This window comes from Mesorhizobium sp. WSM4844 (assembly GCF_055811775.1).
The window spans coordinates 56,389-145,774 of sequence record NZ_JBVVQB010000013.1 but is presented as its reverse complement, the minus strand read 5'-3'; the positions used below and the strand labels follow the sequence as shown (position 1 = coordinate 145,774).

Below are 89,386 nucleotides of genomic sequence, written 5' to 3'. Positions count from 1 at the left end.
GCCCCCGCTCCCCCGCGGGGGTTTTGTTGTTATGCCCCCTAATCGCCATCCCATTTGGGGTTGTAATGGGGGGTGTGGGGGCACTTACCCACGTGCGATTGCCCTGCCGTAAACGGGGCGAAGAAATGCTAATCCACCCACATTCCCGTTCGTTTGTGCCAGTCTGCGATCGATTCCTCGGGATAGACGTCGAAGACCTTGTCGCCCTTGCCGATTTCGGGCTCGACCCAGTTCGCCTTGTATTTCAGCATGAGGTGCACCTTTTCAGGTGGTTTTGGCAGGTCTGTGTCGATCGCCGAGGCGAAGGGGTGGACCAGCTCCGGCCAGGTCCGGTCATAGAGCCACAGTGCCGAACCACATTTTTTGCAGAAATTTCGCTCGCCTGACGAGATCTCGCATTGCGGATGCTCGTCGTCCTCGATCTCGGCCTGGTAGACGCCAAGATGGCGCTTGCCCTTGATTTTCAGCGTCTCGAAATCGGCACCGAGATTGATGGCAAAGCCACCGCCGCCCTGCTGCTTGCGGCAGATCGAGCAGTAGCACAGCATGAACGGCACCGGCGTGTGGCTTTCCACCTCGAAGCGGACGGCATTGCACCGGCAGGAGCCTTTGAGCAGAAGCGGCATGAAAAACTCCGACGAAATTGGCTTTCAACTTGTCAGGATGGCGCCGGCTGCGGCGGTGACAAGGGGAAATCCGGGTGACATGATCGCGGCATGGACAATGAACGCATTGCCGAACTTTTCGAAGGCCTCGGACCGGTCAGCATTCGCAAGATGTTCGGCGGCAAGGGCATCTATTTCGACGGCGTGATCGTCGCCATCGTCATTCGTGACGAATTGATGCTGAAAGCCGATGCGGAAAGCGCGCCCGAATTCGAGGCGGCCGGCTGCCGGCAATGGACCTATACGGGGTCGCGGCACGGCAAGCTGGTGTCGATGCCGTATTGGAGCGTTCCCGACAGCGCCTTCGACGATCCGGATGAGATGGCGGCCTGGGCACGCCTGGCCTATGAGGCGGGGCTGCGGGCCGGCAAGTAGCTGTGTCCGCTAGCCGCTCAGTTTAAGATAATCGTTTCAGGTCGGCGCTGCCCATCACCCTTACCCTCTCCCCGTGAAGGACGGGGAGAGGGGTCGCCGGCGTCGCGGCCAAGCCCCTTCTCCCCGTCCTTTACGGGGAGAAGGTCCCGGCAGGGGGTTGAGGGGCGGCGCCAACATCCGGGGGTTCAAGCCAGGTCGCGCGCCTCGGGCACGAATGCCAGCGCCTCGGCAAAGATAGCGCTCGTGAAGGTGGCGCTCTCGACGGCGAGGATTGCTGCGGCAACGCCTTCGCGCAGCGCCACGCGCAGCGTCAGGCCGCGCAGCAGGGCGGCGATCGTTGCGCCCGCCAGCGCATCGGCGGCGCCGGTCGCATCCGCCGGCTTTTGTGACGTAGGCGGAGAGATCGAAAACGCGTCGGTTTCGTCGAAACCGAGCACTGGACCGTCGCCAGCGGTGACCCCGCCGCCTCTGAGGCCCGCACGCCTCAGGCCGTCGATGATATCTTGCTCCGCAGCGTCGATACCGACAGCGGCGAGCGCGCCGGCCTCGCGCCGGTCCATGAAGGCCAGCGCCAGACTGCCCAGCACCGGCGCGAGCCGCGCCGCCTTGCTGGGCGAAACGGCAAGTGCAAACACGGGCTTGTCGGCTGCAAGCGCTACCAGCCGCTCGAGCGCCGCCGACGGCAGGTTTGCGTCGCAAAGGACTGCATCGGCAGTGCTGATTGCCTCGTGCACCTTGGCACGGCGGATCTGCTTGGCAAGCGCCAGGTCGTAGAGCGCCATGTCGGCGAGGCCGGCGATCAGCGCGCCGTCGCCGTCGATTATCGTCGTGTTGCTCGGCGTCGTGCGATCTAGGAACACCACCGACAGATCGGCAATCCCCGCCACAGCAATGGCGCGCGAGACCGTATCGGCCGGAACATCGCCGCCGCGCACCGAAAGCAGCGAACCGGAGACGCCGCGGCGCACGGCGCAGCGCAGCGCATTGAAGACGGCGCCGCCGACTTCCTCGTGCATCGTGCCGGGGTTCGACGCCGCCGGCACGAAGGCGCCCAAAACCTGGCCGCGCCGCTCGATATAGGCGCCGCCTACGGCCAGGACTGTCGGCGACTTCATCATGCCGATGAGATGACCTTTGCTGTTCCCGGTGAGACTAGGTTGCCAGGCGGAACCCGGCAACCGGAGGCGCGATTCGGAAGATGCCTAGCAGAATCCTGCGGGTGAAGCCGGGATGCATCTTGGGTGAAAACGCGAAACAAAAATAGAACAAATCCGGATATTGTTGGTTTTTCAATCGGTTGTATCCCCTTGCCAATCGAGAACAAAAAAGGTACAAATTGATAGGGATTACGGATTGTCCGGCCTTCATTGACGACCAAGGGGTGATGTATCATGGCTCAGAATTCTTTGCGGCTTGTAGAGGACAAAACGGTGGACAAATCAAAGGCTCTGGATGCGGCGCTGTCGCAAATCGAGCGTGCCTTCGGCAAGGGCTCGATCATGCGGCTCGGCGCAAACGAGCAGGTCGTCGAGATCGAAACGGTGCCGACCGGTTCGCTTGGCCTCGACATCGCGCTCGGCGTCGGCGGCCTGCCGCGCGGCCGCATCATCGAGATCTACGGGCCGGAAAGCTCGGGCAAGACGACGCTGGCGCTGCACACTGTGGCGGAGGCCCAGAAGAAGGGCGGCATCTGCGCCTTTGTCGATGCCGAGCACGCTCTCGACCCGGTCTATGCCCGCAAGCTCGGCGTCGACCTCGAAAACCTCTTGATCTCGCAGCCCGATACCGGCGAGCAGGCGCTGGAGATCTGCGACACGCTGGTGCGTTCCGGCGCCATCGACGTGCTGGTGGTCGATTCGGTCGCGGCGCTGACGCCGCGCGCCGAAATCGAAGGCGAGATGGGCGATTCGCTGCCCGGCCTGCAGGCCCGCCTGATGAGCCAGGCGCTGCGCAAGCTGACCGCCTCGATCTCGCGCTCCAACACCATGGTCATCTTCATCAACCAGATCCGCATGAAGATCGGCGTCATGTTCGGTTCGCCGGAGACCACGACCGGCGGCAACGCGCTGAAATTCTACGCTTCGGTGCGCCTCGACATTCGCCGCATCGGCTCGGTCAAGGACCGCGACGAGGTCGTCGGCAACCAGACCCGCGTCAAGGTGGTCAAGAACAAGCTGGCGCCGCCCTTCAAGGTGGTCGAGTTCGATATCATGTATGGCGAGGGCGTGTCCAAGACCGGCGAGCTGGTCGACCTCGGCGTCAAGGCCGGCGTGGTCGAAAAGTCGGGCGCCTGGTTCTCCTACAATTCGCAGCGTCTCGGCCAGGGCCGCGAGAACGCAAAACTGTTCCTGCGCGACAATCCCGACACGGCGCGCGAGATCGAATTGGCACTACGGCAGAATGCCGGGCTGATTGCGGAAAAGTTCCTCGAGAATGGTGGTTCCGAAGGCGGAGACGACGGTTTCGAGGACGAAGCCGGCGCCATGTAGGCTTCGGCATTGGTCGGAGTTTGGCCATGATTCCGGCTCATCACCTCCAGCCTGTGTAATCGAGTTCTGTATTGTTGCGTTCGAACCGCCGGCCTAGCGCCGGCGGTTTGCGTTTCAGCGGTGGCGCCGAGATGACCGGCAGGCCGGCAACGAGATGACCGGCAAGCCCCGCAAATTGGCCCAATTCCGTGTTTCTGGACAGGGTGCAACGCGGCGGCTAAAAGGCCATGTCCATTTGCCGTCGGCCGCGCCGGCGGCTCTCTCTAAAAGCTAAAAGGCAGTATTCATGAGTGGCGTGAACGAGATCCGGTCGACATTCCTCGACTATTTCCGCAAGGAGGGTCACGAGGTCGTCGCGTCGAGCCCGCTGGTGCCGCGCAACGACCCGACACTGATGTTCACCAATGCCGGCATGGTGCAGTTCAAGAACGTTTTCACCGGCCTGGAAAAGCGACCCTATTCGCGTGCCACGACGGCTCAGAAGAGTGTTCGCGCCGGCGGCAAGCACAACGACCTCGACAATGTCGGCTACACCGCGCGCCACCTGACCTTCTTCGAGATGCTCGGTAATTTCTCGTTCGGCGACTATTTCAAGGAGCGTGCCATCGAGCTTGCCTGGAACCTGATCACCAGGGAGTTCGGGTTGAAGAAGGACAAGCTGCTGGTCACGGTCTATCACACCGACGACGAGGCTGCCGGCTACTGGAAGAAGATCGCCGGCTTTTCCGACGATCGCATCATCCGCATTCCGACCTCGGACAATTTCTGGGCGATGGGCGACACCGGACCTTGCGGTCCGTGCTCGGAGATCTTCATAGACCGTGGCGAGCACATCTGGGGCGGCCCTCCCGGCAGCCCCGAGGAGGATGGCGACCGTTTCCTTGAATTCTGGAACCTGGTGTTCATGCAGTATGAACAGGTGACGAAGGATGAGCGCATCGACCTGCCGCGCCCGTCGATCGACACCGGCATGGGCCTGGAGCGCATGGCCTCCATTCTGCAAGGGGTCGAGAGCGTCTTCGAGACCGACCTGTTCCGTCACCTGATCGAGGCCGCGTCATCCGCGCTCGGCCGCGGTCCGGATGCCGACACCGTCGGATCGTTCCGCGTCATCGCCGACCATCTGCGTTCGTCCTGCTTTCTGGTGGCCGACGGCGTGCTGCCGTCCAATGAGGGCCGCGGCTACGTGCTGCGTCGCATCATGCGCCGCGCCATGCGCCACGCGCAGCTTTTGGGCGCCGGTGATCCGCTGATGTGGCGGCTGGTGCCGGCGCTGGTGCGCGAGATGGGCCAGGCCTATCCGGAACTGGTGCGCGGCGAACAGATGATCACCGAGACGCTTAAGCTTGAAGAAACCCGTTTCCGCAAGACGCTGGTGCGCGGCTTGGGCCTGCTTTCGGAGGCTACGGAAAAGCTGGGTGCCGGCGACATGCTGGATGGCGAGACCGCCTTCAAGCTCTACGACACCTATGGCTTTCCGCTCGATCTGACGCAGGACGCGCTGCGTCAGCGCAACATCTCGGTCGATCTTGCCGGCTTCACCAATGCGATGGAGCAGCAGAAGGCCGAGGCGCGCAAGAGCTGGGCTGGTTCCGGCGAGGCCGCGACCGAAACAGTGTGGTTCCCGGTGCGCGAGAAGCATGGCGCCACCGAGTTCCTCGGCTACGAGACTGAGCAGGCGGAAGGCCTTATCCAGGCGCTGGTCAGGGACGGCAAGATCGTCGACAGCGCCGCCAACGGCGAGGCGGTTGCCGTGGTCGTCAACCAGACGCCGTTCTATGGCGAATCCGGCGGCCAGGTGGGTGATACCGGCGTCATTTCAGGCGAAGGGTTCTCAATCGAGATCTCCGATACGCAGAAGAAGGCCGACGGGCTTTTCGTGCATCTCGGCAAGGTGGCCGACGGCACGGTCGACACGGGCGCGACCGTCGAACTGAAGGTCGACCATGCGCGCCGCTCCAGGCTGCGCGCGAACCATTCCGCGACGCATCTGATCCACGAAGCGCTGCGCGAGGTGCTCGGCACCCATGTCGCGCAGAAGGGCTCACTGGTCGCGCCCGAGCGTCTGCGCTTCGACATCTCGCACAACAAGCCGATCTCGCCTGACGAGATCGAAGAGGTCGAGCGGATGGCGAACGAGATCGTCGTCCAGAACAGCCCGGTCACCACGCGGCTGATGTCGGTCGACGATGCCATCGCCGAAGGCGCCATGGCGCTGTTCGGCGAAAAATATGGCGACGAGGTGCGCGTCGTTTCGATGGGCACGGGCTTGCATGGGGCCAGGGCCAACCGGCCTTATTCGGTCGAGCTATGCGGCGGCACGCATGTCAGGGCGACCGGCGACATCGGTCTGGTGCGCATCGTGTCGGACAGTGCAGTCGCTGCCGGCGTGCGGCGCATCGAGGCGCTGACCGGAGAGGCGGCCAGAAAGCATCTCGACGAGCAGGACAAACGGCTGAAGGCCACTGCGGCGGCGTTGAAGATCTCGCCGGCCGACGTGCCGGCACGCGTCGAAGCGCTGTTGGACGAGCGCAAGAAGCTCGAGAAAGAACTGACCGAAGCGCGCAAGAAACTGGCGCTGGGCGACCGCTCGCCAGCCGGCGTGCCTGCCGAGAACGAGACCATTGCCGGTGTCGGTTTCCTCGGCAAGGCGGTATCGGGCGTCGCGCCGAAGGATTTGAAGCCGTTGGCCGATGCCGGCAAGAAGTCGCTCGGCTCCGGCGTCGTCGTCTTCGTCGGCGCCGGCGAGGACAACAAGGCCAGCGTCGTGGTCGGCGTCACCGACGACCTGACCGGCCGCTTCAGCGCTGTCGATCTGGTCCGCGTAGCGTCCGCGGCATTGGGCGGGCAGGGCGGCGGCGGTCGGCCTGACATGGCCCAGGCCGGCGGCCCGGACGCCTCGAGGGCCGAAGACGCGATCGCTGCGGTGAAGGCGGCTCTGGAGGCGGCCTGATCGGGTCTTGCCTTCTCCCCTTGTGGGAGAAGGTGGATTGGCGCGCAGCGCCAAGACGGATGAGGGGTGCTGGCCGGAGTGCTGTTGGTGCCAAGCTGGAACACCCCTCATCCGACCTCGCTTCGCGAGGCCACCTTCTCCCACAAGGGGGACAAGGGGAGCGCCGCACCAGCGGGCAGGCACGGGCCCCTGCTGTCACCCAGCCTTTTCGGTCTTCGCAAAACTCTCCCGTCCGGCGATGCGAGCCCACCAGTCCCGAATATCGGCGAACTCGGCCAGCAGGTTTTGTCCCTCAGTGACCTTGACGAAATAGCCGATGATGGGTGCTGCATGCAGGTCGGCCAGCGTCAGTTGCTCGCCCAGCAGCCACGGCCCGGCGGCTTTCAGTGAGGTGAGTGCGCGAAGTACTGTCGCCGCCTGCAGAAGCCCATTGGCGATCAAAGCCTCGTCGGGCGTTGTTTTCTCCAGACGCTCGACGGCGACATCCCAGACCATGGCTCGATAGGCATAGGCGTCAAGCATGCCGATGATCTGGTTCATACGTGCGCGAGGCCGGGCTTCGATCGGTTGCAACGCCGGGCCGTCGAACGCTTCGTCGACATAGCGGGCGATCGCGCCGGTCTCGTGGAGGCGGAACCCGTCATGCTCGAAGGCCGGGATGCGGCCGAACGGCTGATGGTCGAGATACCAGCCCGGAATGCCGTCCGCCGCAAAGATGTCGACCGGCACGAGTTCGTAGCCGATGCCTTTTTCCTCGAGTGCGAGGCGGACGATGCGCACATAGACGCTGTAGTCCGCCCCGTAGACGACGGGCCTGCTCACAACGCTGGTCAGGCCATCGCCTTCTGCAGATTCTCGTCGATCTTGTCGAGGAAGCCGGTGGTCGAAAGCCATGGCTGGTCGGGACCGATCAGCAGCGACAGATCCTTGGTCATGAAGCCGGCTTCGACGGTCTGGATGCAGACTTTTTCCAGCGTCTCGGCAAAACGCATCAGCTCGGCATTGTCGTCGAGTTTGGCGCGGTGCGCCAGGCCACGCGTCCAGGCGAAGATCGAGGCGATCGAATTGGTCGAGGTTTCCTCGCCCTTCTGGTGCTGCCGATAATGACGGGTAACGGTGCCGTGCGCCGCCTCCGCCTCCACCGTCTTGCCGTCCGGCGTCATCAGCACCGAGGTCATCAGGCCGAGCGACCCAAAACCTTGCGCCACGGTGTCCGACTGAACGTCGCCATCATAGTTCTTGCAGGCCCAGATATAGCCGCCCGACCATTTCAGGCTGGAGGCAACCATGTCATCGATCAGCCGGTGCTCGTACCAGAGCTTCTTGGCTTTGAACTCGGCTTCGAACTCTGCCTCGTAGACTTCCTGGAAAATGTCCTTGAAGCGGCCGTCATAGGCCTTGAGGATGGTGTTCTTGGTCGAGAGGTAGACCGGGTAGTTGCGCAGCAGGCCGTAATTGAGCGAGGCGCGGGCGAATTCGCGGATCGAGTCGTCGAGATTGTACATGGCCATGGCGACGCCGGCGGCCGGCGCCTCGAACACGTCATGCTCGATCACCTGGCCGTCCTCGCCGACGAACTTGATCGTCAGCTTGCCCTTGCCGGGGAAGCGGAAGTCGGTGGCGCGGTACTGGTCGCCGAAGGCATGACGGCCGACGATGATCGGCTTGGTCCAGCCGGGCACCAGCCGCGGCACGTTCTTCATGATGATCGGCTCGCGAAAGATGGTGCCGCCGAGGATGTTGCGGATGGTGCCGTTCGGCGACTTCCACATCTTCTTCAGCCCGAATTCCTCGACACGCTGCTCGTCGGGGGTGATCGTCGCGCATTTCACGCCGACGCCATGCTTCTTGATGGCATTGGCCGAATCGATGGTCACCTGGTCGTTGGTGGCGTCGCGATGCTCAACGCTGAGGTCGTAATATTCAAGCTTGAGGTCGAGATAGGGGTGGATCAGCTTGTCCTTGATGAACTGCCAGATGATGCGGGTCATCTCGTCGCCGTCGAGTTCGACGACCGGGTTCGCCACCTTGATCTTCGCCATGGAAAGAATGCCTCATTGTTGGGGATCGGAACGGCCTTGCCCGCATGGCTTTGGCCGGGGATGCGGCCCGTATATCAAAGCATTTTTGGCCGCGCAAACGGCGATCCGCGCCAGCGGGCTCGCCCCTGGCATCGGGCGTTGCCTGCCAAAGCTTCATTTTCGCGGCCGGATATGGCAGGGGACGCTGAAATGCCGCAAACAGCAGTTCATTGAGACAATGCAAGCCAGCAACGACATCCTTCCTGCCACCGGCCCGGCGATCATCCTGGTCGAGCCGCAGCTCGGCGAGAATATCGGCATGGTCGCGCGCGCCATGGCGAATTTCGGTCTGTCCGAACTGCGCCTCGTCAATCCGCGCGACGGCTGGCCGAGCGAAAAGGCGCGCGCTGCCGCGAGCCGCGCCGACCACGTCATCGATGCCGCTGGAGTATATGACGATCTGGCCTCGGCGGTCGCCGACCTGAACTTCGTCTTCGCCACCACGGCGCGCGCGCGCGATAATTTCAAACCGGTGCGCGGACCGGTCGAGGCGGGCAGGGCGCTGAGAGCGCGCCAGCGATCCGGACAGCGCACCGGCATCCTGTTCGGCCGCGAGCGGTTCGGGCTCTACAATGACGAGGTCGGCCTCGCCGACGAGATCGTCACCTTCCCGGTCGATCCCGCCTTCTCCTCGCTCAACATCGCCCAAGCCGCCTTGCTGATGTCCTATGAGTGGATGAAGTCGGGCCTGGAAGACGAGACCAAAACCAATTTTTCCAGCCCCGACATGATGCCGGCGACCAAGGAACAGTTGCACGGCCTGTTCGCCTATCTGGAAGGCGCGCTCGAAGCGCGCGGCTATTTCCGCCCGGCGGCGAAGAAGCCGAAAATGGTCGACAACCTGCGCGCGGTGCTGACGCGCGCCGGCTTCGCCGAGCCGGAGCTCAAGGTGCTGCGCGGCATAATATCATCGCTGGACAGGTTTTCGCCGGCCATGCCGCGCGGCGACGGATCGCCGGGCGATGATCCAAGGCGGCTTCCGGCAGCGGCCCGCGCCGCCAAGGCGACAGACAAGGACCAGGCCTGAGAGACAGGCTCTAGCCGTAACCGAATGTTATTTGCTGTGGTCCATCATCCCAAAAATGATGGATCAGACCTAGACCATCTTCCCGCCGCGGGCCCGCAGCCTTCTCCGCCTTCTCCTGTAGACGATGACAATGACCGATCCTTCAAGCGCTCGCCCGATCCTGATGTTCGATTCCGGCATCGGCGGCCTGACGGTGCTGCGCGAAGCGCGGGTGCTGATGCCCGACCGCCGCTTCGTCTATGTCGCCGACGACGCGGCCTTCCCTTACGGGGCTTGGGAGGAAGCGGCACTGAGGGCACATGTGCTGGAGCTGTTCGGCAAGCTGCTCGACCGTTTTTCGCCGGCCATTTCGGTCATCGCCTGCAACACCGCCTCGACGCTGGTCATCGATGCGTTGCGCGAAAGATTTCCCGGTCATCCTTTCGTCGGCACGGTGCCGGCGATCAAGCCGGCGGCGGAACGCACGCGCTCCGGGCTGGTTTCGGTGCTGGCGACGCCCGGCACCGTCAAACGCCAGTATACCCGCGACCTGATCGGCAAATGGGCGCAGAAATGCCATGTCCGCCTGGTTGGCAGCGATAGTCTGGCGGGACTGGCCGAAGTCTATATGCGCGATGGCTTTGTCGATGAAGAGGCGGTGCGTGCCGAGATCGCGCCGTGCTTCATCGAACATGACGAACTGCGGACCGACATCGTCGTGCTTGCCTGCACCCACTATCCCTTTCTGGCCAATCGCATGCGCAAGACGGCACCCTGGCCGGTCGATTGGCTCGATCCCGCCGAGGCGATCGCACGGCGGGCGCTCTCGCTGCTCGCGCATGCCGAGGCCAGCCACCGCGGCGAGGCGTTGCCGGAAGGCGCCGACCTCGCTGTCTTCACCTCGAAGCGGGTCGATTTCCCGACTCGCCGCCTGATGCAGGGGTTTGGGCTGGCGATTTCCTGATATCTGGGAACATCACCCCGACCGGTGCGTTTTTCCCGCATCGCAAGACGGGAGAAACGATCATGCCAGCCACTTCAAAAGCCCAGCAGAAAGCCGCCGGCGCGGCATTGTCCGCCAAGCGTGGCGAGACCAAGAAGAGCGAGCTGAAAGGCGCTTCGAAGGGAATGTACAAGTCGATGAGCGAAAAGCAGCTCGAGGAGTTCGCCGAGACCAAGCGCAAGGGCCTGCCGGAGAAGAAATCGAAACACTAGCCGCTCGTCCGCACCCGAGGTCCGGTCCCATGGTTGGATAGCCGCGGTCAGCAGTCCGCGCGGGGGAACTGCGGCTGCCATCACCGACGCCAGTGGCGAGCTTGACACCAGTTGAATCTCCGTCTAATCAGCCCACCAACACCGGGCCGCAATGTCCGGTGGTTTCTTTATGTGTGCAAGACATTTGGGAAGCCGCTATATTCTTCCGGAGTCTTGTCTAGAATGACGTGTCCCGTGGGTTTTCCGCCGCGTTGCGTGGGAGAACCCTGTCAGGTCTCGAAAACGGGGGCCAGAGGAGGGCGCGTTTCCTTCACCCGGACCATGAGGTGCCGGGTGTGTCTTTTTGAAAGGGAATGCGATGAGCAAGCGCGAATCCGCGAAATACAAGATCGACCGCCGTCTCGGCGAAAACATCTGGGGCCGCCCAAAATCCCCGGTCAACAAGCGCGAATACGGTCCCGGCCAGCACGGCCAGCGCCGCAAGGGCAAGCTTTCCGATTTCGGGCTGCAGCTGCGTGCCAAGCAGAAGCTGAAGGGTCACTACGGCGACGTGTCGGAAAAGCAGTTCCGCAAGGTCTATGAAGAGGCGAACCGCCGCAAGGGCGACACCTCGGAGAACCTGATCGGCCTGCTCGAGTCGCGTCTCGACGCGGTCGTCTACCGCGCCAAGTTCGTGCCGACCATTTTTGCCGCTCGCCAGTTCGTCAATCACGGCCACATCAATGTCAACGGCAAGCGCGTCAACATCGGCTCGTACCGCTGCAAGCCGGGCGATGTCATCGAAGTGCGCGAAAAGTCGAAGCAGCTGGTGATCGTCCTGGAATCGGTAGGCCTGGCTGAGCGCGACGTGCCTGATTACATCGAGGTCGACCATAACAAGATGACGGCGTCCTTCGGGCGCATCCCCGGCCTGTCGGATGTTCCCTTCGCCGTGCAGATGGAACCGAACCTGGTCGTCGAATTCTATTCGCGCTGATCGATTTTTTTCATCTGCGACATCATCGAAGGCCGCCCTCGAGGCGGCCTTTTCTTTGCGGTTCCGAAAATCGATTTCGATTTGCGGGCCGATGCGCTACTCCGGGCAGCAACGAGGATTTTTGGGGCCGCCGCGCCATGAACATGCTGCCAGAAACAATCGAACCGATCACTGACGCCGCAGGCGGCTTTCATCCGCTGTTTGCCGATGTGCCGTCCTCCGTCGAATTCAACAAGCTGCGCAAGCGGCTGCTGCGTCTCGCCCGTCAGGCGATCGACGATTTTTCGATGGTCAGGCCCGGCGAACGCTGGCTGGTCGCCTTGTCCGGCGGCAAGGATTCCTACGGCCTGCTTGCGTTGCTGCTCGACCTCAAATGGCGCGGGCTGCTGCCGGTCGACCTGCTGGCCTGCAATCTCGACCAGGGCCAGCCGAACTTTCCGAAGCACATTCTGCCCGATTATCTCAACACATACGCCATTGCGCATCGCATCGAATATCAGGACACCTATTCGGTGGTGACCGACAAGCTTCCCCAGGGCAGCACCTATTGTTCGCTGTGCTCGCGGCTCAGGCGCGGCCATCTCTACCGCATCGCGCGCGAGGAGGGCTGCTCGGCTTTGGTGCTCGGTCACCACCGCGAAGACATTCTCGAGACATTTTTCATGAACCTGTTGCATGGCGGGCGCCTCGCCGCCATGCCGGCAAAACTGCTCAACGACGACGGCGACGTCATGGTGCTGCGGCCGCTCGCCTATTGCGCCGAGGCCGATCTCGAAAAATTCGCCGGCGCCATGAAGTTCCCGATCATCCCGTGCGATCTGTGCGGCAGCCAGGACGGCTTGCAGCGCAATGCGATGAAGGCGATGCTCGACGACCTGGAAAAGCGCATGCCGGGCCGCAAGGACACGATGATCCACGCCATGACCAATGTGCGGCCCTCGCATCTGCTCGACAGAAAGCTGTTCGATTTCGCCGCCCTCAACGAGACCCTGACCGCAAGGCAAGACCTTCCCGATGACATTTGACGATACCGCGATCGACTGGCTCGCCACGCTTCTGTCCGACGCTGCCATTGCCGAGATCATGCCGCGCTTTCGCCGGCTGGATGAGGGCGACATCCGCCAGAAGACCTCGGCAGCCGATCTGGTGACGGAAGCCGATGTGAGTGCCGAGCGGCTCATCACCGTCAGGCTGCGTGAGCGCTACCCGCAGGCGATGATCGTCGGCGAGGAAGCCTGCTCCGACGACCCGGTGCTGCTCCAGGGCCTCGGCGAAGCCGATCTCGCCTTCGTCATCGATCCGGTCGACGGCACTTTCAATTTCGCCTCAGGCGTGCCGCTGTTCGGCGTCATGCTCGGCGTCGTGGTGAAGGGCGAGACCGTCGCCGGCATCATTCACGATCCCATCGGCAAGGACTGGCTGATCGGCGCCAGGGGTGCTGGCAGCCACATACGGCATGCGCATGGCACTTTGGAGAAGGTGCATGTCGCCGAGCCTGCGTCAATCTCGCAAATGACTGGCGCGGTCTCCTGGCAATACATGCCCGAGCCGGAACGGTCACGGCTGGCGCGCAACCAGACGAAATGCTTGTCGCAATTCGGCTATCGCTGCGCGGCCCACGAATACCGCCTGCTGGCAAGCGGCCACGCCCACTTCGTCGTCTACAACAAGCTGATGCCGTGGGATCATCTGGCCGGTGTGCTGATCCATGCCGAGGCAGGTGGTTACGCGGCGCGTTTCGACGGCAGCGCCTATCTGCCTTCGCATGTCGGCGGTGGCCTTCTTGTCGCACCGGACGAAGCAAGCTGGCGCGAACTGCGCCGGGAACTCTGGGCGGAATAGGCCGTTTGGGATCGGCCCGATTCGGCCATGCCCGGCCGATCCGATTTGGGATCATGCGCTAATGCGGCGGTCAAACACGACGCGCTTTAGGCGGAGCTGACGCCCAGGTTTCCGCTATGGCGACTACCGCGGCATTGATGGGTCCGCTCGGGATCGTCGGCATCACCGACGCGTCGACGATGAAGACGTTGTCGAAGCCGTTCAGCCGCAAATCCGGGTCGACGACTGCGTCGGCATCCCCGCCCATCCTGCACGTGCCGGCAGGATGATGGTGTGTGGAGGCAGCGCTGGCGATGAAAGCATCAAGCTCGTCGTCCGACTGCACCTGTGATCCCGGCAGGACTTCCACATCGCGCCACTCGTCGAGCGCTCGATGATGGCCAATCGCGCGCGCCGTCTTCAGCGCTATCCGGAAAACGGCCCGGTCATGTTCGGTTTCGAGATAATGCGGATCGATGATCGGTGCATCGTTTCGGCCCGGCCCGCCCGGTGCGATGCGCCCACGACTGGTCGGCTGGGTGACGCCGCATAGTATCGTGAAAGCCGAGCCGTAGGGTGGTGCATTCAAGCCCACTGCGGCCGATGGAGCAACGACGCAGGCGAGTACGATATCGGGGCTTCCCGTCGAACGGGTCGGGTCGCTGCCGTGCAGATACATCAGCGATTCCGAGTGCTGCAGGCGCGACGGGGGCAGCGGCTTTTTCGTGATGTAGACGTTCCCAAGGGCCAGCAGATGGTCCTGCAGATTGCGGCCGACATCGCGCCGGTCGGCACGACAGCGAATCCCCGCCCGCTTCAGCGTATCCGGATCGCCGATGCCCGATCGCATGAGGATGAGCGGCGACGACACCGCGCCGGCACAAAGAACGATCCTGTCGGCGGAGATCGTCATGCTCCCCCCATCGCGCACGACAGCCACATCCGTGGCCCGCTGGCCTTCCAGCACGAGGTGATCGACCTCGTGAGCGGTGAGCAGAGCGAGGTTCGGTCGCACCATGACCTCCGGCGGCAGGTAGGCGTCGGCGACGCTCAGGCGCTTGCCTGCGCGGATGTTCAGCGAATTAGGGCTCGTGCCGGCGAGCTCGCCGCTATTGTGGTCGGTCAGGGCGGGGATCCCCATGGCCTGTCCAGCGGCGATATAGGCGCGGACGACGGGGCTGACCTCCGCATCCGGCAGATAGACATCCAACGGTCCGCAGCGGCCGCGCGACGGCGCATCGAACGCGGTGAAAGCTTCGCTGCGGACGAAGCCCGGCAACAAGCCAGAAAAGGACCAGCGCTCGCCGCCTGCTACTGCCCAGGGCTGGAAATCATCGGGATGGCCACGTACATAGGCCATGGCATGCAGGCAGCTGGAACCGCCGACGATCTTTCCGCGCGGCCATTCGTGGACGCGGTTTGCGGTAAAGGGTTGCGGCACCGTCCGATAAGCCCAGTCATAGGCGCGGCCCTGCAGCATCGTCCATTTCAACGGGTCGGCGATATCGGGATCGGACGGCATGACCCCGGCTTCGATCAGGCCGACCTGGCACGCGCTGTCCTCGCTTAGCCGGCTAGCCACCACCGAGCCGGCAGATCCGGCGCCGACGACTAGCACGTCGAAATGACGCATCAATTTGAAAGTTCCCGCGAGCAGGCTATCTTGCTGGAAAGCGAGACGCTCATGCCGCAAAAGCGCCGGCATTCGACCGTTCCGTGATTCGTCTTTGCACGGATAGCAAATGCGCGCGCATGGCCGCTTCGGCTGCTTCGGGGTCGCGTTTCGAGATCGCTTCGGCGATCAGACGATGTTCGCCGTCGCGCTCGGCGATCCGCTTAGGGCAGGTGGGTGCTGCGGTCCGTGCGACCTTGACCCGCGCATCGACCCCGACCTGGCGCAGCATCTTGTAGAATTCGGCGGCAAGATGGTTGCGGGCGGCAGCGACGATGGCGGAATGAAAAGCGAAATCGACCGCGCCAGACGAGGCATTCTCCGGCGTGGTTGCCGCATCGATGATCCGGGCCGTCTCGAACGAGGAGGCGCGCAGCGATGCCAGCCGGGCGAGGCCCGGTTCCATGAGCAGGCGCAACTCCAGAACCTCGATGGGATTGGTTACCCTGACAAGTTCTTCGCCATATCGGGGTAGGGCGGTCGGCGCACGCCTGGCGCGCGTCGGTTTCAAATCACCTGATTGGCGCAGCATCTCGAGCGCCTTGCGAAGCTGATGACGTTTCACGTTGAGATGTTCGGCAAGGTCACGCTCGGAAGGAAGCTTGCCGCCGCCCTGCTGCAACAGGCGGACCGCTGCGATGATGTCGTCGAGGTCCGAAGATACGACCTGCGGCTCGAATGCGCTCAAAACCAAATCTCCTGTCTGATCGGCAGCGGTCGACTCGACGTCCCGATATCAAGTTGTGACACGGAATCGACGAGAACGGCACTCAACCAACTCAACCAATCTACATCTGCGCCCGGTGGTTGACAACACCAGTTGCGCGATGGTTGAGTACCGCAGTTGTTTCTTTGACGGCTCATATCTCGGCGGGGCCGTCTTCTCCCGAGGACAGTGCATGCCGTTTGGGGAAACATTCGACTATGTCGTTGTCGGAGCCGGGTCGGCCGGCTGCGTGCTTGCAAACCGCCTGAGCGAAGATCCTGATGTTTCCGTGCTGCTCCTGGAAGCTGGCGACTGGGATCGCGATCCGATGATCCACATCCCGCTCGGCTGGGGTAAGATCCTGACCGAACGCCGTCACGACTGGATGTATTTCTGCGAGCCCGAGGCCAATGTCGGCGGACGCAAGGTCGAATGTGCGCGCGGCAAGGTCATCGGCGGCTCCTCCTCCACCAACGCCATGGCCTATGTGCGCGGCAATCGCGGCGATTACGATCGCTGGGCGGCCAGCGGTCTCACCGATTGGTCATTCGACAAGGTGCTGCCCTATTTCAAGAAGCAGGAGCGCTGGGAAAAGGGCGAGAGCGACTATCGCGGCGGCAGCGGGCCGTTGAACACGCAGTTCTGCCGCTACAAGGACGAACTGATCGATGCCTTCGCTACGGCGAGCCGGGATGCCGGATATCCCCAGACCGACGATTACAATGGCCCGGTGCAGGAAGGCTTTGGCCGCCTGCAGATGACGATCGCAAACGGTCGCCGCTGCTCGACCGCGTCAGCCTATCTGCGTCCCGCCATGCGCCGCAGCAATGTGAAGGTGCTGACCGGCGCGATGGCGACGCGGATCGTGCTGAAGGATGGGCGAGCGACCGGCATCGCCTATACCAGGGGCGGCGCGACCCACCAGGTGCTGGCGCGGCATGAGGTCGTGCTCGCCGGCGGCGTCATCAACACGCCGCAGTTGCTGATGCTGTCGGGGATCGGCGATAGCGGCGAGCTCGCCGCGCATGGTATCGAGACGAAAGTAGACCGTCCGCAGGTCGGCAAGAACCTGCAGGACCATGTCTCGGTCATTCTGATGTATCGGCGCGAGCAGCCGGGGCCATTCCACAAGATGATGCGGGCCGATCGGATCGGGCTGGATTTCGTCAAGACCTATTTTACCGGAAAGGGCTTTTCGGGAGATGTGCCCGGCGGGGTCGTGGCGTTTCTGAAAAGCGATGCAAGCCGGCCGTTGCCGGATGTTCAGCTGCTTTTCACGGCTGCGCCGCTTGCCGCATGGCCTTACATGCCGCCATTCAAAGCTTCCTTCGCCGATGGCTTTGCGACCCGCATCGTCGCCGTCCAGCCGGAGAGCAGGGGGAGTGTGGAACTGGCGTCGAACGACCCGTTGGCCGCGCCGCTGATCCACCAGAATTTCCTGTCTTCGCCGCGCGACTGGCAGTCGCTTCGCGCCGGCTTCCGCGTCGCGCGCAACCTCGCTGCACAACCGTCGATGACGCCGTTCATCGCCTCGGAGTTCTTTCCGGGCTCACAATGCCAGAGCGACGATGAGATCGATGAGCATATTCGCAACACCTCGATCACTGTGCATCATCCGGCCGGCACCTGCCGCATGGGTGTCGACGCGGAGTCGGTGGTCGACCCGCAACTACGGGTGCGCGGCGTTGCCGGCCTTCGCGCGGTGGATGCTTCTGTGATGCCGGATCTCGTTTGCGGCAACATCAATGCGGCGGTCATCATGATCGCCGAAAAGGCCTCGGACCTGATCCGCGGCCGTGCTGAACAAAGCATGGCCGCCTGATTGCTGTCGCCCGGGTTCAACCAAGTTCCTTTGGTTGAAAACAAAATTCGAGTTGGTTGGGCTGCCGAGCGATTGCCACGGCCGCAATGGTACGATCCGCCGGCCATTTTCTCGCATCTTTTCGACTTTTTCGCCCCTTTTTGGGGCCATTCGGCCTCCATAGAAGCACTCAACCAAAAATTTTTAAAATTCTCAGTTTTGGGATTGTCCAGAAAAACCAATCCGAATACGGTTGAGTTGGTTAAACGCATTTTCTTCGTGAAGAGAGGTGTCAGAGATGTCCTTGGCGCAACCGGCAGACCTTACCGTCACCAACAAGAAGGCAGCGCTGAAGGGCCTTTATGACGCCCTCTACGAAAAGAATATGTTCCCGTTCTGGGCGACGTCGGAAGGCGTCGATCACGACGAGATCAAGCAGCTCATGGCGACCTCGAAGGCGATCCCCTTCGTCTGGTCCTATGCCGATATCGAGCCGCTGCTGCAGCGCGCCGCCGAACTGGTGACCATGGACGACAGCGAGCGCCGGTCGCTGATCTTGGTCAATCCGGGGCTCGCGCCCAAGCGCGCCTCGGTCAGCACCATGTACACTGCCTACCGCCTGAATGATCCGGACGAGATCATGCCGCCGCACAAGCATTCGCCGAGCGCCATACGTTTTGGCCTGACCGGCAAGGGCAATTTTACCGGCGTCGAGGGCGAGGACGTGGTTTTCGGCCCCGGCGACATGGTGCTGACGCCGAACGACGCCTGGCACAATCACGGCACGGTCGGCGGCGAACAGGCGGTCAACCTTTCGGTCCTCGACCTGCCGCTGGTCGAGACGCTGCACGCCGTGCATTTCGATCACAAATATACCGAGATGGTCGACGGCAAGGAAGTCGAGAAGAAGGTGCAGACCGCGCGTTTTCCGAGCGATTATTCGCAGCGAATCTATGGCGAGGGCGGCCTGATGCCGCGCTTCGTCGACCACAAGCGCGGCGGCGGCCTGTCGTCGCCGATGTATGTCTATCGCTGGGAAAAGATGGAAGCGATCCTCGACGCGCACAAGGATTGGGACGGCGATCCGCATGAAGGCATCGTCATCGACTATGTCGACCCCACCACCGGCGGCCCGGTCTTCCGCACGATCAACTTCTACGTGCAGATGTTGCGGCCGGGCGAAAAGACGCTGCCGCAGCGCGAGACCGCCAGCCTGCTGTTGGCGCCGTTCCGCGGCAATGGCCATTCGATGATCGACGGCAAGCGCTACGACTGGAACCAGTTCGACACGATCGCCATACCGGGCGGTTGCTGGGTCGAGCATGTCAATGGCTCCTCGACCGAGCCGGTCATCTTTTTCGGCGCGACCGATGCGCCGACACAGAGGGCGCTGCTGCTCTACAAGCGCTGGGGCCGCAACGCGGCCGGCGATCTGCTCCGCATCGTCTAGTTTGCAGCGGAAACCGTCCGCGCCGCCATAATGGCGCGGACATCGAACGAGACGGTTCAGCAGCTAGGGCGGATGCATTTGGTTTCGGCGTTCAACACAAAGCAGATCGGCCATGTCGACTGTCCGGGCGGTGGTCAGGTCTGGGTCGACGGCAACATTCTCTATGTCGGCCACATGCGTCCGCCGAGCGGCACGACGCTTGTCGACATTTCCGATCCGCGCAATCCCAAGAAGGTCGCGACGATCGACGTTCCGCCCGGCTGGCACTCGCACAAGGTGCGCGCCCAGGACGGTCTGATGATCATCAACCACGAGCGCTTCGGCAATGCGGGCCCGGCCGATTTCGGCGGTGGCCTGGCGCTCTACGACACGACCCGACCGGCGGAGCCGAGGCTGATCTCGAAGTGGATAACCGGCGGCCATGGCGTGCATCGCTACGACTATGACGGCCGCTATGCCTATATCTCGCCGACTGCCGACGGCTATGTCGGCAACATCGTGATGATCCTCGACCTGATCGATCCGGTAAATCCGGTCGAAATCGGACGCTGGTGGATACCGGGGCAATGGACTGGCGGCGGCGAAGAGTATCCGTGGCATGATTACGTCACGCCGCGCTGCCACCATCCGTTACGCATGGGCGACCGGCTCTATGTCAGCTACTGGCATCACGGCCTGTTCATCCTCGACATTTCCGACATTTCGAAGCCGAAGCTTGTCTCGCATGTCAATTCGAGCCCGAGCTTCCCGCATCCCACGCACACATGCCTGCCGATCCCGCAGCCCCTCAAGGGCCGCAACATCATGGTGGTGGCGGACGAGGATGTCGCCAAGCTCCGACCTTCGCCGCCGGCCTTCACCTGGATCTACGACATCACCGACGAAACGAACCCGCTGCCGATCTCGACCTTCCAGGTGCCTGGCCTCGACCCGGATGGCGAACCACAACCGCCAATGACCGGCTGCCATCAGCCTTCCGAGCGGTTCAAGGGCACCATCATTCCGTTTGCATGGTTCGCCCAGGGGCTGCGGCTGGTCGACATCGCCGACCCGTTCGCACCCAAGGAGGTCGGCCATTTCGTGCCCGATGCGCCTGAGGGCGCCGAGCGATCGTCTTCCAACGACGTCACCATCGACGATCGCGGCATCGTCTACCTTATCGACCGCGTCCGTGGCGTCGATATCATCGAAACCAGCGTTCTCTAGGGGGATAGGTTGAGCGACAGCACGCGAAAATCCGCCAGCCACTACGCCATTGGCAAGAAGAATCCGAACGTGCCGTTTCATCCGGCGGTGCGTGCCGGCGATTTCATTTTCGTCTCCGGCCAGGTGCCGAAGGACGAGAACAATAACATGATCAGCGGCACGATCGAGGAAGAGACGCTGGCGACGCTGAGGACCATCGCGCGCGTCATTGCCGATGAGGGCGCAACGCTCTCCGATGTCGTGCGGATCACCACCTATCTCGAGGATACGCGCGACTTCGGCCGCTACAACAAGGCGTTTCTCGAAGGGATCGGCGACGCGGTGCTGGCGCGCACGACGGTGGAGGCAAAGGCCGTCATCAACACCAAGATCGAAATGGACGCTATCGTCTACAAGCCGCTGCCAGCCGGCAAGTAGGCCACAATCGAGGAGATGATATGTACAAGCTCTTAGGCCGCCAGACATCGGGCAACGTTCAAAAGGTGCACTTCATGCTCGAAGAGCTTGGCGCGCCATACAAGCGCGAAGATTACGGCCGCCAGTTCGAAAACACCCAGACGGCCGAATACAAGGCGCTTAATCCGACGTCGAAAGTCCCGACGCTGGTCGACGGCGACACCGTGATCTGGGAGTCCAACACCATCCTGCGCTATCTCGCGGCATCCGGCGGTGAGCGGCTGAATGGCGCCACCCCTGCGGAAAAGACAGAGGTCGAGCGCTGGATGGATTTTCTGCTGGCGGCGGTCAATCCCGGCTATATGGCTGCCTTCAAGGGCGCCAAGCTGACGCCAGAGGAACAGACCGCCGAATACAAGGAGCAGGTCAAGGACCTGGTGGCGCAGCTCAAGATCATCGACGGGCATCTGGCCGGCAAGGAATTCCTGGCGCTGGGAAAGCTGACCATTGCCGACATCGCCTGCGCACCGATCCTGAAACGCTGCATCGATTTCAAGATCGACCGGCCGTCGCTGCCCAATCTCGAGCGCTGGGTCGCCGCAATCGCCGCTCGTCCAGCCTTCAAGGCGGCAATCGCTGCGGCTCCCGCAAAGGCCGCATGATGATCAAGCGCGCCGCTCTCATCGGACTGGGAACGATGGGTCCGGGCATCGCCGCGCGAAAGCCGCGCGGCGGGCTCGATGTGGCGGCGTATGATGTTTCCGAAGTCGCGGTCGAACGCGCCCGCGGCACGCTCGACATCGCGGGCGGGGTTCTGGACCGTCTCGACATCAAGGTGCCGGCAACGGGCGCCGGCACGGTGCGCTTCGTCCGCACCATCGCCGAGGCCGTCGATGGGGCGGAACTGGTCATCGAGAATGTGCCTGAGAATATCGACACCAAGGCCGAAACCTATCGCGCCATCGACCCGCTGATCGGCTCTTCGGTGATCGTCGCCTCGGACACGTCGGGTATTCCGATCACCAAGCTGCAGGCCCATATCTCGCACCCCGAGAGGATGGTCGGCATGCACTGGTCGAACCCGCCCCACATCATCCCGATGATCGAGGTGATCGGCGGCGAGAAGACCGCGCCCGAAACGGTGGCGACGATACGCGACCTCATCCGCTCGATCGGGCTGCTGCCGGTGGTCGTGAAGAAAGACGTTCCCGGCTTCGTCGAAAATCGCGTGCTTTACGCACTGCTGCGTGAAGCGGTGGATCTGGTCGAGCGCGGCGTCATCGAACCGGAGGATCTCGACACCTGCGTATCCTGGGGCATCGGCTACAAGATCGCCGTCATCGGGCCAATGGCGCTGCTCGATATGGCCGGCCTCGATATCTACAAATCCGTCTCTTCGTTCCTGAACGCCGATCTCTCCAATCGGGATGATGTCGCGCCGATGGTGCTGGAGAAGACCGGTGCATCGAAGTTCGGCATCAAGTCGGGCGAAGGCATGTTCTCCTATACGCCCGAGCAGATAAGGGCGCTGCAAGGCGAACGGGCGCGCAAGCTGGTCGCGGTGCGCCGCATCCTCGAGGGCCGGGAGTAGCCGATGGCACGAGTTAGGCATGAGGCTGGCTATGCCGGGGACTTCACCCGGTTGGCCGTTCATGCGGACTGTGCCGTCAAGACAGCGCAGCTGCGGCCAATCACGATGCATGGGGTGATCGACCATGCAGGTTGAAACCATTCGACCCGCCGGCGGCCGACCGACCCACATGCGCCACGACAACCTCATTTCCGCCAAAGGCGTTTCGGTGGTCATGGGCACGGATCGGAACCGCCAGCTGATCCTCAGGGATATAGACCTTGCAGTTCCGCAAGGCTCGTTCGTTTCCCTGATCGGCCCTTCGGGTTGCGGCAAGAGTACGCTGCTCAAAGTGCTGGCTGGGTTGGTAAATCCGAGCAGCGGCAGCGTCTCGGTTGCCGGCGTTTCGCCAGGCGAAGCGGCGCGCAAGCGGATGATCGGTCTGGTCTTTCAGGATGCCAATCTGCTGCCGTGGAAAAACGCCGTCGACAATGCCTCGATGCTGCTCGGCATCGCCGACAAATCGATGTCGCGCTCGGCGCTGCGGGCACGTGGACAGGAAATGCTGGATCTGGTGGGACTTGGCGATGCCGCCCACAAGCGCCCAAACGAACTGTCTGGCGGCATGCGGCAGCGGGTTGCCATCGCCCGGGCTTTGGCGCTCGATCCGGCGGTCTTGCTGATGGACGAGCCGTTTGGCGCCCTTGACGCGATCACCCGCGACTCGATGGGCCAGTCGCTGCTGGAGATCTGGCAGCGGACCGGCAAGACGATCGTCTTCGTGACGCATTCGATCGACGAAGCCATTCAGTTGTCGCGCCAGGTCCATGTGCTGGGAATCAAACCGGGGCGCATTACCCAGAGCCTGGACATTCCGCTGCCTTATCCGCGCGACGCTTCCGTGACCGAAGTCCCCGAGTTCGTCAGGCTGGTGCTTCAGCTTCGAACGATGCTGCGCTCCAGTCATCAGCCGGGAGGCGCGACGTGAGCAGGCAACCCCTCATGAATGTCTCATCGCCGCAACCGGTTTCCGGCTGGGACGCGGCAACAAGCAGCTGGCTTCCGGCGGCTATCCTTCTGCTGGTGACGATCGTGTTGTGGGAAGCGGGGGTGCGGATATTCTCGATATCTTCCTTTATCGTTCCTGCCCCATCCGAGATTGCGAAATCGCTGGTCGCGCAGTGGGGCACTCTCATGCAGGCGACGGTGGTCACGGCAGGCGAAATCCTGTTTGGCTTTCTTGTCTCGGTCATAGTCGGCATTGCGCTTGCTCTCGTCATCGTGCGCTTCAATTGGCTGGGCCGCGCGCTCTATCCGCTCGTCGTGCTGTTCCAGAATGTGCCGAAGGTCGCGCTGGCGCCGATCTTCATCCTCTGGTTCGGTTATGGGCTCGCTCCCAAGATCGGTCTGATTCTGGTCATCGCCTTCTTCCCGGTGACGCTGTCGATGCTGGCCGGCATGCAATCGGTCGACCGTTCGCTTCTGTCGCTGATGAATTCGGTCGGCGCCAGCCCGACCCAGATCCTGTTCAGGATCCGTGTCCCCCACTCGCTTCCGAGCCTGATGGCCGGGACCAAGATCGCCGCGACCCTGAGCGTCATCGGCGCCATCGTCGGCGAATTTGCCGGAGCCTCGGACGGGCTCGGCTACGTCATCCAGTTCGCGTCGACCCAACTCGACACGGCCCTTGTCTTCGCGGCGCTGCTGCTGGTTTCAGTGCTCGGCATCGCCTTCTACTACGCAGCCGAAATTCTTGAACGGGTCGTGGTGCCGTGGGCGCCGAAATTCAGCCAGGCCTAGGATCTTTCGAACAACCAAACAAGGGGAACAGACAATGCTGAGACGCTCTCTTATCAAGGCAGCCACCTTTGCGGCGTTTGTCGGCGCGCTTGGCTTCTCGAACGCGGCGCTGGCGGCGGACACGGTCAACGTCCAGCTCGACTGGGTGGTGCGCGGCAATCACGCCATGTTCTTTGTCGGCAAGGAAAAAGGCTTCTTCGCCAAGAACGACATCGATGTGAGCGAGGTCCGCAAAGGGTCCGGCTCGCCTGACGCCATGCGGCTGGTGGGCAACGGCAACGCTGAATTCGGCTTCGGCGATCTTCCCACGCTTGCCGTGGCAAGGTCGCAGAATGTTCCCGTCGTGGCGCTGGCGGCGGTCAACCAGCAGTCGCCGCTGGGCATTATTTCGCTCGCCAAGACGCTCAAGCTGACCAAGCCTTCAGACCTCAAGGGCCTGACCATCGGCATCCACCCGGCGGGCTCCACCTACATTTTCTTCAGGGGGTTCCTGGCTGCCAACGGCATGAGCGAGAAGGACATGACGCTCAACAGCGTCTCGCCGCCGTACGAAAGCTACCTGCTGCTCGGACGGGTGCAGACGGTCGTCGGCTATCTCGACGCCGAAGTGCCAGAACTTGAAGCCAAGGCTGGCGGCCCAGGGTCGCTGAGCATCATGCTCGGCGCGGATCACGGCTGGAAGGCCTATGGATCGGGGCTGTTCACCTCTGAAGCGATGATCAAGGACAACGCCGATGTCGTGCGCCGCTTCGTGAAGGCCTACAGGGAGGCTTTCGACTATGTCGCGGCCCATCCGGAAGAAGCTGCCGAAATCACCGCCAGGGCCGTTCCTGGCTATGCGGAAAAGAAGGATGTGCTGCTGGCCCAGCTCAAGGCCGACATCGCTTCGACGTTCAACAGCCCGGCGACGAAGGAACACGGCCTCGGCTGGATGACGAAGACCCAATGGGAAGAGACCTTGAAGACGCTGACGGATCAGGGCGTGCTCAAAACGGCACTGTCGGCCGACGACGTCTTCACCGACAAATTCCTGGCGGCAGAGTGAAGGTCGGGGGCGGTGTCTGACCTGGCAAAAAGCGAGCGTCTACCGGCAGACCAGCCTGTCGTCCGCTCTGCTGCAGGTCACGGCCATTTGCCCCTTTCTTCCACTGGTCCGGTCGAGCACGATTTGCACGCGCGTGGCGTATGCCTGTCTGGCGAGGCCGCACCACAGCCGCTCGACGGGCAGGTTTTCGCGCTCGTCGTTGAGGATCGCAAACATCCCGGTTTCTGGATCGAACCACAGCTCGACACGGGCGCTCTTGCCAGGCGCCGCAGTGGCGATCGTGGCCGAATACCAGTGGGCGAAGTCTGCATTGCAGGAAAGCGCCTCACGCCCCGCATTCGAGATCGTCAGCGGCACCGGATCGAGCCCTTCGGTGCCGGTTCGCACAGTGATGTGCCGCAATTCAACCGCGTTGGCGAACGACGTGAACGCCAGAATTATCGGAAGGATGTATCGCACAACCACCTTGCCTGAACTCCGTGTGGAATTGTTCAGGCAGTCTACCTCGCTTTTGCGCAATAACAATAAGAATATCTTGGGTCAACCGAACAGAGAGGGTAACATGTCTAAGTTCCTGAAGGGCAGCGTAAGCGCTGTTATATTAAGCGGCTTCTTGCTGGGCAATGCACTTGCCGCCGAAGTCAAGTCCATTGCCATCCTGACGCCGGAAGAAGGCACCGATTATGGCTGGAACCAGCAAGGCATCGACGCTGCCAAGGCAGCGGCGAAAGCTGCCGGTGTCGAGATGGTGACGGCGCAGGGGCTCGGCTATGGCGACGTGCGCCCGACATTGCGCGAACTGGCGGCCGACGGCGCCAGCCTGTTGATTGCCCATGCCAGCGGGTACAACACCGCGGCTCCCGAAATCGCCAAGGAAACCAAGGTGCCAGTGGCGATCGTCGACACGCCGACCGGCCTGGAGGCTGGGCTCGTCGCAGACTACACGCTGAGCGGTCACGAAGGTGCGTACCTTGCCGGCCGTCTCGCCGCCAAGATGTCGCGTTCCAAGTCGGTCGGCATCGTCGTGTCCGGCGAGCCTCCGTCGTGGAACTCGCAGTCGGCGGCGTTCGCGCAAGGTGTGAAGGCCGAGAACCCGGACGTCAAGGTCACCTATGCGGTGATCGGACCCGCCGCCTACAGCGATGCGGCCGGCGGCAAGCGCGTTACCGAAAGCGTGATCGCATCGGGCGCCGACATCATCTTCGGCCAGGGCAACGGCTCGAGCTTCGGCATGCTGCAGGCGGTCGAGACGACCAAGGCCGGCGATGGCGGCAAGGTCTATTTCATCGACGTCATCGGCGACAAGACGCCGATCGACAAAGGCTTCCTGCTGTCGTCGGTGGTCTGGAACATCGAGCCTGTCTATGCGGCGATGATCGCCGACCTCAAGGCCGACACGTTCGGCACCAAGAGCTACTCGATCGGCCTTAAGGACGATTCGGTCAAGCTTCTGAAAACCGCTGCGATCCCGGACAATGTATGGGCGGAGATCCAGGCGCTGCGCGAGGACATCGTTTCCGGCAAGACCAAGGTCGATCCGGTCTATGATGCAGCAGCAGTCAGGGCGCTGATGACCAGCGTCGCCCAGTAAGGCGCTTCAGTGCACGCTTCCGGAGGGGTGACAATTCACCCCTCCGGACCGATTTCATGTTTTCAAGGCCTTGGCTTTCATGAGTAGTGGGTCCTCATTGTCGGTCGACAAGCACGACATCGTCGCGCTTGAAGGCGTGACCAAACGGTTTCCCGGCGTCGTCGCCAACGACAGCGTCGATCTGGCGATCCGTCCGGGTGAAGTGCATGTGCTGCTCGGTGAAAACGGCGCCGGAAAATCCACCTTGATCGGCATGCTGTCCGGCCTGCAGCAGCCGGACGAGGGCCGCATACTGGTCGACGGCGAGCCTATCGCGATCACCTCGCCGCGCCATGCGCTGGCGCTCGGCATCGGAACCGTATTCCAGCACATGATGCTGGTGCCGACGCTGACGGTCGCGCAAAACCTGTTGCTCGGCGGCCCGTGGTGGCAGCGGCCGAAGACCGAGGAACTGGAAGCGCGCGTCGCCGAAATCACCAAGGCGCTCGGTATCACGGTCAAGCTGCATGCCAAGGTGTCGGAACTCTCGCTCGGCGAACAGCAGCAGGTCGAGATCCTGCGCGCGATGGTGCGCAACAGCCGGCTTCTGATCCTCGACGAGTCGACCTCGATGCTGACGCCGAAGGGCATCGATGAGCTGGGCGCGCTGATGCGCCGCCTTGTCGAGCAGGGGCTGGCGATCGTCTTCATCACCCATAAGCTCAAGGAGGCGGCGGCCTTCGGCGATCGAATCTCGGTGCTGAAACTCGGCCGCAAGGTCGGCGAAATTCCTCCCGAGCGGTTTCGCGCGCTAGGCGAGCAGGCGATCGTTTCGGAGATCGTCGAATTGATGTTCGGCAAGCAGAAAGACGACCCGGAAGCGTCCGAGCGTCCGGTTCGCACCATTCACGCCGAAGCGGCTCCGCTGCTTCAGGTCCATGAACTCGCGGTCGCACCGACAGACGACGCGCCGGGCCTGTTGTCGATTTCGTTCGACATCCGTCCAGGCGAGCTGCTGGGCATCGCTGGTATCGACGGCAATGGCCAGAAGCAACTGGCGGAGGCGCTGGCCGGCCAGCGGGCGACGGTGAGCGGTTCGGTGCGGCTGCAGGGCGCGCCCATCGAGGCGCTGAGCGTCGGCGAACGCCGTGAGCGAGGCCTTCGCTACCTGACCGACGATCGCCTCGGCGAGGGCACGGTCGGGACTTTTCCGGTCTCGATCAATTTCTTTCTCAAGCAGGTCGGCGCCCCTCCCTTCTGGCGCAACGGCGTCGAGCAGCGCGCTGAAATCGACAAGCGCGCCGCTCAACTGATCCGCGAATACGATGTGCGCACGCCCAGCCTGAAAACGCCGGTCGCCCGACTCTCCGGCGGCAATATCCAGAAGGTGCTGCTGGCGCGCGAACTCGCCGAAGGCGCAAAAGTGGTGATCTTCAACAAGCCGACCTATGGCCTCGATCTCGCCAATACATTGGCTTCGCGCCAGCGAATCCGCGATACGGCGGCACGCAGCCTTGCCGTGCTGCTCATCTCCACCGACCTGGAGGAGTTGCTCAGCATGTGCGACCGCATCGCCGTCATCTCGAACGGCTCGCTGGTCGGCACGGTCGAGAATGTCGGCGATGCCCGCTCCAAGATCGGTCGCTTGATGATCGGACTTGCCGCATGAGCATCGACACCGTCCCAGCCGCCGGCGCAACCGCACTCGATGCCACGGCTGCTGTGGTCACGCGCCGCGATATCCAGCATCGGCTGCTGATGACCATCGGCCCTATACTGGCCGCGCTTATCATCGCCGGCTGCATCCTGCTTGCCGTCGGCGTTGACCCGCTCGCCTATTATGGCTTTGTGCTCGAGAGAGGGCTTTTGTCGCCGCTCGGCATCCAGCAGACGCTGACGCGCATGGCGCCGCTGCTGTTTCTTGCCGCTGGCCTGATCGTGGCCTTTCGCGCCGGCATGTGGAATCTCGGCGGCGATGGCCAGTTCCTGCTCGGCGCGGTAACGGCCGCCGCCAGCGCGCCGCTCTTCGTGGAAGTCATGCCTGCCTGGCTGGCGCTGATTTGCTCGTTTGTCATCGCCATGGCGGTTGCGATGCTCTGGTCGCTGGTGCCGGCCCTATTGCGGGCCTATCAGGGCGTCAACGAGATCATCACCACGCTGATGATGACGTTCCTGGGCACCTCGCTCGCCAATGTGCTGGTCAAGCTGGTGTTTCGCGATCCGGGCACGACCGTGCCGCAGACCCGCACCTTGCCGGTCGAGGACCGGCTGCCGCGTCTGCTCGACACGACCATCACCAGCGGCCTGCTTCTGGGACTGGCGGCGATCATCACCGTACATCTGGTGATGACGCGCACGGCCTTCGGCCTTAAGCTGAGGATCGTCGGGGCCAACCCACGCGCGGCCATCCATGCGGGGCTCGGCGTGCCGAAGCTCACCATTGCCGTCTTCGCCATTTCGGCCGGGCTGGCCGGACTTGCCGGCGCTGTCGATATCCTCGGCGTCCAGGGTAACGTCCGCGCCGACTGGAACCCCGCTTATGGGCTGGCGGTCATTCCCGTCGTGTTCCTCGCCCGCATGAACGGCTTTGCCGCCATCGGTTTCGTGTTCCTGCTTTCGGTGCTGTCGATCGGCGGCGAGAGCGCGGCCCGCCGCCTCGGCGTGCCCAATCATTTCACGCTGGTGCTGGTCTCCATCGTGCTGATCGTGCTCGCGCTCGCCGAATACATCGATCACCGCTACAATCAGTCGCGGAGGGCCTGAAGTTATGACCGGGCTGTTCAGCGAAGTCTTTCTCAGCGCGCTTTTGTTTGGCGCCGTCACCGCGGCGATCCCGCTGCTGCTGGCTGGCCTCGGCGAACAGATGTCCGAAAAGGCCGGCGTGCTCAATATCGGCATCGAAGGCATGATGCTGGCCGGCGCCTATCTCGGCTTCGTCGGCGCCTTCTATTCCGGATCGCTGTGGCTGGGCTTTCTCACCGGCGCCGGCGGCGGTATCGCCGTGGCGCTGGTCATGGCGCTGCTTTGCGTGCGCATCGGTTTGAACCAGATCGTCATCGGCATAGCGCTGACATTGGGACTTGAAGGCCTGACGGCGCTGCTCCACCATTTCCAGTTTTCGCGCAGCTATCCCCGCCTGCCAGCGGTGGATGTGACCGTCATTCCGTTGCTGTCGGGCATTCCGGTGATCGGGCCGGCGTTGTTCAGGCAGCATCTGATCGTCTACCTGGCGGTAGCACTGGTTTTCGCCATGGGCTACATCTATCGGCGCACGCAGCTCGGCCTGAACCTGCAGGCGGCGGGCGACAAGCCGGCCGCGCTTGACGTCGCCGGCATCGACGTCGCACGAACCCGCACCATCGCCGTGCTGACGACTGGAGCGCTGGCAGGGCTTGGCGGCGCCTTTCTCGCCAACGTCGGCGCCGGCCTGTTCATTCCCTTCATCACCAATGGCGCGGGCTTTCTCGGCATCGTGCTGGCCATGCTGGCGCGTGGTCGCCCGGTCTGGGTGCTGTTCGGTGCCTTGTTGTTCGGCGTGTGCCTGTCGCTGACGACAGCCATGCAGGTGGCCGGCATCAACATACCAACCGACGTCATCCAGATGCTGCCGTTCCTGGCGGTGATGATCATGCTGGTTCTGTTCGGCCGGCGGGCCAGCCTGCCGGCAGCGCTCGGCATTCCATACGAGCGCGGCGTGCGCTGATCAGGTTCAGGCGCGGACGGGACCCGCGCCAACAGAGGAGAGAACAAAATGTCGGATACCAAGGTCTACCTGCTCGATGGTGGCTCGCTCGTTCTCGACGGCTATCACGTGTTCTGGAATCGCGGCCCCGGCGGCGAAGTGCGCTTTCCCGTCTATTCGATCCTGATCGAGCATGCCGAGGGCCGATTTCTCATCGACACCGGCTACGACTACGACCACGTCATGAAGGTGCTGCCTTTCGAAAAGCCGATCCAGGAAAAGCACCAGACCATTCCCGGCGCCCTGGCGCTGCTCGGCCTCGAGCCGAAGGATATCGACGTCGTCGTCAACTCGCATTTCCACTTCGACCATTGCGGCGGCAACAAGTATTTTCCGCATGCCAAGAAGATCTGTCATCGCACCGAGGTGCCGCAGGCCTGCAATCCTCAGCCTTTCGAGCACCTTGGCTATTCGGATCTGAGCTTTTCGGCGGAGGCTGCCGAAGCGCGTGGCGCGACCGCGCAATTGCTGGAGGGCACGACGCGGGCCAACTCGACCTTCGAGGGCATCGACGGCGATGTCGAGCTTGCCAGGGGGGTCAAATTGATCTCGACGCCCGGCCATTCTATCGGCCATTACAGCTTGCTGGTCGAATTTCCCAAGCGCAAGCCGATCATGTTCACCATCGATGCGGCCTACACGCAGAAGAGCCTTGAAACGCTGTGCCAGGCGGCCTTCCACATCGACCCGGTGGCGGGTGTCAACTCGATGCGCAAGGTGAAGAAGCTCGCCGAGGATTATGGGGCCGAGCTGATGTATTCGCACGACATGGAAAACTTCAAGACCTATCGGACCGGCACGCAATTCTACGGCTGACCGCCGCCAACGAAGAGACAAAGACCATGCGCTATCTCGAACACGCCGAACCGGTCATCACGCTCACCGCCGGGCCGGTGAACGCCTATCCCGATGTGCTGCGCGGCCTCGGCCGCACCGTGCTCTACGATTACGACCCGGCGTTCCAGCTCTTTTACGAGCGTGTGGTCGACAAGGCGCAGAAGGCGATGCGGCTGTCCAACAAGCCGGTCATTCTGCATGGCGAGCCGGTCCTTGGCCTGGAGGCCGCGGCAGCCTCCCTGATCACGCCCGACGACGTCGTGCTCAACCTTGCCTCGGGAGTCTACGGCAAGGGTTTTGGCTATTGGGCAAAGCGCTATTCGCCGCATCTGCTCGAAATCGAGGTGCCCTATAACGAGGCGATCGACCCGCAGGCGGTTGCGGCAATGCTGGAAGCGCATCCGGAAATCAGCATCGTTTCCGTCTGCCACCACGACACGCCGTCGGGCACCATCAACCCGATCGATGCCATCGGCGCGCTGGTTTCGGCGCATGGCGCCTATCTGATCGTCGACGCCGTTTCGTCCTTCGGCGGCATGAAAACGCATCCGGAGGACTGCAAGGCCGACATTTATGTCACCGGCCCGAACAAATGCCTCGGCGCGCCTCCCGGGCTGACGATGATGGGCGTCAGCGAGCGGGCCTGGGCGAAAATGAAGGCCAATCCATTGGCGCCGCGCGCGTCGATGCTCAGCATCGTCGATTGGGAGCATGCGTGGTCGAAGGACAAGCCGTTTCCGTTCACGCCGTCTGTCGCGGAAGTGAACGGGCTCGACGTCGCGCTCGACCTCTACCTCAATGAGGGACCGGCGGCGGTGTGGGCGCGCCACGCGCTCACCGCCAAGGCCATGCGCGCCGGCGTCGCCGCGCTGGGTCTGTCGATCTGGGCGGCCAGCGACATCATCGCATCGCCGACCACGACTGCCGTCCGGACGCCCGAAGGCATCGACGAGGAGGCGCTTCGCCAGGCTGCGCGCGCCCGTTACGGCGTGGTGTTCTCGTCGGGCCGGGGCGAGACATTGGGCAAGTTGACGCGCATCGGCCATATGGGCCCGACCGCCCAGCCGATCTATGCGATCGCGGCGCTGACGGCACTTGGCGGCGCGATGAATGCTTTGGGCGAAAAGCTCGCGGTCGGCAAAGGCATCGACGCGGCGCTCGCCGTTATCGACGCCGACGCCTGAGATGAAGTCACAGATCACATGGAGCACGGAAATGACTGAACGGCTTGCGGGAAAGACCGCCCTGGTTACCGGGGCCGCACAAGGCATCGGCAAGGCGATCGCCGTGCGCTTGGCCGCCGATGGCGCGACCGTCATCGTCAGCGACATCAATGCGGAAGGCGCCGAAGCGGCGGCGGCGGCGATCGGCGCAAAAGCGAAGGCGATCGCCGCTGACATTTCCGATCCGGCATCCGTCAAGGCGCTGTTCGCCGAGATCCAGGCACTGACCGGTGGCATCGATATCCTGGTCAACAACGCCAGCATCGTGCCCTTCGTCGCCTGGGACGATGTCGACCTCGACCATTGGCGCAAGATCATCGACGTCAATCTGACCGGAACCTTCATCGTCAGCCGCGCGGCAACGGACCAGATGCGTGCCGCCGGCAAGGCCGGCCGGGTGATCAGCATCGCCTCCAACAGCTTCTTTGCCGGCACGCCGAACATGGCGGCCTATGTCGCGGCCAAGGGCGGCGTCATCGGCTTCACCAGGGCGCTCGCCACAGAACTCGGCAAATACAACATCACCGCCAACGCGGTGACGCCGGGCCTGATCGAGAGCGATGGGGTCAAGGCGAGCCCGCACAACGAGGCGTTCGGCTTCGTCGAGATGCTGCAGGCTATGAAAGGCAAAGGGCAGCCGGAACATATCGCCGATGTGGTGTCGTTCCTGGCCTCGGATGACGCACGCTGGATCACCGGCCAGACGCTGAACGTCGACGCCGGCATGGTGCGCCACTAAATCCGCGCGAAACCGGAGACCCGAGATGAAACCTCGGTCCGCAATTGTCGCCCTTACCCTTGCCCTGGTTGCCGGTCCTGACGCGGCAACATCGCAGGAACGCGGCTGTCGCAATCCCGATCCCATCGACACCATAAACGAGATGTTCTCCGCGATCGTCGCCTGTTGGGAGCCGCCGCCCGGAACCGCGGGCATGACCCTGACGCTGCAGTTCTCAATTCGCCGAAACGGCACACTTATCGGCAAGCCTCGCGCCACCTACTCCCGTCTGGGGGATGATGGCAGCCTCAACCGGGCTTTCGTCGCCTCCGTCCTCGAGGCCCTCGACAAGGCTCTGCCACTGCCGGTTTCGGACAGGATGGGTGGGGCGATCGCAGGGCGTTTGCTGTTCCCTCGCTTCACCGCAGCCAGCGGGGATGAATCCTGAAACGCGTCCGGCCTTAAACCGGCGGGTTCTGCGGCTGGAAGAATTTGCCGCGCTCGGCGATCAGCACCATCACCAATGCGCCAAGCGAAACGCTGCAGAATCCGGCGGCCAAGGGCGTCACAGTGCCGTTGAAGGCTTGGCCGATCAGCGTGCCGAGCACGCCGCCGAGGAAGGTCTGCATGAAGCCCAGAATGGACGACGCCGTCCCGGCCAATTGGCCGAGCGGCTCCATGGCGAGTGCGTTGAAATTCGCGCCGAGTGCGCCGAACGGGACCATCGTGCCGGCAAAGAAGGTGATGAAAAGCCAGAGCGGCATCTTCATCTGGATGGAAACGACCAGCCAGGCGAGGCTGATGGCCAGAAACAAGAGCAGCGCGCTTTGCGACAGGCGGCGCATGCCGATGCGTCCGACAAGGCGCGAATTCAGATAGCTCGACAAGGAGAGCACGCCGGCGATCCCTGCGAAAATCACCGGGAACATCTCGCCGACGCCGAAGACGTCGACATAGATCTGCTGCGCCGAGTTGATGAAGCCGAACATCGCACCGAAGGCAAAAGTGCTGGCGAAGGCATAGCATAGCGCGATGCGATTGGTCAGCACGATGCGGAAACCGCCAAGGACGGATGATGCCGTCAGCGGCCGGCGATATTCGGGACGCAGCGTTTCCGGCAGGCGCAGCAGCGCCCACGCCGACACGATCAGCGCCCCTGCGGCCATTGTGATGAAGATCCAGTGCCAGGAGGCAAACAGCATGATGAACTGGCCGATGCCTGGCGCCACCACCGGAATGGCCATGAACACCATGAAGATCAGCGACATCACCTCGGCCATGCGCCGACCGTCGAACGTATCGCGCACTATCGAGACGGCGATGACACGTGTGGCCGCGGCGCCTATGCCTTGCACCACCCGGCACAGGATAAGCGTAGCGAATGTCGGGGCGATCGCCGCCGCACTCGCCGCTGCGACATAGATAACCAGTCCGACGACGAGCGGAGCGCGGCGTCCGAAGCGGTCCGAGATCGGCCCGAAGAAGAGCTGTCCGCCGCCAAAGCCGAGAATGTACGCGGCAATCACATATTGGCGGTGGTTTTCATTTTCCACGCCCAGCGAGGCGCCGATCTGCTGCAGCGCCGGCAGCATGATGTCGATGGCCAGCGAGTTGAGCGCCATCAACGCCGCGCACAGCGCGATGAATTCCCAGCGCGGAATAGGCAAGGTGCTTGCCTGTTGCTGCGCTTCTGCATGCTGATCCACGGCAAAGTCCGATCTTCAAACGAAAAAGCGCCGGCGCACCGGCGCATTCATTCGTCTTGTGCCCCGATACCGGGGAGATAATCAGCTTGGCGAAGTGCCCTAAATGTTCGTCAGGCGGCGCCTTTGACGCTGACGCCCTTTTCGACGAGGAACGTCTGCAGTTCGCCAGCCTGGAACATCTCGCGGACGATGTCGCAACCGCCGACGAACTCACCCTTGACGTAGAGCTGAGGGATCGTCGGCCAGTTGGAGTATTCCTTGATACCTTGCCGCAGCTCGGCCGAGGTCAGCACGTCGACGCCCTTGTAGTCGGCCCCGATATAGTCGAGGATCTGCACGACCTGACCGGAAAATCCGCATTGCGGAAAACCGGGCGTGCCCTTCATGAAGAGAACGACGTCGTTAGCCTTCACTTCGCTGTCGATGTAGTCGTTGATACCGCTCATAGAAAATCCTTTCATGCCCGCGGGAGTCGGGCTCGAAACATTCCCTTTCAAATAAACCCATAGGTTGCCTGAAACAAGACGTTTGCCGCCCTCGTCACGCAAATGGCGCAAAGGATGGCCTGGGCCAAGAGCATCGGACGGCTATTTTCCCAAGCCAGCAAGGCCCCAAAAAAGCTTACTCCGGCACGCTGGTCTGCAGAGCGAGCGCGTGCAGCACGCCGCCCATATTGCCCTTCAGCGCGTCATAGACCATCTGATGCTGCTGGACGCGGCTTTTGCCGCGAAAGCTTTCGGCCACCACTTCGGCCGCATAATGGTCGCCGTCGCCGGCCAGGTCGCGAATCGTCACCTTGGCGTCCGGAATGCCTTCCTTGATCAGCCGTTCGATGTCGTGCGCGTCCATTGCCATGCGAGGATTCCTTGTTCAGATATCATAGATATGATCGAAACGGCGGATGAACCACACCGCAACGACCCCGCTCGATCAAATCAGGGGTCCACGACCTCATTTGCCATGAAGCGAGGAAACCAGGATTCGTGGGCAGCGGTCAATTCGCCGACAGGGATCGCCCGCGCCTCGCCAAGTTTCAGGTCGCGGCCGCCGGTCGAGCCGATCCACGGCGCGAAGATGCCGAGCTTGCTCTGCTGTTCGCGAATAGCGTCCCATTCCTTGCTTTGCGGATCGATCGACAGCGTCAAGAGATAGCGGCCCTGATCCTCGCCGAACCAGACCGGGATCGGGTCGGACCCGACCAGGCCGGGGACGGTTGCGCCGATGCCGGACGCCATCGCCATCTCGGCCAGCGCGACGGCAATGCCGCCATCGGAAACGTCATGCGCTGATGTGACGACGCCGGAGGCGATCAGGGCGCGCACATGGTCGCCGACGCGCTTTTCGTGGTCGAGGTCGACCGGCGGCGGCGGGCCATCGGTGCGGCGATGGATGTCGCGCATATAGGCCGACTGGGCGAGATGCGTTCCCCACATCGACGGCGCGCCGACCAGCAGGATCATCTGGCCCTCGGCGGCAAAGCCGATCCGCGCCATCTGGGACCAGTCGGCGATCAGTCCGACGCCGCCGATGGTCGGCGTCGGCAAGATGCCTTGCCCGTTGGTTTCGTTGTAGAGCGAGACATTGCCGGAGACGATCGGAAAGCCGAGCGCGCGGCAGGCGTCGCCGATGCCTTTCACGGCGCCGACCAACTGGCCCATGATCTCGGGTCGTTCCGGATTACCAAAATTGAGGTTGTCGGTGGCCGCGAGCGGCAGCGCGCCGGTGGCGGTAAGATTGCGCCAGCATTCGGCCACCGCCTGCTTGCCGCCCTCGTAAGGGTCGGCCTCGCAATAGCGCGGCGTCACGTCGGAGGAGAAGGCGAGCGCCTTGGTCGGATGGCCCTCGACGCGCACCACGCCGGCATCGCCGCCCGGAAGCTGCAGCGAATTGCCCTGGATCAGCGTGTCGTATTGTTCCCATACCCAGCGGCGCGAGGACAGGTCGGGCCCGCCAAGCAGTTTCAGCAGCGCCTCGGCGACATCCGCTTGCGGTGCATCGCCGGCCGCCAGCGGCGCCGGCTTCTTCGGCTCGGTCCAGGGACGGTCATATTCCGGCGCCTGGTCGCCAAGGTCCTTGATCGGCAGATTGGCGACTTCGTCGCCCTGGTGCAGCACGCGAAAGCGCAGATCGTCGGTTGTCTTGCCGACGATGGCGAAGTCGAGGCCCCATTTGTGGAAGATCGCCTCGGCTTGCTTTTCCTTTTCGGGGCGCAGCACCATCAGCATGCGCTCCTGGCTCTCCGACAGCATCATCTCATAGGCGCTCATGCGCTCCTCGCGCACCGGCACCTTGTCGAGGTCGAGCTCGATGCCGAGGTCGCCCTTGGCGCCCATCTCGACCGCCGAGCAGGTGAGGCCGGCAGCACCCATGTCCTGGATGGCGATGACGGCGCCGGACGCCATCAGTTCGAGGCAGGCTTCGAGCAGGCATTTTTCGGTGAACGGGTCGCCGACCTGAACGGTGGGCCGCTTCTCGTCGATCCTGTCGTCGAATTCGGCCGAGGCCATGGTGGCGCCGCCGACACCGTCGCGGCCGGTCTTGGCGCCGAGATAGACGACCGGCAGACCGACGCCCTTGGCTTCCGACAGGAAGATCGCATCGGTCTTGGCCAGCCCCGCCGCAAAGGCGTTGACCAGGATGTTGCCATTGTAGCGCGCGTCGAAATTGACTTCGCCGCCGACCGTCGGCACGCCGAACGAATTGCCGTAGCTGCCGACGCCGGCAACGACGCCGGCAACCAGGTGCCTGGTCTTGGGATGGTTCGGCGCGCCGAAGCGCAGCGCGTTCATTGCCGCGATCGGCCGGGCGCCCATGGTGAAGACATCGCGCAGGATGCCGCCGACGCCGGTCGCCGCACCCTGATAGGGCTCGATGAAGGAGGGGTGGTTGTGGCTCTCCATCTTGAAGACGACGCAGTCGCCGTCGCCGATATCGACCACGCCGGCATTCTCGCCCGGGCCCTGGATGACCTGCGGCCCGGTGGTGGGCAGCGTGCGCAGCCACTTTTTCGAGGATTTATACGAGCAGTGCTCGTTCCACATCGCCGAAAAGATGCCGAGCTCGGTAAAGCTCGGCTCGCGCCCGACCAGGTCGAGGATGCGCTGATATTCGTCGGGCTTCAGCCCGTGCGCGGCAATGAGTTCCGGAGTGATCGGCACGGAATTGGAAATGGTCATGGGCGGCAATTTATGTCCTTGGGATCGAGTCCCGTCTTATCGCAAGCTTTGCAGCCGATACACCCATCAAGCGACAAAAACGATGCAGTAGCGAAAGATCGCCACTCGGCCCGCCGGTTTCAAGCCGGTTCAGGAGAAACTGTCGTAGCCGGCGCGGCCCTCGTCCAGCAGCCGCCGGATCACGCCGACACCGCCCGCGATGTCCTCTCGTCGCTCCGGCTGTGAAACGCCAAACCGCACGCCGTGAAAAACCTGCTCGGAACGGCCGGCCTTGAACTCGTCCTCATCGTCGATGAGCACGCCATGTTCGAGACAGGCGTTCTTGAAGGTGCCGGAAAGCCATGGATCGGGCAGGGTGAGCCAGATGAAGGGCACATTGTCTAGTGCGTTGAAGTCGAACCCGGCTAGTGTCTCGCGCACGATCGCCACGCGCGCGTTGATCTCGACGATGCTGCGCTTGCGCATCTCGCTGGCCTGGCCGGACAGAACCAGCCGGCTGCACAGTTCCGCCAGCAGGAAGGGGAGGCCGCCCGTCAGCATCTTGTGAGCGACCCGGATGCGGTGACGATAGGCCGGCGGACAGGCGAGCCAGCCGCCGCGAACGCCGGCCGCAACCGATTTCGACAGGCCGCCGGCGACGATGGTCCGTTCGGGGGCATATTCGGCCAGGAGCGGCGTCGGGTCGTCGGTCAGATCGCCATAGAGATCGTCCTCGATCAGGATGACATTGTATTCGCGCGCGATGCGGGCGATGGCCTCACGGCGCGTTGCCGACAGCGTCACCAATGTAGGGTTCTTGGCCGTCGGCATCAAAAACATCATTTTCGGGTGTTTTTGCGCGCAGACGCGCTCGAAATCCTCCGGATCGAGCCCTTCCGCGTCCGACGTCACCAGCGCGGTGCGGCGGCCGATCAGGCCGGCGCTGCGAGAAATCTGCGAATAGGTGAGGTGCTCGAAGACGATATAGTCGCCGGGCGTGGTCAGCGCGGCAATCGCCGCCATAACCGCGGCATGGGTGCCGAGCGTCGGAACGATGCCATCGGGGCTTGGGCGAAACGAATTTCGCGACAGCCAGCTGCAGCCGGCCTCGACCCAGCGGTTGGGAAAATCCCGCGTATAGCTTGAAATCTCGTACGGATGCTCCTGCGCCGTGCGCGAAAGCACATCGGCGACAATGGCGCCCTGGCCGGTATCAGGCGCAGCCGTGCTGTCGAAGCGCAGCTTGCCGCGAGGCGCATCGATATAGCGCGTGCCTTCCACCTGCGGGTCGGGCGCCAGCAGATCGGTCTTGGTGTCATGCCGGCCAAGCACATAGGTTCCGCGTCCGACTTCGCCGCTCACCAGGCCCCGCTCGCGCAACAATTGGTAGGCCCTGCCGACCGTGCCGACGGTCGTGCCGATGTCGTATGCCAGATCGCGCTGCGGCGGCAATTTTGCCCCGGCGGCGATCAAGCCACGGTCGATGTCCGTTTCGATGGAATCTGCAAGCCGCTGATAGAGCGGCCCGGAGCCGGCGGACAGGTCGGGAAGCCAATTTGTCATGGTGACAATTTTCTATATTGCACCGTTTTGAGAGTCAATACATATGTGACCGGGCAACAAATAGGTACAATCTCGAATTTTGGTAGCAAGAAAATGGCTGCAATCGATACAATCCGTTACATGAGAGCTGGATTGCCCGGAGCCCGCCCGTCAGGCCGTCAAGGCTATGTCCGTCGCTTGGTGCGAATGGTCAACTCACTCGCAAACCGGATCGGCAACTTGCTGGATCGCCGGCGCAGCCGGCTGGTCTTGCTGGAGATGACCGACGATCAGCTCAGGGATATCGGCATCTCGCGTGCCGACGCCCATCGTGAGGGTCTGAGGCCGTTCTGGGACTGAGAATATGTCTCGCGTGCCCCGTCTCGAATAGCGGGGATGGTATCGCGAGCAGACGATGCATTCGCAGACCTTCACTGCATTCTCGCCCCGCGAGTCCCGATGAATATGCTATTGCTGAAAACAGCTAATTCGCCTATTTTCGGGGTAATGAAGGGAAATCATTATGCCGAGTTTCACCCTCACAGATCTCGGTAACAAATCCGGCGAGGTTGTGGAGGCGGCGTTCCGCGGCCCTGTCGACATCACCAAGCGCGGCAAGCGCAAGTTCGTTCTCCTGACGGCGGAGCAGTTCGACCGTCTCGCCGGCCGTAGCGCCCAGCGGGCACACCGTGTCGAGGACCTGTCGGCCGAGGAACGCGAAGAGCTTCTCGCCGGCCTCGATGCCGTCGCCCGCGACGATGACCGGGATGACTGAGCCGGATCACGGACAGATTATTCTCTATTCCTATCTGTGGGCGCGGGAGTATGACCGGGGGGAGGAAAGCGGACGCAAGGCGCGGCCGACCTGCAGGCAGCGGCTCACCGCCCTATGCAGCCGCACCGCAGGCCGGGTTGCCTGTCTGCCAACGCGCGATATCCGAGCCGATGCGTGCGCCGAGCGGTTCGGCCATCAGCGGACCGTACACGTCAACCCGGCGTGAATTGCCCTGTGCCTGCACGACCAGCAACGGCTTTCCGCCATAATGCTTGACCGGAACCAGCAGGAAGCGCGGCGTGCCGGTGAACGAATTCAGCTCGTTGGCCATCTGATAGGGCTTGAAAGCGGGATCCTTGCTAGCGATCCAGCATTTGTGGGCGGCGATCGCCACCTGTTCCATGGCAAGCAGCGCCGCACTCTTGCCCGAAGGCGCCGGCGCGTTCTTCGGCTTCGACTGGCAGGAGGCGAGCACAAGGCCGGCGGCGGCGACAAGAGCGAGGCGGGCGATCGTCTGTCTCGGGCTCATGCGGCGCCTATTTCGAATTCGGAAAAAAGATGAACGCTGAAGATATCAAGCGGCGATGCCAAGCGCACTTTCGAACAGCGCCCGGCCGTCGCTGCCGCCATGCGCCGCTTCGATCAGGTTCTCGGGATGCGGCATCAGGCCGAGCACATTGCCCTGGCCGTTGATGATGCCGGCAATGTCGTTGATCGAGCCGTTGGGATTGGTGCCTTCGGCATAGCGGAACACGACCTGGCCTTCGCCTTCGAGCCTGCGCAGCGTCTCGGCGTTGGCAAAGTAATTGCCGTCATGATGCGCCACCGGCGAGCGGATGATCTGGCCCGGCTGGTAGCGGCGGGTGAACATTGTGTTGGCGTTGGCGATCTGCAGCTTGACCTGTCGGCAGACGAATTTCAGCGACGTGTTGCGCATCAAGGCGCCCGGCAAGAGGCCGGCCTCGACCAGGATCTGGAAGCCGTTGCAGACGCCAATGACCATCACGCCCTTGGCCGCCTTTTCGGCGACCGCCCGCATCACCGGCATGCGCGCCGCAATGGCGCCGCAGCGCAGATAATCGCCGAAGGAGAAGCCACCGGGAATGGCGATCAGGTCGACGTCTGGGATTTCGGTATCGGTCTGCCAGACCGTGACCGGCGGCGTTCCCGAAATCTTGGTCAGCGCCGCGATCATGTCGCGGTCACGGTTGAGGCCCGGGAGAAGAACAACGGCTGATTTCATTTCGGTTCGTAAGGCCTCTGGGCTTCGGCAAGCTCGCGCAGGTCTAAGCGGCGTTCAATATGTTCCAGGCGCTCGTCCTGGCGAGCCAGTACGCCATAAATGTTCTTCACGTCGCCCTCGGTGGCGATGAGATGGCCGCGGATAGAGCCAAGCTCGGACTTTACCTCCCCGAGCGTCAAATCCATCCTGTCCAGACGCGACTGAATGGACTTGAGGACTTCAAATATCAAGCTTCCATCAATCTCGGCCATCTGCCCTCCGGCACAACCTCAGGTAATGGCCACACTATAGTTCTCAATCACCGTATTCGCCAGAAGCTTGTCGCACATGGCTTTGAGATCGGCTTCGGCCTTGGCCTTGTCGCTCTCAGCAAGCTCGACGTCGAAAACCTTGCCCTGCCGAACCTGGCCGACGCCGTCAAAGCCCATCCCGGACAATGCGTGTTCGATCGCCTTGCCTTGCGGGTCGAGCACGCCGTTCTTGAGAGTGACGGTAATGCGGGCCTTGATCACGCTGGACATGCTCCTGTTCGACGTGTTGAGCGGCAAGAAATCTCAGTGCGGCTTGCCTTTGAGGCCATCGGTCGAGGCGACGAGCACCGGCCCGGCGGGACGCGGCGGCTCGTTCTCGTTCATGATGCCGAGGCGGCGGGCGACTTCCTGATAGGCTTCGACCAGACCGCCCATGTCGCGGCGGAATCGATCCTTGTCGAGCTTGTCCTGGGTCGCCACGTCCCACAGACGGCACGAGTCCGGCGAGATCTCGTCGGCAACGACGATGCGCATCATGTCGCCTTCGAACAGCCGGCCACATTCGATCTTGAAGTCGACAAGCTGGATGCCGACGCCCATGAACAAGCCGGAGAGGAAGTCGTTGACGCGGATGGCCAGCGCCATGACGTCGTCGATCTCCTGCGGGCTTGCCCAGCCGAAAGCGGTGATGTGCTCTTCAGACACCATTGGGTCGTCGAGCGCATCGGCCTTGTAATAGAATTCGATGATCGAGCGCGGCAGCACGGTGCCCTCCTCGATGCCTAGACGCTTGGCCAGCGAGCCGGCGGCGACATTGCGCACGACCACCTCGAGCGGGATGATCTCGACTTCCTTGATCAGCTGCTCGCGCATGTTGAGCCGGCGGATGAAATGGGTCGGAATGCCCATCCGGTTGAGATGGTTGAAGATGTGCTCGGAAATGCGGTTGTTGAGCACGCCCTTGCCATCGACGATTTCGTGCTTCTTCTTGTTGAAAGCGGTCGCGTCGTCCTTGAAGAACTGGATCAGTGTTCCCGGCTCAGGGCCCTCATAGAGGATCTTGGCCTTGCCTTCATAAATGCGGCGGCGATTTTTCATCTGATCTTTTCTCTGGATTTCCGGGCAGGCGGCAAGCGACCAGTTCCTGTCCGTACGCCTAAATTAGTGCGGCAACGGTAGGGGTTCAATGCCGGTGTCTATCCCAATCGCAGTGTTTGCTCAATCGGCAAATCCTTTCAATCACCGCTTTCCGGAATGAAATGCCGCAGCGCAGCAAGTGATGTAGCATATTGACCGGCCCGCGGCCTTTTGGTTTGTGCTGGGCAAGACACATATTTCAACTGCCAACCAAATCGGATTTGACCGGAGGGATGCCATGAGCAGCATGAAAGATCGCGAGGAGGGCTTCGAGCGCAAGTTCGTAATCGACGAGGAACTCCGGTTCAAGGCTGCGGCCCGCCGCAACAAGGCGCTCGGCCTGTGGGCCGCCGAAAAGCTCGGCAAGGCCGGGGCCGACGCCGAAGCCTATGCCAGCCAGGTCGTCCTCGCCGATATCGAGGAAGCCGGCGACCACGACGTTTTCCGCAAGATCCGCAAGGATTTCGACGAAGCCGGGGTCGTCCAGTCGGACCACCAGATTCGCCGCACCATGGACGATCTGATGGCGCAGGCAATCGAGCAGATCAAGAACACCTGACCCTTTGCTCTGAGCCAATCGACACGCTGGACCAATCGACCGCCTCGCCCCTCCGGGCGGTTTTTCTTTGCCTTTGCAGCTGTTTCCGGCTGAACTGCATTAGAGTGACGTGCATCCATTCGGAAAGTACGCTCTAAAACTTTGACTCCTCGCGTCGGGCCGACTTTGTCGGCGATTTTGGGCCGATGCGAGGTCGAATAAGGAAGGCGCCCATGTCCCTCAAGTCACGCCTTGCGGCCGATGAAACCTTGTGCACCGCATGGTCCGGCGTGCCTGATGCCCTGACGGTCGAGATTCTTGCCAGACAGGGTTTCGATGCCGTCACCCTCGACATGCAGCATGGCGGACATCATGAGGACAGCGTGCTGCGCGGCCTTGCGCCGCTGCTGGCCGCCAGCAAACCGGCGCTGGTGCGTATTCCGGTCGGCCGCTTCGACATGGCCAGCCGCGCGCTCGATTTCGGCGCCGAGGCGGTGATTGCGCCGATGGTGAATTCGGTGGCGGACGCCAGGCTGTTCGCTGCCGCCATGAAGTATCCGCCGCTCGGCGAGCGTTCCTGGGGCCCGACTTACGCCTTTCCGCGTCATGGCAAGGGCGATTATGCCGACTGGCTGCGCGACAGCAACGCGCGCACCATGGCCTTCGCCATGGTCGAGACGCGCGCCGCGCTCGATGCACTCGACGGCATCCTCGACACGCCGGGTATCGACGGCATCTTCCTAGGCCCATCGGATTTTTCGATTGCCTGGTCGAACGGCGCCGCCGTCAACTCGACGCTCGAAAGCATGATGGAAACAGTCGCCTCGATCGCCGAGCGGACGCGCAAGGCTGGCAAGCATGCCGCGATCTACGTCATCGAGCCGGCCATCGCCGGCCGTGTGGTGTCGATGGGCTACCGGCTGCTGGCGATGGGCTCCGAGCACGCGCTGATCGGGCTGGGGGCAAAAACCCTGCTGAAGAGCGTGAGGGACTCGATAGGCCCCTAAAGGTCGGTCAGGAATTTCGCAAAAGTCATCGAGCCTTCGGGCCAAGGGCCGAAGCCGGCATCGGCGTTGAGATGTCCGGCCTCGCCGGCGTCGATGAACAGCGAGCCCCAGGCGCCGGCAATGTCCTCGGCCACCTCGAACGTGCAGAACGGGTCGTTGCGGCTGGCGATCACCACCGAGGGAAATGCCAGCGGCTCACGCGGATAAGGCCCGAAGGTCATCAGGTGCCTGGGTTTTATCTCTGGATTGGCGACGTCGGGCGGCGCCACGAAGAAGGCTCCGGCGACCCGACGCTGGAACTGCGGCATTGCCTGGATCACGGCGGCGACGCCGAGCGAATGCGCGACGACAACGACCGGTCGCTCGGCCTCGTTGACCGCCTTCGCCACGCTCGCCGTCCAGTCTTCGCGCACTGGCTTCGACCATTCCGCCTGCTCGACGCGCCGCGCCGTCGACAATTTCGATTGCCAGCGGCTCTGCCAATGGTCGGGACCGGAATTGGTGTAGCCCGGCACGATGAGAATGTCTGCATCCCTGACTTTCATGGCGCGCATGTAGCGAGGGACACGGTTTCGTGCAACCGTGATGATGATCGGTGCGATACTCACAAATAGTGAACACCATGTTCGCTTCTTGCCGTCTTGTGTGAACGATCGCGATCGACGATCTGTCATCGGGAAAGGAAACTGCCGTGTACATGAGACCCAGGATTTGGAACTGACACGACGAACAATGGTAGGTAGCGCCGGGCTCCTGGCTTTGGAGATTTCGTCGAAGGCCGCCCAAACGGAGACTTTCATGAGCGAACTGCCCTTTGCCGCCACGACCCCGGTCAGTGTTGCCCGCGTCGCGTTGCGCGCGCGCGATGCCGAAAATCTCGCTGCCTATTATCGCAACGTCGTCGGTCTGCGGGAACTGAGCCGCGCCGGGGGCACGATCACGCTGGGCGCCGCCAATCGTCCCTTGCTCGACATCGAGGCGGATGCAGCGGCGAAGCCCGACGATCCGCGCAGCGCCGGCCTGTTTCACACTGCCTTCCTGCTGCCCAGCCGGGCCGACCTCGGGCGCTGGATCAACCATGCCATCGCCAACAAGATCGGCATCGAAGGCGCATCGGACCATCTGGTCAGCGAGGCACTTTACCTGACCGATCCTGAAGGCAACGGCATCGAGATCTACGCCGACCGCCGCCATGAGGACTGGAAGTGGAATGGTGACAAGATAGCGATGGCGACCGAACGGCTCAACATTTCGTCGGTCGTCGCCGACGTGCCGGCCGGCGATGCCGCCTGGCAGGGCATGCCGGACAACAGCATCATCGGCCATGTCCATCTGCGCGTCGGACGGCCGGAAGACGCCGAGGCCTGGTGGCACCAGGAATTCGGCTTCGATACCATGGCGAAATATGGTGGCGCGGCGGTGTTCCTGTCATCAGGCGGCTACCATCACCACATCGGCGCCAATTCGTGGCAGAGCGCCGGCGCCGGCCGTCGCGATCCTTCCCGGTCCGGCCTCGCCTGGGTCGAAATGCGGTCCGACAACGTGACTGATGCAGCGACGCGCGAGGACCCGTGGGGAACGGTGATCAGGACCGTTCCTGGCAAGGCTTGATTCCTCGAACCTGACGGTGCGCGCTGAGCAGGTGAAGGCTGCGCTAGGCTGGAACACCCCTCATCCGTCTCGGCGCTACGCGCCGATCCACCTTCTCCCACAAGGGGAGAAGGGCGAGCCAGCCGTTTGCGCCTCGGCAAATCTCGCAGTTTGATGGTTGGCGACGAGGTCGATGGCGTCTTACCTTCTCCCCTTGTGGGAGAAGGTGGCCTCGCAAAGCGAGGTCGGATGAGGGGTGCTTGGAGCCGCCGGCTGGGACCGGTCAAATCAAGCTTCTCCGAACACCCGCTTGAAGATCGTGTCGACATGCTTGGTATGATAGCCAAGGTCGAATTTTTCACGAATTTCGGCCTCGGGCAAGGCTGCGGTGACCTCCTTGTCGGCCAAAAGTTCCTCAAGGAAATCAGCGCCTTGCTCCCATACCTTCATGGCGTTTCGCTGCACCAGCCGGTAGGCGTCCTCACGGCTGACGCCGGCCTGGGTCAGCGCCAGCAGCACACGCTGCGAATGCACGAGGCCGCGGAACTTGTTCATGTTCTTCAGCATGTTGTCGGGATAGACGAGCAATCTGTCGATGACACTGGTCAGCCGCGATAGCGCGAAATCGAGCGTAACAGTCGCATCCGGGCCAATCATGCGCTCGACCGACGAATGCGAAATGTCGCGCTCGTGCCAGAGCGCCACGTTCTCCATCGCCGGCATCGCGAACGAACGCACCATGCGCGCAAGCCCGGTGAGGTTTTCGGTCAGCACCGGGTTACGCTTGTGCGGCATCGCTGACGAGCCCTTTTGCCCGGGCGAAAAATACTCTTCGGCCTCCAGCACCTCGGTGCGCTGCAGATGGCGGATTTCTGTCGCCAGCCGTTCGATCGACGAGGCGATGACAGCGAGCGTCGCAAAGAACATCGCATGGCGGTCGCGCGGGATCACCTGCGTCGACACCGGCTCCGGCTTCAATCCGAGTTGCTTCGCCACATGCTCTTCGACATAGGGATCGATATTGGCGAAGGTGCCGACTGCACCTGATATGGCGCATGTCGCAATATCCTCGCGCGCGTGCACCAGCCGCTCGCGGCAGCGCGAGAATTCGGCATAGGCCTGCGCCAGCTTGACGCCGAAGGTGGTCGGCTCGGCATGGATGCCGTGGCTGCGACCGATGGTGACGGTGTCCTTGTGTTCGAAGGCGCGGCGCTTGAGCGCCGCAAGCAGGCCGTCGATGTCGGCCAGAAGGATGTCGCTGGCGCGGGTGAGCTGCACGGCAAAGCAGGTGTCGAGAACGTCCGAGGAGGTCATGCCCTGATGAATGAAGCGGGCGTCCGGCCCGACGAATTCGCCGAGGTGGGTGAGGAAGGCGATGACGTCGTGCTTGGTGACGCGCTCGATCTCGTCGATCGCATCGACGTCGAACTTGGCGGCACCGCCTTTTTCCCAGATGGTTTTGGCGGCCTCCTTCGGGATCACGCCGAGCTCGGCCAGCGCGTCGCAAGCGTGGGCCTCGATCTCGAACCAGATGCGGAACCGGGTTTCGGGCGACCAGATGGCCACCATTTCCGGCCGGGAGTAGCGAGGGATCATCGGTCAGTCCTGACTTGCGAGGGCGTTCGCCCGCGTCGTAACAGAGGCAGACAAAATGCTCAACGCTGCTGCCGCGCAAACCAGATGCTGGCGAGAGCAAGCGCGCTGAAACCGAGCGGAAAATAGAGCCGGATACCCAGCACGATGAATTGATAGAACGCCGTTGCCATGGTGTGCACGAACTGGATGGACCAGCCAATGGTCAGTGCAGGTTCATGCCACTGGGCATAGTATGAACGGTATTGCAGCGCAAAGAGCCCACCGGTGAAGCCGATCGTGGTGGCAAGAAGGCAGACAAACGCGGCCGCCAAGGCTACTTGCCAATGCCGCCCGAGCGAGACGAGCCGCGCCAGGAACAGACCAACCGGAAAGGCGAGCGCACCGCCCGCCGCATAGAGCAACGAGACGAAGCGGATATTTGCCGGGGTCACCCAGTCGTCCAGCAGCAGATTGACAAGTGCGCTGGCGCCCATCGCGGCGGCCCACAGCAGGGCGCCGCAAACTGCGGCGGACGGCGACGGCAAGGCCTTGCGGATGCGATCCAGGACGCCGTTGCGTATGGCGGGGAGCGACGTCACAGCCGGCCGGTCACCGCGATCCAGCGATAGTCAGGCCCTTCGAAGCCGTACTGGCGCACCGCGATCAGCACGGCATAGGCGCTGAGGCCCTGCATGGAAAATGTCTGCACCGCGCCGATTCGATAGCCGTTCGGGCAGCCTCTGCTTTTGGGGATCGACTTGTCTTCCTGCAGGAGTTCAGTCTTGCCGCCGCCTTTCGCCTCGATGCGCAACAGGCGAAAGCCGTTGATCTCGCCAAGGTTTTGGCAGGTTTCGGTATGGTTCATGCCGATCTCGTCGAGTCGGAACTCGAGCGGATCATCGACCGGCGAAAAGATCGGCCGCGGGTTGACCACCATGCGGAACGGATCGGCCGAAAGCTCGGTCACCGGGTTGGAGCCGGCGGTGATGCCGCGATTCGCCGTCAATTCCGCCTGTTTGATGATAGCTTCACCTTTCTGCCGGGCTGCAAGGCGCGCCGCGTCGAGCGTTGCGTTCTCGTCGTCAAGCCGCACCCTGATCGGCGTGCCCTTGAGAAAACTGTCGTCGGCGGTGTTGATGTAATAGCGATTGGCATAGGGAAACCCCGACCCGTCCTGGACACCATACTCCTCGAAGGCGAAGGCGCCGCCATCCCCAGTGAAGCCGAGGATTTCAAGCTCGGCAACATCGCCGGCATGCGCGGCGAGCGAAGTTGCAAACTGGGCAAGGAGGGACACAGCAAACAGGACGAGAATTCGCATCGGATTTCCGTTTGAGCAGCCAGCGTTGTTTCGATCACTATCACGACATCGTCAAAACGTCGTGCCCTCTGAGACGCAACCCGATGCATCCAATCGTGCCGTCATTTGTTTATGTTGGCAGCTTGAAATGGAGAACAACCCACAATGACCGATGCAGCCAGCATTCGCGAACATATGGAAGTGATCGGCGCCGACGGCGTCCATGTCGGCACTGTCGACAAAGTTGAGGGACACCGAATCAAGCTGACCAAGCGCGACAGCGGCGAGGGCGCCCACAGGGGGCATCACCACTTCATTCCGCTCAGCCTCGTAGCCGAAGTCGAGGGCCAGAAAGTCCGGCTGTCGGCAAATTCGGATGTCGCGGTCACGTTCGAGGAGGAAAAATCCGACCCCACCTGATGACGGGCCACGGCAGCCCGCATTCAGCGCGACGACCAGACCGGAAACAGGTCGCCATCGGCGGGCGTTGCGGCAAAGACGCCGCGGCTGATGGCGCGCGCCATGGTGGCGCCGGCCGCGGCGTAAAGCTCGATGGCGTCGTTGGGCGCGAGCTCGATGCCGCTCTTGCCGGTCGCCAGCGCGAAAACCAGATCGCCGTCGGCTGGCGTATGTGTCGGCCAAATGGCGCGCACGAAGCCGTCATGCGCTGATATCGCCAGGCGTTTTGCGGCGGCCTTGGTGAGAAGGGCGTCCGTGGCGATGACGGCGATGGTCGTGTTGCCTCCGACGTGCTTGTCGCGAAATTTCAGCAGGATCCTTTTCGCGTCCTTCGGCATCGGCGTGGGATAACCGAGTCCACCGAACTCGTCGCCGATCTCGAAGGGCGCTGCCCAGAAGTGCCTGCTTCGGGCGATCGTCACCGAGCCGGTCGGATTGACGGCGACGAGTGCGCCGATGGTGACGCCGCTGTCGAGCATCGTCGAGGCCGATCCGAGGCCGCCCTTGAGGCCGGAACTCAGGGCACCGGTGCCCGCGCCGACCGTGCCGAGCGGAAAATCGATGCCGACTGCCTGTGCCGCCTCATAGCCGAGATCGCGGTAGGGCGGATAGCGGCCCCAGTCCTTGTCGCCGCCGTTGCGCAGGTCGAACAGGATCGCCGCCGGCACGATCGGCACGCGAAAGCCGCCGACCTCCACGCCGATGCCGTTTTCGCGTAGTGCCGCCTGCACGCCGGAGGCGGCATCGAGACCGAACGCCGAGCCGCCCGAAAGCACCACGGCATGGATCGCCTCGATCGAATTGTGCGGCTCGAGCAGGTCGGTCTCGCGGGTGCCCGGCGCACCGCCCAGGATCTGCACACCGGCCACTGCCGGCTCGTCGCAGACGATGGTGGTCACCCCGGACTTCAGCCTCGCATCGGAAGCGTTGCCGACACGCAGGCCGGCGACATCGGTGATGAGATTGCGCGGCCCGGTGCGAAACATCATTTGGCCTCCGCCGGCACGAAATTTGCGCCGTTGAAACGGAAGACCCGATATAGGTTTTCGGTCAAGTCGCCCTTGCCGTCAAAGCGGATCGGTCCGATCGCGGTGCTGAAGTCATGCGCGGCGAGCGCATCGGCCAGTGGCTTGCCGGGGGGTTCCGCCAAGGCTGTCGCCGCCTTGGCGATCTCGACCGCTGCATAGGCCGGCAGCGTGTAGCCCTCCGGCACGATCTTTTGTGCGGCAAAGCTTTCGAGCACCTCGGAGTCGGCGACATCGGCCCATTCGGGCGGCGCAAACATCAGCGTGCCCGTGGCATAAGGCACGTCGCCGGGCGCTGTGCGCAGCGCTTCGCCGCCGGCAAAAACGATGCCGGCATCGAGTTGGCCGGCGTCGCGGCCCATGATGGCGATGTCTTCGCCGTCGCCGCCGGCGAAGACATGCGTTGCGCCGGCCTTCCTCAGCCGCCCGATCAGCCCGATCTGGTTGTCGAGCTGCGGCCTGAATGTGTCGACGAACACCGGTTTCAGCGCCGCCTGCTCGGCTGCCGCCCGAAGCGTCTCGGCGATTTCGCGGCCGTAAATCGTGCCGTCGTCGATGATGGCGAACAGCTCGTTCTGCCATTGGCGGGTGAGATTGATGGCGACGGCGTTGCGCTCGTCATCGCCACGCGGCCCAAGCCGAAAGATCGGCCAGCCGGTCTTGGCGCGCCGGTCGGTCAGGCTTTCGGTGCGCACGCCAACGGTGATGACCGGTATGTCGGCGTCCTTCAGGATCGGCAGTGCCGCCTCGATCGCCTCGGTGCAGAGGAAGCCGACGACCACGCCGACCTTCGCCGCAACGAATTCCCTCGCCGCGGCAGCCCCGCCATCGGCCGTGCAGGCGTCGTCGACAACCTTGAGTTGAGCACCGTTTGCCGCTGCTGCCAGGCCGGCGCCCGCCTCGATCTGCTTGCCGAGGGTCGCCGACGGCCCGGACAGTGGTGCCGCGACACCGACCAGCAGCGTCTCAGCGTTCGCATCACCGGCGAGAGACAGCCAGGCCAGCACCGTTATTGTCGTTGTCGTGCCTATTGTCCGGGGTCGCATGCGAGCGAAGATTTCCTCCGCGCCGGTCGCGTGTTTGCCGGCGCCACTTCCTGCCAAGACCTAAAGGCTGGTCAGCTTTCACGCAACACGCGAAATTCAGGATGCATGTCAACCACTTCGCTTGTGGCATGCAATATGCCGCCATATATAACGGTTGGGTTCATCTCGCTTCAAACCAATGGAAATCGCCGGTGCTGAAGAAGAACGACATAGGGCCGCAGGCCTATCGCGACGCGATGGCCCATTTTGCCGGCCACGTCCATGTGGTCACCACCGATGGTTCCGCCGGCAGGCGGGGTGCGACTGTCATTGCAGCCTGTTCGGTGTCGGACACGCCGCCGACCGTCCTGGTCTGCCTCAATCGCGAAAATCCCAAGAACGAGCCGTTCGTGAAGAATGGCAGGTTCGCCTTGAACGCGCTGGCTTCGGACCAGGAGGCGCTGTCGGTCGGCTTTTCCGGCCTCACCGGCCTGCCCGTCGAGGAACGCTTCGCGCTCGGCGAGTGGGATATGATCTCGACCGGCGCGCCGACACTGAAGGGCGCGCTTGCCGTGTTCGACTGCGAACTGATCGATACCAAGGATCTGGCCACCCACCGTGTGCTTTTTGGCAAGGTGACAGGCCTGCGTATCGGCGATAATTTGCGGCCGCTGATCTATCACGACCGCGGCTATCACGCTCTGTAGAGGCTCTGGATGGGCCGCACGCACGGAGAGAGAATGACCGGGTTGAAACCACGCGCTACGCCGCGGACGATCGATGAGACGCTCGATCTCCTGACCGGCGCGGACTATGTGGCGGACCGGTCGCTGGCGACCGTGCTGTTCTTGTCGCTGCGCATGAAACGGCCGCTGTTCCTCGAGGGCGAGGCCGGCGTCGGCAAGACCGAGATCGCCAAGGTGCTGGCGCAAGCGCTCGGCCGCCGGCTGATCCGCCTGCAATGCTATGAAGGCCTTGATGTCTCTTCGGCCGTCTACGAGTGGAATTACGCCGCGCAGATGATCGAGATCCGCATGGAGGAGGCGGCCGGCAAGGTTGACCGCTCCGACATGGAACGCAACGTCTTTTCCGAAAAATACCTGATCCGCCGCCCGGTGCTCGACGCGCTGACCGGCAAGGCGGGCGCCGCCCCGGTCTTCCTGATCGACGAGCTCGACCGCACCGATGAGGCCTTCGAGGCGTTCCTGCTCGAAATCCTCTCCGACTTCCAGGTCACGGTGCCCGAGCTCGGCACGATCAAGGCGGAGGAGCCGCCGATCGTCATCATCACCACCAACCGCACCCGCGAGATCCACGACGCGCTGAAGCGGCGCTGCCTCTATCATTGGGTCGATTACCCGAATGCCGAGCGCGAGCTGGAAATCGTGCGCCGGAAAGTGCCGCAGGCCAACAGCCGGCTGTCGGCTGAGGTGGTTTCGTTCATCCAGAAGCTGCGCCAGATCGAACTGTTCAAGGTGCCGGGTGTGGCCGAGACCATCGACTGGGCCGGCGCGCTGACCGAACTCGACAAGGTGGCGCTCGATCCGGAAACCGTTTCCGACACGATCGGCGTGCTGCTGAAATACCAGGACGACATTGCCCGTATCGAGCAGGGCGAAAGCCGGCGCATCCTCAACGAGGTGAAGGCCGAGCTTTCGGCGGCGGAGTAGGGCGATGGCAACGCTGCGTCCCGAACCGAAAGAGGCAACGCCGGACGGGCGGATCGCCGATAACATCGTCTATTTCGCCCGCACCTTGCGCAAGGCCGGCATGCGGGTCGGCCCGGCCTCGGTCAAGGATGCCATCGAGGCGGTGCTGGCCGCCGGCATCGGTTCCCGCGACGATTTCTACTGGACGCTTCATGCCGTGCTGGTATCGCGGCACGAAGATCACCCCACCTTCGACGAAACCTTCCGGCTGTTCTGGAAATCGCACGAACTGATCGAAAAGATGCTGGCGATGTTTTCGCCGGTGGCGCCTGATATCAGAGAGAAGCAAAAGCCGCGGGCTGCAGAAAACCGCGTCAGCCAGGCGATGTTCGAGGGCCACCAGAAGAACCAGCCGGCGCAGGAAATCCCCGAGATCGAGGTCGACGCCCGCTTCACATTTTCCGGCAACGAGGTGCTGAGGGGCAAGGATTTTGCCCAGATGAACGCCGCCGAGATGATTGACGCCAAGAAGGCGATCGCCGAGTTGCGGCTGCCCTTCAACATGGTCAGGACACGCCGCTTCAAGTCTCATGCGCATGGTCGCCGTATTGATCCGCGCGCCATGATGCGTTCCGCTGCGCGCACCGGCGGCGAATTGATCCTGCCGAAATTCCGTTCAGCCCGCGAGGTTCACCCGCCGCTGGTCGTGCTTGCCGATATTTCCGGTTCGATGAGCCAGTACACGCGCATCTTCCTGCATTTTCTGCATGCGCTGACCGAAAAGCGCCGGCGCGTGCACGCCTTCGTTTTCGGCACCAGGCTGACAAATCTGACGCGGCAGATGCGCCATCGCGATCCAGACGCAGCACTCGCCGACTGTTCGGCGGCGGTGATGGACTGGTCGGGCGGCACCCGCATCGGCGATACGATGGGCGAATTCAACCGGCTGTGGTCGCGGCGTGTGCTGGGGCAAGGTGCGGTGGTTCTCCTGATCACCGACGGGCTGGAGCGCGACGACGTTGCCGGCCTGTCGGAGGAAATGGAGCGCCTGCGCAAATCCTGCCGGCGGCTGATCTGGCTGAACCCGCTGCTGCGCTTCGACGGCTTCGCGGCGCGCGCCCGCGGCGTCAAGGCGATGCTGCCGCATGTCGACGAATTTCGCTCGGTGCACAATCTCGATGCGCTCGCCGACCTGTGCGCGTCGCTGGACAAGACTTCGGCGCGCTCCGTCGACCCACGCAGATGGATTGAGGGTGGCGCGAGAGACGCAGCATAGTCATATGTTTTCTCCGGGAGAAACGGTGATGGAAAACAGCATTTATCTCGATGAGGCCCGCGATCCGCTGATCATCGCGGAAGGCTGGATGAAAGACGGCAAGGATGTCGCGATTGCCACCGTGGTCGAGACCTGGGGCTCGGCGCCGCGCCCGGTCGGCAGCCACCTTGTCATCGACGCGGACGGCAATTTCCACGGCTCCGTCTCTGGTGGCTGCGTCGAAGGCGCGGTGGTCACTGAGGCGGTCGACGTCATCGACAGCGGCAAGGCCAAGATGCTGGAATTCGGCGTCGCCGACGAGACCGCCTGGCAGGTCGGCCTGTCTTGCGGTGGCCGCATCAAGGTCTATGTCGAGCGGTTGGGTTAGGCCAGCACTATGGATCCGTATGCGCTGAAGACGCTGAACGCCGAACGCCGCGCCCGCCGCGCGGTGATCCTGGTCACCGATCTCGGCGATGGCCGCGATCGTATCGTGCGGGAGGGCGATCAGGTCGCCGGCGAATTGGGCGCTGCGATCGCCAAGGCGTTTCGATCAGGCAATTCCGGGTCGGTCGAGGCGGAAGGGCGAACCTTCTTCCTCAACGCCTACCTGCCGCAGCCGCGCCTGGTGGTGATCGGCGCAGTCCATATCAGCCAGGCACTGGCGCCGATGGCCAGGATCGCCGGCTACCCGGTGGAGATCGTCGATCCGCGCACGGCCTTTGCCACCGCAGACCGCTTTCCCGATGTCGCGCTGCATGCCGAATGGCCGGAGGATATCCTGAAGCGCCAGCCGCTCGACAGCTTTACGGCGCTGGCCGCCGTCACCCATGATCCGAAGATCGACGATTTCGCGCTGAAGGCGGCGCTCGACGCCAACTGCTTCTATGTCGGGGCGCTCGGCAGCCGCAAGACCCATGCGAAGCGGGTCGAACGCCTGCTGGCATTGGGCGCGACCGCCGACCAGATCGCGCGCATCCACGCGCCGATCGGTCTCGATATCGGTGCGGCGAGCCCGGCCGAAATAGCTGTGGCGGTGTTGGCGCAAGCGATCCAGGCGTTTCGTTCACGCGGCCTCGAATCCAAGGACGCGGTGGCGTGAAGTTTGGGCCAATCCCCGTAGATACGGCCGAAGGCGCAGTGCTGGCGCATGCCACCACGGCCGGAGAACGGCGCTTGCGCAAGGCACACAGGCTGAGCGCCGAGGATGTGTCTTTGCTCAAGTCAGCAGGGATTTCGGAGGTTGTCGCGGCTATTCTTGCTCCCGATGATTTGAGCGAGGACGCTGCCGCCGAAAAGATCGCCGAAAGCATGATCCATCGCAATGTCGAGGCGAAGCCCGCCGCGACCGGCCGGGTTAATCTACACGCCCGGGCGGCCGGTATCTTCACGGTCGATGCCGCGATGATCAACGCCATCAACGCCGTCGATCCGACCATCACCATCGCCACGCTGGCGCAGCACGCACCGGTCGAAAACGGCCAGATGGTCGCAACCGTGAAGATCATTCCCTTCGCCGTTGCTTCCGCCCTGGTCGATGCGGTGGCAAGGATCTGCGCCAGCGGCGAGATCTTTGCCGTCAATGCCTATCAGCCGGTGCGTGTCGGCGTCATCCAGACGGTTCTGCCCGGCATCAAGCCGAGTGTGCTCGACAAGACATTGCGGGTCACCGAAGCCCGTCTTGCGCGCTCGGGTGGCCGGCTGACGGCCGAGCGCCGCACGCCGCACGAAATTGGCGCCGTTGCGGAGGCTGCGGGCTCGCTGGCGCGCGACAACGATATTGTGGTGATCTTCGGCGCATCGGCGATGAGCGATTTTGGCGACGTCATCCCGGCAGCGATCGAGAAGGCCGGCGGCACCGTCACTCGCGCCGGCATGCCGGTCGATCCCGGAAATCTCCTGGTGCTCGGCGCGCTTGCCGGCAAGCGCGTCATCGGCGCGCCGGGCTGCGCCCGCAGCCCCAAGGAGAACGGCTTCGACTGGGTTCTCGACAGGTTGATCGCCGGTCTCGACGTGACGGCCAAGGATATTGCCGGCATGGGTGTCGGCGGTCTGTTGATGGAAATCCCGACCCGGCCACAGCCGCGCGAGCCGCTGCCGGCGCCAAAGTCTGAGAGTGCCGAGTTGAAGGTCGATATCGTGCTGCTGGCCGCCGGCCGCTCCAGCCGCATGGGCGGCCCGAACAAGCTGCTGGCGCTGTTCGACGGCCAGCCGCTGGTGCGCCGCAGCGCCGAGCGCGCGCTCGGCTCCAAAGCTTCGGGCACCGTCATCGTCACCGGCCATCAGCGCGAGCGTGTGCGCGCCGCGTTGTCGGGACTGGATGTGACTTTCGCCGATAATCCGGATTTCGCCGAGGGCCTGTCTTCATCGCTGAAGGCCGGCATCGCGCGGGTCAGAGCCGATGCTGCCGGCGCCATGATCGTGCTTGGCGACATGCCTGGCATCGCGTCAGCCGACCTCGACAGGCTGATCGATGCATTCCGCAAATTCGAGGGCCGATCGGTGGTGCGGGCCTCGCATGAGGGAAAGCGAGGCAATCCTGTGTTGCTGCCGCGTTCGCTGTTTGCGGCGATCGCTCATCTCGAAGGCGATACCGGCGCGCGCCATCTGGTCGAGGCCGAGGGGCTCGATGTCATCGATGTCGAGATCGGCAAGGCAGCGTCCATCGATGTCGACACCCCCGAGGCGCTGGCGGGCGCCGGCGGCGTGCTGCAGGATTGACAAACCGAGGCCGAAAAACGATGCCTGTGGGATGGCTGTTCGTACCGTCCTATCCCCCTGCGCCCTTCTGACTTTAATATTTTTCTTGTTTTCTTGCGCCGCTTACGCCGACGACCTCACGCTAAAGCCCTTCAAAGACGATCTGTTCGCCTATCCGGCCATCCTCTCGTCCGAGGGTGCCTATACAGTCGTCGATTATCGCGAGCTGCGCGATATCAACGCCCGCGACAAAGTGCCGGAGCGCCGCGCGCAGGCGCAGTATGTCGACACCGGTGTGCGCAAGGTGCAGCAGGATCTGCTGCTGAAGACCGACGCCGGCAATATCCGCCACGTCGCCGTCGGTCGCACACAAGGCGCCGGCATCATCGTGCTCTATCTCCACGGGCAGGGCGGCAGCCGTAAGCAGGGCGTCGACGATTTCACCTTCGGCGGCAATTTCAACCGCACCAAGAACCTGATGGCCGGCAATGGCGGCCTCTATCTGTCGCCGGACTTCTCCGATTTCGGCGACACAGGTGCTGCCCAGATCGCCGCGCTGATCGGCCACTATGCCGAACGGTCGCCGGGCGCGAAGATCTTCGTCGCCTGCGGCTCGATGGGCGGCGCACTATGCTGGAAGCTGGCCGTCCGCAAGGATACTGGCGGCCGCATCGGCGGGCTGCTGCTGCTCGGTTCGCTGTGGGATGAAAGTTTCCTCTCGAGCCCGGCCTTCAGCCGCCGGGTTCCGGTCTTCTTTGGCCAGGGCAGCAAGGACCCGGTGTTTCCAGTCGAGAAACAGGAAGCCTTCTTCCGTTCGATCCTGGCCAAATCGAAAACCTATCCGGCCCGCTTTGTCCGCTTCGAGACCGGCACGCACGGTACGCCGATCCGCATGACCGACTGGCGCGGCACGCTCAACTGGATGCTGTCGGAGGCCCCTTAAGGCGGTGTGTTGTAGTCCACCACCGTCTGCGGGTTGATCTCGCCGTCGTAGGAGGCGTCGACATCGTACTGCACCAGCGAGAAATTGCCGTTGCGAAACAGATAGGTGCCGGCCGACGCGGCATCGCCGACACCGCGCCACTTGTTGAGCGAAGAGATCGTCTTGGTGGCGTCGTCATACTCGGAATTGACCAGCTGGTCGTCGGTCTGGAAGCCGGTGACGTTGATCGCCTCGACCTTGCCTTCGCTATCGTTGTTCTCATAGTGGATATCGAGTTCCGGCGAGGCGAACTGCAGCTGCCGGACGCCTGACACATCGTCGTGGACATAGTAGACGGCACTCTCATTGTAGGCAGCCATCGAGCAGAAGAAGCGAAACAGCCGCGTCTCGCGTTCGGGCTGATCGGCCTCGGCGCCGGCATCCTTGTAGCGCAGGGAGTAGGCGTCCGGCTCTGCCAAGGGCTCGCCGCCAGGCATTTCCTTGTCGCACTGGTCGCCATAAGCGGCCGCAAACGCCTTCTTGGCCTGCTCCAGCGCCGCATCCTTCTTCGGCGGCGGCGGTGCGTCGCCGCAGCTTGCCGGCATGGCGTCCTCGAATTCGGCCTTGGACGGTTTCAGCGCGCCCTTGTCGATGAAGATCGGGCGGAATGGCGGTTCCTGGATCGAGGCGTTGACCTGGCGCAGCGTGTAGCATCCGGCAAAGACATTTTCGCTGCCGTCCTTGGCTGTCGCCCGGATGGCGACCGGAACATTGTAATAGATGCTGCCGGCCGCACCGTCTTCGGACATGCCACCGGTTTTGACCTCGACCCTTTCGGTGCCGTCATAGCCCTTGACGAAGGCGTCGAAATCCTGGACCGGCTTGGTTTCGCCGAAATAGTCCCAGGCGCGCGCGAATTCTTGCCGGTTGATGGCGCTGTAGAACGAGCGGATGACCGCTTCGGCGTCCGACCTGTCGTCGACATAAGGCGCTTCGGCGGCGAGCACCGGTTGGCCTGTCACGGCAAGGGAGAAAAAAGCGGTCGCTGCAAAAAGGGCGCTTCTCATCGGGAATCTCCACCGTGGGAAATCCTATCATAGCGATTGCGGCGACGCGGTGACGCTTGAAGAATCGCTGGCGGAGGCGCTAGCTGCCGCCGTCGGCGTTCCCGCCGGGATAGGAGTGTCACGTGACCATATCGATGTACGAAGCGTCCGTGCCGGTGTTTTCGGCCAGGTTGAAGGCGCTATCCAACGTGCTGAACATCGCCGAGCAGAATGCGCTCGACCGCAAGATCGATCCGCAGGTGTTTTTGACGTCGAGGCTGGCGCCGGACATGTATGCGTTGACCAGACAGGTGCAGATCGCCACCGACCACGCCAAGGGCGCGCCGTCGCGGCTTGCCGGTCGCGAGGTGCCGAAATACGAAGACAACGAGGCGAGCTTTGCCGATCTCCAGGCGCGAATCGCCAAGACCGTCGACCTTCTGGCGACATTCTCGGCTGCCGATATGGACGGCTCCGATGACAGAATGATCGAGCTGAAGCTTGGCCAGCGCGAATTCTCGATGGCCGGCATGCAGTATCTGCTGCATCTCGCCATGCCCAATTTCTATTTCCACGTGACCACGGCCTACGACATCCTGCGCCACAATGGCGTGCCGCTGAGCAAGGCGATTTTCATGGGATCGCGTTGAAGAATGGCGAGGGAGATATCCCGGTCGAGCCGGGATATCCGTGACTAACGTGAGGACATTTCGCGGGCGACGCGCGGAAAATCGGCTGGTTTGATGCCGATGTCGGCACGGTCGGCATTGCTCATCGAATGAAGCAGCGCCAGAGCCGCGCGGTAGCGCAGATGTTCCTGCGGACGCGGACGGGCGAACATTTCAGTGAGGAAACCCATGATTGAAGCCCCTGGTTGGTCCTCCCAAGCTTCAATGTAGGCGAATCGTGACAATTGTGCAGTGCAGCATTTGCATGGCAGCCATGCCGCGCTGATGTTTTGACTTCGCCGAGCGCCCCGCTTCGGCGTCTCGGAAAACTCGCTGGCCACTGGCGGCAGGGTTGGAGACAGCCCGCGCATTCCTGTATGCTGCGGCTTCCTTCCCGCGCAGCCGCGCAAAAGAGTTCCCGCCGGAGAAAATTCCATGCAAAAACGCCGCCTTGGTCGGACCGATCTTCTTGTTTCCCAGATTTGCCTGGGCTCGATGACCTGGGGCCAGCAGAACACCCAAGCGGATGGCCACGCCGAGATGGATCTGGCATTTTCGCGCGGCGTCAACTTCATCGACACCGCCGAGCTCTACCCGATCCCGCCCAAGGCGGAGACGCAAGGCTGGACAGAAAAGATCATCGGCAGCTGGATGAGGGCAAAGGGTAACCGCGACCAGGTGATCCTCGCCTCAAAAGTGGTTGGCCGCACCGCCAACACATGGTTTCGCGGCGATCGCCCGTCGAAGCTGGTGCGCGCCGACATCTTCGATGCCGTCGAAAAATCGCTGACCAGGCTCAACACCGATTATCTCGACCTTTACCAGATCCATTGGCCGGAACGGGACGTGCCATGGGGCGCCAATCCGAACCGCGTCGGTGCCGTGCCGCTGCGGGCCGATTCCGCCGGTGCACCGGGCGGCGAGACGCCGATCACCGAAACGCTCGCCGTCTTCGACGAATTGGTGAAGGCCGGAAAAATCCGCCATTTCGGCCTGTCGAACGAGAGTTCCTGGGGCGTCATGCGGTTTATCGGCGAAGCCGACAAAGGCGTCGGCCCGCGCCTGGCGTCGCTGCAGAACGCCTATAATTTCGTCAACCGCGGCTTCGAGGTGAACCTTGCCGAGGTCTGCGAGCGCGAACAGGTTTCCCTGCTCGCCTATTCGCCGCTGGCGCAAGGCTACCTGACCGGCAAATACGACCATGGCGCGCGGCCGCAAGGCTCGCGTTCTCAGCTTTTCAACCGTGGCCAGCGCTACGAGACGCCCAATGCCGCGGAGGCGCAGCTCCAGTATAACGAACTGGCGCGCTCTTTCGGCATGGAGCCGGCATTGTTTGCCAACGCTTATGTCACGAGCCGGCCCTTCGTCACTTCGAGCATCATCGGCGCGACGACCCTTCCGCAGCTCGAAATGGCACTGTCGTCCGCCGATGTCGTCTGGACCGAAGATATGCAGAAGGCGGTCGATGCAATCCATCAGCGTGTCGGCAACCCGTGTCCGTGAGCTGCTTCCCGGTGCTGCAAGGTGCGATTGCTGAACGATTGCAGTAGAGAGGGGGAAAAGTGGATTTTCCAATTGAGGTCGTGCGCGAGAAATTTCCGGCACTGTCGCTGACCGACAAGGGCCGTCACCGCATCTATCTCGACAATCCTGCCGGCACTCAGGTGCCGCAGGCGGTCGCAGACGCGGTGTCACGCTGCCTGCTGACAACAAACGCCAATCTCGGCGGCTTCTTCGAAACCACGATCGCGGCGCAACAGATCGTCGATGACGCCCATGCGGCGATGGCCGATTTCCTCGGTGCTGCAAGCCCGCAGGAAATCGTCATCGGCGCCAATATGACGACGCTGACCTACCACATGTCGCGCACGCTCGGCCGCACGATGAAACCCGGCGACGAGATCATCCTCACCCGTATGGACCACGAGGGCAACGTTTCGCCGTGGCTGCAACTCGCCGAAGATCTTGGCCTTGTCGTGCGCTGGCTGGCTTTCGATGAGCAGAGCTGGCAGATCGAGGAGGCGGCGCTTGCTGCGCTGCTCACCGACAGGACGCGGCTTGTCGCCTTGAACTACGCCAGCAATCTGACCGGCTCGGTCAACCGGGTGAAGGCGCTGACCCGCATCGCCAGGCAGGCTGGCGCGCTGGTCTATGTCGACGCCGTGCAGTTCGCGCCGCACGGCCTGATCGATGTGCAGGACATTGGCTGCGATTTCGTGGCCTGCTCGGCCTATAAATTCTTCGGGCCGCACATGGGCATAGTGTGGGGCCGGCTGGATGTCATCGACGCGCTGACACCGTACAAATGCCGCTGTTCGTCCAACGCTCTGCCGGAGCGATTCGAACTCGGCACGCCGCAGATCGAGTTGATGGCCGGACTGACAGCCGCGGTCGATTATTTTGCGGAGCTGGGCGCCGCCGCCGGTAAGGATGGTTCGCGACGTGCTAGGATAGTCGAGGCGTTTGAAATTTCAATTGCTTACGAGAACAGGCTGACGCAAAAGTTGATCGACGGCCTGTCGGCTATTTCAGGCCTGACCATCCACGGCATCACCGATCCGGCGCGTGTCGGCGAGCGCGTGCCGACGGTTTCGTTCACCGTCGACGGCATCGTGCCGGAGACGATCGTGCGGCAGATGAATGCGGAAAACATCTTCCTGTGGTCCGGCCACAACTACGCCTGGGAGATCGTCCATCAGCTTGGCATTCCAGCCGAGCACGGTGTCGTGCGCATCGGCATCGCCCATTACAATACGGCGGCCGAGATCGACGAGACGCTGGAGAGCGTGCACCGGGTTATCGCGATGCTGCGACAGGAGCGATCCTGAGGCATCCGGCTGATATTAGCGTTTCTTGCCGCCGCCGAATCCGGTGAGGAAGGCAGTGAGGTTGTCGCCGAGTTCGTCGCAGAGATAGCCGCCTTCCTGGACGATGACCGTCGGCAGGCCGAGGCCGGCGATGGCTTCGCCGATGCGCGAGAAGCCTGGCGTCGTCACCGTCAGCCCACCGAACGGATCGCCCTCGAAGGCGTCGAGGCCGAGCGCCATGACAAGCGTTTCCGGCGCAAAGGCGCGGATACGCTGTAACGCGACGTCGAGTGCTTCCAGGAACACAGAATCGCCGGATTTGCGCGCCAGCGGCAGGTTGAGATTGTAGCCGAGACCAGACCCTTCGCCGCGTTCGTCGGCATGACCCCAGAAGAACGGATAGAAGCGCACCGGATCGGCATGCAGCGAAACGGTGAGCACGTCCGGCCGGGCATAGAAAATGCCTTGCGTGCCGTTGCCGTGATGCAGGTCGACGTCGAGGATCGCCACCCGCGCAGCTTGCCTGCGCAGCACCTGCGTCGCGACCGCCGAATTGTTGATGAAGCAGAAGCCGCCGGCGACGTCGGCAAAGGCGTGATGGCCGGGCGGACGGCACAGCGCATAGGCAGCCGGCGCGCCCGCCATCACCGCCTCGGCGGCCTCGACCGCGCTCCAGGCGCTCCACAGCGCGCTCGCCCAAGTCTCGGCGGAGATCGGGCAAGCGGTGTCGGCCATGTGGTAGCCGGCCTGGCCGACCGCCGAGGCCGGATAGGAGCCGCCCCGCGCGATCGGATGAATGTTGGGGATGACTTCGGCCGAAGCGCCTTCGATGCGCTGCCAGCGCGTAAAAATGTGCTTGAGAAAATCGAGATATTCGGGCGTATGCACCGCTGCAACCGGACCAAGCCCGTGATCTCTCGGCCGTTCGATCGTGCAGCCGGCAGCCTCGGCGCCGGCGAGCAGCCGTTCGACGCGTTCAGGCTTTTCCGGATTGGGCTTTTGGGCGCCGCTGGAGAGGAACGCCTTGGGATCGTGGCGTTTCTGCTCTTCGGCATAAAAGGCTTTCATGATTTCCCTCATTCCTCTGGTGCATCGGCGAAGGCAAAGAACGCGTCGCCGACGATTTTTTGCACCTGTTCGTAGCTCGACCAGGCAATGCCCAGCCTTTCATAAAAGGCCTTGGCGGTTTCATTGTCGCTGTCGACGGACAGTCTGAGATAGGCGCCGCCGTCCTTCCGGCATTCCCGGGCGACACGCCGCAGCAGGCGTTCGCCGATCCTGCGGCCGCGAAACCGATCTTCGACATAGAGGTCCTGCACATAGACGCCGGGCCGCCCCATCCAGGTCGAGAAGATCGGGAAATGCAGGCACAGGCCGGCAAACTCGCCGCCGACTTCGGCAATCAGAGTCGAGAAGGCAGGTTTTTCGCCAAAGCCATGGGTGCGAAGGTCTTCGGGCGTAGAAGTGATTTCCTGATGCGCGCCGGTATGCGCGCCAAGCCGCAGGATCGCGGCATGGATGGTTTCGACGTCCTCGATGCGGCCGGGGCGGATGAGGACGTTTGTTGATGGCGTAGTCACGGCGCCCAGGCACCCCCCTCTGTCCTGCCGGACATCTCCCCCGCAAGGGGGGAGATTGGCAGCTTCGATCTTGGCGTCTGTCCTGCAACGTAGACGATTGGCGAAAACGACTGGGACATCCGATCTCCCCCCTTGCGGGGGAGATGTCCGGTAGGACAGAGGGGGGTGCGACGGAACGCAAGCATCTCAAACCATCGTCTCAAAAAGCCACCCGGTCACCGCCCTTGAGCGCCAGCATCTCGCGCGCCTCGGTGGGCGTGGCGACGTCCAGCGACAGCCCATCGAGCACGCTGCGGATGCGGCGCACCTGGTCGGCATTGGACTTTGCCAGCTGGCGGCCGTCGTAAAGGCTGTCCTCCAGCCCGACGCGGACATTGCCGCCCATCGCCGCCGCAATCGCAATCATCGGCATCTGGTGGCGCCCGGCGGCCAGCACCGAAAACTGGTAGCTGTCGCCGAACAGTTTGTCGGCGATGCGCTTCATATGGACCAGATTGTCGGGATCGGCGCCGATACCGCCGAGAATGCCGAACACGAACTGGATGAACAGAGGTCCCGACACCAGACCTCGATCGCGAAAATGCGCCAGTGAATAGAGGTGGCCGACATCGTAGCATTCAAATTCGAAGCGTGTGCCGCAGCCCTTTCCAAGTCTTTCGAGCACGGTCTCCATATCGGCAAAGGTGTTTTTGAAGATCGTGTCGCGGGTCGCTTCCAGCAGTTTCGACTCCCACTCGTGCTGCCACTCCCTTGACCGGTCGAGCATCGGGAACAGCGCGAAATTCATCGAGCCCATGTTGAGCGAGCACATTTCGGGCTCGGCCCTGAGTGGTGCGGCCAGCCGCTGGTCGAGCGTCATCAGCGAGGAGCCGCCGGTGGTGATGTTGATCACCGCTGATGTCGCCTGCTTGATGCGCGGCAGGAACTGCATGAACACATCAGGATCGGCGGTCGGCCGCCCGTCCTTCGGGTCACGGGCGTGAAGATGCAGGATCGAGGCGCCGGCTTCGGCAGCCGCGATCGCCTCTGCGGCGATCTGGTCCGGCGTCACCGGCAGATGCGGCGACATCGACGGCGTGTGCACCGACCCGGTGACGGCGCAGGTGATGATGACTTTTCGCGGCGCCATGGCTCAGCCTTCGACCGGCAGGTCGAGTTCGCCGGCCAGCACCTGCAGCGAGTCACCGATGATGGCGACGATCTCGCCGATCTGCTCGGCCGTGACGATCATCGGCGGCGCCACCATGAAATTGTCGCCATCAACGCCGCCCTTGACCTTTCGCCCATAGATGATCAGGCCGCGCTCATAGGCGAGGTCGAGCAGGCGCTGGGTGGCCTTCTTCGCCGGTGCGATCGGCCGCAGCGTATCGGGGTCGGCGACCATCTCGGCGCCTAGGAGCAGTCCCTTGCCGCGCACGTCGGCGACGAACGGAAACCGCTTGGCCAGGCCCTTCAACTCAGCCATCAAAAGATCGCCCATGCCAGCCGCATTGGCGATCAGGTCGAGACGGTCCATTTCGCCAAGCACGGCGAGCCCGGCGGCGCAGGCGAGCGGATTGCCGGCATAGGTATGGCCATGCTGGAAGCCGCCGGAGGCGAGCAGCGGCTGCACCAGCCGCATGGATGCCGCCAGCGCGCCGAGCGGCGCATAGCCCGAGCCCAGCCCCTTCGACAGCGCGACGATGTCGGGCTTGCAGTCAAAATGGTCGCCGCCGAGGAATTTGCCGGTGCGGCCGGCACCGCTCATCACTTCGTCATGGATGAGCAGGATGCCGTAGCGGTCGCAGATTTCGCGGATGCGCGGATAATAGCTGTCCGGCGCCACTAGCGCCGCGGTGGCAGCGCCGCCGACCGGCTCCATGATGAAGGCGAGCACGCTTTGCGGCCCCTCGGCGAGGATCTTCTCCTCCAGCATGTCGGCGTAGCGGACGCCGCGCTGTTCCATCGAGAGATTGTCGCGGTCGCGCCAGGCGGCCGGCGCCGGCACGGTCGGCATGACCTGCATCATCGGCGCAAAGGTTTCGGCCAGCGCATCGTCGCCGGTGACGGCGAGCGCCCCGAGCGTGCCGCCATGATAGGATGGAAAGCGCGTGATCACCTTCCAGCGGCTGGCCCGTCCGGTGGCGACAGCCCATTGCCGCGCCAGCTTGACGCAGGATTCCGTCGCTTCCGAACCGCCCGAGACAAAGAAGATCCGGTCCAGGCCTTCGGGCAGCTTTCCGGCCAACTCCCGTGCCAGGTCCTCGGCCGGCTCGTTCTCGAAATGCAGCCGGTAGGCGAAGGTGGCGCGATCCATCTGCCGCTTCATCGCATCGAGTACGTTGCGGTTGGAATGACCGATATTGGCGACCATCGGTCCGCTCGACCCGTCGATGAAGCGGCGGCCGTCCTGCGTCCAGATGTAGATGCCTTCGGCGCGGTCGACCAGCGGCCGGCGCAGGCTGGACAGATAGAACAGATGCGACGGCAGGCGCGTCTCGGTATCCGGGGCAGGGGTCTGGGACTTCAGCATGTCAGGATTTTCCGAGATAGCGGTCGAGTACATTCCTGGTGACACGCTCGACCATCGCGTCCTGCCTTAGCAGGCCGGCGACCCATTCGCAGCTTCCGGCGTGGAACACCTCGCCGTTGCCGCGCCGGAAATTGACGATCATGCCGTTGCCGCGCTTGACCTTTTCGAGATTGGCGTCGCTCGCCTCGCCGAACAGCGCTTCGGCGGTGAAGCGTCCATCCTCGTCGCCGAGAAACTGGTGCTCGAACGGGATGTCGGCGCTCTCCTCGACTTGCGCAGCCATGCCGACCGCAAGGATTTCCAGCCCATCCGGCGCGCCGCTGTCGGGCGTCGGGTAGGGCAGGCCGCCGTGGATCTCGTGGTCGAGCCCGTCGACCTCGTAGCCATAGACATGGCTGTCGGCGCCGAGCAGGTCGCCGTAATAGATGCCTGTGCCGGCGAATGCCCAATGCTCAGGCCGGTAGACCGGAAAGCCGCGCACGCCGCGCGGTGCGCAACCGCCCCAGCCGGCGTAGATGCCCCTGGTCGCATTGAGCCCGAAGGTCGTCGCACCCGGCCGGCCGATTTCCGGTGCTTCCCAGGAGTTGGTGGCGCGGGTCACGTCGCCGCCGCGATAGACCGGATCCTCGGCGCGGGCGCGGTATTTGTAGCAGACCTGACGGCGCCCCTCATCCTCCAGTCTGGTCTGCCACATGAAATTGCCGGCGAAGCGCGCCGCATGGCCGCCGCGCTCGACATAGGCGTCGACAGCGTCGCGCATCTCCCAGGTCCAGTATTCGTCATGGCCGACGAAGATGACGCAGTCATAGCCGTCGAGGATTTCGGGCGAGAAATGCAATTCGTTCTGGCTGGCAAGGTCGACCGCATAGCCGGCGCGTTCGGCAAAACGAAAGAAGTGGCTGTCATAGCTTGCCCAGCCGGACGAGGCGTATTTCTTCGAATGGCCGGTGGCGAAGGCCCATTCCATATGCGGATAGCGCGGCACGGTTTTGGGCGGCACGGCGACTTCGAGCGGCACGCGCGGCGCCTCCTTCGGCAGGATAACAAAGCCGCGGCACCATGGCCGCTGCGTCGACACGATTGGGGCATACTGGTCGCGGTTCGGGCCGGTGATGCCTTCGTAATGATTGGAGCCGCCCCAGGTGTTGTAGGCAAGCCAGGTGCCGGTGGCTGCGACCTGCAGCACACCACCCCGTTTCTTGCCGGGCTGCGGGGTAACGATGAAAAGATGGAGGCAGCGGATCGGCTTGCCGTCGCGGCCATCCGCCGTCAGCGCGACGCGATAGGCCCCGGACGGCCAGTCGTCGCCGACGCGAAATTCAAACGAAGCGTCCCAGCCGCAGCCCACGACCGAACATTGGTCGGGCGTATCCTGCCAGCGCGCCGCGATCCCAGACGTCTCGAACATTTTCGTTTCGGTGCCGCCGTCGCGGACGATCGCCATGCTGAAGCTGGAGGCTGTAGAGCTTACATGCAGCACCACCGTCTCGCCCCGGCGGTATGAGAAACGGTCGCTGTAGCACCAGATCTCGCCATGTTCGCCGTCCATGCCCGGCCACTCCCAGTAGTGGCCGCGCACCGCTTGCCGGCGCTGGTGGGGCGTCAGTCCGAAATCGGGGAACTCGGTCGGCAAGTCAGTCATGGCTACCGGCATGATCGAAGATCGCCATTTCGGCCATCTGCTCGGCAAGCGTCAATCGGAAACGATCGGGCCAGCGATAGCTGACAGCCGGCCTTGGCCTTGCCTGTCAAACCGACTATCTCTCAAAAGGCGGCCTTTTCCGCCGCGGGAGCCGACATGCTGAGAGTGCAAAAGGTCAGGGTGGACGACATCTACGTGCCGACCGCGCGCAGGAAGACGCTGCATCCCGAGACCGTTCGGCATCTGGCCGAGGACATTCTGGAAAACGGCATGAAGACGCCGATCCAGGTGCGCCACGACGGCAAGCGCCATATCCTGGTTGAAGGCCTGCACCGGCTGGAAGCGGCAAAGTGGCTCGGCGAGACCGAGATCGAGGCCTATCTGGTGCAAGCCAAGCGCCACTAGGTTTACGCGTCCGCCGGAATCGGCCTGGCGAAGTTTTTCGCGAAACCGTGTCGGGCTGCGCGTTGCCCACTCGTCCTTGAGACGGAAACCGGCATTCAAGCCAACTCTTTAGCAAGCAAGTGAGGAGACCATCATGACGACCAAGCTCGACATCGCCCCCAGCTCCGACCGTGAACTGGTTCTCGCCCGCATCATCGATGCGCCGCGCGAGAACGTCTATCGCTGCTGGACCGAGCCGAAGCTCGTGACGCAATGGTTCGCGCCAAAGCCGTGGACGACGCCGCGCGCCGAAATGGACGTGCGCACCGGCGGCTCCAGCCTGGTTGTGATGGCCGGTCCCGACGGCAACGAATTCCCGAACCCCGGGGTCTTCCTCGAAGTCGTGCCGGGCAAAAAGATCGTTCTCACCGACGCCTACACAAAGGCCTGGGAGCCGTCCGAAAAGCCGTTCATGACGGTCGTGCTGACCTTTGAGGATGAGGGCGAGGGCAAGACCCGCTACATCGCCCAGGTTGCGCATTGGTCGGTCACTGACCGCGAAGAGCACGAGAAGATGGGCTTTCACGAGGGCTGGGGCCAGTGCGCCGACCAGCTCGAAGAAGTCGCCAGGCGGCTTTGATATCGGCGGGACGCAAGGAGACCGACATGTCCAGATCGATGTTTTTCGCCATTTTCGCCTCGGCCGCGGCGCTCTTCGCCGCGCCGGGCGCCAGCAATGCCGAGGACGTAAAGCCGTCCATGACCAGCGAAACGAAAGCCATGCCCAAGCCGGCGAAATCCGGCCTGCTGCCGATCAACGGCCTGAATTATTATTATGCCGTCTATGGCCGGGGCGAGCCGCTGCTTCTGCTGCATGGTGGTCTCGGCACCACAGACATGTTCGCGCCGATCCTGCCGAAGCTTGCCGAAAGCCGCACCGTCATCGGCGTCGACCTGCATGGTCACGGCCGCACCGCGCTCGGCGATCGGCCGTTGAGCCTTGAGGCGATGGGCGACGACATGGCGGCGATCGTCAAGGCGCTCGGCTACGACAAAGTCGACGTCATGGGTTATTCGCTGGGCGGCGGCGTTGCCTTCCGCATGGCCGTCCAGCATCCCGAGACAGTGCGCCGGCTGGTGCTGGTCTCGACCGGCTATGCCTCGGACGGCTTCTATGCCGACATGCGTACTCAACAGGCGCAGGTCGGCGCCGCGATGGCCGACATGATGAAGGACACGCCGATGTACAAATCCTACGTGGCGGTCGCGCCGCACCCGCAGGATTTTCCAAAACTGCTCGACCAGCTCGGCACCCATATGCGCAAGGACTACGACTACTCCGCCGACGTGGCGAAGCTGAAGATGCCGGTCATGCTGGTGTTCGGCGACAGCGACATGTATCGTCCCGAGCACGAGATCAAGTTCTACCAGATGCTCGGCGGCGGGTTGAAGGACGCCGGCTGGATGCGCGAGAACCTGTCGCAGAACCGCCTGGCCATCCTGCCGAACCGCACCCACTACGACGTGTTTTTCGCACCGGAACTGGTGACCGCGGCGCTGCCCTTCCTCAATGACGAAACCAAGGTCAAGTCCTGGGACGAGATCGTCAGAGAAACGGAATAACCACCTGACAACGGCCTGTCCGGCCCATATCCCGCGAGATGGCCGGCGACGCTCGTTGCGCATCGCGCCTGATCGCACGTTCGGCCTGCCGCATCACGCCAACAGATGGCGCCATCAATGCTTTTCAATTGACGCTCCTATCCCGGCAGCTACCTTCCTGCCAATCTTCAGAAAGAGGGCTAAGGCAATGGCGAAACATCAGGGTGGCTGCCTGTGCGGGGCAGTGCGCTACCGCACCGAGGCCGCGCCGATCAACGAGCGCGTCTGCCATTGCCGGCTTTACCAGAAGGCGCTGGGCGCGGCCTTCAACGCCCGCGTGCTGTTCCGCATCGACGACGTGACCATCGACGGGCCGGTGGCGACGGTGAATTCCTCGCCCGATCTCAAGCGCGGCTTCTGCCCGGGCTGCGGCACGACGATATTTTCCCGGCGCGACTCCGCCGGCATCATCGGCATCACCTCCGGCTCGCTCGACGATCCTTCCATGTTCAAGCCGCAGATGCATATCTGGACTGCCTCGAAGCAGCCCTGGGTACAGCTCGACGACGGACTGCCGCAATATGAAGGCGCCCCACCGCCGAATTGAAGCACAGGCGAATTGAAGTACATGCGAACTGAAGCACAGGCGAACCGAAGCGCAGGCGAAATCAAGCACAAGGCGTGCCCAAATTTTTTCGTCCGGGACACGAGATAGTCGGCAAAGCGTCATTGGCGAGCCATCATTGCCGCCTATCTATTGCCTGCGGGTCGGCAGTCGAAGGAGGCGACGGATGAACGACAGAATTAACACCCTGGATGAGCTTTTGAGCGATCCGATGGTCAAGCTGGTGATGGAGCGTGACCGCGTGCAGCCGGCCGAGCTTCGCTCGCTGCTCGAAGAAAAGGTTCGCCGGGATGATGATGCGCCGGTCAATCCCGTCACCGATCGCCCCAACTCTGATCGCCTTGGCACCGACCGCTCCGTCCCGCCCGCTCATATGGTAGCCGAGAGCTGCCACAATCTATGGTTGTGCGGCTAGGCAGCGACCTGCTGGCGTCGCGATCCTTCGCGCCCTCTCGGTCCTGCAGCGTTTCCAGGCTCTCACCGCTACGGTGATAGAGCGAGCGCCTTGCCCAGCCCCTCTGCCCTAACAATTTGATTCAAACTTTGTTGGTAATTTCTTGTTAGTAATCCGGACTGGTTTGTCCGGCGGCGTTGTCTTGCCATCGGTCTGTTGTGTTCTGCGTACAGGTCCAGATGCGGTTATCAGGCGTCGTCATCTTCTCGATCGCGTCACTTTGCCTTGCCGGCTGCACGTCCACGTCCGGCGTCGACGCGCTGCAAGTGCCGTCCAGCGAGACGACCAGCTCGGTTGTGCGGCCGCCCGCGCCGGTGGCGTCGGTCGGCGCTGCCGATGCCGAACCCGACTTTGCGCCGGAGGAGGCGACGGAGCAGACCGTGGCCATGGCCACTCCGGAGCCTGCCGAAAGCATCGAGCCACCCGTCGAGCCGATTGCCTTGGTGGCGCCGAAGCGGCTGGCACGGGCAGCACCGATCCTTGCCGAGCCGGTCCAGCGCTATCGTTTCCGTGACGCCAAGCCGATCAATTTCGGCAGGGCATCGCCCAGGCATCTCGCCGTTCACGGCGTCGACGTCTCGCGCTGGCAAGGCAACGTGAACTGGGGCAAGCTGCGCGCGCAGGGCGCGAACTTCGCCTACATCAAGGCGACCGACGGCGGCGATCACCTCGACCCGATGTTCAGGAAGAACTGGCGCAATGCCGACGCCGCCGGCCTCAAGCGCGGCGCCTATCACTTCTTCTACTGGTGCCGCACCGCTGGTGAGCAGGCTGACTGGTTCATCCGCAACGTGCCGAGGGTCGAGGGCGCCTTGCCGCCGGTGATCGATGTCGAGTGGAACGGCGAATCCAGCTGCAAGCGGCGGCCGTCGCGGCAAAAGGTGCTGGAGAAGATGCAGGTCTTCATGGACAAGCTCGAGCGCCACTACGGCCAGCGGCCCATCATCTACACCGCGCCTGATTTCTACCGCGACAATCTCAGAGGCGCATTTCTGGACTATCCATTCTGGCTGCGCGCGGTGGCACAGCACCCGTCAAAGGTCTATCCCGGCCGCAAATGGGTGTTCTGGCAGTATTCCGGCTCCGGCCTGTCGCATGGGGTGAGGGGCCGCATCGACCTCAACGTCTTCCACGGCGACGAGAGAGCCTGGCGGAACTGGGTTGGCGGGCGGCAGATGGTGGCCGAGGCGGAGTAGGCGGCCGAACAAAGTGTCCATTTGCAGACCAGCATGAGGTGAATATCGACGGACCTGAGCGCCTGTCGCGGAAGTGTCATCGATCCGTCATCGCTTTGAAATGTCGTTCCCGCAAATCAGGTGGCTTCCATTCGAACAGGAGACGCCACCCGTGCCCCGCCATTCCGCGCTTTTCGTCCTGACGGCAGCGCTTGCTGCCTCGGTTTCGCTGCCGGCCCATGCCGACATGATGTTCAACCGGGTCGCTAGCTTCGCGGTGGCCGGAAACCTCCCGGCGGATGTCGAGAAGACCACGCCGACTTCGTCCGAGATCATCACGGCGAGCGAAGACGGCATGACGCTGGTTTATTCCGATAGCCCGCTCGGTGCGGTCGGCTTCATCGACATCGCCGATCCCAAGGCGCCCAAGGCCGGCGGCATCGTCAAGATATCAGGCGAGCCGACCTCGGTTGTGGTCATCGGCGGCAAGGTGCTGGCCGGCGTCAACACGTCGGAAAGCAAAGCCAGGCCTTCGGGCAACCTCAGCGTTATCGATCTTGCCTCCAAGGCGATCGAAAGCACCTGCGACCTCGGCGGCCAGCCGGACTCGCTGGCGTTCAGCAAGGACGGCAAGTTTTTGGCCATCGCCATCGAGAACGAGCGCGACGAGGATCTGAGCGACGGAGAAATTCCGCAGATGCCGGCGGGCGACCTCAGGATCTTCACGCTTGCCGAAGGCCAGCCTGATTGCGCGACGATGAAGACAGTCAACCTGGCGGGCATTGCCGAAGTCGCTGGGGAAGATCCGGAGCCGGAATTCGTCGCCTTCAACGAGGCCGGTGAGATAGCGGTCACGCTGCAGGAAAACAACGACATCGCCATCGTCAACGCCGAAACCGGCGCGATCGTCACGCACTTCTCCGCAGGCTCGGCCACTCTGGACAATATCGACACCAGGAAGAACGGCGCCTTGTCGTTCGATGGCAGGATCGAAAACGTCGCGCGCGAGCCCGACGCCGTGAAATGGCTCGACAATGACCGCCTCGCCGCCGCCAACGAAGGCGACTACAAGGGCGGCTCGCGCGGTTTCACGATCTTCAGCAAGAAGGGCGAGGTGCTCTACGAATCCGGTTCGTCCTTCGAGTACCAAGTCGCCAATGCCGGCCATTATCCCGACGACCGCAACAAGAAGGGCGTCGAGCCGGAAGGTCTCGAGACCGGCACGTTCGGCGAGGACAGGCTGATTTTCGTCGCTTCGGAGCGTGGCTCGGTTGTCGGCGTCTACAAGGACACGGGTGCGGAGCCAGGGTTTGTCCAGATCCTGCCGTCCGGCATCGGCCCGGAAGGCCTGGTCGCGATCCCGTCGCGCAATCTCCTGGTCACCGCCAACGAGGCCGACCTGGTCGAGGACGGGCTCGCCCGCTCGCACGTGATGATCTACGAGCGCTCCGAAGGCCCCGCCGCTTACCCGATGATCACGGCAAAGCCCACGGCAGACGGGACGCCGCTCGGCTGGGGCGCGCTTTCGGCGCTCGCGGCCGGCGACGCTGCCGGCAAGCTGTTCGCTGCCTCGGACTCTTTCTACGCCAACGCGCCTTCGATCTTCGAGATCGATGCCACCCAGACGCCGGCGCTGATCACCGGCAAGACCATCGTCACGCGTGATGGCCATCCTGCACAGAAGATCGACATCGAGGGTCTTGTCGCCGACGGTGAAGGCGGCTTCTGGCTGGCCAATGAAGGAGATCCGGCAAAGCTCGTCCCGCACGCCATCCTGCGCGTCGACGACAAGGGCGAGATCAAGCAGGAAATCGGCTTCCCGATGGAACTGCTCGCCCACCAGAGCCGCTTCGGTCTCGAAGGCATCACCGCGATCGGCGAAGGCGACGACCTGGCGCTGGTGATGGCCGTGCAACGCGAATGGGCCGACGATGCGAAGGGCCAGGTCAAGCTTTTGGCCTACAAGCCGAAGGCCAAGGAATGGTCGGCGGTGCGCTACCCGCTCGAAGCGACCGAAGCTGGCTGGATGGGCCTGTCGGAGATCACCACGCATGACAGCAAGCTCTACATCCTCGAACGCGACAACCAGATCGGCGACCTGGCCAAGGTGAAGCGCATCTATTCGGTGGCGCTCGACGCCTTCAAACCGGCCAAGCTTGGTGGCGACCTGCCGTTGGTCGAAAAGACGCTGGTGCGCGACATCGTCGGCGACCTGAAATCAGCCACCAACGGCTATGTCATCGACAAGGTCGAAGGTTTCACCATCGACAAGAACGGCGATATCTTCGTCGCCACCGACAATGACGGCGTCGACGATTCTTCCGGCGAAACCCTGTTTTTACGCCTGGGCAACATCAGCGCCGTGAACTGAGGGTGTTTCCCTCCCCCTTGAGGGGAGGGTCGATCCGCGAAGCGGATCGGGGTGGGGTCGTTTCGGCCGCTCGACTTCTGCCTGACGGACAATCCGACAACAGCCGCAGAATCTTCGCTGCGGCTGTTTTCGTTGGCGACATGCGCGGCGGGTTGACGTCTATGCTGACCGCTTCGTGTCTTATGGCATTCTACGATCCCGGTGCGCCGGATACCTTCAAATGGATGCCGACGTCGTTGAGCGCCCACATGGATGCAATCAAGACAGGACAGGCCATCGCCGGGAACGACGCGTGGGTCGGCATCTGGACGGCCATGCTTGAAGAGGCGAAGGCTGAAATCAATACGAAAGGGCCGTTGCTGGTGTGCATCAAGACGGAGGCTCATTTGAGAAGTCAAGGGCAGCCGACTGGCATCCATGGTCCGAGCTACGCCTGCTCAAAGGCTACCACGCCATCAGAACTGGCAATGTGCGACGACGAAAGCATCTGGGCGAAAGATCGAGCAATGAACTCGATATATTTCTGGATTCGCGACAACGTCGAGCCGGAACTCTGAAAACGCATCCTGGGTGTCCAACAGATCTGGCTTACAGACCGCAACGGCTGCGGAGCCAACAAAGAGTGCCTGAACTCGGTTTACGACCAAAGGCTTCAGGAACTGAAAACAATGGTCATTCAGTGATTTCGATAACGAATAGGGAAACCATCAGACGCAACAAATTCGCCCTGCCGGCGGCAATCGTCTTGGCTCTTGGTTTTCCCTCGTCCGTATCGGCGGGCGACGCGAGTCTTGGGTTCACTGTCCGCCCCTCTGTTGGGGAGTGGTCGATTACAATGATGCGCAGCTAGAGAGACGCAAACACGTACCCCGCCGGTGCACTCCACAGAATGTGCTATAGTTATTGTCGTTCCACCGTCGATGAGAGGGCAGATGAGCGGACCAAGCGACCTCAATCTCTGGCATCGCATTGAAGGCTACAATTTCGATCAACCCGACATCAATCTGCCCTTCTCGGCCAGGCTTGCCCGAGAAAATGGCTGGCCGCCGGAGTTTGCGCAGCGTGTCGTCGAAGAATATAAAAAATTCGTCTACCTGATGTGCGTCTCTGACGAGATGCTGACCCCTTCGCAGGAAGTCGATGAAGCCTGGCACCTGCACCTCGTGTACACCCGCAGCTACTGGGACAATTTCTGCCGTGGCGTGCTGGGCAGGGATATCCATCACGAACCGACCGAAGGCGGTGCTGCTGAAAACTCCAAATTCCACGATTGCTACAGGCGAACGAAGGAACGGTATCAGGAAGAATTCGGCACCATGCCGCCGTCCGACATCTGGCCGGGCGAACAGATTCGCTTCGGGGACGCCGAGCGACGCACGGCCGTCGAGACATCGCGGCTGCCATATGTCACGAAGAGCCAACTCGGCACCGCTGCCTTCTATGCCTTCTTCGTTTTGTGGGCAGGATGGAGTCTCGATTGGAATTCGTCCGCGTGGATGTTGATTGTCGGAATGGCGGCATTCGTCGCCCTTACGCGCCTGCTTCCGGTCGGGCGGCCGCGAAGAGACAGACGGAACGCTAATAGCGGAGGCTGCGGCGGCGGGGGAGGCGGTGATGGCTGCGGCGGCGGGTGCGGCGGCGGTGAATGAGCAGTTTCGGGCAGGAATGTCTGCTGCCCCTGCCATTCTTCCGGACTCCTGACGTCTGCTATGGCCGTCCCTATGTGATGCAGCCTTCCCCCCGCTTAGCGGGCTTTGAGGCCGGATCGAGGCCGGAGCCTCGCGTCGGCTCTCTTCAAAATAGAAGCCCTGGGCGCGAGGGAAGCGCCCAGGGGAAGGACTCAGCTTAAGTCGCGGGAGGACTCAAACGGGTGTCTAGGGACATTCCTTAAGGTCCACCTCGCAAGTAGCATTAGTATCACGAGCATCCACTTGTACTTCCACAGGTGTCGCACTTCTCGCACGTGCCGTTCCGCACCATCGTAAAATTGTGGCATTCGGAGCATTCGTTGCCAGTGTAGCCCTGCATAAGGGATTGCTGACGCCTTGTAGCGGCAAGCGCCTTGGCCTCGGCCGCTTCTTTCGCGGCCTCGTCGGTGAACAGCCCAGTCGGGTCGGTTGCCTCCTCGTAGACGATATCCTCGACCAGTTCCTTCGCCCGCTCCTCGTAGTCTCGCTTATAGGCGATCGCTTCGTCGCTGGCCGGCTTCAGCGCCAGCACGTTGGAGCCTGAGAACGCCGTCGGCGCCGAGCGAGTGGGGGCGGGAGAGGGACTTGAACCGCCGAACCCCTTGGGGTCGGCACCCATGCCCGATACCAGCTTGACCGGCGAGACGCCGCGGGTCAGGCCCTTCGAGAACGGTGTCGCCTTGCCTTCGTTGATGCCGCGGCCGAGTGCGGTCTTGTCGAAGTCCGACTGGTCGACATGGGCGAGGTCGTGGCGGGCAAGATAGGACACGGCAAGCTCGCGGAACACGTAGTCGAGGATCGACGTGGCGTTCTTGATCGCGTCGTTGCCCTGCACCATGCCGGCCGGCTCGAATTTGGTGAAGGTGAAGGCTTCGACATATTCCTCGAGCGGCACGCCATATTGCAGGCCGAGCGAGATGGCGATGGCAAAGTTGTTCATCATCGCCCGGAAGGCCGCACCTTCCTTGTGCATGTCGATGAAGATCTCGCCAAGGCGACCGTCGTCGAATTCGCCGGTGCGCAGATAGACCTTGTGGCCGCCGACGACCGCTTTCTGGGTATAGCCCTTGCGACGGTTCGGCAGCTTTTCGCGGTCGCGATAGAGGCGTTCGACGACGCGTTCGACGATCTTTTCGGTCACCTGCACGGCGCGCTGTGAAGCAGGTGCGGCGATCAGCTGCTCGACGGCATCGTCCTCGTCGTCTTCGACGTCGGCAAGCAGCGAGGCATTGAGCGGCTGCGAGAGTTTCGAGCCGTCGCGATAGAGCGCGTTGGCCTTCAGCGCCAGCTTCCACGACAGCATGTAGGCGCCCTTGGCGTCTTCCACCGTCGCGTCGTTCGGCATGTTGATGGTCTTGGAAATGGCGCCGGAGATGAAGGGCTGCGCTGCCGCCATCATCTGGATGTGGCTGTTGATCGACAGTGAACGCTTGCCGATCTTGCCGCACGGGCTGGCGCAGTCGAACACCGGCAGATGCTGGTCTTTCAGAAATGGTGCTCCCTCGAGAGTCATCGCCCCGCAGACATGGATGTTGGCGGCCTCGATGTCCTTCTTCGAGAAGCCGAGCGCCGGCAGCATCTCGAACGAGAAATCGTTGAGCTGCTCGTCGGTGAAGCCAAACGTCTCCTTCACCCAGTCGGCACCCAGCGTCCACTGGTTGAAGACGAACTTGATGTCGAAGGCCGACTTCAACGCGGCGTTAAGTGCCGCGATCTTGTCGTCGGTAAAACCCTTTGCCCTAAGCGAGCCGGGGTTGATGGCAGGCGCCTGGTTGAGGTTGCCGTGGCCGACCGCATAGGCCTCGATCTCGGCGATCTGGCTTTCCGAATAGCCGAGCGTGCGCAGCGCTTCAGGGACGGCGCGGTTGATGATCTTGAAATAGCCGCCGCCGGCCAGCTTCTTGAATTTCACCAGTGCGAAATCGGGCTCGATGCCGGTGGTGTCGCAATCCATGACCAGGCCGATCGTGCCGGTCGGCGCGATCACGGTCGCCTGCGCATTGCGGTAGCCATGCTCCTCGCCGAGCTCGATGGCGCGGTCCCAGGCAGCCTTGGCATGGGCGGCAAGCTCCGGCTGCTTCAGGTCGGAGGCGACCAGCGGCACCGGGTTGACGGCGAGTTTCTCGTAGCCGTCCCTGTCGCCATAGGCGGCGCGGCGATGGTTGCGCATGACACGCAGCATGTTCTGGGCATTGCGGTCGTAATCGGGGAAGGCGCCGAGTTCGGCGGCCATTTCGGCCGAGGTGGCATAGGCCGTGCCGGTCATGATGGCGGTGAGCGCTGCGCAGATGGCGCGGCCCTCGTCGGAATCATAGGGAATGCCCGATGTCATCAGCAGGCCGCCAATATTGGCGTAGCCGAGGCCGAGCGTGCGGTATTCGTAGGAGAGCTTGGCGATCTCCTTCGACGGGAACTGCGCCATCATGACGGAAATTTCCAGCACCATGGTCCACAGCCGAACCGTGTGTTCGTAGGCAGCGATGTCGATGGTGCCGTCGGCGTTGCGATAGGGCAGCAGGTTGATCGAGGCCAGGTTGCAGGCGGTGTCGTCGAGGAACATGTATTCCGAGCACGGGTTGGACGCCCGGATCGCACCGGCGGCGGCGCAGGTGTGCCAGTCGTTCATCGTCGTGTTGAAGTGCAGGCCCGGGTCGGCCGACGCCCAGGCGGCATAGCCGATCTTTTCCCACAGATCCCTGGCCTTCAGCGTCTTCAGCACCTTGCCGTCCTTGCGGGCGGTAAGGTGCCAGTCGCCGTCCTGCTCCACGGCGCGCAGGAAATCGTCCTTCAGCGAGACCGAATTGTTGGAGTTCTGGCCCGAAACGGTGAGGTAGGCGTCCGAATCCCAGTCGGTGTCGTAGGTCTTGAACGACATCGAGGTGTAGCCCTGCCTGGCGAACTGGATGACGCGGTAGATGTAATTCTCCGGCACCCCGTCCTTCTTGGCCAGCTTGATTTCACGCTTCAGCGCGGTGTTGATCGCCGGGTCGAAGCAATCGTCGTCCTGGCCTTCGCAGTTGATGCAGGCCTTCATGATCGCTTCGAGGTGCTTCTTGACGATCTTCGAGCCGGTGACCAGCGAGGCGACCTTCTGCTCTTCATTGACCTTCCAGTCGATGAATTCCTCGACATCGGGATGGTCGGCGTCGACGATGACCATCTTTGCAGCGCGGCGCGTCGTGCCGCCCGACTTGATGGCGCCCGCCGCGCGGTCGCCGATCTTGAGGAAGCTCATCAGGCCGGACGAACGGCCGCCGCCGGACAGTTTTTCGCCCTCGCCGCGCAGGAACGAGAAGTTGGAGCCGGTGCCGGAGCCGTATTTGAACAGGCGCGCTTCACGCACCCACAAATCCATGATGCCGCCTTCGTTGACGAGATCGTCCTGCACGCCCTGGATGAAGCAGGCATGCGGCTGCGGATGCTCGTAAGAAGACTTCGACTTGGTCAGCTTGCCGGTGAACGGGTCGACATAGAAGTGGCCCTGGCTCGGGCCGTCGATGCCATAGGCCCAGTGCAGGCCGGTGTTGAACCATTGCGGCGAGTTCGGCGCAACGCGCTGGGTGGCCAGCATGTAGGCGAGCTCGTCGCGGAAGGCGCGCGCGTCTTCCTCCGATTTGAAGTAGCCGCCCTTCCAGCCCCAATAGGTCCAGGTGCCGGCGAGCCGGTCGAAAACCTGGCGGGCGTCGATCTCGGAGCCGTAGCGCTCAGCCTCGGGCAGTTTTGCCAGTTCGGCCTCGTCGGCGACGGAGCGCCACAGGAAGGAAGGGACGTCATTCTCCTCGACCTTCTTCAGCCGTGCCGGCACGCCGGCCTTGCGGAAATATTTCTGCGCCAGGATGTCGGCGGCAACCTGGCTGAACTGCGCCGGCACATCGATATTGTCCAAGCGGAACACCACCGAGCCATCCGGATTTTTGATCTCCGAAAGCGCCTTGCGGAATTCGATCTCCGCATAAGCCGCCCGTTCTTGACCTGCTAGCCCTTGCTTGGTGAAACGACGCTCGATGCGCATTGGTCCTATCCCTTTGTGTCTAGATATAGCGCCTTTCCCAGGGGATTTCTGCCCCCATCGCGAAACGCGCATGTCCGCCGTCTGCCGGCGTTCGAAAACGGCCGGCTCCTTTTCACGAAGCTCCGCCCGCCCTGCTGGTCGAACTCCTTGCGAAGTAGCCGTCCAACGCGCCGACGGACCCTGCGGGTCCCTCAAGACTGAAACTTTTTTGCGACTCCCTCAATCGAGGGAACTTCACATTATCTAGCGTCGAACCTACCTGCAAACACTAAATATAGTATTAACAGACAATTTATTCCAGTCCGACATTTTTCCCTTTCGTCCCCAAAAAACCCCAAAATCCCGACGCCTCCGCCGGCCCCGTAGCCAGGGCGGAAATGCGGCCAAACGCACATAATCCGGGAAAAAAGACCGGGCTCAAAACTTTCCGGTCGCGCTCTCAACAGGAGCGCATGACCTATAAAAGGCGACTCGTTTTGCGCCGTCAAGGATTCGTTTGCGTGGCTTTTGTGACCCCAACATCTTGTGTGTCACATATGTGGATAACGGGGATAGAAGTGGCGCGGAGGGTTTCGATTTTAGTCCACGCGCAGGCAATCGTCCGCGATAAGGCATGCCAAAGCTGGAGTGGCCAAATCGATTCCCTTTGCCAAAGAACATCGCCGGTGATGCGCGGCAGGTGCGCGGCTTTGGCCGGTGAGTCTATGCTTGCTCAGGAGAACTGGTGCGGGGCGGCGCAGAAATAGGCGATGATCTGGCCAAGGTCCGGCTCGTTGACCATGCGCACGGCCTCGGCGGGGCTGACCCATTTGCGGGTGCGCGACCGCTTTTCCTTCCAACGGTCGGCGATCTTGTCGACCCGCAGCGGAAACACCAAAACCTCGCAAGGCACCTCCTCGCCGGAAGCCAATGCCTTGGCATAGAAGTAGCGGCCGGCTTCGTGGTGGGAGACCGTGCCGCGCAGTCCGGCTTCCTCGCCGGCCTCGCGCGCCGCCGCTTCGCAAAGCAGTTCCTTGGCCTCGGGCCAGCCCTTGGGAAGCACCCAGCGGCCGGTATCGCGGCTGGTGATCAGCATGATCTCGACGCCATGCCCGGTATCGCGCCAGGGCAATGCTGCAACCTGCAGACGGCACGGCACTGTGCCGAAGAGCCGCTGGACCCTTTCGGCCAAATGGTTGTGCGTTACTGGCCTCGTCAACATCGGAGAAGCTTGCCCCAGCCTCCAGAATCACTTGCCGTCTCGTGAATCTTACGGCTAATCATAAGCAATAAAAGTAAAAAACCTCATACGCACGAATTAACCACACACGAGACGTCGATTCAGGAATATCGTGCGCCGCGGCACTCTTTCAAGAAGTGCGCCGGCAAGAAGGTCGCGCCGGTATGTTCCGGGAGGAGAAAAAGCAGCTGCCGCGAATCAGCCGGCGTGGTCGTCGGCGATCGGCTTCTGGTAGGTGAAGCCCATGTCCCACGGAAAATAGATCCAGGTGTCCTGGCTGACCTCGGTGACGAAGGTGTCGACCAGCGGCCTGCCTTTCGGCTTGGCGTAGACGGTGGCGAAATGCGCCTTGGGCATCATGGCGCGGACGATGCCCGCGGTCTTGCCGGTGTCTGTCAGGTCGTCGATGATCAATACGCCGGCGCCGTCATCGGCGAGCAGTGCCGGCGTGACCTCCTTCAGCACCTGCAACTGCCCCTGGCTGGCATAGTCGTGATAGGAGGCGACGCAAACCGTCTCGATGACCCGGATGCCGAGTTCACGCGATATGATGGCGGCCGGCACCAGGCCGCCGCGGGTGATGCAGACGATCGCCTTCCATTGGCCTTTGTTGGCGCCGGCAAGCCGCCAGGCGAGCGCACGCGCGTCGCGGTGGAACTGATCCCAGGAGACGGGAAAGGCCTTTTCGGGAAGGGACATTTTTCGCGCACTCCGCTGCGCGCGAAAAACGCGCGCAGGCACCTGAAGGAATGCGCGCGGAAATAACTGGAAAGCCTTGGCTTTGGCAAGGGCGGCGGCAAGCGATCCCTGTGGACTTGCCGCCTGTGGACTTGCCGCTGGTCGATTTACCGCGACAGGAAAGCTGCCACCGGCAGGGTGCGCAGCACCGTGCGGGTGACGCCGCCGAACAGCAGCTGGCGCAGCCAGGAATGGCTGTAGGCGCCGAGCACGAGCAGGTCGGCGCCAGTTTCGGCAACCCTGGTCTGGATCACCTCGTCGACCGAGTGGCCGGCCGATTGCAGCACCGAGACGCTGACCGTGGCGCCATGCCTGGACAGGGCGGCGGCGATTTCGGCGCCGGCCGCCTCCGGGGCCTCGTCGAGCGTATCCGGCGGGTCGATGACGACAATATCGGTTCTTTCGGCCTCGATGATGACGGGCCGGGCGTCGAAGGCGGCGCGCGCCGCCTCCTTGCTGCCGTTCCAGGCGAGCAGCACATGCTTGAAGCTGGTGATGAGCGGGCCTGAGTGCGGCACGACCAGTACCGGCCGGCCGGCGTCGTAGACCAGCGTGTCGACGTCGGCGCTCGGATCGCCGCCCGTCTCGCGCTGCGCGGCGATGATCAGGTCCGCGGTGCGCACGGTTGGGATGCCGGTCAGCGCGCTGTCTCCTGAAAAGCTCTCGAGGCTGCGCCACTCGAAGGAAAGGCCGGACTCTTCGACATGCCTGAGGAAAACCGCCCGCAATTTTTCAGCACGCTCCTTGTTCATGTCGGCGGAGACCTGCAGGAACTCGGTGTCGGGAAAGCCGGTGGCCGAGGTGTAGGGGACGGGAAGCGCTTCGGCATGGATGCCGATGAGATGGCTCTCGAACTTGTCGGCAAGCGGAATGGCGCATTCGAGCACGCGCTCCGCATCCTGTTCGTTCTGCAGTATGGCGACGATGGTCTTGAATCGCATGGTAACCCCTCAATTCACGGGCGATCGAAACGCGCCCGCATGAAACGTCACTGCACCATGCTTGGTTCCGGCTAACCCGGATACGGGCTAATGCATGTCGCCCAAAAGCATACTTTGGGCACGAGGGTGCGCAGCGGATTTGGGATCGCGCCGTGCATACAGACAAGAAAGTTAAAGCGGGTCGCATGGATCGTCTCTGACGCGACGCGCTTTAGATCAACTGGCCGCGCTGGTGAGGCCTGCGACCATCGCTTCGACCTCGGCGCGGGCGGCGTCCAGCGCTTGCTGGCTGCGGGCACGGACGACCAGCTCGGTCCAGAACTTGCCGTCGCCATATTTCGGGTAGGAGCCGATGATCGTGTCCGGGTGTGCCTTCTGGATGTCGCCCAGCGGTCCGCCGACCAGGCCTTCGCCGAACGGACAGTGCACAGTGGCCGACAGCATTTTGGTGCCGGCCTTCAGCGTCGGCACCACATTGTCGAGCATCGCCTGGAAAATCGCCGGCACGCCGGCCATGACATGGACGTTGCCGATGCGAAAGCCCGGCGCGATCGACACCGGATTGTCGATATGGTCGGCACCGCGCGGCATCCGCGCCATGCGCTTGCGCGCCTCGGTGTATTCGATGCCGCGCGCCGCGTAGCTCGCTTCCAGCATGGCATAGGCTTTGGCGTCGTAGTCGCAGGGCACGCCGAACGCCTTGGCAATGGCATCCGCGGTGATGTCGTCATGCGTCGGGCCGATGCCGCCGGTGGTGAAGACATAGGTGTAGCGGGCACGCAGGGCGTTCACTGCGGCGACGATCTCGTCTTCCTCGTCGGCAACGATGCGCACCTCCTTAAGGTCGATGCCGATCGCCGTCATGATGTCGGCGAGGTGGCCGATATTCTTGTCCTTGGTGCGGCCGGACAGAATCTCGTCGCCGATGACGAGCATGGCGGCGGTGACGATTTCGGGCATTGGCAGGCTCCGGCAGAAGGTCGCGTTAGGCAGGCAGGTCGCCTGAGGCAGACAGGGTCGCCTGGGCAGACAGGGTCGCCTGGGCAGACAGGGTCGCCTGAGATAACGCGGCGGATGGTTGGCGGCAATGCGCCTCTTCTTCCTTCTCCCCTTCTTGTGGGAGAAGGTGGATTGGCGCGCAGCGCCAAGACGGTTGAGGGGTGTTGGACGGAGTGCTGTTGGTGCCAAGCTGGAACACCCCTCATCCGACCGAGCTTCGCTCGGCCACCTTCTCCCACAAGGGGGAGAAGGGAGAAGGCGCCCCGCAGGGCGCTATTCCTTCACCGCTCCGGTCATCGAGGAAACGTAGTGCTCGACGAAGAACGAATAGAGCACCACCACCGGCAGCGAGCCGATCAGGGCTCCGGCCATCAGCGCTCCCCACTCGTAGACGTCGGAGCGGACAAGCTCCGTGAGCACCCCGACCGGCACAGTCTTGTTTTCGGACGACTGGATGAACGTCAGCGCATAGATGAATTCGTTCCATGACAGGGTGAATGCGAAGATGCCGGCGGAAATCAGGCCGGGCACCGACAGCGGCAGCACGATCTTCATGAGGATCTGCCAGCGGCTCGCCCCGTCGATGAGCGCGCATTCCTCCAGTTCGAACGGGATCGAACGGAAGTAACCCATCAGCAGCCAAGTGCAGAAAGGCACCAGGAAGGTCGGGTAGGTGAGGATGAGCGCGAACGGGGTGTCGTAAAGCCCAAGGTTGAACACCATCACCGACAGCGGGATGAACAGGATCGACGGCGGCACGAGATAGGCGAGGAAGATCGCCAGCCCGACCTGCCGCGCCCCGGAAAACCGCAGCCGTTCGATCGCATAGGCCGCGAACACCGCAGCCAGCAGCGACAGGAACGTGGCGGCGGTGGAGATGATGATCGTGTTGAGCAGCCAGCCCGGATAGGACGTATCGAACAAGAGATAGCGGATGTGCTCGAAGGTCGGATGCACGACCCATAATGGATTGAAATTGGCGTAGTCGGTCATCTCGAGGTTGGGTTTGATCGCCGTGATCGTCATCCAGTAGAACGGGAACAACAGCACGATGACGAACACCAGCAACGGCAGATAGACCGTCACCACGCGCCGCGGCAGGCTCTGAAGGTAGCCCATGCCGCCTTCGTCGAGTTCCGGACGTTTCGTTTTTTTGATCGTGGCCATGTCAGTCTCCGCCGCCTTGCTGCCATTTGCGGCGTTGCAAGCCGAAATAGCTGAACAGGATCGCCGCAAGCAGGAACGGGATCATGGCGACCGCGATGGCGGCGCCCTCGCCAAGCTGGCCTCCCGAAATGCCGCGCTGAAACGACAATGTCGCCATCAAATGGGTGGCATTGACCGGTCCGCCGCGGGTCAGCACATAGATCAGCTGGAAATCGGTGAAGGTGAACAGCACCGAAAACGTCATGGTGATGGCGATGATCGGCGTCAGCAGCGGCAGCGTCACAAAACGGAACAATTGCCAGCGACTGGCGCCGTCGAGCGTGGCGGCCTCGTAGAGCGACTGGGGTATGGTCTGCAAGCCGGCCAGCAGCGTGATCGCCACGAACGGAATGCCGCGCCAGACATTGGCGGCGATGACCGAAGCGCGCGCGTTCACAGGATCGCCGAGGAAATTGATGCGATGGTCGATCAGGCCCATTTCCATAAGTGCCCAGGACAGGATCGAGAACTGCGAATCGTAGATCCACCAGAAGGCGATTGCCGACAGCACCGTCGGCACCACCCACGGCAGCAGCACGATCGCGCGGAAGAACGATTTGAAGGGAAGGTTCTGATTGAGGATAAGCGCCAGCCAGAGGCCGAGCGCGAACTTCAGGATCGACGCGCTTATCGTGTAGAGCAAGGTGTTGAATACGGAGAGCCAGAAGACGGCGTCATCCGACAGATATTGGTAGTTTTCGATGCCTATGAAAATACCGGGGCGGCCGATGCGGGCATCGGTGAAGCCGAGCCAGATGCCGAGCCCGAGCGGATAGGTGAGGAAGACCAGCAGCAGCGCTGCCGCCGGCAGCATGAAGCCGAAGCCAAGCGCGTTCCGGCTGTCGGCCAGGAGCGACAGGCTCCGCGACAGGATCGACGGACGCGGCTGAACGGCAGCGGACGACACGGCCATGGGACGGCTCCTCATACGGTCTGCTGGCATGGTGGCCTGAGAGGCCGCCACGCGATTTCAGGACCAGACCGGGCAGCGCGGTCGCGCCTGCCCGGCTCGGCTGCGATCAAACGCGGTAGTAGCGGTTGGCGCGTTTCTCCGCCTCTTCCACCGCCTCCTGCGGCGTCGCCTGGCCCGTCACCGCCTTGGCGAACATGTCGACCAGCACATAGTCGGCCATGGTCGCAGCCGAGGCGTAGCCGAGCGGCCCGGCATAGCCATTGGGACGCAGCGTCGCCGAGGCCTTGGCGTAAGCGGCATTGTTCGGGTCGGCCGTCCACACCGGATTGTTGTCGAAGGCCTTGAGTGTCTGGCAGCAATAGCCGGCCGAGGAGGTGATCCATTCCGCCATTTGCTGTTCCTCGAACATGAACTGCAGATAGGCTTTTGCCGCATTGGGATAGGGCGTGTAGTCGAAGATCACCGCCGTGGTCACCTGGAACAGCTCGACCGATTTCCCGACAGGGCCGATCGGCAGGCTGGTCGTGCGCATGTCCTTGGCGATTTCAGCCAGTTTCGGATCATTGTCCTTGTTGGTCTTGGCCGTGTTATACACGGAAATGCCGTTGGCGATGACGCCCAGTTCGCCGGCCAGGAAGGCGCGGTTGTTGTTCACGTCGAGCCAGCTTTCGGTGCCGGGGATGAAGGTCTTGTAGAGTTCCTGGGCGTATTCGATCGCCTTGAGCGTCTCGGGGCTGTTGATCGTCACCTTTCCGCTCTCGTCGACCATCTGGCCGCCATGGCTCCACAGCAGCCAGTGAGCATAGTTGTTGCCGTCGCCGACGCCATGGCCGTGTGTGAAACCGGCCGGATGGCCCTTCGCCTGCAAGGCCTTGCAAAGCTCGAGGAAGCCCGCCGTGTCCTTCGGAAATTCCGAGAAGCCAGCCTCCTTCACCCAGCTTTCCCGATAGACGATGGCATTGCCGATGGTGGCCAGGGGCAGGCCGAGGAATTTTCCCTCCCGCGTCGCATACTGCTTTGGTCCGTCGTGCCAGCCGCCATATTTCGTGCCGAGATACTCACCCAGTTCCGACACGTCGTGCAACTTGTCGGGGTACTGGTGCGGGTCGTCGAACCAGACCAGCATCAGATCTGGGCCGGAGCCGACATTGGCGGCAACCGCCGCCTTGGGGCGAATGTCCTCCCAGCTTTCCTTGTCGACACGGACCTCGACGCCGGTCGCCTCGGTGAACCGCTTGGTGTTGGCCAGCCATTGGTCTTCATCGCCCTGAACGAACGGCGACCAGCGCAGCATGCGCAGCTTTGCGCCGTCTTCGGGCTTGTACGTCAACCCCTCCTGGGCAAAGGCGGAAGAGCCGATGAAGCGGCTTCCCAAGGCTCCCGCCGCCACGCCGGCAGTCGTGCGGATCACGTCACGTCTGGTGAATTTCATGCTCGTTTCCTCCTGTTTATTGTCTTGCCTTATGGTTCCTACTGCCGGGCGCGCAGTTCGAAGCGCTGCCCGGTTTCGCCATGAAAGAGATGGATGAGGCCCGGCTCGGCCGTGAGCCGTACGGTCTCGCCCGGCGTGAAGGAATGGCGCTCGCGGAAATTGGCGACGATCTCGTCACCGCCGGCCGTCCGGCCGATGAGCTGCACTTCCGACCCGGTCGGCTCGACCACCACGACGGTGACGGGAATGCCATCGTCCTGGGATAGCCGCAGATGCTCGGGGCGTATCCCCAGCACCACCTGCTCGCCGCTGCCGGTCGACGGCACTGCGGCCAGCGGCAGGGAAATCCCCCCCGAGCCGCGAAAAGACGGTGAGCCGCCGTCCGTCGCGATTTCGCCCCTCAGCATGTTCATGGCGGGCGAGCCGATAAAGCTGGCGACAAAAAGGTTGTTGGGCCGGTCGTAGAGTTCCAATGGCGGCCCGATCTGCTCGACGATGCCGTCATGCATGACGACGATCTTGTCGGCCATGGTCATGGCCTCGATCTGGTCGTGGGTGACATAGACCGTCGTGGTCTTCAGGCGCTGGTGCAGTTCCTTGATCTCGGCGCGCATCTGCACCCTGAGCTTGGCGTCGAGATTGGACAGCGGCTCGTCGAACAGGAAGACCGCCGGATCGCGCACGATCGCCCGGCCCATGGCGACGCGCTGGCGCTGGCCGCCGGAAAGCTGCCTGGGATAGCGCTCCAGCAATGGCACCAGCCCCAGGATTTCGGCGGCGCGCTTGACGCTGGCAGCGCTTTCGGCTTTCGCAACACCCTTGAGCATCAGCGAGAACGCCATGTTTTCGGCGACGGTCATGTGCGGGTAGAGCGCGTAGTTCTGGAACACCATGGCGACGTCGCGTTCTTTTGGCGCAACGTTGTTGACGACGCGCTCGCCAATCGCGATCTGGCCGCGCGAAATCTTTTCCAGGCCGGCGATCATCCTGAGAAGCGTCGATTTTCCGCAGCCCGACGGCCCGACCAGCGTGACGAACTCGCCATCCTCTATATCGACGCTGACACCGTGGAGAATCTCGACGGTTCCGAATGATTTGTAGACATCGCCAATCGCGACAGACGCCATCGATTTCCTCCCGAATGCTTCCTGCGACGTCTTCGAAGAAACCGCTTTCCTGACTGGCCGCGGCAGTTCCCAAA

91 protein-coding genes are annotated in these 89,386 nt (G+C 62.8%); 52 read left to right on the top strand and 39 right to left on the bottom strand.

Annotated elements, in window-relative coordinates; all coding sequences use genetic code 11:
* Positions 1 to 128 precede the first annotated feature (128 nt).
* Positions 129 to 626: a GFA family protein gene (locus tag AC0L2A_RS13705; RefSeq protein ID WP_473519559.1), complete on the bottom strand. Its 498-nt coding sequence runs from the start codon at positions 624 to 626 to the stop codon at positions 129 to 131.
* Positions 627 to 716: 90 nt separating this feature from the next.
* On the opposite strand from AC0L2A_RS13705, the gene AC0L2A_RS13700 reads away from it, so the two are divergent.
* Positions 717 to 1,040 carry a TfoX/Sxy family protein gene (locus tag AC0L2A_RS13700; protein ID WP_473609246.1) on the top strand — a complete coding sequence of 108 codons (324 nt, stop codon included), beginning with the start codon at positions 717 to 719 and terminating at the stop codon, positions 1,038 to 1,040.
* 185 nt (positions 1,041 to 1,225) lie between these two features.
* Here AC0L2A_RS13700 and AC0L2A_RS13695 read toward each other — a convergent pair whose 3' ends face one another.
* The gene (locus AC0L2A_RS13695; protein WP_473609245.1) at positions 1,226 to 2,158 is read right to left on the bottom strand and encodes a carbohydrate kinase family protein; all 933 of its coding nucleotides are present in this window, start codon (positions 2,156 to 2,158) and stop codon (positions 1,226 to 1,228) included.
* 273 nt (positions 2,159 to 2,431) lie between these two features.
* Here AC0L2A_RS13695 and recA point away from each other — a divergent pair, with 273 nt between their 5' ends.
* Together recA and alaS are read left to right on the top strand one after the other, a co-directional pair.
* Positions 2,432 to 3,529, top strand: coding sequence for a recombinase RecA (gene recA / locus AC0L2A_RS13690; protein WP_023798282.1), 1,098 nt, complete (start codon positions 2,432 to 2,434; stop codon positions 3,527 to 3,529).
* A gap of 286 nt (positions 3,530 to 3,815) precedes the next feature.
* Positions 3,816 to 6,482, top strand: coding sequence for an alanine--tRNA ligase (gene alaS, locus AC0L2A_RS13685; protein WP_473609244.1), 2,667 nt, complete (start codon positions 3,816 to 3,818; stop codon positions 6,480 to 6,482).
* Between the two features lie 195 nt (positions 6,483 to 6,677).
* On the opposite strand, the gene AC0L2A_RS13680 is transcribed toward alaS, so the two are convergent.
* Both AC0L2A_RS13680 and AC0L2A_RS13675 read right to left on the bottom strand, forming a co-directional pair.
* On the bottom strand, positions 6,678 to 7,304 hold the full coding sequence (locus tag AC0L2A_RS13680; RefSeq protein WP_473609242.1) for a glutathione S-transferase family protein: 627 nt from the start codon (positions 7,302 to 7,304) through the stop codon (positions 6,678 to 6,680).
* Between the two features lie 8 nt (positions 7,305 to 7,312).
* Positions 7,313 to 8,524 (bottom strand): NADP-dependent isocitrate dehydrogenase, encoded by a 1,212-nt coding sequence (locus tag AC0L2A_RS13675; protein WP_128168446.1) that lies wholly within the window; start codon positions 8,522 to 8,524, stop codon positions 7,313 to 7,315.
* Positions 8,525 to 8,741: 217 nt separating this feature from the next.
* Between AC0L2A_RS13675 and AC0L2A_RS13670 the strand changes: the two genes are divergently transcribed.
* From AC0L2A_RS13670 to AC0L2A_RS13645, 6 genes are all read left to right on the top strand, one after another.
* Positions 8,742 to 9,590, top strand: a complete 849-nt coding sequence (locus tag AC0L2A_RS13670) for an RNA methyltransferase (protein WP_287061876.1) — start codon at positions 8,742 to 8,744, stop codon at positions 9,588 to 9,590.
* A gap of 130 nt (positions 9,591 to 9,720) precedes the next feature.
* A complete protein-coding gene (gene murI, locus AC0L2A_RS13665; protein WP_091591408.1) occupies positions 9,721 to 10,533 on the top strand; it encodes a glutamate racemase in 813 nt (270 codons plus the stop codon).
* A gap of 62 nt (positions 10,534 to 10,595) precedes the next feature.
* Entirely contained in the window at positions 10,596 to 10,784 is a 189-nt protein-coding gene (locus tag AC0L2A_RS13660; RefSeq protein ID WP_023717374.1) for a DUF3008 family protein, read from the top strand.
* Between the two features lie 358 nt (positions 10,785 to 11,142).
* Complete coding sequence (gene rpsD / locus AC0L2A_RS13655; RefSeq protein ID WP_023798277.1) at positions 11,143 to 11,760, top strand: 30S ribosomal protein S4; 618 nt, start codon at positions 11,143 to 11,145, stop codon at positions 11,758 to 11,760.
* Positions 11,761 to 11,897: 137 nt separating this feature from the next.
* The gene (ttcA, locus tag AC0L2A_RS13650) at positions 11,898 to 12,785 is read left to right on the top strand and encodes a tRNA 2-thiocytidine(32) synthetase TtcA (protein ID WP_473609241.1); all 888 of its coding nucleotides are present in this window, start codon (positions 11,898 to 11,900) and stop codon (positions 12,783 to 12,785) included.
* The gene (locus tag AC0L2A_RS13645) at positions 12,775 to 13,602 is read left to right on the top strand and encodes an inositol monophosphatase family protein (protein WP_473609240.1); all 828 of its coding nucleotides are present in this window, start codon (positions 12,775 to 12,777) and stop codon (positions 13,600 to 13,602) included. The genes ttcA and AC0L2A_RS13645 overlap by 11 nt, the downstream gene beginning before the upstream one ends.
* A gap of 70 nt (positions 13,603 to 13,672) precedes the next feature.
* Here AC0L2A_RS13645 and AC0L2A_RS13640 read toward each other — a convergent pair whose 3' ends face one another.
* Positions 13,673 to 15,217, bottom strand: coding sequence for a GMC family oxidoreductase (locus tag AC0L2A_RS13640; protein ID WP_473609252.1), 1,545 nt, complete (start codon positions 15,215 to 15,217; stop codon positions 13,673 to 13,675).
* Positions 15,218 to 15,263: 46 nt separating this feature from the next.
* Positions 15,264 to 15,941 (bottom strand): FadR/GntR family transcriptional regulator, encoded by a 678-nt coding sequence (locus tag AC0L2A_RS13635; RefSeq protein ID WP_473609238.1) that lies wholly within the window; start codon positions 15,939 to 15,941, stop codon positions 15,264 to 15,266.
* A 211-nt stretch (positions 15,942 to 16,152) separates the two neighbouring features.
* Here AC0L2A_RS13635 and AC0L2A_RS13630 point away from each other — a divergent pair, with 211 nt between their 5' ends.
* The 10 genes from AC0L2A_RS13630 to AC0L2A_RS13585 all read left to right on the top strand — a co-directional run bounded on the left by AC0L2A_RS13630 (position 16,153) and on the right by AC0L2A_RS13585 (position 25,227).
* Complete coding sequence (locus AC0L2A_RS13630; protein ID WP_473609237.1) at positions 16,153 to 17,781, top strand: GMC family oxidoreductase; 1,629 nt, start codon at positions 16,153 to 16,155, stop codon at positions 17,779 to 17,781.
* Positions 17,782 to 18,126 (top strand): hypothetical protein, encoded by a 345-nt coding sequence (locus AC0L2A_RS13625; RefSeq protein ID WP_473609236.1) that lies wholly within the window; start codon positions 17,782 to 17,784, stop codon positions 18,124 to 18,126. It begins immediately after the preceding gene.
* A complete protein-coding gene (locus AC0L2A_RS13620; RefSeq protein WP_473609234.1) occupies positions 18,059 to 19,210 on the top strand; it encodes a cupin domain-containing protein in 1,152 nt (383 codons plus the stop codon). Before AC0L2A_RS13625 ends, AC0L2A_RS13620 begins: the two co-directional genes overlap by 68 nt.
* 72 nt (positions 19,211 to 19,282) lie before the next feature.
* On the top strand, positions 19,283 to 20,416 hold the full coding sequence (locus tag AC0L2A_RS13615) for an LVIVD repeat-containing protein (RefSeq protein ID WP_473507493.1): 1,134 nt from the start codon (positions 19,283 to 19,285) through the stop codon (positions 20,414 to 20,416).
* Between the two features lie 9 nt (positions 20,417 to 20,425).
* A complete protein-coding gene (locus AC0L2A_RS13610) occupies positions 20,426 to 20,833 on the top strand; it encodes a RidA family protein (protein WP_473609233.1) in 408 nt (135 codons plus the stop codon).
* Positions 20,834 to 20,853: 20 nt separating this feature from the next.
* A complete protein-coding gene (locus AC0L2A_RS13605; RefSeq protein ID WP_473609232.1) occupies positions 20,854 to 21,474 on the top strand; it encodes a glutathione S-transferase family protein in 621 nt (206 codons plus the stop codon).
* Positions 21,474 to 22,403, top strand: a complete 930-nt coding sequence (gene fhmpcd1 / locus AC0L2A_RS13600; RefSeq protein WP_473609251.1) for a 5-formyl-3-hydroxy-2-methylpyridine 4-carboxylate 5-dehydrogenase — start codon at positions 21,474 to 21,476, stop codon at positions 22,401 to 22,403. The genes AC0L2A_RS13605 and fhmpcd1 overlap by 1 nt, the downstream gene beginning before the upstream one ends.
* A gap of 124 nt (positions 22,404 to 22,527) precedes the next feature.
* Positions 22,528 to 23,370, top strand: coding sequence for an ABC transporter ATP-binding protein (locus tag AC0L2A_RS13595; RefSeq protein WP_473507495.1), 843 nt, complete (start codon positions 22,528 to 22,530; stop codon positions 23,368 to 23,370).
* Complete coding sequence (locus AC0L2A_RS13590; protein WP_473609230.1) at positions 23,367 to 24,182, top strand: ABC transporter permease; 816 nt, start codon at positions 23,367 to 23,369, stop codon at positions 24,180 to 24,182. Before AC0L2A_RS13595 ends, AC0L2A_RS13590 begins: the two co-directional genes overlap by 4 nt.
* Positions 24,183 to 24,216: 34 nt before the next feature.
* A complete protein-coding gene (locus AC0L2A_RS13585; protein ID WP_473609229.1) occupies positions 24,217 to 25,227 on the top strand; it encodes an ABC transporter substrate-binding protein in 1,011 nt (336 codons plus the stop codon).
* A gap of 39 nt (positions 25,228 to 25,266) precedes the next feature.
* Here the strand turns inward: AC0L2A_RS13585 and AC0L2A_RS13580 are convergent, their stop codons facing one another.
* Positions 25,267 to 25,686: a hypothetical protein gene (locus AC0L2A_RS13580; protein ID WP_473609227.1), complete on the bottom strand. Its 420-nt coding sequence runs from the start codon at positions 25,684 to 25,686 to the stop codon at positions 25,267 to 25,269.
* 103 nt (positions 25,687 to 25,789) lie between these two features.
* Between AC0L2A_RS13580 and AC0L2A_RS13575 the strand changes: the two genes are divergently transcribed.
* The 8 genes from AC0L2A_RS13575 (at position 25,790) to AC0L2A_RS13540 (ending at position 33,765) form a co-directional block, all read left to right on the top strand.
* On the top strand, positions 25,790 to 26,818 hold the full coding sequence (locus AC0L2A_RS13575) for a putative B6 ABC transporter substrate-binding protein (RefSeq protein ID WP_473609226.1): 1,029 nt from the start codon (positions 25,790 to 25,792) through the stop codon (positions 26,816 to 26,818).
* 79 nt (positions 26,819 to 26,897) lie between these two features.
* A complete protein-coding gene (locus AC0L2A_RS13570) occupies positions 26,898 to 28,466 on the top strand; it encodes a putative B6 ABC transporter ATP-binding protein (RefSeq protein WP_473609225.1) in 1,569 nt (522 codons plus the stop codon).
* On the top strand, positions 28,463 to 29,560 hold the full coding sequence (locus AC0L2A_RS13565; RefSeq protein ID WP_473481726.1) for a putative B6 ABC transporter permease subunit 2: 1,098 nt from the start codon (positions 28,463 to 28,465) through the stop codon (positions 29,558 to 29,560). Before AC0L2A_RS13570 ends, AC0L2A_RS13565 begins: the two co-directional genes overlap by 4 nt.
* Before the next feature lie 4 nt (positions 29,561 to 29,564).
* Positions 29,565 to 30,500 carry a putative B6 ABC transporter permease subunit 1 gene (locus AC0L2A_RS13560; protein WP_473519571.1) on the top strand — a complete coding sequence of 312 codons (936 nt, stop codon included), beginning with the start codon at positions 29,565 to 29,567 and terminating at the stop codon, positions 30,498 to 30,500.
* Positions 30,501 to 30,548: 48 nt separating this feature from the next.
* Positions 30,549 to 31,355 (top strand): 4-pyridoxolactonase, encoded by an 807-nt coding sequence (pldA, locus tag AC0L2A_RS13555; RefSeq protein WP_091591383.1) that lies wholly within the window; start codon positions 30,549 to 30,551, stop codon positions 31,353 to 31,355.
* Positions 31,356 to 31,381: 26 nt separating this feature from the next.
* A complete protein-coding gene (ppaT, locus tag AC0L2A_RS13550) occupies positions 31,382 to 32,560 on the top strand; it encodes a pyridoxamine--pyruvate transaminase (RefSeq protein WP_473609223.1) in 1,179 nt (392 codons plus the stop codon).
* A gap of 31 nt (positions 32,561 to 32,591) precedes the next feature.
* A complete protein-coding gene (pldH, locus tag AC0L2A_RS13545; RefSeq protein ID WP_473609222.1) occupies positions 32,592 to 33,338 on the top strand; it encodes a pyridoxal 4-dehydrogenase, SDR-type in 747 nt (248 codons plus the stop codon).
* A 25-nt stretch (positions 33,339 to 33,363) separates the two neighbouring features.
* Positions 33,364 to 33,765: a hypothetical protein gene (locus tag AC0L2A_RS13540; protein WP_473516265.1), complete on the top strand. Its 402-nt coding sequence runs from the start codon at positions 33,364 to 33,366 to the stop codon at positions 33,763 to 33,765.
* 13 nt (positions 33,766 to 33,778) lie between these two features.
* On the opposite strand, the gene AC0L2A_RS13535 is transcribed toward AC0L2A_RS13540, so the two are convergent.
* The 5 genes from AC0L2A_RS13535 to AC0L2A_RS13515 all read right to left on the bottom strand — a co-directional run bounded on the left by AC0L2A_RS13535 (position 33,779) and on the right by AC0L2A_RS13515 (position 39,741).
* Positions 33,779 to 35,023, bottom strand: coding sequence for a multidrug effflux MFS transporter (locus AC0L2A_RS13535; protein ID WP_473609221.1), 1,245 nt, complete (start codon positions 35,021 to 35,023; stop codon positions 33,779 to 33,781).
* Between the two features lie 110 nt (positions 35,024 to 35,133).
* A complete protein-coding gene (grxD, locus tag AC0L2A_RS13530; protein ID WP_023798253.1) occupies positions 35,134 to 35,469 on the bottom strand; it encodes a Grx4 family monothiol glutaredoxin in 336 nt (111 codons plus the stop codon).
* A gap of 175 nt (positions 35,470 to 35,644) precedes the next feature.
* A complete protein-coding gene (locus AC0L2A_RS13525; RefSeq protein ID WP_023798252.1) occupies positions 35,645 to 35,878 on the bottom strand; it encodes a BolA/IbaG family iron-sulfur metabolism protein in 234 nt (77 codons plus the stop codon).
* 80 nt (positions 35,879 to 35,958) lie between these two features.
* A complete protein-coding gene (gene purL, locus AC0L2A_RS13520; RefSeq protein WP_473609220.1) occupies positions 35,959 to 38,199 on the bottom strand; it encodes a phosphoribosylformylglycinamidine synthase subunit PurL in 2,241 nt (746 codons plus the stop codon).
* 129 nt (positions 38,200 to 38,328) lie between these two features.
* Positions 38,329 to 39,741, bottom strand: a complete 1,413-nt coding sequence (locus AC0L2A_RS13515; protein WP_473481737.1) for an aminotransferase-like domain-containing protein — start codon at positions 39,739 to 39,741, stop codon at positions 38,329 to 38,331.
* Positions 39,742 to 39,834: 93 nt separating this feature from the next.
* Between AC0L2A_RS13515 and AC0L2A_RS13510 the strand changes: the two genes are divergently transcribed.
* Positions 39,835 to 40,080 carry a DUF1127 domain-containing protein gene (locus tag AC0L2A_RS13510; RefSeq protein WP_287247473.1) on the top strand — a complete coding sequence of 82 codons (246 nt, stop codon included), beginning with the start codon at positions 39,835 to 39,837 and terminating at the stop codon, positions 40,078 to 40,080.
* A 163-nt stretch (positions 40,081 to 40,243) separates the two neighbouring features.
* Positions 40,244 to 40,495 (top strand): type II toxin-antitoxin system Phd/YefM family antitoxin, encoded by a 252-nt coding sequence (locus AC0L2A_RS13505; RefSeq protein WP_473609218.1) that lies wholly within the window; start codon positions 40,244 to 40,246, stop codon positions 40,493 to 40,495.
* A 112-nt stretch (positions 40,496 to 40,607) separates the two neighbouring features.
* Here the strand turns inward: AC0L2A_RS13505 and AC0L2A_RS13500 are convergent, their stop codons facing one another.
* The 5 genes from AC0L2A_RS13500 to purC are packed head-to-tail and all read right to left on the bottom strand — an operon-like array spanning position 40,608 to position 43,087.
* The gene (locus AC0L2A_RS13500; RefSeq protein WP_473516260.1) at positions 40,608 to 41,024 is read right to left on the bottom strand and encodes a hypothetical protein; all 417 of its coding nucleotides are present in this window, start codon (positions 41,022 to 41,024) and stop codon (positions 40,608 to 40,610) included.
* Between the two features lie 45 nt (positions 41,025 to 41,069).
* Complete coding sequence (purQ, locus tag AC0L2A_RS13495) at positions 41,070 to 41,738, bottom strand: phosphoribosylformylglycinamidine synthase subunit PurQ (RefSeq protein ID WP_473516259.1); 669 nt, start codon at positions 41,736 to 41,738, stop codon at positions 41,070 to 41,072.
* Positions 41,735 to 41,989 (bottom strand): hypothetical protein, encoded by a 255-nt coding sequence (locus AC0L2A_RS13490; RefSeq protein WP_091591367.1) that lies wholly within the window; start codon positions 41,987 to 41,989, stop codon positions 41,735 to 41,737. Before AC0L2A_RS13490 ends, purQ begins: the two co-directional genes overlap by 4 nt.
* Before the next feature lie 18 nt (positions 41,990 to 42,007).
* Positions 42,008 to 42,250, bottom strand: a complete 243-nt coding sequence (gene purS, locus AC0L2A_RS13485) for a phosphoribosylformylglycinamidine synthase subunit PurS (protein ID WP_023798246.1) — start codon at positions 42,248 to 42,250, stop codon at positions 42,008 to 42,010.
* A 42-nt stretch (positions 42,251 to 42,292) separates the two neighbouring features.
* Positions 42,293 to 43,087 carry a phosphoribosylaminoimidazolesuccinocarboxamide synthase gene (purC, locus tag AC0L2A_RS13480; protein ID WP_023798245.1) on the bottom strand — a complete coding sequence of 265 codons (795 nt, stop codon included), beginning with the start codon at positions 43,085 to 43,087 and terminating at the stop codon, positions 42,293 to 42,295.
* Between the two features lie 277 nt (positions 43,088 to 43,364).
* Between purC and AC0L2A_RS13475 the strand changes: the two genes are divergently transcribed.
* Together AC0L2A_RS13475 and AC0L2A_RS13470 are read left to right on the top strand one after the other, a co-directional pair.
* Positions 43,365 to 43,685 (top strand): DUF1476 domain-containing protein, encoded by a 321-nt coding sequence (locus tag AC0L2A_RS13475; protein ID WP_091591813.1) that lies wholly within the window; start codon positions 43,365 to 43,367, stop codon positions 43,683 to 43,685.
* Positions 43,686 to 43,897: 212 nt separating this feature from the next.
* Positions 43,898 to 44,671: an HpcH/HpaI aldolase family protein gene (locus AC0L2A_RS13470; protein WP_473609217.1), complete on the top strand. Its 774-nt coding sequence runs from the start codon at positions 43,898 to 43,900 to the stop codon at positions 44,669 to 44,671.
* On the opposite strand, the gene AC0L2A_RS13465 is transcribed toward AC0L2A_RS13470, so the two are convergent.
* A complete protein-coding gene (locus AC0L2A_RS13465) occupies positions 44,668 to 45,216 on the bottom strand; it encodes an RBBP9/YdeN family alpha/beta hydrolase (protein ID WP_473507733.1) in 549 nt (182 codons plus the stop codon). The two genes, AC0L2A_RS13470 and AC0L2A_RS13465, sit on opposite strands and share 4 nt — an antisense overlap.
* Positions 45,217 to 45,469: 253 nt before the next feature.
* Between AC0L2A_RS13465 and AC0L2A_RS13460 the strand changes: the two genes are divergently transcribed.
* Positions 45,470 to 46,282, top strand: coding sequence for a VOC family protein (locus AC0L2A_RS13460; protein WP_473609216.1), 813 nt, complete (start codon positions 45,470 to 45,472; stop codon positions 46,280 to 46,282).
* Positions 46,283 to 46,549: 267 nt separating this feature from the next.
* Here AC0L2A_RS13460 and purB read toward each other — a convergent pair whose 3' ends face one another.
* Genes purB through AC0L2A_RS13445 form a run of 3 tightly spaced genes read right to left on the bottom strand, consistent with a single transcriptional unit; the run spans position 46,550 to position 49,157 of the window.
* The gene (gene purB, locus AC0L2A_RS13455; protein ID WP_473609214.1) at positions 46,550 to 47,857 is read right to left on the bottom strand and encodes an adenylosuccinate lyase; all 1,308 of its coding nucleotides are present in this window, start codon (positions 47,855 to 47,857) and stop codon (positions 46,550 to 46,552) included.
* A 59-nt stretch (positions 47,858 to 47,916) separates the two neighbouring features.
* Positions 47,917 to 48,435, bottom strand: a complete 519-nt coding sequence (locus AC0L2A_RS13450) for a hypothetical protein (protein ID WP_473609213.1) — start codon at positions 48,433 to 48,435, stop codon at positions 47,917 to 47,919.
* Positions 48,432 to 49,157 carry a DUF2259 domain-containing protein gene (locus AC0L2A_RS13445; RefSeq protein ID WP_473609212.1) on the bottom strand — a complete coding sequence of 242 codons (726 nt, stop codon included), beginning with the start codon at positions 49,155 to 49,157 and terminating at the stop codon, positions 48,432 to 48,434. The genes AC0L2A_RS13450 and AC0L2A_RS13445 overlap by 4 nt, the downstream gene beginning before the upstream one ends.
* A gap of 144 nt (positions 49,158 to 49,301) precedes the next feature.
* Here AC0L2A_RS13445 and AC0L2A_RS13440 point away from each other — a divergent pair, with 144 nt between their 5' ends.
* The gene (locus AC0L2A_RS13440) at positions 49,302 to 49,556 is read left to right on the top strand and encodes a DUF2171 domain-containing protein (RefSeq protein WP_128246624.1); all 255 of its coding nucleotides are present in this window, start codon (positions 49,302 to 49,304) and stop codon (positions 49,554 to 49,556) included.
* A gap of 23 nt (positions 49,557 to 49,579) precedes the next feature.
* Here AC0L2A_RS13440 and AC0L2A_RS13435 read toward each other — a convergent pair whose 3' ends face one another.
* Both AC0L2A_RS13435 and AC0L2A_RS13430 read right to left on the bottom strand, forming a co-directional pair.
* A complete protein-coding gene (locus AC0L2A_RS13435) occupies positions 49,580 to 50,581 on the bottom strand; it encodes a P1 family peptidase (protein WP_473609249.1) in 1,002 nt (333 codons plus the stop codon).
* Positions 50,581 to 51,666 (bottom strand): branched-chain amino acid ABC transporter substrate-binding protein, encoded by a 1,086-nt coding sequence (locus AC0L2A_RS13430; protein WP_473609210.1) that lies wholly within the window; start codon positions 51,664 to 51,666, stop codon positions 50,581 to 50,583. Before AC0L2A_RS13430 ends, AC0L2A_RS13435 begins: the two co-directional genes overlap by 1 nt.
* Before the next feature lie 191 nt (positions 51,667 to 51,857).
* Between AC0L2A_RS13430 and AC0L2A_RS13425 the strand changes: the two genes are divergently transcribed.
* From AC0L2A_RS13425 to AC0L2A_RS13395, 7 genes are read left to right on the top strand one after another with little or no spacing between them, the layout of a single operon-like run.
* The gene (locus tag AC0L2A_RS13425) at positions 51,858 to 52,352 is read left to right on the top strand and encodes a flavin reductase (RefSeq protein ID WP_473494250.1); all 495 of its coding nucleotides are present in this window, start codon (positions 51,858 to 51,860) and stop codon (positions 52,350 to 52,352) included.
* A 33-nt stretch (positions 52,353 to 52,385) separates the two neighbouring features.
* A complete protein-coding gene (locus tag AC0L2A_RS13420; protein WP_473609209.1) occupies positions 52,386 to 53,315 on the top strand; it encodes an AAA family ATPase in 930 nt (309 codons plus the stop codon).
* Between the two features lie 4 nt (positions 53,316 to 53,319).
* Entirely contained in the window at positions 53,320 to 54,570 is a 1,251-nt protein-coding gene (locus AC0L2A_RS13415; protein WP_473609208.1) for a vWA domain-containing protein, read from the top strand.
* A 28-nt stretch (positions 54,571 to 54,598) separates the two neighbouring features.
* The gene (locus tag AC0L2A_RS13410) at positions 54,599 to 54,937 is read left to right on the top strand and encodes an XdhC family protein (RefSeq protein ID WP_027154201.1); all 339 of its coding nucleotides are present in this window, start codon (positions 54,599 to 54,601) and stop codon (positions 54,935 to 54,937) included.
* A 9-nt stretch (positions 54,938 to 54,946) separates the two neighbouring features.
* Entirely contained in the window at positions 54,947 to 55,651 is a 705-nt protein-coding gene (locus tag AC0L2A_RS13405; protein ID WP_128173195.1) for an XdhC family protein, read from the top strand.
* Positions 55,648 to 57,270, top strand: coding sequence for an NTP transferase domain-containing protein (locus AC0L2A_RS13400; protein WP_473609206.1), 1,623 nt, complete (start codon positions 55,648 to 55,650; stop codon positions 57,268 to 57,270). Before AC0L2A_RS13405 ends, AC0L2A_RS13400 begins: the two co-directional genes overlap by 4 nt.
* A 31-nt stretch (positions 57,271 to 57,301) precedes the next feature.
* Complete coding sequence (locus tag AC0L2A_RS13395; RefSeq protein ID WP_473609205.1) at positions 57,302 to 58,192, top strand: alpha/beta hydrolase family protein; 891 nt, start codon at positions 57,302 to 57,304, stop codon at positions 58,190 to 58,192.
* Here AC0L2A_RS13395 and AC0L2A_RS13390 read toward each other — a convergent pair.
* Positions 58,189 to 59,238 carry a DUF1176 domain-containing protein gene (locus tag AC0L2A_RS13390; protein WP_473609204.1) on the bottom strand — a complete coding sequence of 350 codons (1,050 nt, stop codon included), beginning with the start codon at positions 59,236 to 59,238 and terminating at the stop codon, positions 58,189 to 58,191. The genes AC0L2A_RS13395 and AC0L2A_RS13390 overlap by 4 nt on opposite strands.
* A gap of 122 nt (positions 59,239 to 59,360) precedes the next feature.
* Here AC0L2A_RS13390 and AC0L2A_RS13385 point away from each other — a divergent pair, with 122 nt between their 5' ends.
* Positions 59,361 to 59,867: a DUF1993 domain-containing protein gene (locus AC0L2A_RS13385; RefSeq protein WP_128168478.1), complete on the top strand. Its 507-nt coding sequence runs from the start codon at positions 59,361 to 59,363 to the stop codon at positions 59,865 to 59,867.
* A gap of 44 nt (positions 59,868 to 59,911) precedes the next feature.
* Here the strand turns inward: AC0L2A_RS13385 and AC0L2A_RS13380 are convergent, their stop codons facing one another.
* On the bottom strand, positions 59,912 to 60,322 hold the full coding sequence (locus AC0L2A_RS13380) for a hypothetical protein (RefSeq protein WP_473609253.1): 411 nt from the start codon (positions 60,320 to 60,322) through the stop codon (positions 59,912 to 59,914).
* Here AC0L2A_RS13380 and AC0L2A_RS13375 point away from each other — a divergent pair.
* Complete coding sequence (locus AC0L2A_RS13375; protein WP_473609202.1) at positions 60,321 to 61,388, top strand: aldo/keto reductase; 1,068 nt, start codon at positions 60,321 to 60,323, stop codon at positions 61,386 to 61,388. The genes AC0L2A_RS13380 and AC0L2A_RS13375 overlap by 2 nt on opposite strands.
* A 59-nt stretch (positions 61,389 to 61,447) precedes the next feature.
* Positions 61,448 to 62,713, top strand: a complete 1,266-nt coding sequence (locus AC0L2A_RS13370; RefSeq protein WP_473609201.1) for a cysteine desulfurase-like protein — start codon at positions 61,448 to 61,450, stop codon at positions 62,711 to 62,713.
* Positions 62,714 to 62,728: 15 nt separating this feature from the next.
* On the opposite strand, the gene AC0L2A_RS13365 is transcribed toward AC0L2A_RS13370, so the two are convergent.
* From AC0L2A_RS13365 to AC0L2A_RS13345, 5 genes are all read right to left on the bottom strand, one after another.
* Entirely contained in the window at positions 62,729 to 63,760 is a 1,032-nt protein-coding gene (locus AC0L2A_RS13365) for a histone deacetylase family protein (RefSeq protein WP_473609200.1), read from the bottom strand.
* Positions 63,761 to 63,768: 8 nt separating this feature from the next.
* Positions 63,769 to 64,272: a GNAT family N-acetyltransferase gene (locus tag AC0L2A_RS13360; protein ID WP_473516240.1), complete on the bottom strand. Its 504-nt coding sequence runs from the start codon at positions 64,270 to 64,272 to the stop codon at positions 63,769 to 63,771.
* Positions 64,273 to 64,471: 199 nt separating this feature from the next.
* On the bottom strand, positions 64,472 to 65,401 hold the full coding sequence (gene kce, locus AC0L2A_RS13355) for a 3,5-dioxohexanoate:acetyl-CoA acetone transferase (RefSeq protein ID WP_473609198.1): 930 nt from the start codon (positions 65,399 to 65,401) through the stop codon (positions 64,472 to 64,474).
* A 3-nt stretch (positions 65,402 to 65,404) separates the two neighbouring features.
* Positions 65,405 to 66,784 (bottom strand): aminotransferase family protein, encoded by a 1,380-nt coding sequence (locus AC0L2A_RS13350; RefSeq protein ID WP_473609197.1) that lies wholly within the window; start codon positions 66,782 to 66,784, stop codon positions 65,405 to 65,407.
* A 1-nt stretch (position 66,785) separates the two neighbouring features.
* Entirely contained in the window at positions 66,786 to 68,426 is a 1,641-nt protein-coding gene (locus AC0L2A_RS13345) for a N,N-dimethylformamidase beta subunit family domain-containing protein (protein WP_473609195.1), read from the bottom strand.
* A gap of 156 nt (positions 68,427 to 68,582) precedes the next feature.
* Between AC0L2A_RS13345 and AC0L2A_RS13340 the strand changes: the two genes are divergently transcribed.
* The 9 genes from AC0L2A_RS13340 (at position 68,583) to AC0L2A_RS13300 (ending at position 76,686) form a co-directional block, all read left to right on the top strand.
* Positions 68,583 to 68,831: a ParB N-terminal domain-containing protein gene (locus AC0L2A_RS13340; RefSeq protein WP_023798216.1), complete on the top strand. Its 249-nt coding sequence runs from the start codon at positions 68,583 to 68,585 to the stop codon at positions 68,829 to 68,831.
* Positions 68,832 to 68,964: 133 nt separating this feature from the next.
* On the top strand, positions 68,965 to 69,450 hold the full coding sequence (locus AC0L2A_RS13335) for an SRPBCC family protein (protein WP_473609194.1): 486 nt from the start codon (positions 68,965 to 68,967) through the stop codon (positions 69,448 to 69,450).
* Positions 69,451 to 69,476: 26 nt separating this feature from the next.
* Positions 69,477 to 70,433: an alpha/beta fold hydrolase gene (locus tag AC0L2A_RS13330; protein ID WP_473609193.1), complete on the top strand. Its 957-nt coding sequence runs from the start codon at positions 69,477 to 69,479 to the stop codon at positions 70,431 to 70,433.
* A gap of 187 nt (positions 70,434 to 70,620) precedes the next feature.
* A complete protein-coding gene (locus AC0L2A_RS13325) occupies positions 70,621 to 71,019 on the top strand; it encodes a GFA family protein (RefSeq protein ID WP_473609192.1) in 399 nt (132 codons plus the stop codon).
* A gap of 184 nt (positions 71,020 to 71,203) precedes the next feature.
* Entirely contained in the window at positions 71,204 to 71,452 is a 249-nt protein-coding gene (locus AC0L2A_RS13320) for a hypothetical protein (RefSeq protein WP_091591341.1), read from the top strand.
* A gap of 218 nt (positions 71,453 to 71,670) precedes the next feature.
* Positions 71,671 to 72,687, top strand: a complete 1,017-nt coding sequence (locus tag AC0L2A_RS13315; protein WP_473609191.1) for a glycoside hydrolase family 25 protein — start codon at positions 71,671 to 71,673, stop codon at positions 72,685 to 72,687.
* 151 nt (positions 72,688 to 72,838) lie between these two features.
* Positions 72,839 to 75,037, top strand: coding sequence for an esterase-like activity of phytase family protein (locus AC0L2A_RS13310; RefSeq protein WP_473609190.1), 2,199 nt, complete (start codon positions 72,839 to 72,841; stop codon positions 75,035 to 75,037).
* 161 nt (positions 75,038 to 75,198) lie between these two features.
* Positions 75,199 to 75,594, top strand: coding sequence for a lysozyme inhibitor LprI family protein (locus AC0L2A_RS13305; RefSeq protein ID WP_473519592.1), 396 nt, complete (start codon positions 75,199 to 75,201; stop codon positions 75,592 to 75,594).
* 318 nt (positions 75,595 to 75,912) lie between these two features.
* On the top strand, positions 75,913 to 76,686 hold the full coding sequence (locus AC0L2A_RS13300; protein WP_473609188.1) for a glycine-rich domain-containing protein: 774 nt from the start codon (positions 75,913 to 75,915) through the stop codon (positions 76,684 to 76,686).
* Positions 76,687 to 76,954: 268 nt separating this feature from the next.
* Here AC0L2A_RS13300 and AC0L2A_RS13295 read toward each other — a convergent pair whose 3' ends face one another.
* From AC0L2A_RS13295 to AC0L2A_RS13255, 9 genes are all read right to left on the bottom strand, one after another.
* A complete protein-coding gene (locus AC0L2A_RS13295; protein ID WP_473609187.1) occupies positions 76,955 to 80,737 on the bottom strand; it encodes a vitamin B12-dependent ribonucleotide reductase in 3,783 nt (1,260 codons plus the stop codon).
* 712 nt (positions 80,738 to 81,449) lie between these two features.
* A complete protein-coding gene (locus tag AC0L2A_RS13290; RefSeq protein WP_473609186.1) occupies positions 81,450 to 81,938 on the bottom strand; it encodes an NUDIX hydrolase in 489 nt (162 codons plus the stop codon).
* A 216-nt stretch (positions 81,939 to 82,154) separates the two neighbouring features.
* Positions 82,155 to 82,655, bottom strand: a complete 501-nt coding sequence (gene gpt / locus AC0L2A_RS13285; protein ID WP_023798205.1) for a xanthine phosphoribosyltransferase — start codon at positions 82,653 to 82,655, stop codon at positions 82,155 to 82,157.
* A 146-nt stretch (positions 82,656 to 82,801) separates the two neighbouring features.
* Positions 82,802 to 83,635, bottom strand: coding sequence for a universal stress protein (locus tag AC0L2A_RS13280; RefSeq protein WP_473609185.1), 834 nt, complete (start codon positions 83,633 to 83,635; stop codon positions 82,802 to 82,804).
* Between the two features lie 216 nt (positions 83,636 to 83,851).
* Positions 83,852 to 84,595 carry a competence/damage-inducible protein A gene (locus AC0L2A_RS13275; RefSeq protein WP_473519595.1) on the bottom strand — a complete coding sequence of 248 codons (744 nt, stop codon included), beginning with the start codon at positions 84,593 to 84,595 and terminating at the stop codon, positions 83,852 to 83,854.
* A 312-nt stretch (positions 84,596 to 84,907) separates the two neighbouring features.
* Entirely contained in the window at positions 84,908 to 85,801 is an 894-nt protein-coding gene (locus AC0L2A_RS13270; protein WP_091591324.1) for a carbohydrate ABC transporter permease, read from the bottom strand.
* Position 85,802: 1 nt separating this feature from the next.
* On the bottom strand, positions 85,803 to 86,654 hold the full coding sequence (locus AC0L2A_RS13265) for a carbohydrate ABC transporter permease (RefSeq protein ID WP_413468443.1): 852 nt from the start codon (positions 86,652 to 86,654) through the stop codon (positions 85,803 to 85,805).
* Positions 86,655 to 86,859: 205 nt separating this feature from the next.
* Positions 86,860 to 88,185: an ABC transporter substrate-binding protein gene (locus AC0L2A_RS13260; RefSeq protein ID WP_473609183.1), complete on the bottom strand. Its 1,326-nt coding sequence runs from the start codon at positions 88,183 to 88,185 to the stop codon at positions 86,860 to 86,862.
* Between the two features lie 38 nt (positions 88,186 to 88,223).
* On the bottom strand, positions 88,224 to 89,312 hold the full coding sequence (locus AC0L2A_RS13255; protein WP_236389981.1) for an ABC transporter ATP-binding protein: 1,089 nt from the start codon (positions 89,310 to 89,312) through the stop codon (positions 88,224 to 88,226).
* Positions 89,313 to 89,386: the final 74 nt, after the last annotated feature.

Coding starts and splice junctions, on each gene's coding strand:
- AC0L2A_RS13295 (WP_473609187.1), bottom strand. CDS start 80,737: ATGCGCATCGAGCGTCGTTTCACCAAGCAAGGGCTAGCAGGTCAAGAA.
- AC0L2A_RS13670 (WP_287061876.1), top strand. CDS start 8,742: ATGCAAGCCAGCAACGACATCCTTCCTGCCACCGGCCCGGCGATCATC.
- fhmpcd1 (WP_473609251.1), top strand. CDS start 21,474: ATGATCAAGCGCGCCGCTCTCATCGGACTGGGAACGATGGGTCCGGGC.
- AC0L2A_RS13565 (WP_473481726.1), top strand. CDS start 28,463: ATGAGCATCGACACCGTCCCAGCCGCCGGCGCAACCGCACTCGATGCC.
- AC0L2A_RS13575 (WP_473609226.1), top strand. CDS start 25,790: ATGTCTAAGTTCCTGAAGGGCAGCGTAAGCGCTGTTATATTAAGCGGC.
- AC0L2A_RS13490 (WP_091591367.1), bottom strand. CDS start 41,989: ATGGCCGAGATTGATGGAAGCTTGATATTTGAAGTCCTCAAGTCCATT.
- AC0L2A_RS13660 (WP_023717374.1), top strand. CDS start 10,596: ATGCCAGCCACTTCAAAAGCCCAGCAGAAAGCCGCCGGCGCGGCATTG.
- AC0L2A_RS13440 (WP_128246624.1), top strand. CDS start 49,302: ATGACCGATGCAGCCAGCATTCGCGAACATATGGAAGTGATCGGCGCC.
- AC0L2A_RS13515 (WP_473481737.1), bottom strand. CDS start 39,741: ATGACAAATTGGCTTCCCGACCTGTCCGCCGGCTCCGGGCCGCTCTAT.
- ppaT (WP_473609223.1), top strand. CDS start 31,382: ATGCGCTATCTCGAACACGCCGAACCGGTCATCACGCTCACCGCCGGG.
- AC0L2A_RS13345 (WP_473609195.1), bottom strand. CDS start 68,426: ATGACTGACTTGCCGACCGAGTTCCCCGATTTCGGACTGACGCCCCAC.
- AC0L2A_RS13410 (WP_027154201.1), top strand. CDS start 54,599: ATGGAAAACAGCATTTATCTCGATGAGGCCCGCGATCCGCTGATCATC.
- grxD (WP_023798253.1), bottom strand. CDS start 35,469: ATGAGCGGTATCAACGACTACATCGACAGCGAAGTGAAGGCTAACGAC.
- AC0L2A_RS13315 (WP_473609191.1), top strand. CDS start 71,671: ATGCGGTTATCAGGCGTCGTCATCTTCTCGATCGCGTCACTTTGCCTT.
- AC0L2A_RS13465 (WP_473507733.1), bottom strand. CDS start 45,216: ATGAAAGTCAGGGATGCAGACATTCTCATCGTGCCGGGCTACACCAAT.
- murI (WP_091591408.1), top strand. CDS start 9,721: ATGACCGATCCTTCAAGCGCTCGCCCGATCCTGATGTTCGATTCCGGC.
- purQ (WP_473516259.1), bottom strand. CDS start 41,738: ATGAAATCAGCCGTTGTTCTTCTCCCGGGCCTCAACCGTGACCGCGAC.
- gpt (WP_023798205.1), bottom strand. CDS start 82,655: ATGTCCCTTCCCGAAAAGGCCTTTCCCGTCTCCTGGGATCAGTTCCAC.
- AC0L2A_RS13540 (WP_473516265.1), top strand. CDS start 33,364: ATGAAACCTCGGTCCGCAATTGTCGCCCTTACCCTTGCCCTGGTTGCC.
- AC0L2A_RS13705 (WP_473519559.1), bottom strand. CDS start 626: ATGCCGCTTCTGCTCAAAGGCTCCTGCCGGTGCAATGCCGTCCGCTTC.
- AC0L2A_RS13570 (WP_473609225.1), top strand. CDS start 26,898: ATGAGTAGTGGGTCCTCATTGTCGGTCGACAAGCACGACATCGTCGCG.
- AC0L2A_RS13270 (WP_091591324.1), bottom strand. CDS start 85,801: ATGGCCACGATCAAAAAAACGAAACGTCCGGAACTCGACGAAGGCGGC.
- AC0L2A_RS13325 (WP_473609192.1), top strand. CDS start 70,621: ATGGCGAAACATCAGGGTGGCTGCCTGTGCGGGGCAGTGCGCTACCGC.
- AC0L2A_RS13395 (WP_473609205.1), top strand. CDS start 57,302: ATGGCTGTTCGTACCGTCCTATCCCCCTGCGCCCTTCTGACTTTAATA.
- AC0L2A_RS13350 (WP_473609197.1), bottom strand. CDS start 66,784: ATGCTGAAGTCCCAGACCCCTGCCCCGGATACCGAGACGCGCCTGCCG.
- purL (WP_473609220.1), bottom strand. CDS start 38,199: ATGACCATTTCCAATTCCGTGCCGATCACTCCGGAACTCATTGCCGCG.
- AC0L2A_RS13445 (WP_473609212.1), bottom strand. CDS start 49,157: ATGCGAATTCTCGTCCTGTTTGCTGTGTCCCTCCTTGCCCAGTTTGCA.
- AC0L2A_RS13320 (WP_091591341.1), top strand. CDS start 71,204: ATGAACGACAGAATTAACACCCTGGATGAGCTTTTGAGCGATCCGATG.
- AC0L2A_RS13505 (WP_473609218.1), top strand. CDS start 40,244: ATGCCGAGTTTCACCCTCACAGATCTCGGTAACAAATCCGGCGAGGTT.
- AC0L2A_RS13470 (WP_473609217.1), top strand. CDS start 43,898: ATGTCCCTCAAGTCACGCCTTGCGGCCGATGAAACCTTGTGCACCGCA.
- AC0L2A_RS13460 (WP_473609216.1), top strand. CDS start 45,470: ATGAGCGAACTGCCCTTTGCCGCCACGACCCCGGTCAGTGTTGCCCGC.
- AC0L2A_RS13475 (WP_091591813.1), top strand. CDS start 43,365: ATGAGCAGCATGAAAGATCGCGAGGAGGGCTTCGAGCGCAAGTTCGTA.
- recA (WP_023798282.1), top strand. CDS start 2,432: ATGGCTCAGAATTCTTTGCGGCTTGTAGAGGACAAAACGGTGGACAAA.
- AC0L2A_RS13255 (WP_236389981.1), bottom strand. CDS start 89,312: ATGGCGTCTGTCGCGATTGGCGATGTCTACAAATCATTCGGAACCGTC.
- AC0L2A_RS13615 (WP_473507493.1), top strand. CDS start 19,283: ATGCATTTGGTTTCGGCGTTCAACACAAAGCAGATCGGCCATGTCGAC.
- AC0L2A_RS13405 (WP_128173195.1), top strand. CDS start 54,947: ATGGATCCGTATGCGCTGAAGACGCTGAACGCCGAACGCCGCGCCCGC.
- AC0L2A_RS13365 (WP_473609200.1), bottom strand. CDS start 63,760: ATGAAAGCCTTTTATGCCGAAGAGCAGAAACGCCACGATCCCAAGGCG.
- purB (WP_473609214.1), bottom strand. CDS start 47,857: ATGATCCCTCGCTACTCCCGGCCGGAAATGGTGGCCATCTGGTCGCCC.
- AC0L2A_RS13415 (WP_473609208.1), top strand. CDS start 53,320: ATGGCAACGCTGCGTCCCGAACCGAAAGAGGCAACGCCGGACGGGCGG.
- pldH (WP_473609222.1), top strand. CDS start 32,592: ATGACTGAACGGCTTGCGGGAAAGACCGCCCTGGTTACCGGGGCCGCA.
- AC0L2A_RS13290 (WP_473609186.1), bottom strand. CDS start 81,938: ATGTTGACGAGGCCAGTAACGCACAACCATTTGGCCGAAAGGGTCCAG.
- ttcA (WP_473609241.1), top strand. CDS start 11,898: ATGAACATGCTGCCAGAAACAATCGAACCGATCACTGACGCCGCAGGC.
- AC0L2A_RS13500 (WP_473516260.1), bottom strand. CDS start 41,024: ATGAGCCCGAGACAGACGATCGCCCGCCTCGCTCTTGTCGCCGCCGCC.
- AC0L2A_RS13695 (WP_473609245.1), bottom strand. CDS start 2,158: ATGATGAAGTCGCCGACAGTCCTGGCCGTAGGCGGCGCCTATATCGAG.
- AC0L2A_RS13375 (WP_473609202.1), top strand. CDS start 60,321: ATGCAAAAACGCCGCCTTGGTCGGACCGATCTTCTTGTTTCCCAGATT.
- purC (WP_023798245.1), bottom strand. CDS start 43,087: ATGAAAAATCGCCGCCGCATTTATGAAGGCAAGGCCAAGATCCTCTAT.
- AC0L2A_RS13560 (WP_473519571.1), top strand. CDS start 29,565: ATGACCGGGCTGTTCAGCGAAGTCTTTCTCAGCGCGCTTTTGTTTGGC.
- AC0L2A_RS13335 (WP_473609194.1), top strand. CDS start 68,965: ATGACGACCAAGCTCGACATCGCCCCCAGCTCCGACCGTGAACTGGTT.
- AC0L2A_RS13605 (WP_473609232.1), top strand. CDS start 20,854: ATGTACAAGCTCTTAGGCCGCCAGACATCGGGCAACGTTCAAAAGGTG.
- AC0L2A_RS13645 (WP_473609240.1), top strand. CDS start 12,775: ATGACATTTGACGATACCGCGATCGACTGGCTCGCCACGCTTCTGTCC.
- AC0L2A_RS13260 (WP_473609183.1), bottom strand. CDS start 88,185: ATGAAATTCACCAGACGTGACGTGATCCGCACGACTGCCGGCGTGGCG.
- AC0L2A_RS13620 (WP_473609234.1), top strand. CDS start 18,059: ATGTCCTTGGCGCAACCGGCAGACCTTACCGTCACCAACAAGAAGGCA.
- AC0L2A_RS13305 (WP_473519592.1), top strand. CDS start 75,199: ATGCTGACCGCTTCGTGTCTTATGGCATTCTACGATCCCGGTGCGCCG.
- AC0L2A_RS13420 (WP_473609209.1), top strand. CDS start 52,386: ATGACCGGGTTGAAACCACGCGCTACGCCGCGGACGATCGATGAGACG.
- AC0L2A_RS13280 (WP_473609185.1), bottom strand. CDS start 83,635: ATGCGATTCAAGACCATCGTCGCCATACTGCAGAACGAACAGGATGCG.
- AC0L2A_RS13510 (WP_287247473.1), top strand. CDS start 39,835: ATGGCTGCAATCGATACAATCCGTTACATGAGAGCTGGATTGCCCGGA.
- AC0L2A_RS13585 (WP_473609229.1), top strand. CDS start 24,217: ATGCTGAGACGCTCTCTTATCAAGGCAGCCACCTTTGCGGCGTTTGTC.
- alaS (WP_473609244.1), top strand. CDS start 3,816: ATGAGTGGCGTGAACGAGATCCGGTCGACATTCCTCGACTATTTCCGC.
- AC0L2A_RS13630 (WP_473609237.1), top strand. CDS start 16,153: ATGCCGTTTGGGGAAACATTCGACTATGTCGTTGTCGGAGCCGGGTCG.
- AC0L2A_RS13275 (WP_473519595.1), bottom strand. CDS start 84,595: ATGCCCGAAATCGTCACCGCCGCCATGCTCGTCATCGGCGACGAGATT.
- AC0L2A_RS13380 (WP_473609253.1), bottom strand. CDS start 60,322: ATGGAATTTTCTCCGGCGGGAACTCTTTTGCGCGGCTGCGCGGGAAGG.
- AC0L2A_RS13330 (WP_473609193.1), top strand. CDS start 69,477: ATGTCCAGATCGATGTTTTTCGCCATTTTCGCCTCGGCCGCGGCGCTC.
- AC0L2A_RS13390 (WP_473609204.1), bottom strand. CDS start 59,238: ATGAGAAGCGCCCTTTTTGCAGCGACCGCTTTTTTCTCCCTTGCCGTG.
- AC0L2A_RS13595 (WP_473507495.1), top strand. CDS start 22,528: ATGCAGGTTGAAACCATTCGACCCGCCGGCGGCCGACCGACCCACATG.
- AC0L2A_RS13675 (WP_128168446.1), bottom strand. CDS start 8,524: ATGGCGAAGATCAAGGTGGCGAACCCGGTCGTCGAACTCGACGGCGAC.
- AC0L2A_RS13340 (WP_023798216.1), top strand. CDS start 68,583: ATGCTGAGAGTGCAAAAGGTCAGGGTGGACGACATCTACGTGCCGACC.
- AC0L2A_RS13700 (WP_473609246.1), top strand. CDS start 717: ATGGACAATGAACGCATTGCCGAACTTTTCGAAGGCCTCGGACCGGTC.
- rpsD (WP_023798277.1), top strand. CDS start 11,143: ATGAGCAAGCGCGAATCCGCGAAATACAAGATCGACCGCCGTCTCGGC.
- pldA (WP_091591383.1), top strand. CDS start 30,549: ATGTCGGATACCAAGGTCTACCTGCTCGATGGTGGCTCGCTCGTTCTC.
- AC0L2A_RS13435 (WP_473609249.1), bottom strand. CDS start 50,581: ATGTTTCGCACCGGGCCGCGCAATCTCATCACCGATGTCGCCGGCCTG.
- AC0L2A_RS13430 (WP_473609210.1), bottom strand. CDS start 51,666: ATGCGACCCCGGACAATAGGCACGACAACGACAATAACGGTGCTGGCC.
- AC0L2A_RS13525 (WP_023798252.1), bottom strand. CDS start 35,878: ATGGCAATGGACGCGCACGACATCGAACGGCTGATCAAGGAAGGCATT.
- kce (WP_473609198.1), bottom strand. CDS start 65,401: ATGGCGCCGCGAAAAGTCATCATCACCTGCGCCGTCACCGGGTCGGTG.
- AC0L2A_RS13265 (WP_413468443.1), bottom strand. CDS start 86,654: ATGCTGCCGGCGGCAGCGCTGCTGCTGGTCTTCCTCACCTATCCGCTC.